The 112,515-nt window shown below is 63.0% G+C and carries 108 protein-coding genes and 1 CRISPR repeat array (2 of these 109 only partly in view); of the genes, 43 read left to right on the plus strand and 65 right to left on the minus strand.

Features of this window, described 5'->3' with window-relative positions; translation table 11 throughout:
* From phoR to EL335_RS00590, 8 genes are all read right to left on the minus strand, one after another.
* On the minus strand, positions 1 to 696 hold the 5' portion of the coding sequence (gene phoR, locus EL335_RS00555; RefSeq protein ID WP_126443745.1) for a phosphate regulon sensor histidine kinase PhoR. Its footprint begins 546 nt before the window's first position; only the first 696 of its 1,242 coding nucleotides appear in the window; the start codon lies at positions 694 to 696; its stop codon lies off the left edge, out of view.
* Complete coding sequence (locus tag EL335_RS00560) at positions 693 to 1,388, minus strand: response regulator (protein ID WP_126443746.1); 696 nt, start codon at positions 1,386 to 1,388, stop codon at positions 693 to 695. Before EL335_RS00560 ends, phoR begins: the two co-directional genes overlap by 4 nt.
* Positions 1,385 to 2,095, minus strand: coding sequence for a phosphate signaling complex protein PhoU (phoU, locus tag EL335_RS00565; RefSeq protein WP_126443747.1), 711 nt, complete (start codon positions 2,093 to 2,095; stop codon positions 1,385 to 1,387). The genes EL335_RS00560 and phoU overlap by 4 nt, the downstream gene beginning before the upstream one ends.
* A 15-nt stretch (positions 2,096 to 2,110) precedes the next feature.
* Positions 2,111 to 2,908 (minus strand): phosphate ABC transporter ATP-binding protein PstB, encoded by a 798-nt coding sequence (gene pstB, locus EL335_RS00570; protein ID WP_284155513.1) that lies wholly within the window; start codon positions 2,906 to 2,908, stop codon positions 2,111 to 2,113.
* Positions 2,909 to 2,967: 59 nt separating this feature from the next.
* Positions 2,968 to 4,623, minus strand: a complete 1,656-nt coding sequence (gene pstA, locus EL335_RS00575; RefSeq protein ID WP_126443749.1) for a phosphate ABC transporter permease PstA — start codon at positions 4,621 to 4,623, stop codon at positions 2,968 to 2,970.
* Positions 4,624 to 4,635: 12 nt separating this feature from the next.
* Positions 4,636 to 6,906 (minus strand): ABC transporter permease subunit, encoded by a 2,271-nt coding sequence (locus tag EL335_RS00580; protein WP_126443750.1) that lies wholly within the window; start codon positions 6,904 to 6,906, stop codon positions 4,636 to 4,638.
* 117 nt (positions 6,907 to 7,023) lie between these two features.
* Positions 7,024 to 7,629 (minus strand): hypothetical protein, encoded by a 606-nt coding sequence (locus tag EL335_RS00585; RefSeq protein ID WP_126443751.1) that lies wholly within the window; start codon positions 7,627 to 7,629, stop codon positions 7,024 to 7,026.
* A gap of 66 nt (positions 7,630 to 7,695) precedes the next feature.
* On the minus strand, positions 7,696 to 8,682 hold the full coding sequence (locus tag EL335_RS00590; RefSeq protein ID WP_126443752.1) for a PstS family phosphate ABC transporter substrate-binding protein: 987 nt from the start codon (positions 8,680 to 8,682) through the stop codon (positions 7,696 to 7,698).
* A gap of 412 nt (positions 8,683 to 9,094) precedes the next feature.
* Between EL335_RS00590 and EL335_RS00595 the strand changes: the two genes are divergently transcribed.
* Positions 9,095 to 11,077, plus strand: a complete 1,983-nt coding sequence (locus tag EL335_RS00595; RefSeq protein ID WP_284155387.1) for a UvrD-helicase domain-containing protein — start codon at positions 9,095 to 9,097, stop codon at positions 11,075 to 11,077.
* On the opposite strand, the gene EL335_RS00600 is transcribed toward EL335_RS00595, so the two are convergent.
* From EL335_RS00600 to EL335_RS00610, 3 genes are read right to left on the minus strand one after another with little or no spacing between them, the layout of a single operon-like run.
* Complete coding sequence (locus tag EL335_RS00600) at positions 11,049 to 12,269, minus strand: multifunctional CCA addition/repair protein (protein WP_126443754.1); 1,221 nt, start codon at positions 12,267 to 12,269, stop codon at positions 11,049 to 11,051. The two genes, EL335_RS00595 and EL335_RS00600, sit on opposite strands and share 29 nt — an antisense overlap.
* Positions 12,266 to 13,144 (minus strand): complex I NDUFA9 subunit family protein, encoded by an 879-nt coding sequence (locus EL335_RS00605; RefSeq protein ID WP_126443755.1) that lies wholly within the window; start codon positions 13,142 to 13,144, stop codon positions 12,266 to 12,268. Before EL335_RS00605 ends, EL335_RS00600 begins: the two co-directional genes overlap by 4 nt.
* Positions 13,141 to 15,123 (minus strand): lytic transglycosylase domain-containing protein, encoded by a 1,983-nt coding sequence (locus tag EL335_RS00610; RefSeq protein WP_172599979.1) that lies wholly within the window; start codon positions 15,121 to 15,123, stop codon positions 13,141 to 13,143. Before EL335_RS00610 ends, EL335_RS00605 begins: the two co-directional genes overlap by 4 nt.
* Positions 15,124 to 15,178: 55 nt before the next feature.
* On the opposite strand from EL335_RS00610, the gene EL335_RS00615 reads away from it, so the two are divergent.
* Genes EL335_RS00615 through EL335_RS00625 form a run of 3 tightly spaced genes read left to right on the plus strand, consistent with a single transcriptional unit; the run spans position 15,179 to position 19,163 of the window.
* Positions 15,179 to 15,778 carry a 5-formyltetrahydrofolate cyclo-ligase gene (locus EL335_RS00615; RefSeq protein ID WP_126443757.1) on the plus strand — a complete coding sequence of 200 codons (600 nt, stop codon included), beginning with the start codon at positions 15,179 to 15,181 and terminating at the stop codon, positions 15,776 to 15,778.
* A 47-nt stretch (positions 15,779 to 15,825) separates the two neighbouring features.
* Positions 15,826 to 16,998 (plus strand): EAL and HDOD domain-containing protein, encoded by a 1,173-nt coding sequence (locus EL335_RS00620; protein ID WP_126443758.1) that lies wholly within the window; start codon positions 15,826 to 15,828, stop codon positions 16,996 to 16,998.
* Between the two features lie 23 nt (positions 16,999 to 17,021).
* A complete protein-coding gene (locus tag EL335_RS00625; protein ID WP_126443759.1) occupies positions 17,022 to 19,163 on the plus strand; it encodes a sensor domain-containing protein in 2,142 nt (713 codons plus the stop codon).
* A 29-nt stretch (positions 19,164 to 19,192) separates the two neighbouring features.
* Here the strand turns inward: EL335_RS00625 and EL335_RS00630 are convergent, their stop codons facing one another.
* Genes EL335_RS00630 through ftsY form a run of 8 tightly spaced genes read right to left on the minus strand, consistent with a single transcriptional unit; the run spans position 19,193 to position 28,958 of the window.
* Positions 19,193 to 20,320, minus strand: coding sequence for a MalY/PatB family protein (locus EL335_RS00630; protein WP_126443760.1), 1,128 nt, complete (start codon positions 20,318 to 20,320; stop codon positions 19,193 to 19,195).
* Complete coding sequence (locus tag EL335_RS00635) at positions 20,317 to 21,138, minus strand: cell division protein FtsX (protein ID WP_126443761.1); 822 nt, start codon at positions 21,136 to 21,138, stop codon at positions 20,317 to 20,319. The genes EL335_RS00630 and EL335_RS00635 overlap by 4 nt, the downstream gene beginning before the upstream one ends.
* A gap of 10 nt (positions 21,139 to 21,148) precedes the next feature.
* Positions 21,149 to 23,209 (minus strand): methyl-accepting chemotaxis protein, encoded by a 2,061-nt coding sequence (locus EL335_RS00640; RefSeq protein WP_126443762.1) that lies wholly within the window; start codon positions 23,207 to 23,209, stop codon positions 21,149 to 21,151.
* A 53-nt stretch (positions 23,210 to 23,262) separates the two neighbouring features.
* Positions 23,263 to 23,823 (minus strand): CheB methylesterase domain-containing protein, encoded by a 561-nt coding sequence (locus tag EL335_RS00645; RefSeq protein ID WP_126443763.1) that lies wholly within the window; start codon positions 23,821 to 23,823, stop codon positions 23,263 to 23,265.
* Positions 23,820 to 24,611 carry a CheR family methyltransferase gene (locus EL335_RS00650; RefSeq protein WP_126443764.1) on the minus strand — a complete coding sequence of 264 codons (792 nt, stop codon included), beginning with the start codon at positions 24,609 to 24,611 and terminating at the stop codon, positions 23,820 to 23,822. Before EL335_RS00650 ends, EL335_RS00645 begins: the two co-directional genes overlap by 4 nt.
* A 13-nt stretch (positions 24,612 to 24,624) precedes the next feature.
* On the minus strand, positions 24,625 to 26,268 hold the full coding sequence (locus EL335_RS00655; RefSeq protein ID WP_126443765.1) for a methyl-accepting chemotaxis protein: 1,644 nt from the start codon (positions 26,266 to 26,268) through the stop codon (positions 24,625 to 24,627).
* 48 nt (positions 26,269 to 26,316) lie between these two features.
* The gene (locus tag EL335_RS00660) at positions 26,317 to 27,921 is read right to left on the minus strand and encodes an NAD(P)/FAD-dependent oxidoreductase (RefSeq protein WP_126443766.1); all 1,605 of its coding nucleotides are present in this window, start codon (positions 27,919 to 27,921) and stop codon (positions 26,317 to 26,319) included.
* Positions 27,918 to 28,958 carry a signal recognition particle-docking protein FtsY gene (gene ftsY, locus EL335_RS00665; protein ID WP_126443767.1) on the minus strand — a complete coding sequence of 347 codons (1,041 nt, stop codon included), beginning with the start codon at positions 28,956 to 28,958 and terminating at the stop codon, positions 27,918 to 27,920. Before ftsY ends, EL335_RS00660 begins: the two co-directional genes overlap by 4 nt.
* A gap of 72 nt (positions 28,959 to 29,030) precedes the next feature.
* Here ftsY and EL335_RS00670 point away from each other — a divergent pair, with 72 nt between their 5' ends.
* From EL335_RS00670 to EL335_RS00685, 4 genes are read left to right on the plus strand one after another with little or no spacing between them, the layout of a single operon-like run.
* Positions 29,031 to 30,398, plus strand: coding sequence for a M16 family metallopeptidase (locus EL335_RS00670; protein ID WP_126443768.1), 1,368 nt, complete (start codon positions 29,031 to 29,033; stop codon positions 30,396 to 30,398).
* 11 nt (positions 30,399 to 30,409) lie between these two features.
* Positions 30,410 to 31,696, plus strand: a complete 1,287-nt coding sequence (locus EL335_RS00675) for a M16 family metallopeptidase (protein ID WP_126443769.1) — start codon at positions 30,410 to 30,412, stop codon at positions 31,694 to 31,696.
* A gap of 40 nt (positions 31,697 to 31,736) precedes the next feature.
* Positions 31,737 to 31,967 carry a DUF4258 domain-containing protein gene (locus EL335_RS00680; RefSeq protein WP_126443770.1) on the plus strand — a complete coding sequence of 77 codons (231 nt, stop codon included), beginning with the start codon at positions 31,737 to 31,739 and terminating at the stop codon, positions 31,965 to 31,967.
* Complete coding sequence (locus tag EL335_RS00685) at positions 31,964 to 32,149, plus strand: DUF2283 domain-containing protein (protein WP_126443771.1); 186 nt, start codon at positions 31,964 to 31,966, stop codon at positions 32,147 to 32,149. Before EL335_RS00680 ends, EL335_RS00685 begins: the two co-directional genes overlap by 4 nt.
* A 95-nt stretch (positions 32,150 to 32,244) precedes the next feature.
* Here EL335_RS00685 and EL335_RS00690 read toward each other — a convergent pair whose 3' ends face one another.
* Both EL335_RS00690 and EL335_RS00695 read right to left on the minus strand, forming a co-directional pair.
* A complete protein-coding gene (locus tag EL335_RS00690; RefSeq protein ID WP_172599981.1) occupies positions 32,245 to 32,805 on the minus strand; it encodes a FlgO family outer membrane protein in 561 nt (186 codons plus the stop codon).
* Positions 32,802 to 33,473: a hypothetical protein gene (locus EL335_RS00695; RefSeq protein WP_126443772.1), complete on the minus strand. Its 672-nt coding sequence runs from the start codon at positions 33,471 to 33,473 to the stop codon at positions 32,802 to 32,804. The genes EL335_RS00690 and EL335_RS00695 overlap by 4 nt, the downstream gene beginning before the upstream one ends.
* 143 nt (positions 33,474 to 33,616) lie before the next feature.
* Here EL335_RS00695 and EL335_RS00700 point away from each other — a divergent pair, with 143 nt between their 5' ends.
* From EL335_RS00700 to EL335_RS00725, 6 genes are all read left to right on the plus strand, one after another.
* The gene (locus EL335_RS00700) at positions 33,617 to 33,952 is read left to right on the plus strand and encodes a helix-turn-helix domain-containing protein (protein WP_126443773.1); all 336 of its coding nucleotides are present in this window, start codon (positions 33,617 to 33,619) and stop codon (positions 33,950 to 33,952) included.
* Positions 33,953 to 34,103: 151 nt separating this feature from the next.
* Positions 34,104 to 34,673, plus strand: coding sequence for a 16S rRNA (guanine(966)-N(2))-methyltransferase RsmD (gene rsmD, locus EL335_RS00705; RefSeq protein ID WP_348541420.1), 570 nt, complete (start codon positions 34,104 to 34,106; stop codon positions 34,671 to 34,673).
* The gene (gene coaD, locus EL335_RS00710) at positions 34,673 to 35,158 is read left to right on the plus strand and encodes a pantetheine-phosphate adenylyltransferase (RefSeq protein ID WP_126443774.1); all 486 of its coding nucleotides are present in this window, start codon (positions 34,673 to 34,675) and stop codon (positions 35,156 to 35,158) included. The genes rsmD and coaD overlap by 1 nt, the downstream gene beginning before the upstream one ends.
* Positions 35,159 to 35,180: 22 nt before the next feature.
* On the plus strand, positions 35,181 to 35,429 hold the full coding sequence (locus tag EL335_RS00715) for a YfhL family 4Fe-4S dicluster ferredoxin (RefSeq protein ID WP_126443775.1): 249 nt from the start codon (positions 35,181 to 35,183) through the stop codon (positions 35,427 to 35,429).
* 82 nt (positions 35,430 to 35,511) lie between these two features.
* Entirely contained in the window at positions 35,512 to 36,237 is a 726-nt protein-coding gene (locus EL335_RS00720; RefSeq protein ID WP_126443776.1) for a TerC family protein, read from the plus strand.
* Between the two features lies 1 nt (position 36,238).
* Entirely contained in the window at positions 36,239 to 36,664 is a 426-nt protein-coding gene (locus EL335_RS00725) for a universal stress protein (protein WP_126443777.1), read from the plus strand.
* Here EL335_RS00725 and mutM read toward each other — a convergent pair whose 3' ends face one another.
* Positions 36,665 to 37,474 carry a bifunctional DNA-formamidopyrimidine glycosylase/DNA-(apurinic or apyrimidinic site) lyase gene (mutM, locus tag EL335_RS00730; RefSeq protein ID WP_126443778.1) on the minus strand — a complete coding sequence of 270 codons (810 nt, stop codon included), beginning with the start codon at positions 37,472 to 37,474 and terminating at the stop codon, positions 36,665 to 36,667.
* A 67-nt stretch (positions 37,475 to 37,541) separates the two neighbouring features.
* Here mutM and EL335_RS00735 point away from each other — a divergent pair, with 67 nt between their 5' ends.
* From EL335_RS00735 to rpoH, 4 genes are all read left to right on the plus strand, one after another.
* Positions 37,542 to 39,323 (plus strand): tetratricopeptide repeat protein, encoded by a 1,782-nt coding sequence (locus tag EL335_RS00735; protein ID WP_126443779.1) that lies wholly within the window; start codon positions 37,542 to 37,544, stop codon positions 39,321 to 39,323.
* Between the two features lie 27 nt (positions 39,324 to 39,350).
* Positions 39,351 to 39,836 (plus strand): outer membrane lipoprotein LolB, encoded by a 486-nt coding sequence (locus EL335_RS00740; RefSeq protein WP_172599982.1) that lies wholly within the window; start codon positions 39,351 to 39,353, stop codon positions 39,834 to 39,836.
* Positions 39,833 to 40,675 (plus strand): 4-(cytidine 5'-diphospho)-2-C-methyl-D-erythritol kinase, encoded by an 843-nt coding sequence (ispE, locus tag EL335_RS00745; protein ID WP_126443781.1) that lies wholly within the window; start codon positions 39,833 to 39,835, stop codon positions 40,673 to 40,675. Before EL335_RS00740 ends, ispE begins: the two co-directional genes overlap by 4 nt.
* 82 nt (positions 40,676 to 40,757) lie before the next feature.
* Positions 40,758 to 41,660 carry an RNA polymerase sigma factor RpoH gene (gene rpoH, locus EL335_RS00750; protein WP_126443782.1) on the plus strand — a complete coding sequence of 301 codons (903 nt, stop codon included), beginning with the start codon at positions 40,758 to 40,760 and terminating at the stop codon, positions 41,658 to 41,660.
* A 236-nt stretch (positions 41,661 to 41,896) separates the two neighbouring features.
* On the opposite strand, the gene EL335_RS00755 is transcribed toward rpoH, so the two are convergent.
* Positions 41,897 to 42,445, minus strand: coding sequence for a MarR family winged helix-turn-helix transcriptional regulator (locus EL335_RS00755; RefSeq protein ID WP_126443783.1), 549 nt, complete (start codon positions 42,443 to 42,445; stop codon positions 41,897 to 41,899).
* Positions 42,446 to 42,477: 32 nt separating this feature from the next.
* Here EL335_RS00755 and treS point away from each other — a divergent pair, with 32 nt between their 5' ends.
* The 3 genes from treS to EL335_RS00770 are packed head-to-tail and all read left to right on the plus strand — an operon-like array spanning position 42,478 to position 52,900.
* Entirely contained in the window at positions 42,478 to 45,900 is a 3,423-nt protein-coding gene (gene treS / locus EL335_RS00760) for a maltose alpha-D-glucosyltransferase (RefSeq protein WP_126443784.1), read from the plus strand.
* Entirely contained in the window at positions 45,897 to 47,765 is a 1,869-nt protein-coding gene (treZ, locus tag EL335_RS00765) for a malto-oligosyltrehalose trehalohydrolase (RefSeq protein WP_284155389.1), read from the plus strand. The genes treS and treZ overlap by 4 nt, the downstream gene beginning before the upstream one ends.
* Entirely contained in the window at positions 47,762 to 52,900 is a 5,139-nt protein-coding gene (locus EL335_RS00770) for a malto-oligosyltrehalose synthase (RefSeq protein ID WP_126443785.1), read from the plus strand. Before treZ ends, EL335_RS00770 begins: the two co-directional genes overlap by 4 nt.
* A 40-nt stretch (positions 52,901 to 52,940) precedes the next feature.
* On the opposite strand, the gene EL335_RS00775 is transcribed toward EL335_RS00770, so the two are convergent.
* Positions 52,941 to 53,123: a hypothetical protein gene (locus EL335_RS00775; RefSeq protein WP_126443786.1), complete on the minus strand. Its 183-nt coding sequence runs from the start codon at positions 53,121 to 53,123 to the stop codon at positions 52,941 to 52,943.
* Positions 53,124 to 54,470, minus strand: coding sequence for a UDP-N-acetylmuramate:L-alanyl-gamma-D-glutamyl-meso-diaminopimelate ligase (gene mpl / locus EL335_RS00780; RefSeq protein ID WP_126443787.1), 1,347 nt, complete (start codon positions 54,468 to 54,470; stop codon positions 53,124 to 53,126).
* A gap of 49 nt (positions 54,471 to 54,519) precedes the next feature.
* On the opposite strand from mpl, the gene EL335_RS00785 reads away from it, so the two are divergent.
* The 7 genes from EL335_RS00785 to EL335_RS00815 all read left to right on the plus strand — a co-directional run bounded on the left by EL335_RS00785 (position 54,520) and on the right by EL335_RS00815 (position 60,340).
* Positions 54,520 to 55,125, plus strand: coding sequence for a hypothetical protein (locus EL335_RS00785; protein ID WP_126443788.1), 606 nt, complete (start codon positions 54,520 to 54,522; stop codon positions 55,123 to 55,125).
* Between the two features lie 55 nt (positions 55,126 to 55,180).
* Entirely contained in the window at positions 55,181 to 55,678 is a 498-nt protein-coding gene (gene aroQ / locus EL335_RS00790; protein WP_126443789.1) for a type II 3-dehydroquinate dehydratase, read from the plus strand.
* A gap of 76 nt (positions 55,679 to 55,754) precedes the next feature.
* On the plus strand, positions 55,755 to 56,216 hold the full coding sequence (gene accB / locus EL335_RS00795; protein WP_126443790.1) for an acetyl-CoA carboxylase biotin carboxyl carrier protein: 462 nt from the start codon (positions 55,755 to 55,757) through the stop codon (positions 56,214 to 56,216).
* A gap of 5 nt (positions 56,217 to 56,221) precedes the next feature.
* Positions 56,222 to 57,583, plus strand: a complete 1,362-nt coding sequence (gene accC / locus EL335_RS00800) for an acetyl-CoA carboxylase biotin carboxylase subunit (protein WP_126443791.1) — start codon at positions 56,222 to 56,224, stop codon at positions 57,581 to 57,583.
* Entirely contained in the window at positions 57,583 to 58,467 is an 885-nt protein-coding gene (gene prmA, locus EL335_RS00805; protein WP_126443792.1) for a 50S ribosomal protein L11 methyltransferase, read from the plus strand. The genes accC and prmA overlap by 1 nt, the downstream gene beginning before the upstream one ends.
* A gap of 9 nt (positions 58,468 to 58,476) precedes the next feature.
* Positions 58,477 to 59,391 carry a DUF3426 domain-containing protein gene (locus EL335_RS00810; protein WP_126443793.1) on the plus strand — a complete coding sequence of 305 codons (915 nt, stop codon included), beginning with the start codon at positions 58,477 to 58,479 and terminating at the stop codon, positions 59,389 to 59,391.
* Between the two features lie 13 nt (positions 59,392 to 59,404).
* A complete protein-coding gene (locus EL335_RS00815; RefSeq protein WP_126443794.1) occupies positions 59,405 to 60,340 on the plus strand; it encodes a carbohydrate kinase family protein in 936 nt (311 codons plus the stop codon).
* A gap of 103 nt (positions 60,341 to 60,443) precedes the next feature.
* Here EL335_RS00815 and EL335_RS00820 read toward each other — a convergent pair whose 3' ends face one another.
* Together EL335_RS00820 and EL335_RS00825 are read right to left on the minus strand one after the other, a co-directional pair.
* Entirely contained in the window at positions 60,444 to 60,641 is a 198-nt protein-coding gene (locus tag EL335_RS00820; RefSeq protein ID WP_126443795.1) for a hypothetical protein, read from the minus strand.
* Positions 60,642 to 60,735: 94 nt separating this feature from the next.
* Positions 60,736 to 60,885: a 30S ribosomal protein THX gene (locus EL335_RS00825; RefSeq protein WP_126443796.1), complete on the minus strand. Its 150-nt coding sequence runs from the start codon at positions 60,883 to 60,885 to the stop codon at positions 60,736 to 60,738.
* A gap of 127 nt (positions 60,886 to 61,012) precedes the next feature.
* Between EL335_RS00825 and EL335_RS00830 the strand changes: the two genes are divergently transcribed.
* Positions 61,013 to 62,023 (plus strand): Card1-like endonuclease domain-containing protein, encoded by a 1,011-nt coding sequence (locus tag EL335_RS00830; RefSeq protein WP_126443797.1) that lies wholly within the window; start codon positions 61,013 to 61,015, stop codon positions 62,021 to 62,023.
* 12 nt (positions 62,024 to 62,035) lie between these two features.
* Here EL335_RS00830 and EL335_RS00835 read toward each other — a convergent pair whose 3' ends face one another.
* The 20 genes from EL335_RS00835 to trxA form a co-directional block, all read right to left on the minus strand.
* Entirely contained in the window at positions 62,036 to 62,578 is a 543-nt protein-coding gene (locus EL335_RS00835) for a hypothetical protein (protein WP_126443798.1), read from the minus strand.
* A 459-nt stretch (positions 62,579 to 63,037) separates the two neighbouring features.
* A complete protein-coding gene (locus tag EL335_RS00840) occupies positions 63,038 to 63,616 on the minus strand; it encodes a DUF3782 domain-containing protein (RefSeq protein ID WP_126443799.1) in 579 nt (192 codons plus the stop codon).
* Between the two features lie 98 nt (positions 63,617 to 63,714).
* Positions 63,715 to 67,833: direct repeats of the CRISPR family, unit length 36 nt; unit sequence GTCTTAATCCCTTTGAAATCAGGGCATGTTTCCTAC.
* Positions 67,834 to 67,942: 109 nt separating this feature from the next.
* A complete protein-coding gene (gene cas2 / locus EL335_RS00845; protein WP_126443800.1) occupies positions 67,943 to 68,227 on the minus strand; it encodes a CRISPR-associated endonuclease Cas2 in 285 nt (94 codons plus the stop codon).
* A complete protein-coding gene (gene cas1, locus EL335_RS00850) occupies positions 68,224 to 69,207 on the minus strand; it encodes a CRISPR-associated endonuclease Cas1 (protein WP_126443801.1) in 984 nt (327 codons plus the stop codon). Before cas1 ends, cas2 (EL335_RS00845) begins: the two co-directional genes overlap by 4 nt.
* A gap of 2 nt (positions 69,208 to 69,209) precedes the next feature.
* Complete coding sequence (cas2, locus tag EL335_RS00855) at positions 69,210 to 69,494, minus strand: CRISPR-associated endonuclease Cas2 (RefSeq protein WP_126443802.1); 285 nt, start codon at positions 69,492 to 69,494, stop codon at positions 69,210 to 69,212.
* A 134-nt stretch (positions 69,495 to 69,628) separates the two neighbouring features.
* Complete coding sequence (csx16, locus tag EL335_RS00860) at positions 69,629 to 69,937, minus strand: CRISPR-associated protein Csx16 (protein ID WP_126443803.1); 309 nt, start codon at positions 69,935 to 69,937, stop codon at positions 69,629 to 69,631.
* A 212-nt stretch (positions 69,938 to 70,149) separates the two neighbouring features.
* Positions 70,150 to 71,259: a CRISPR-associated ring nuclease Csm6 gene (gene csm6, locus EL335_RS00865; RefSeq protein WP_126443804.1), complete on the minus strand. Its 1,110-nt coding sequence runs from the start codon at positions 71,257 to 71,259 to the stop codon at positions 70,150 to 70,152.
* Positions 71,260 to 71,286: 27 nt separating this feature from the next.
* Entirely contained in the window at positions 71,287 to 71,688 is a 402-nt protein-coding gene (locus EL335_RS00870; RefSeq protein WP_172599983.1) for a hypothetical protein, read from the minus strand.
* A 105-nt stretch (positions 71,689 to 71,793) separates the two neighbouring features.
* Complete coding sequence (gene cas6, locus EL335_RS00875; RefSeq protein ID WP_126443805.1) at positions 71,794 to 72,732, minus strand: CRISPR system precrRNA processing endoribonuclease RAMP protein Cas6; 939 nt, start codon at positions 72,730 to 72,732, stop codon at positions 71,794 to 71,796.
* A complete protein-coding gene (csx2, locus tag EL335_RS00880) occupies positions 72,729 to 73,937 on the minus strand; it encodes a TIGR02221 family CRISPR-associated protein (RefSeq protein WP_126443806.1) in 1,209 nt (402 codons plus the stop codon). The genes cas6 and csx2 overlap by 4 nt, the downstream gene beginning before the upstream one ends.
* A 102-nt stretch (positions 73,938 to 74,039) precedes the next feature.
* Positions 74,040 to 75,320: a type III-B CRISPR module RAMP protein Cmr6 gene (gene cmr6 / locus EL335_RS00885; RefSeq protein ID WP_172599984.1), complete on the minus strand. Its 1,281-nt coding sequence runs from the start codon at positions 75,318 to 75,320 to the stop codon at positions 74,040 to 74,042.
* A 119-nt stretch (positions 75,321 to 75,439) separates the two neighbouring features.
* Positions 75,440 to 75,796 carry a type III-B CRISPR module-associated protein Cmr5 gene (cmr5, locus tag EL335_RS00890; protein WP_126443808.1) on the minus strand — a complete coding sequence of 119 codons (357 nt, stop codon included), beginning with the start codon at positions 75,794 to 75,796 and terminating at the stop codon, positions 75,440 to 75,442.
* Positions 75,796 to 76,692, minus strand: coding sequence for a type III-B CRISPR module RAMP protein Cmr4 (cmr4, locus tag EL335_RS00895; RefSeq protein ID WP_126443809.1), 897 nt, complete (start codon positions 76,690 to 76,692; stop codon positions 75,796 to 75,798). The genes cmr5 and cmr4 overlap by 1 nt, the downstream gene beginning before the upstream one ends.
* 17 nt (positions 76,693 to 76,709) lie before the next feature.
* Entirely contained in the window at positions 76,710 to 77,003 is a 294-nt protein-coding gene (locus EL335_RS00900; RefSeq protein ID WP_126443810.1) for a nucleotidyltransferase family protein, read from the minus strand.
* Entirely contained in the window at positions 76,996 to 77,412 is a 417-nt protein-coding gene (locus tag EL335_RS00905) for a nucleotidyltransferase substrate binding protein (protein WP_126443811.1), read from the minus strand. The genes EL335_RS00900 and EL335_RS00905 overlap by 8 nt, the downstream gene beginning before the upstream one ends.
* A gap of 69 nt (positions 77,413 to 77,481) precedes the next feature.
* Complete coding sequence (locus EL335_RS00910; RefSeq protein WP_126443812.1) at positions 77,482 to 78,714, minus strand: type III-B CRISPR module-associated Cmr3 family protein; 1,233 nt, start codon at positions 78,712 to 78,714, stop codon at positions 77,482 to 77,484.
* Positions 78,711 to 81,773, minus strand: coding sequence for a type III-B CRISPR-associated protein Cas10/Cmr2 (gene cas10, locus EL335_RS00915; RefSeq protein WP_126443813.1), 3,063 nt, complete (start codon positions 81,771 to 81,773; stop codon positions 78,711 to 78,713). Before cas10 ends, EL335_RS00910 begins: the two co-directional genes overlap by 4 nt.
* Positions 81,770 to 82,996 (minus strand): RAMP superfamily CRISPR-associated protein, encoded by a 1,227-nt coding sequence (locus tag EL335_RS00920; RefSeq protein WP_126443814.1) that lies wholly within the window; start codon positions 82,994 to 82,996, stop codon positions 81,770 to 81,772. Before EL335_RS00920 ends, cas10 begins: the two co-directional genes overlap by 4 nt.
* Before the next feature lie 10 nt (positions 82,997 to 83,006).
* On the minus strand, positions 83,007 to 83,555 hold the full coding sequence (locus tag EL335_RS00925) for a hypothetical protein (protein ID WP_126443815.1): 549 nt from the start codon (positions 83,553 to 83,555) through the stop codon (positions 83,007 to 83,009).
* Between the two features lie 75 nt (positions 83,556 to 83,630).
* Entirely contained in the window at positions 83,631 to 84,017 is a 387-nt protein-coding gene (gene trxA / locus EL335_RS00930) for a thioredoxin (RefSeq protein WP_126443816.1), read from the minus strand.
* Positions 84,018 to 84,078: 61 nt separating this feature from the next.
* Between trxA and gluQRS the strand changes: the two genes are divergently transcribed.
* Positions 84,079 to 85,005: a tRNA glutamyl-Q(34) synthetase GluQRS gene (gene gluQRS, locus EL335_RS00935; protein WP_126443817.1), complete on the plus strand. Its 927-nt coding sequence runs from the start codon at positions 84,079 to 84,081 to the stop codon at positions 85,003 to 85,005.
* Here the strand turns inward: gluQRS and clsB are convergent.
* The gene (clsB, locus tag EL335_RS00940) at positions 84,971 to 86,134 is read right to left on the minus strand and encodes a cardiolipin synthase ClsB (RefSeq protein WP_126447572.1); all 1,164 of its coding nucleotides are present in this window, start codon (positions 86,132 to 86,134) and stop codon (positions 84,971 to 84,973) included. The two genes, gluQRS and clsB, sit on opposite strands and share 35 nt — an antisense overlap.
* Before the next feature lie 2 nt (positions 86,135 to 86,136).
* Entirely contained in the window at positions 86,137 to 86,907 is a 771-nt protein-coding gene (locus EL335_RS00945) for an endonuclease/exonuclease/phosphatase family protein (protein ID WP_284155391.1), read from the minus strand.
* Positions 86,908 to 86,952: 45 nt separating this feature from the next.
* On the opposite strand from EL335_RS00945, the gene EL335_RS00950 reads away from it, so the two are divergent.
* The gene (locus EL335_RS00950) at positions 86,953 to 87,432 is read left to right on the plus strand and encodes a PaaI family thioesterase (protein ID WP_126443818.1); all 480 of its coding nucleotides are present in this window, start codon (positions 86,953 to 86,955) and stop codon (positions 87,430 to 87,432) included.
* Between the two features lie 24 nt (positions 87,433 to 87,456).
* Here the strand turns inward: EL335_RS00950 and nadA are convergent, their stop codons facing one another.
* Positions 87,457 to 88,554, minus strand: coding sequence for a quinolinate synthase NadA (gene nadA / locus EL335_RS00955; RefSeq protein WP_126443819.1), 1,098 nt, complete (start codon positions 88,552 to 88,554; stop codon positions 87,457 to 87,459).
* 45 nt (positions 88,555 to 88,599) lie between these two features.
* On the opposite strand from nadA, the gene EL335_RS00960 reads away from it, so the two are divergent.
* The 5 genes from EL335_RS00960 (at position 88,600) to ntrC (ending at position 94,259) form a co-directional block, all read left to right on the plus strand.
* Positions 88,600 to 89,511 (plus strand): cation diffusion facilitator family transporter, encoded by a 912-nt coding sequence (locus EL335_RS00960; protein WP_126443820.1) that lies wholly within the window; start codon positions 88,600 to 88,602, stop codon positions 89,509 to 89,511.
* 251 nt (positions 89,512 to 89,762) lie between these two features.
* On the plus strand, positions 89,763 to 91,172 hold the full coding sequence (gene glnA, locus EL335_RS00965; protein WP_126443821.1) for a type I glutamate--ammonia ligase: 1,410 nt from the start codon (positions 89,763 to 89,765) through the stop codon (positions 91,170 to 91,172).
* An 85-nt stretch (positions 91,173 to 91,257) separates the two neighbouring features.
* Positions 91,258 to 91,740, plus strand: a complete 483-nt coding sequence (locus EL335_RS00970) for a DUF4124 domain-containing protein (RefSeq protein ID WP_126443822.1) — start codon at positions 91,258 to 91,260, stop codon at positions 91,738 to 91,740.
* 39 nt (positions 91,741 to 91,779) lie between these two features.
* Positions 91,780 to 92,859, plus strand: coding sequence for a nitrogen regulation protein NR(II) (gene glnL / locus EL335_RS00975; protein WP_126443823.1), 1,080 nt, complete (start codon positions 91,780 to 91,782; stop codon positions 92,857 to 92,859).
* Positions 92,856 to 94,259: a nitrogen regulation protein NR(I) gene (gene ntrC / locus EL335_RS00980; RefSeq protein WP_126443824.1), complete on the plus strand. Its 1,404-nt coding sequence runs from the start codon at positions 92,856 to 92,858 to the stop codon at positions 94,257 to 94,259. Before glnL ends, ntrC begins: the two co-directional genes overlap by 4 nt.
* Here ntrC and EL335_RS00985 read toward each other — a convergent pair whose 3' ends face one another.
* On the minus strand, positions 94,260 to 94,877 hold the full coding sequence (locus EL335_RS00985; RefSeq protein ID WP_284155392.1) for a YXWGXW repeat-containing protein: 618 nt from the start codon (positions 94,875 to 94,877) through the stop codon (positions 94,260 to 94,262). It abuts the gene before it with no gap.
* Between the two features lie 124 nt (positions 94,878 to 95,001).
* Here EL335_RS00985 and EL335_RS00990 point away from each other — a divergent pair, with 124 nt between their 5' ends.
* Both EL335_RS00990 and EL335_RS00995 read left to right on the plus strand, forming a co-directional pair.
* A complete protein-coding gene (locus EL335_RS00990) occupies positions 95,002 to 95,766 on the plus strand; it encodes a biotin--[acetyl-CoA-carboxylase] ligase (RefSeq protein ID WP_126443825.1) in 765 nt (254 codons plus the stop codon).
* On the plus strand, positions 95,763 to 96,479 hold the full coding sequence (locus EL335_RS00995) for a type III pantothenate kinase (protein WP_126443826.1): 717 nt from the start codon (positions 95,763 to 95,765) through the stop codon (positions 96,477 to 96,479). The genes EL335_RS00990 and EL335_RS00995 overlap by 4 nt, the downstream gene beginning before the upstream one ends.
* On the opposite strand, the gene EL335_RS01000 is transcribed toward EL335_RS00995, so the two are convergent.
* The 12 genes from EL335_RS01000 to EL335_RS01055 all read right to left on the minus strand — a co-directional run bounded on the left by EL335_RS01000 (position 96,463) and on the right by EL335_RS01055 (position 107,479).
* Positions 96,463 to 97,365, minus strand: a complete 903-nt coding sequence (locus EL335_RS01000) for a hypothetical protein (protein WP_284155393.1) — start codon at positions 97,363 to 97,365, stop codon at positions 96,463 to 96,465. The genes EL335_RS00995 and EL335_RS01000 overlap by 17 nt on opposite strands.
* 29 nt (positions 97,366 to 97,394) lie before the next feature.
* Positions 97,395 to 98,183: a hypothetical protein gene (locus EL335_RS01005; protein WP_284155394.1), complete on the minus strand. Its 789-nt coding sequence runs from the start codon at positions 98,181 to 98,183 to the stop codon at positions 97,395 to 97,397.
* Between the two features lie 18 nt (positions 98,184 to 98,201).
* Complete coding sequence (locus EL335_RS01010) at positions 98,202 to 99,719, minus strand: caspase family protein (RefSeq protein ID WP_126443828.1); 1,518 nt, start codon at positions 99,717 to 99,719, stop codon at positions 98,202 to 98,204.
* 32 nt (positions 99,720 to 99,751) lie between these two features.
* The gene (locus tag EL335_RS01015) at positions 99,752 to 100,801 is read right to left on the minus strand and encodes a caspase family protein (protein ID WP_126443829.1); all 1,050 of its coding nucleotides are present in this window, start codon (positions 100,799 to 100,801) and stop codon (positions 99,752 to 99,754) included.
* Between the two features lie 181 nt (positions 100,802 to 100,982).
* Complete coding sequence (locus EL335_RS01020; protein WP_126443830.1) at positions 100,983 to 101,783, minus strand: alpha/beta hydrolase; 801 nt, start codon at positions 101,781 to 101,783, stop codon at positions 100,983 to 100,985.
* A gap of 10 nt (positions 101,784 to 101,793) precedes the next feature.
* Complete coding sequence (locus EL335_RS01025) at positions 101,794 to 102,861, minus strand: autotransporter outer membrane beta-barrel domain-containing protein (protein ID WP_126443831.1); 1,068 nt, start codon at positions 102,859 to 102,861, stop codon at positions 101,794 to 101,796.
* A 42-nt stretch (positions 102,862 to 102,903) separates the two neighbouring features.
* Positions 102,904 to 103,569, minus strand: coding sequence for a hypothetical protein (locus EL335_RS01030; protein ID WP_126443832.1), 666 nt, complete (start codon positions 103,567 to 103,569; stop codon positions 102,904 to 102,906).
* A complete protein-coding gene (locus EL335_RS01035) occupies positions 103,547 to 104,476 on the minus strand; it encodes a hypothetical protein (RefSeq protein WP_126443833.1) in 930 nt (309 codons plus the stop codon). The genes EL335_RS01030 and EL335_RS01035 overlap by 23 nt, the downstream gene beginning before the upstream one ends.
* 7 nt (positions 104,477 to 104,483) lie before the next feature.
* On the minus strand, positions 104,484 to 105,023 hold the full coding sequence (locus EL335_RS01040; RefSeq protein ID WP_126443834.1) for a hypothetical protein: 540 nt from the start codon (positions 105,021 to 105,023) through the stop codon (positions 104,484 to 104,486).
* Between the two features lie 11 nt (positions 105,024 to 105,034).
* Positions 105,035 to 105,412 carry a hypothetical protein gene (locus EL335_RS01045; RefSeq protein ID WP_126443835.1) on the minus strand — a complete coding sequence of 126 codons (378 nt, stop codon included), beginning with the start codon at positions 105,410 to 105,412 and terminating at the stop codon, positions 105,035 to 105,037.
* An 18-nt stretch (positions 105,413 to 105,430) separates the two neighbouring features.
* Positions 105,431 to 105,919 carry a hypothetical protein gene (locus EL335_RS01050; protein ID WP_126443836.1) on the minus strand — a complete coding sequence of 163 codons (489 nt, stop codon included), beginning with the start codon at positions 105,917 to 105,919 and terminating at the stop codon, positions 105,431 to 105,433.
* 21 nt (positions 105,920 to 105,940) lie between these two features.
* Entirely contained in the window at positions 105,941 to 107,479 is a 1,539-nt protein-coding gene (locus EL335_RS01055; RefSeq protein ID WP_172599985.1) for a DUF4384 domain-containing protein, read from the minus strand.
* Between the two features lie 230 nt (positions 107,480 to 107,709).
* On the opposite strand from EL335_RS01055, the gene EL335_RS01060 reads away from it, so the two are divergent.
* From EL335_RS01060 to EL335_RS01080, 5 genes are all read left to right on the plus strand, one after another.
* Positions 107,710 to 108,201 (plus strand): hypothetical protein, encoded by a 492-nt coding sequence (locus tag EL335_RS01060; RefSeq protein ID WP_126443838.1) that lies wholly within the window; start codon positions 107,710 to 107,712, stop codon positions 108,199 to 108,201.
* 160 nt (positions 108,202 to 108,361) lie between these two features.
* Positions 108,362 to 108,649, plus strand: coding sequence for a hypothetical protein (locus EL335_RS01065; protein ID WP_126443839.1), 288 nt, complete (start codon positions 108,362 to 108,364; stop codon positions 108,647 to 108,649).
* Entirely contained in the window at positions 108,636 to 109,319 is a 684-nt protein-coding gene (locus tag EL335_RS01070; RefSeq protein ID WP_126443840.1) for an OmpA family protein, read from the plus strand. The genes EL335_RS01065 and EL335_RS01070 overlap by 14 nt, the downstream gene beginning before the upstream one ends.
* A gap of 35 nt (positions 109,320 to 109,354) precedes the next feature.
* Positions 109,355 to 109,651, plus strand: coding sequence for a hypothetical protein (locus EL335_RS01075; RefSeq protein ID WP_126443841.1), 297 nt, complete (start codon positions 109,355 to 109,357; stop codon positions 109,649 to 109,651).
* 67 nt (positions 109,652 to 109,718) lie between these two features.
* On the plus strand, positions 109,719 to 110,156 hold the full coding sequence (locus tag EL335_RS01080) for a RodZ family helix-turn-helix domain-containing protein (protein ID WP_126443842.1): 438 nt from the start codon (positions 109,719 to 109,721) through the stop codon (positions 110,154 to 110,156).
* 1 nt (position 110,157) lies between these two features.
* On the opposite strand, the gene EL335_RS01085 is transcribed toward EL335_RS01080, so the two are convergent.
* Positions 110,158 to 110,766: a tetratricopeptide repeat protein gene (locus EL335_RS01085; protein ID WP_126443843.1), complete on the minus strand. Its 609-nt coding sequence runs from the start codon at positions 110,764 to 110,766 to the stop codon at positions 110,158 to 110,160.
* Positions 110,763 to 112,515, minus strand: the 3' portion of a protein-coding gene (locus EL335_RS01090; RefSeq protein WP_126443844.1) for an adenylate/guanylate cyclase domain-containing protein. It continues 155 nt past the right edge of the window; 1,753 of the gene's 1,908 nt are visible here — the last part of the coding sequence; its start codon lies beyond the right edge, outside the window; the stop codon is at positions 110,763 to 110,765. The genes EL335_RS01085 and EL335_RS01090 overlap by 4 nt, the downstream gene beginning before the upstream one ends.

A 112,515-nucleotide genomic window follows, 5' to 3' on the forward strand; every position in this document is an offset into this window, starting at 1 on the left:
CATCAGACGGATGAAGGTGCGCGCCGTCTCGCCGCTGGGCGGGTCTTGAGTGTCGAATTGTTCGAGAAAGCCGCTGATCACGGTCAATGGCGTGCGCAGCTCGTGTGAGACGTTGGCGATGAAGTCCCGGCGCATGGCCTCGCTGCGCACCTGTTCGGTGACATCGGTCGAGACGAGCAGCGTGCCGCTGTCGGAAAAAGGCACGAGCATTACCGACAGCACGCGTTCGCTGCCGTTGCCATCCATGCGCAAGAGCGCGGCTGGCTGTTGGCGTCGCTGCACGCGGTAATGCTCGCTCAGCTGCTGGAATTCGCTTAGGCGGATCAATTGGGTAATCTGCGTGCCGGGATCGCGCGTCGCGTCGAGGGCGAAATGGCGACAGGCTGCTTCGTTGAGCCATTCGATGCGCATTTCTCCATCGAGCAGGATGACGCCATCGGGGAGTGCCTGGACCGCAAGGCGGAAGCGTTCTAGCGCGTTGCCCAGTTCTTGCAGTCGCTGCCGTTGCTGTTTGTGTTGCGCGAGCAGGCGGGAAGAGATTTCGCCCCAGATGCCGCGGCCATCGGGCAGCGGGTGCAATTCGGGTGCGATGAGCCAATCGCGCAGCGCGCTGCGTTGGCGGAGCTCGCGAGCGAGGGCAATCGCCAAGGCGCAGGCAGCGGCGAGCAACAACCACGCCACGCCAGTGGCGCTCATCGCGTCGGGCTCGTCAACTTGTAGCCGACCCCGCGCACCGTCTCGATCAGCGCTTCGCTCGCCGGACCCAGTCCGGCGCGCAGACGGCGGATATAGACGTCGATGGTGCGGTCTTCGAGGAAGCGATGGTCGCCGCGTAACGCGTTCAGCAGCTGGTCGCGGGTGAGCGCCCGGTTCGGGTGGGTCATCAGATAAAGCAGCAGATCGAATTCGGTCGGTCCCAGCGCAACGGGCTGGCCATTACAGCTGACGGTGCGCGCGCCCGGGTCGAGCTTGAGCGGCCCGATCTCGACCGGATCACCGGCGAAATGCGGGGCGCGGCGCCGGAGCACCGCACGGATGCGTGCGATCAGCTCCTTCGGCGAGAACGGCTTGCTGACGTAATCGTCGGCGCCGAGGTCGAGGCCCTCGACACGGTCGGACTCCTCGGCACGCGCGGTGACCATGATGATCGGCAGCTCGCGCGTGCGCGCCTCGGCGCGCAGGCGTTTTGCCAACGCATTGCCCGACATGCCCGGCAACATCAGGTCGAGCAACACCAAGGTCGGCAGGCGCTGGCGGATCTCTTCGAGCGCGGCCTCGGCAGTGCCGACGACGACGACCTCGAAAGCGGCCTGTTCCAGCGAATAGCGCAACAGCGCCTGGATGGCGATTTCGTCCTCGACGACCAGAATGCGCGGCCGGCTGCTCATTGCCCATCTTGCTCCGCAGTTCCCATCTTGCCCAATGGGGTGTGACGCACGTCTTCGCCACGGGCGATGAAGATCACGTCGCGGGCGATGTTCTTGACATGATCGCCGATGCGTTCCACCGAGCGGGCGATGAAGATGATGTCGAGCGCAGTGCTGATCGTACGCGGGTCTTCCATCATGTAGGTGATCATCTGGCGCACGATGGAACGGAAACTTTCGTCGATTTCCTTGTCGCGAGCGATGATCGTCAGCGCGGCGCGATCATCGACGCGCACGAAGGCGTCGAGCACGTCGTGCAGCATGCCCTGGACGCGCTCGCCGAGGTAGCGGATTTCGGTGACCTGAGTCAGACAGCCGCTCATGCCTTGGTCGAAGACCTTGCGCACGCCCTTGGCGATTTTTTTCACTTCGTCGCCGATCCGCTCCAGGTCGGTGACGATCTTGCTCACCGCCATGATCATACGCAGGTCGACCGCCGTGGGCTGACGGCGCGCGATGATGTGGGCGCAGGCGGCGTCGATGGAGACCTCCATCTGGTCGACCCCGGCATCGCGGGCAATGACCAGATCGACGAGCTCGCGATCCTCGCCGTCGAGCGCGTTCAGCGCAGCGCGCATTTGCTCTTCGACCAGCCCGCCCATCTGGGTGATGCGGGCACGGATATCGTCGAGCTCGGTGTCGAAACGTTTGAAAATGTGCTCGTGCATGGCTTTCTCTTCTCCTTAGCCGAAGCGGCCGGTGATGTAGTCCTCGGTGCGTTTGTCTTTCGGCTTGATGAAAATTTCGTCCGTGGCGCCGAATTCGATCAGCTCGCCCAGATACATGTAGGCCGTGACGTCGGAAATGCGCGCCGCCTGCTGCATGTTGTGGGTGACGATGATGATGGTGTATGCGCTCTTCAATTCGTCGATCAGTTCCTCGATCTTCGCCGTCGAGATCGGATCGAGCGCCGAGCAGGGCTCGTCGAGCAACAACACCTCGGGTTGCAGGGCGATGGCGCGGGCGATCACCAGGCGCTGCTGCTGGCCGCCCGACAGGCTCATGCCGCTCTCGTGGAGCCGATCCTTGACCTCGTCCCACAGCGCCGCACCGCGCAGGGCGCGCTCGACGGCCCCGTCGAGCGTGGTCTTGTCATTGACGCCCATGATGCGCAGGCCGTAGGCGACGTTCTCATAGATCGACTTGGGGAAAGGGTTGGGTTTCTGGAATACCATGCCGACGCGACGCCGCAGCAGCGCGACATTCACGTCCTTGTCATAGATGTTCTTGCCATCGAGCAGGATCCGCCCCTCGATCCGGCAGCTATCGACCAGATCGTTCATGCGGTTGAAGCAGCGCAGCAACGTCGATTTGCCGCAGCCGCTCGGGCCGATGAAGGCGGTGACGCGGTTGCGCGGTATCTGCAGATTGATGTCCTTGAGCGCATGGTTGTCGCCGTAATGAAGGTTCAGCCTGTCGACGTGCAGCACATGGTCGCTCGATGGCTCGAGCAGCACGCGGCCGAGCTCGCCGAAGTGCATCGCATGGGTCTTTTCGGGATTTGCGTTCATTGCGTTTCGTCCAGCGGGGAAATGAGGGATCAGACGCCTTCGAGGCCACGCATCTTCTCGCGCAGGCGGTGACGCAGGCGAATCGCGGCAAGATTGAGCACGACGATGATCAGTACCAGCAATAGGGCAGTGGCATAGACGAGCGGCCGCGCCGCCTCGATGTTGGGGCTCTGGAAGCCGACGTCGTAGATGTGGAAGCCCAGGTGCATGAACTTGCGCTCCAGATGCAGGAACGGATAGTTGCCGTCGAGAGGGAGGCTGGGCGCGAGCTTGACCACACCAACCAGCATCAGTGGCGCCACTTCGCCCGCGGCGCGCGCCACGGCGAGAATCAGCCCGGTCATCATCGCCGGGCTGGCGATCGGCAGCACGGTGCGCCACAGGGTTTCCGCCTTGGTCGCACCCAGAGCGAGGCTGCCCTCGCGGATGCTGCGCGGCACGCGCGCCAGACCTTCTTCGGTAGCGACGATCACCACCGGCAGCGTCAATAGCGCGAGCGTCAGCGAAGCCCACAACAGGCCCGGACTGCCGAATACCGGCGCCGGCTGCGCTTCTGGGTAGAACAATAGGTCGATGTTGTGACCGAGGAAGTAGACGAAGAAACCGAGGCCGAACACGCCATAGACGATCGACGGCACGCCGGCGAGATTGTTGACCGAGATGCGGATGATGCGGATCAAGGGGCCCTGTCTGGCGTATTCGCGCATGTAGATCGCCGCCATGATGCCCAAGGGCGTGACGATCACCGCCATCAGCAGCACCATCAGCACGGTGCCGAAGATGGCCGGGAAGATGCCGCCTTCGGTGTTCGCCTCGCGCGGATCCTCGGCAGCGAATTCCCACAGCTTGCGCGCATAGTGACGCATCTTCGCCGGGATGCTCATCGCATTCGGGAGATAGGCATCGGCGACGTTGGCCAGCGGCACGTCGATGATGCGGCCATCGCTGATCTCGGCGGCGAGGCTGTCGCGTTTGATCTCGTGGCGCAGCTTTTCCAGTTTCTCCTGCAAGGCGAGGAAGGCTTTCTGATATTGCTCGCGCTCGTTGGCGAGCGCCGCCTGCTCCGCAGCGGTGAGCCTTTGCTGGAGCTCGAGCTTGCGCTCCTTGAGGCGCAATTTCTCGAGCGCATAGTTGATGTTGCCGATCTCGACCTTTTCGATGTGGTAGATCTCTTTGAACAGGGCGCTGGAACGCTCCAGGCGCTGTTGCAGCTCGGGCCAGGCGGCAGCCCCTTCTGCGACGACCTTGCCTTCTTCCTTGACCGCCTTCAGGTGGCCGTAGAAGTTGCCCCATTCGCGCCGCTCGAGCGTCAAAAGGTCCTGCGGACGTTCGAACTTGCCGAGCATGGGCTGCGGAAACCACTTGAAGTCGCTGCCGGTGACGTCGCGGTTGCCGAGCTTGAAAAGGTAGCGCGTGGTGAATTTGTCCGGGCTGTCGATCTTGAAGCCGGCTTCACGAAGGCGCAGCAGCGAGACTTCCTCCTCGTCGTGGATTTCGCCGATCACGCGCTGCGGCTTGCCGTCGTTGCCGGTGAAGGTGGTCTGGATCACCGGGTGCGGCCAGAAGTGCGTCAGTCCGCGGGCGGCGGCGAGCCAGACGACGGCATAGACCATGACGAGCGAGAGCGCGACGGCGCCGGCCGTCATCCAGATCCAGGGCTCCCCGCTCTTGAACCAATTACGCATGATGAAACATCCTCACAATGAGCTGTATTTTTCGCGCAGGCGCTGACGCACCAGCTCGCCCAGCGTGTTGGCGGCGAAGGTGATCAGAAACAGCACCAGCGCGGAGAAGAACAGCAGCCGGTAATGCGTGGTGCCGACGGCCGCTTCGCCCATCTCGACGCCGACGTTGGCCGACAGGGTGCGAAAGCCGGTGAAGATCGACAAATCCATCACCGCGGTATTGCCGGTAGCCATCAGGACGATCATGGTCTCGCCGATCGCGCGACCCATACCGATCAGGATCGCCGAAAAGATGCCGGGACTGGCGGTCAGCAGCACGACGTTGTAGAGCGTCTGCCAAGGGGTTGCGCCGAGTGCCAGCGACCCGGTGGTCAAATGCTTGGGCACGCTGAATACGGCATCCTCGGCGATCGAGAAGATCGTCGGGATCACCGCGAAGCCCATCGCGATGCCGACCACCAGCGAGTTGCGCTGCTCATAGGACCAGCCGAGCCGCTGGTGGATCCAGTGCGGCATGTCGCCGTCGAACAGCGCCGCCTCGATCGGGTGGCCGGCCGAAAGCGCCAGTGCCATCACGAGGAGGATCACCGGGATCAGCAAAGCGGCCTCCCAGCCGGGGCTGACGCGCTGCGTCAGACGGGCGGGCAAGAGGTGCCAAAGCCAGGCCGTCAGCAGGAAGGTGATCGGCAGCAGGAAGATGGCGAGCAAGGTGCCGGCCAGGTTGTTGTCGACATAGGGGGCGAGCCACAACCCAGCGAGAAAGCCCAGCACCACGGTCGGCAGTGCCTGCATGATCTCGATCGACGGCTTGACGATGCCGCGCATCTTCGGGGACATGAAATAGGCGGCGAAGATCGCGCCGAGCACTGCCAGCGGCACCGCGACCAGCATCGCGTAGAACGCGGCCTTCAGCGTGCCGAGGGTGAGCGGCGCGAGGCTGAATTTCGGCTCGAAGTCCGAATTGGCCGCGGTCGATTGCCAGATGTATTCCGGCTCGCTGTAGCTTTCATACCAGACTTTCTGCCACAGCGCCGAGAAGGACACCTCCGGATATTCGTTATGCACGCGCGCCAGCGTCAGACGGCCATCGGCAGCCTCGGCCAAGAGCGCGTTGCCGCGCGGCGCAATGCCGACCATCATCAGCGGTTGGGAGCCCGTCGAATGGGTGAGCAGCTGGCGTTGCGAGGTGGCGTAATACAGGCCAATCTCGCCCTGGTCGTCGCCGGCGAGGAAACCCTTGCGGAAGTATTCCGGGACGAGGATGGTGATTTTCCCTTTCAGCGCCGGGAACGTGCGGATCCGGGTCAGGTGATAGTTGTTTTCGGCATCGCGCACCAGGAACCATTGCGCGAGATTGCCTTTGTCGGAGCCGACGATCAGGGAATAACCGCCGGAGAGCATCGTCGCGGCGCTGACGGATTCGCCGACCGGGAACAGCTCGACGGTTTGAACCAGGCGCGGATTGGCCTTGTCCATCACGTCGTAATGGGTCGCGTAGCGGCCATCGTGCAAGACGTAAAGCTCGCGCTGCTTGACTTCGAGCAGCAGCCGTTCGATTCTGCCTTGCGGAACGGGCGGCAAGGCGACGGTGTTCTGCTCGATGTTCGTCTCGCCGGTGATCAGGTTGGTCTTGCTGGCGATGCTGGTCAAAAGCAGCCGACCATCCTCGGTGAGCGCCACGACGGTAGTTTCGTTGTCGTCGTATTGGATGGCGATTTTTTCGAGCGCCTGACCCTGCGAGTCGATGGCAAGCGGCGTCTTGCCCAAAGGGTAGTCGAGACGCGGCGTGATGGTGCGGATGTCCTTGTCGGGATGCGTCGGATCTTTCTTGAACTGGACATCGAAGGCGGTCTTGACGAACATGATCCTGCCATCGGCCAGCCCCCAGGCGACCACGCCCTTGGCCGGATCGCCGGCAGCGAAGCTGACGGGCTTGCTGTCCGTAGGCAATTTTTCTCTGGCGATCTCGTGGCCGTCCTTCATGCCGAAAAACCGCACTTCGCCCGCCAGGGTCATGCGCACGCCGATTTCCGCCTGCTCTTCGCTGCTCAAATACACGGTGTCCGCGCCGCTCATGGCAAGCGGCACCGTTTGCGGCTTTTCGAGGCTGGGCGGGGTAAAAATGGGCACGACGACGCTGGCCAGATAGAAAAAGATCAGGCTGATCGCGAGGATCACGCTCAAGCCGCCGATGGTCATCACGTGCTTGAACAGCTTGTCCCGGGTCATGCGCCGGCCGGTAAAGCCGCCGACCTTGCTGATGTTGGCCTCGATTTTTTCCATGAGTTACTGTCCGACGAGCTTGGGATACCGCGCAGAGTCTACCGAACGCGACGCAACGTGGGGCAACCCGGTCGGGCAGCCCCACGCATGCGCCCTGCGTTGCATCGTGAGTGACGCTTATTTTTTCGAGTGCAGCTTATTGAAGGCTTCGATCAATGGGGCCGGGCGGCCGGCATTCTTGGTCTTCTTGTTCAACGCATAGATGACCGTCTCGCCCTTCGGGCCGGCGCCGATTTCCGTGAAGGTCCAGGCGACCTCCTTGTGCTGCAGGAAATCTTTCATATCCTGCCATTCGCCAAAGACGTAGTAGCGACCGTTGTAGATCACTTCGCCATAAAAGGCGCCGACCTCGCCGATCTTGCCGTCGAAAAATTTTTCGGCAACGACCGGCGCATCGAGCGGGAGGCCGGCTTCCTTTTTGGTCAGGCCGAAGATCACCGTCTGTCCGTCGGGCCCGCCGCCGATGCGAGTGCGGGTGAGCGGCACCTCGTCGTGCTCGAGGAACAGCAAATAAAGCGCCGGATCGCTGAAGGCATAGAGGCGGCCGTTGTCGTGGAAGACGAGGAAGTAATTCGCCTTCTGCGCGGCGGCTGGCTGGGCGGCCTTCGCCTCGTGGTGGGAAGTTGCAGCCGGCTGCTGGCTGGCACAACCGGAAAGGCCAAGGGCGCCAAATGCCAGCGCGGCGGCCAGGCTGTGGGCGGAAATGCGTTGCATGATGCGCATGATGGGGTCTCCGTGGTCGGGTCACGCCGGCCGCGTGGGCGACCGGCGACTCACATGGATCGCGATTCAGTGGATGCCCAGATCGGCCAGCGCCTTCTTGGCCATGCCGGCTGGCATCGGCACGAAGCCGTCCTTGACGACGACCTGCTGACCTTCCTTCGAGAGCACCATCTTGAAGAATTCGCGCTCGAGCGGCGGCAGTTCCGTGTTGGGGCGCTTGTTCACATAAACGTAGAGCACGCGTGCCAGCGGATAGGTGCCGTCGATCGCGTGCTTGGCGTCGGCCTCGACGAAGGGTTGGCCGGTCTTCTTCGACAGCGGCACGGCGCGCACGCCGGAGGTCTTGTAGCCGATACCGGAATAGCCGATGGCGTTGAGCTGGCCGCTGACGCTTTGCACGACCGACGCGGAACCAGGCTGTTCAGCGACTTCGCGTTTCAGGTCACCCTTGCACAGCGCGTGCTCCTTGAAGTAGCCATAGGTACCAGACACCGAATTGCGGCCATACAGGGCGATGGCACGGGTTTCCCATTCGCCGGTGAGCCCCACCTGACCCCACTTGGTGATGTCGGCCGGTGCGCCGCACTTGCGGGTCGAGGAGAAGATCGCATCGACCTGCTGGATCGACAGGCCCTTGATCGGGTTGTCCTTGTTGACATACACGGCCAGGGCGTCGATCGCGACCGGCACCGCCGTGGGTTTGTAGCCGTATTTCTTCTCGAAGGACTCGATTTCCTTGGCATTCATCACGCGGCTCATCGGGCCGAAGTTCGAAGCGCCTTCGATCAGCGCAGGGGGCGCGGTCGAGGAACCGGCGCCCTGGATCTGGATGTTGACGTTGGGATAGAAACGCTTGTAGGTTTCGGCCCACAGTGTCATCAGGTTATTGAGCGTGTCGGAGCCGACACTGGTGAAATTGCCGGAAACCCCGCTGGCCTTGGTGTAGCTGGGCAGGGCCGGATCGACCTGCACGGCCTGGGCGCTGGCCGCCGGGGCGATGAATGCGGTGGCAGCGACGAAACCGAGAGCTGACGCGATCTTTCTGAGTTGCATGAACTGACTCCTTTCGTTGGGTGTAGAGGAAACGCGCCGGATAACGAGCGTCTTGCGGCGCACCAGGTCATGCTATTGAAACAGTGTGACGAATTTGTGACGGTGTGCATGACCCCAGCCAAGGGCGGCTCGCTGGCATGAGCGTCCGTGACCGCTGTGGTTAAATAACATCAAATGAAACTCGACCTACGCAAAATCTACCGCTTCGACACCATCGCGCGGGAGCCCGGCGGCTCTTTGGCGAAGGGTGGCAACGTCATTACGAGTGCGCCGAATGCAAGGAAATCGTCGCCTGCGTCGCCTACATCGAGGCTGCTTGCAGCTGCGGCAACATCACGGGGGGCGATGGTACGACGGTCATCAAGGATTCGGCCAAGGTCACTCCGCTACGTGGCGTCTTGAAGTAGTTGGCGTGCAAGGACTCAACCCCCCGCAGCGGGAAGCGATCCGCTATCTCGATGGTCCGCTTCTGGTGCTGGCCGGCGCCGGTTCCGGCAAGACGCGCGTGATCACCGAGAAGATCGCCTATCTGATCGGCGAAGTAGGCATCGCACCTGCGCACGTCACGGCGATCACCTTCACCAACAAGGCCGCGCGCGAGATGAAGGAGCGCGTCGCCAGGCGCGTTGGCGAGCGCGCCAGCGAAGTCAATATCAGCACATTCCACGCCCTGGGCGCGAAATTTCTGCGCATGGAAGCCAAGGCGGCGGGCTTGAAGCCCGGCTTTTCGATCCTCGATGCCAGCGATACCGCGGCGCTGTTCGCCGAGCTGATGAAGGATGCCGACAAAGCGCGCCTGAAGCTGGTCCAGCAGCGTATCTCGCTTTGGAAGAACGCGCTGCTCGGCCCCGATGACGTCTCACCCTTGGACGATCTCGAAGCCGACGCGGCCCGCGTTTATGCCGAATACGAACGCATGCTTCATGCCTACCAGGCGGTCGATTTCGACGATCTGATCATGAAGCCGGTGCGGCTGCTCGAACAGGATGAGGAAGTGGCGCAGCGCTGGCGGCAGCGCATCTGGCACCTCTTGGTCGATGAATACCAGGACACCAACCGTTGCCAGAACCGCTTGATGCGTCTGCTCACCGGTGAGCGCGCAGCCTTCACCGCGGTCGGCGACGACGACCAGTCGATCTACGCCTGGCGCGGCGCCGACGTCGATAACTTACGCCAGCTCGCCGCCGACTATCCGCGCCTCAAAGTCATCAAGCTCGAACAGAACTACCGCTCGACGACGCGCATCCTCAAGGCGGCCAACAGCGTGATCCGCCACAATCCCAAGCTGTTCGAGAAGAAACTCTGGTCGGACAAGGGGCATGGCGACATGATCCGCGTGATGGCCTGCCGGGATGATCAGCACGAGGCCGAATGGGTGATCACGCGCCTGATGGCGCACCGGTTCGAGACGCGCGGCCGCTGGCGTGACTATGCGATCCTCTACCGCGGCAATCATCAGGCGCGCCTTTTCGAGCAGCAGCTGCGCGCCCACAAGGTGCCCTATGTGCTCTCGGGTGGCCAGTCGTTCTTCGACAAAAGCGAGATCAAGGATATCGTCAGCTACTTGCGCCTCTTGGCCAACCCGGATGACGATCCGGCCTTCATCCGCGCCGTCACCACACCCAAGCGGGGCATCGGCGGCACGACGCTCGAAGCCTTGGGACAGGCGGCGGGACGACGTCACATCGGTCTGTTCGCCGCAATCTTCGCGCCGGGCATCGAACTCGAAATCAAGGCGCCGCAACTGGCGGCGCTACGCGAGTTCGGCGGTTTCATCAATCGCATGGAATTTCGGGCAAGGCGGGAACCCGCAAGCCAGGTACTCGCGGACCTCGTCAAGGCGATCGGCTATGAGACCTGGCTGTTCGAGACGCTGGAAACGCGTGATGCCGAAGCGCGGCTGGCCAACGTGCGCGAATTCGTCGGCTGGCTTGCCGCCAAGGGCGAGGAGGAAAAAAAAGGCCTGCTGGAGCTCGCCCAGACCGTCGCCTTGATCACGATGCTCGACAAGCGCGACGAGAACCTCGATGCCGTGCAGCTCGCGACCTTGCACGCCGCCAAGGGACTCGAGTTCCGCCATGTCTTCCTCGTCGGCGTCGAGGAAGGCAACCTGCCGCACCGCGAGTCGATCGATGTCGGCAATATCGAGGAGGAACGCCGCCTGATGTATGTCGGCATCACACGCGCGCAGCTCTCCCTCAACGTGAGCTGGTGTCTGAAGCGCAAGCAGGGCAAGGAGATCGTCGAGCGCATGCCATCGCGTTTCATCGCCGAGATGGGCGACGATGTCAGGCATGAGGGGCAGGGTGCCGTCCCGTCAGCGCCGACTGTCGACAAAGCCGCTGGCAACGCGCGGCTGGCGAGCTTCAAGGCGCTGCTGAAGACAGTGCCTTGATCGCCGCGATACGGGCTCGATGAATGCGCGCCGGAATCTGTCGGGGATCGGCGCAAGTCTGGGCAATCGCACCGGCATCGACCGACTGCACGGCAGCCAGCAGTCGGCGCCAAAGGTCGGCGGCGGCGTAGCTTTTCTCCTCCCAGCCGAGCCGGCCGCGATAGTCGGCCTCACAGGCGGCGAGGATTTCCGCAAAGCGGGCCGCACGGCGCAGCGCATCGCAGCGCTCCAGAATCTCGAGCTTCGTTTCTGGCCGCAGCTCGGCCACCTTGTGGATGTCGCCGTGATAGCGCGCGACGAGGCGCGCGAGGTCGCGGCAATCGCCCGGCACGCGCAGGCGCTCACAGAGCGGTTCGAGCAAGGCGACGCTTCTTTGTTCATGGCCGACGTGGCGCGGCAGGATTTCGGCCGGCGTCATCCCCTTGCCCAGATCGTGGGTGAGCGCTGCAAAGCGCGCCGGAAGGGAAAGACCGAGCCGCGCCGCCATGTCGATCACCAGCATCACATGCACGCCGCAATCAACCTCCGGATGGAAATCGGCGCGTTGCGGCACACCCCAGAGCCGGTCGAGCTCCGGTAACAGTCGCGCCAGCGCCCCGCAGCTGCGCAACACCTCGAACATGCGCGAAGGCTTCGCCTCCATCAAACCGCGCGCGAGTTCCTGCCAGACCCGTTCGGCAACCAGATGATCGACCTCGCCGCTAATCACCATCGAGCGCATCAGCTCCAGCGTCTGTGCTGCTACGGAAAAGTCGGTGAAGCGGGCGGCGAAGCGGGCGACGCGCAGGATGCGCACCGGGTCCTCGGCGAAGGAGGCCGAGACGTGGCGCAGGATCTTCTTCGCGAGATCGCTGCGGCCGCCGAAAGGGTCGATCAGCGTGCCATCTTCGGCCTTGGCGATCGCATTGATCGTCAAATCGCGGCGCGCGAGGTCGTCTTCGAGCGTGACATCGGGTGCGGTATGGAAGGTGAAGCCGTGATAGCCATGCCCGCTCTTCCGCTCGGTGCGCGCCAGCGCATACTCCTCGTGGGTCTGTGGGTGGAGGAAGACGGGGAAGTCCTTGCCCACCGGCGTAAAGCCCTGCGCGAGCATTTCCTCGGGCGTGCTGCCGACGACCACCCAGTCGCGATCCTGCACCGGCAGGCCGAGCAGCTGATCGCGCACCGCGCCGCCGACGCAGAAAACCTTCATCGCTTGGCGAGATAGTCCGGCGCCACCGCCTCGAGTGGCGTGGCCGTCAGACCGAAGGGCAGCGTTGAGCCTTCGGGACAGACGTTGGGTACCTGCATCGAGCGGACGTTGTCGCGCGTCATCGGCCCGTTGGGCAGCCATTCCATGATCAGCGCCTGCAGATAGGAAAGCGCGAGCGGCAAACCGATGATCGGCCGCGGATGGCCGGAAAGCCAGCCGGTATAGGCGACCAGCTCGCGCAGGGTATAGATGCGCGGACCACAAAGCGGATAGGTTTGTCCCTGGCTTTCGGGATAATCGAGACTGGCGACGATGCTCGAGACGACGTCCTCGACCCAAACCGGCGTAAAGCGCGCCTGTGGGCAGGCGAGCGGCACCAGCGGCGCGATCGCCAGCAGCCCGGCGAACAGCGTCAGGAAGCTGTCGCCGCGGCCGAAGATCACCGAAGGCTGAAAGATCGTGGCTTGCGGAAAGAAGGCTTTCACCGCCGCCTCGCCGGCGGCCTTGCTCCTCAAATATTCGGAGGGCGCATCAGCTGTCGCACCCAGCGCCGAGATGTGGATCAGCCGCGAAACATGGGCCACCGCGGCGGCGCGCGCGATCTTGCCGGGCAGCTCGACATGGGCGCGTTGGAAATCGCCCTTCAGGATGCCGACGAGATTGACGACGAGATCCTGCCCGGCCATCAGCCGCGCGAGCGTCTCTTCATCGTGAACGTCGGCCTCGACGACGTTCGCCGCCGGCAACACCGTCAGATGTTTCACGCGCTCGCGGCGGCGCGTGGGCAGTGTGAGCGCAAAGTCGGCGCGGCCAAGACGGCACGCCAGCGCGCTGCCCAGGAAGCCGGTGCCGCCGATCAACAGGGCCTTCTTCATGGGAGTCTCTCCGCATCGATGTCGCCGAAGCCGCGCGGCCGGATGGTGCCGAGTCGCTGGGTCAGCGACGGAGCCGGCCTGCCCATCAGCGCGGCATAGTAGATCGCATTCGCCATCACTTTCTTCACGTAGTCGCGAGTCTCGGAAAACGGGATCGTCTCGACATAGATTGCGCCTTCGAGCGGCCGTTCGGCGCGCCACTTGCGCGCGCGGCCTGGTCCTGCGTTGTAGGCGGCGGTGGCCAGTACCGGATGATCATCGAGGCTGTCCATCACCATGCGCAGGTAATTCGTGCCGAGCGTCAGGTTGGTGTCCATCTCGGTGACCTTGCCCGGATGGTAACTGGTAAGGCCGATCTTCTTCGCCACCCATTTCGCCGTCGCGGGCATCAGCTGCATCAGCCCCTTGGCGCCGGCGCTCGATTTCGCATCCATCACGAAACGGCTTTCCTGACGCATCAGTCCATATACCCAGGCGGGATCGAGATCGACCTCGCGCACGCGGGGCGCAACCTGCTCGAAAAAGGGCGTCGGGTAGCGCAGCGCGAAATCATGCTCGCTGCGGGTGCGCTCGGCGGTGCTGATCGCGCGGTCGATGACCTCGTTCTGCCTGGCAAAATCGGCGGCGGCCAAAAGCTGCCGGTCGTCCATGTCGGCGAGCACCCAGTTCCATTCGCGCACACCCTCATTGCGCAGCCCGGCGCGGATCAGCGCCAGCGCACGTATCAGCGTGGGGTGGCTTTCGGCCTCGCGACGCTCCTCGGGGCTCGGCGGCTGGGCGCGTGGCGGCAGGCTGAGCCGCCGTCCCAGCGCCTCACTGGCGAGGATGCCGTAGAAGTGGGGCTGACCAGCGATCTGGCGATACAGCGCCTGTGCGTCATCGAGCCAGCCGAGTGCGGCCAGCGCGCGGGCGCGCCAGTAGAGCCATTCTGGCCGGGAAGCCAGGGTTTCGGGCAACGCGGCGGTCGAGCGCGCCACTTCCGGCCAGTCGCCGGCGCGCAAGCCCGCGCGGATGCGCCAGCCCTGTTGTTCCTCGTCGAAGCTGGCTCCGAGCTTCTCTGCATGGTTGAACCACTCGGTGGCCTCGGGTTGATGGGTCAGCGCGGCGACGAGCGCCAGGCGCCCCCAGACGATCCCGCGCAAACCGGCTGGCAGCCTCTCCTCGACCTCCTGCCAGCGCGCTGCGGCCAGATGCACGTCGGTGCGCGCCATGCGCAGGACGGCCAAAGCGGCCAGTACGCCGCTTTTTTTCGCTTCGGCCAGTACGCCGCTTTTTTTTGGATCGGCCAGTGTGCCGCTTTTCTTGTTGGCCAGCACCTGCACAGGATGCTCCGCGATGTTATCCAAACTGCGGGGCGCCGGCGCCTCGTCCGCGGACAGCCAGCTGGCGAGGACTCGGGCTTCCTTGAGCCTGCCGCCGGCCCATTGACGGAAGAGACGTTCCCAGAGCAGTTCGGTGGGAAGCTCGCCCGTCGCCGCCAGCCTTCCTAGCGGCGGCAGGCAGCTCGCGGCGAGCGGTTGCGGTGCGGCCAGAATTGCCGCAACATCATTCGCCGCCCCGGCCTCGCCAAGCTGCAGGCGCGCCTCCAGCCCGCGGCAGAGGCTTTCCGCATCGGGTCGTTGCAAACGGGCGAATTGTTCGCGCGCGCGTTGCCATTCCTGCCGATCGACCAGCCACTTGAGCCATTCGGCGCGCATCTTCTCACCCAGCCAGGTGCCGGCCTCGCGTTCGACGAATTCCGCGACGCCTTCGTCCGAAGGATTCTTCCCGTCGGCGAGCTGCAGACTCAATTGAAAATAACGCGCCCAAGGTGCGAGTGGATGCGTGCCGAGAGAAGCCAAGGCAACGGCGAGCGACGCGCGATCTTTCCTGGCATAAGCCTCGCGTGCGGCAGTGAAGGCCGCATCTTCAGCCGCCAAAGCCGCCTGCAGCCAGGTTGGCAGGGCGATGAGAAGCGCGGTGGCGAGGAAACGTTTCATCAGATGACGACTCCGTTCGGATCGTTTCAGATTAGCATAGTGCAAAGTCGTCACCATGACCGATCAAACCCGTCAAACCGCCGTTGATCCAGATGCCCTGCGGGCGATGCTGCGACGCGAGAAGATCGCCGCGCGGATGAGTCTGCCCGCCGCGGCGCACCGGGCGGCCTCCGTCGCCGTCTGCCATCACCTCGGTGAATATCTGCTCGCCCGGCCGGTCGGATCGATCGCCTTCTGCATGCCGATGCGCGGCGAGGTGGATTGCCGCCCGTTGATCGAACGGCTGCTCGATGCCGGCTGGCTGGCCGCGATGCCGGTGGTGCGACAGCTCGATGCGCCGATGGAGTTTTTCGCCTGGTGGCCGGCAGCGCCGATGACCGTCGATCCCTACGGCATCCCGGTGCCGTCCACTCATCGCACGCGTGATCCGGATGTCATGTTGCTGCCGCTCGTCGCCTTCGACGCGGCGGGTTATCGTCTCGGCTACGGCGGTGGCTATTTCGACCGCACGCTGGCGGCGATGAACCCACGGCCGTTTGCCATCGGCGTCGGTTTCGATCTGGGTGCGGTCGACGACCTGAAGCCCCAGCCGCACGACATCCCACTCGACCTGATCGTGACGGAAAGCGGAATACGCGCCTTCGAGCACCACTGATCGCGCGACTCGATGGCCAAGGAGTCATAGAAAATGGAGGTTGCCAGATGGAACCGTCGAACGCCCTTCCGTTGATTGCCCTGCAGCCGGTCTTCGATGCCCGGCATGCGTGGGTCGCCTTGCGGCTGACGGCCGCGCGCCCCTGCGAGAATGCCGACCTGGAGCGGTTGCTCGAGGATTTCTCGCTGGCTGGCGTGTTGAGCACGTTGCCTTGCATCGTGCCGGCGGACCCAATGCGCATCGATCCGAAACTGGCGAACGGCTTGCCGCGCGATCGCCTGATCCTGTTCTTCCCTTGGCAGACGGGGGCAGAGGCGACGCACCGCGAGGCACTGCAGAAACTACGCAAGGCGGGGTTCGGGCTGATGGCCTCCGGCATGCCGGACGAGGGTGCGGCACTGGCGCCGGAGATCACTTCCCTTGCGGTAGCCTGTCCCGGCAGCGCCGCGCCGGAACCTCTCGTCAGGTTGCTGCTCGAGCGTCCCGGTCCGCATCTGGCGTTGGGGACGACCGAGAAAGTCTGTCCGGGATTCTGCCGCTTCCACTGGCTGGCCGGGCACTACGCCGGAATGGCCTCGCCGGTGCTGAAAGGCGACCCGGCGATGCGCAGCCAGCTGCTGCGCCTCTTGGCGCTGATCACCGCCGATGCCGAGCTGGCCCAGATCGAGGCGGTATTCAAGCGCGATGCCTATTTGTCCTACAAGCTATTGAAACTCGTCAATTCGGTCGCCTTCATGCCGGGGCGGCGCATCGAGAATTTCGCCCAGGCGCTGATCATGCTCGGGCGGCGCCAGCTGTTGCGCTGGGTGACGCTGCTGCTGTTCGCGCGGCCGCAAGGCAGCGACGTCGCCAGCCCCTTGCTACCGCAGGCGGCGATGCGCGGTCGGCTGCTCGAATCGCTCGCCCGGCGACGCGGCATGACACATGATCAGTTCGATCAGGCCTTCATGACGGGCATGTTCTCGCTGCTCGACCAGCTGTTCGACCAGCCGCTGGCGGACATCCTCGCGCCGCTCAATCTCGTCGACGCCGTCGAAGAGGCACTCCTCGGCAGGCACGGAGAATTCGGCGCTTTCCTGAAAGCCGCCGAGACCGCCGAGCAAGGCGTATCACCGGCGCTGGCCGAAATGCTCGCCGCGCTGCGCATCGACCCTGAAGACTGGGCCGCGATGTTGATCGACGCGGCCGGCTGGGCGGCGGTGGTCGCCAAACAGGCCTGACGGGGCCGAAGACGGGGCCGGACATGGCCGAGCTCGAGAATCCCTTTCCCCTCCCGGCCATCCCCAATCCGGAACAGGCACGCGCACTGTGTGCGGCGGCGCGCGCAGTGCCTGGTGCCTGCCAGCTCGCCGGCCAGGTCGAGGTGCTCGATCAGGTCCATGAGTCGATCATCACGATGGACCTCTCCGGCCACATCACCGGCTGGAACAAGATGGCCGAGAAGATGTTCGGCTACACCGCCGAGGAAGCGATCGGCAAGCACATCCTGTTCCTCTATGCCGATCCCGATGCCGAAGAAGACGTGGAATTCCGCGAGGCGGCCTTTCTCGGTGAGAATGGCCATGAGATGGAAGTGCGCCGACGCCGCAAGTCGGGCGAGGTGTTCTGGGCGAGCCTGCAGCTTTCCCTGGCCCACGACGAGAACGGCCAGCCAGTCGGCATCGTCGGTTATCTGTCCGACATCACTGCGCGCATCGAGACCGAAAAGACCTTGCGGCTGCATGCGCGCATCTTCGAATTCAGCCAGGAGAGCATCCTGATCACCGGACCGGACCGGCGCATCCTGTCGGCGAATCCGGCATTCACGAAGATGACCGGCTACACGGAAGAGGAAGTGATCGGCCGGCTGCCGACGCTCTTGCGCTCGGCGCGGCATCCCTTGCATTTCTACGAAGAGCTGTGGCGGTGCGTCGACGAGACCGGCAGCTGGCATGGCGAAATCTGGACCCGCCGCAAGAACGGGGAGGATTTTCCGAGCTGGGCCTCGATCAGCCTGGTGCGCAATCGCGACGGGCGCATCTGCAATTATTTCTCGATCTTCGCCGACATCACGGAACGCAAGGCGGCCGAGGAGCGCATCCACCATCTGGCTTATTACGACAGCCTGACCGGCCTGCCCAACCGTGCGCTGTTGCACCGTCTGCTCGAACAGTCTCTCGCCGCCGCACGCCGCTACCGCCGCAGCGGCGCCCTGCTGTTCATCGACCTCAACCGCTTCAAGCCGATCAACGACAGCCTCGGCCATGCGGCGGGCGACCGGCTGTTGCAGCAAGTCGCCGAGCGCCTGCGCGCCACGGTGCGCACCGAGGATGTCGTCGCCCGACTCGGCGGCGACGAATTCGTCGTCGCGCTGTTCGACATCGCGCGCCGCGAGCATGCGGCGCGGGTGGCGCAGAAGGTGATCGAGGCGCTCGAACCGCCGTTCCACATCGAAGGACACACCCTGCGCGTCGGTGCCGCGATCGGTATCAGCATCTTCCCGCGCGATGGCAACACACCGGAAACCCTGCTGCGCATGGCCGACATCGCGATGTACCGCTGCAAGGAAACCGGCCAGACCGGTTACATGTTCTTCAGCCGCGAGATGAACCGTCATGCGCTCGAACGTCTGCGTCTCGAATCCGGGCTGCGCCAGGGCATTGCACGCAACGAGCTGCGCCTGCTCTATCAGCCCAAGATCGATGTCGCCACCGGTCGTATCGCCGGTGCCGAGGCGCTGGTGCGCTGGCAGAACCCCGATCTCGGCATGTTGCCGCCCGACGCCTTCATCCCGATCGCCGAAGAGACCGACCTGATCACCGATCTGACCGGCTGGGTGCTCGACGCCGCCTTGCAGCAGATGCGCGCCTGGGGGGAGGCTGGTTTGACGCCTTTGCGGATCGCGATCAATCTCTCGGCACGCGATTTCCAACCCGGCTTGGCAGAGCGGCTACAAGCCTTGCTGGAACGCCACCGCGTGGCGGCGGAGCAAGTGCAGCTCGAGATCACCGAAAGCCTGCTGACCCAGCGCAATGCCTTGGTCATTGAGTTGATCGAGCAGCTGGATGCGCTCGGCGTCTCACTGGCGCTCGACGATTTCGGCACCGGCTATTCGAGCCTTTCCTACCTGAAGCGCTTCCCGATCGACACCCTGAAGATCGACCGTTCGTTCGTCAAGGGTATCCCCGATGACGAGAACGACTGCGCGATCGCCCGGGCGATCATCAGCCTGGCACACAGCCTCGATCTGCATGTCGTCGCCGAAGGCGTCGAGACGCGGATGCAGCTCGAATTCCTCAGCCGGCTCGGTTGCCAAGAAATCCAGGGCTACCATTTCTCGCCGCCGGTGCCGCCGGCGACGTTCGAAGAGATGCTCAAAGCCGGCCTCACCTTGCCAGCGCGTTGAGCCGTGCTGCCAGCGCCGACTTTGGGGTCTCAGCCCGTGCAGGCCTTGCGGATGCGTTCCAGCGCCAGATCGAGCAAAGTGCGCGTCGTAGCAAAGTTGAGCCGGACATACTGCGCATAGGCCTCGCCTGGCCCGAAGGCGGCGCCGTCGGAGACGCCGACGCCGGCCTGTGCGAAGAATGTCGCCGGCCGGGCAACGCCAAGCTCACGGCAATCGAGCCATGCCAGGAAACTCGCTTCGACCCGTTCCATCGACAGACCGGGCAGCGCATTGACGACCTGTTCGACGCGTGCCGCATGGCTGCGCAAGGTATCCAGCAATTGCGCGCGCCAGGCGCCGCCCTCGCGCAGCGCCGCCTCGCAGGCAATGAGCCCGAGCAGGTTCGGCTGCGGCACGATGCCGCGTGCGGCGCCCTCGAAGGCACGCCGTAGCGCCGCATCGGGGATGATCGCCCAGGCGCAGCCCAGCCCGGCGAGATTGAAGGTCTTCGAAGGCGCCATCAGCGTGATCGTCCGCGCGGCGATTTCCGGCGCCAGCGTGGCGAACGGCGTGTGCCGTCCGGTGAGCGTCAGATCACAGTGGATCTCGTCCGAGCAGACCACGAGATCGTGCTTGTCGACCAGCGCGGCGAGCTGCCAGAGCTCGTCCGTGCGCCAGGCGCGCCCGACCGGGTTGTGCGGATGGCAAAGCAGGAACAGCCGAGCGCTGCGCATGATCGCATCGGCGGCAGCGAAATCCCAGCCCCACCCTGCCTCGCTCCTCACCAAGGGCAGCGTCAGCAGCCTGCGCCGTGCCTTGAGTGGCGCCGACAGGAAAGGCGGATAGACCGGTGTTGCCGTAAACACTCCATCGCCTTCCCTGCCGACCGCGCAGCAGGCGGCATGAAGGCCGGGAACCAGGCCCGGCAGCCAGACGATCCAGTCCGCTTCGATCAACCAGCCGTATTCTCGGGCGCAGTGGTCGATGATGGTTTCCAGCAACGAAGGCCACGGTTCGCCATAGCCGAACAGGCCGCTGGCGATGCGCCCTGCGAGCGCCTCGACGACCGCCGGCGGTGCCGGGAAATCCATGTCGGCGACCGTGAGCGGGATCACGTCGCGGCCGGCATATTGGCGCCAGCGCACCGAGTCTTGCGGCGGTGTGTATTCGAAGCTCATGTCCGTCGTCTGCGCCAGTCGACCGCCAGCGCTGCACAGCAGCCGCCGAGCAGGACGGAAATTCCCAGCAACGCGGCGCTCTCCAGCGCGTCAGGGAACCTGAGTGTGAATGTGGAGCCATATAGGCCGGCGAGTTCCGCGACCGGCAGCCGCAAGCCGAAAATCGCCGCGACGACGATCAGCCAGGCGATCAAACCGCCGCACAGGCCCAGCAGCACGCCTTGCCAAAGGAAGGAGGGGCGAACGATGGTCTCGTGGGCGAAAGCCTGCAGGCGCAAGGCGTTGAGGACCTGCGCGATCAGCGCTAGGCCCAGCAGGCCGGCCAGCAGCATACCGCCGGCCTTCAGCAGACGGTTGATCGCGGCCAGACGACGCGCCCAGTCGGCATCCATCTGAAGATGCTCGATCTCGCGCCATTGGCGCAGCGTCGCGGCCAGCGCCTCGAGAGTGGCCGGATCGTCATCGGCCGGCGTGACGACGATCGCGTCGGAGAAGGGGTTGTCCGGCAGCACGGCGAGGGCATCCGCCAAGCCCCCGGCGCCTTTCATGCGCGCAAGCGTGTCCTCGCGCGGAATCAGTCGGGTTTTCGCCACGCCGGGCTGGGCTTTCAGCTTCTGCTCGAGGATGAGCGCCGCCTTGCGCTCGACGCTCACGGGCAGGAACACGGTCAGCTCGGGGCTGGGCGCCACACCCTGCATGAGCAAGGCGACGGGTTTGAATAGCAGATAGCCGAGACTGGGCAGCGCGAGCAGCACGCCGATGCCGAGCATCGACAGCAGGGTATCGAAAGAAGCCGCGAACAACCGTGAATCTTTCACAAGCTCAGACTCAGACGTGGAACTGCCCTGCCAATACCTTCAGCTTTTCCGAAAGCACCTCGACCTTGCGCGCTGCCTGGCTCGATTCTTGAGCGACCTCGGTGGTGTGCGCGCTGCTGGCCGAGATGCGCTCCATGTTGCCGGCGATCTCGCGCGTCGCGCTGCTGGCTTCAGAAAGCGCCAGGCTGATCGACTGCACCGCAAGGCTCGCCTGCTGCACCGTGCGTTCGACCGCGGCGGCCATCTCGCCGGCCTGCGCCGCGCTCTTCGCGCCTTCGGAGACGCTCTGGCTGCTGGCCGCGACCTCGCTGGCCACCGCTTGGCTCACTTCCTGGATGCGCTGGATCATCGCGGCGATCTCCTGGGTCGAGTTGCCAGTGCGTTCCGCGAGCTTCCTGACTTCGTCGGCCACCACCGCGAAGCCGCGGCCCATCTCGCCCGCCCGCGCCGCCTCGATCGCCGCATTGAGCGCCAACAGGTTGGTTTGATCGGCGATCTCGCGGATCACCAGCACGACCCGGCTGATCTCCTCGGACATCGATGAGAGCTCGCCGATGCGCTGCTCGGTGGCGGCCACGACGTTGGCCGCGTTCAGGATGCGTTCGGCGGCGGCGCGGCTCACCGCGGCGCTCTCGCGCGTCGAGGACGAGGCGTTGTCGGCGGCCTGCAAGGCGGAGCTGGCATTGCTGCTCATCTCGTCGGAAGAAACCGAAAGCTCCTCGACCGCGGCGGCGATGCTCGAAATCGCCACCGATTGCGTTTCCGCCGCCTTGACGGTGGAGTCGTTCGCCGCCAATAGCTGCCGTGAGGACTGTTCGAGCGAGCGCGCGGTTTGTTGAACCAGACCAATGGCTTCGTGCAGCCGATTCTTCAGCATCGCGACGCCCGTGAGAATCGTCGCGAATTCGTCGTGGCCTTCGGCGCGGATCACCGGCGAGAGATCACCGCCGGCGATCGATGAGATCAACGCGACGGTTTCCTTGGCCTTGCGGCTGAGATGGAGCAGGATGCCCGCCGCGAGCGCCCCGCCGATCAGCACGGTGATGATGGCGATGATCAGGCTGCGCTGGGTTGCCGCGCTCGATCGAGCCTTCAGCTCGGCGAGCAGCTTCGGCGTCGCCTCATCGAGACGCTTGACCTCGTCGAGTAGCAGAGCGCGCATTTCGCGCCATTTCGGCGTTTCCGCCTTGTTGAGGCGCTCTTTGGCCTCATCGAGCTTGTTGGCCTTGACGAGCTCGAAGATCTCCTCGTGCAGCTTCTTCTGCTCGCCACGCAGCGCCGCGATGCGCGCCGGCAGCCCGGATTTGACGGTTTGCTGGTCGAGCGTGTCGGCGTGGTGCAGATTCTTCTCGAACGCTTCGGCGGCCTTCTGATAGTTCTCGTAGGCTTTCGGGTTTTCCGGATCGAGAATCACGTTGCGCAAGGCCTGCCCCATTTGCAGGCCTTGCGCATACAGCGCATAGAAGTCGCCGTGACGCTTGAGATCCTGCTCGAGGTAGCCGCGATAGGAAGATTCGATCCTACCCGCCGAGTAATGGCTCTCGATCAATGCACCGATCAGCAACACCATCACGATCGTCGCCACCAGGGCCAGCCGCTTGCCGATCGTCATGTCGTTGAACCAGCCCCAGGCGCTGGTGCGCTTCACCTGTCCCTCGTGGAGCCGGATCGACGGATCCTGCCGCATGCGCGCGTAAAGCGCTTCCGCGGCGGCGACTTCCTCGCGTGTCGGCTTGACGCGCACCGAGGTGTAACCACCGCCGGGCCGTGGGGTGACCGCGGCGCGCACCCAGTAATGGTCGCCGTTCTTGCAACGGTTCTTGACCAGGCCCGTCCACGGACGGCCCTGCTTGATCGTGGCCCACAGGTCGCGGAAGGCTTCCGGCGGCATGTCCGGATGGCGCACGATGTTCTGCGGCTGGCCGAGCAGCTCTTCTTCGGTAAAGCCGCTCACTGTGCAGAAATCGTCATTGACGAAGGTGATGCGCCCCTTCTCGTCGGTATGCGAGATGATCGCGATGTCGTCGGGATAGTGGCGTTCGACGCCGGTGATGGGCTGGTTGTTGCGCATGAATTCTCCCCGCGAGTGGAATCGGAACGATGACTATTTTTGCATGACAGCATTCATGATCGGGCGGCAATCCGCGCGGCGATCTCGGCAAGCGGCGCGACTTCGCTCAGCGCGCCGAGCTCGAAGGCCGCGCGCGGCATGCCATAGACGACGCAGCTTTGCTCATCCTGGCCGATGGTCCAGGCACCCTTCTCACGCATCGCCAGCAGTCCCTTGGCGCCATCCTTGCCCATGCCGGTCAGAATCACGCCGATCGCCTCGGGGCCGGCGGCTTCCGCGACGGAAAAGAACAAAGCGTCGGCCGAAGGCCGATGATGGCTCACCGGTGGATCGGCGGACAGCTCGAGGACGAAACCGGCGGCGCGGCGGCGCAACAGCAGGTGGAGATGCCCCGGCGCGAGATAGGCGCAGCCGCGCTGAGGGGTTTCTCCGCCCACGGCCTCGCTGACCTTGAGCGCCGTAGTCTGATCGAGACGGCGGGCGAATGCCTCTGTGAAGTTGCGCGGCATGTGCTGGACGATCAAGATCGGCGGCACATCGGCCGGCAGGGCGGAAAGCACCGTGTGCAAGGCTTCGGTGCCGCCGGTGGATGCGCCGATGGCGATGATCTTCATGGCGCGGGGCGATAGACAGTATGGCCCAGGGGCTGGAAAAGGTCGCTCGCATGCAGCAGACTTTCGGCATGGCCAGCGAAATAAAGGCCATCTGCGCCCAGCAGCGGGCGAAAGCGTTCGAGCAGGCGGCGCTGGGTGGCTTTGTCGAAATAGATCATCACATTGCGGCAAAACAGCGCCGCCAGTGGCGTGGGCACCGGCCAGTGGGCATCCATCAGATTGATCCTTCTGAAGCGCACGAGGCGCTTGAGCTCGTCGCGCACCCGCAAGCCCTCGCCGTCGGCGACGAAATAACGCTGCTTGCGCTCCGTCGACAGCGATCTCGTACGGTCGTTGTCATAGCGACCGGTGGCGGCGATGGCGAGCGCATGGCTGTCGATGTCGCTGGCGAGGATCTCTACCGGTGGATCGAGGCGCTCGAAGGTTTCGCAAGCCGTGATCGCGATCGAGTAAGGCTCTTCGCCGGTGGCGGCCGCGGCGCACCAGATGCGGATCGGTCTTCCCTGACGCGTGCGCAGATGGCGGCGCAGGACGTCGAAATGATGCGCCTCGCGGAAGAAAGTCGTGAAATTGGTGGTCAGCGCATTGACGAAGGCATCCCATTCATCTCTATCGCGCTCCAGCCGCGCAAGATACTCCCCGAATGTCGCCAGGCCGAGCGCGCGCAAGCGGCGGCTAAGACGGCTATAGACCATCTCGCGCTTGGCTTCCGAAAGCGCGATGCCGGCGTGACGATGGATCAGGCTACGGATGCGCTGGAAGTCTTCGGCCGTGAAGTGATAATCCATCGACACATGGAAGTCAGAGCTTGAAGCGGCCGGCGCTCGTGACGAGCCGATCGACGGATGTCTTCAACGCTTGTGCGGCGCTGGCGATGTTCTGCGTGCTCGTGGCCAGCTCCTCGGTGCCCTGCGAGACCTTTTCGACGCGGTTGGCGATGTCGCGGGCGGCGGCGGCTTGCTCTTTGAGCGTATTGCCGATGCCATCGACGGCGCTTTGCACCTGTGCCGAAGATTCTTCGATCGCGGCCACCGAAGCGCCGGCGCGCTGCGCCAGCGAAACCCCTTCTTCGACGCGCGCCACACTCTTCTCCATGCCGTCGGCCGCAGTGCGCGCGCTCGTCTGGATTTCCTCGATCATCCGCGTGATCTCGCCGGTCGAAGCGGCGGTGCGTTCGGCAAGCTTCCTCACTTCGTCGGCGACGACGGCAAAGCCGCGTCCCGATTCGCCCGCCCGCGCGGCTTCGATCGCCGCGTTCAGGGCGAGCAGGTTGGTCTGATCGGCGATCTCGCGGATGACATTGACGATGCCGCCGATCTTGCCCGAGACCTGTTCGAGGTTGCGAATGTCCGCCGCGGTCGCGATCACCCGTTCGGCGATGGCGTGGATTTCGCTGGCGGCTTGCTGGATCACCACGGCCGAATCGTGCGAGCGGCCGGCCGCCTCGAAGGCGATACGGCGGACGTCCTCGGCATGCGATTCGACCTGATCGATCGAGACCGAAAGCTCCTCTACCGCCGCCGCCATCGCGGATGCGGCCTCGGCCTGGCCGGTTGCTACGCCGCGGCCTTCCTGCGCTGCATGATCGAGAGTTTGCGCCTGTTCGCGCAGCACCTGGCTTTCCTTGCCGATCGTGCCGATCAGCCCAAGCAAGCTGGTTTGCATCTTGGCGAGCGTATCCAAAAGCCCGGCGATCTCGTCGCGGCCCCGCACTTCGATGTTTCTGGAAAGATCCCCCGAAGCGATGGTCTGGGCGATGACTTGCGCCTGCACAAGACCTTGCTTGAGGCGCTTGAGGGTCGCCCATCCCATCGCCGTGCCGATCGCGGCACCCAGCACGACGAGTGCGATGATCGCCTCGAGCATCATGCTGTTTCGCGCCTGCGCGGCGAGAGTGGCCTCATTCACCTTCTTTTCCAGATGTTCGCCATAAGCTTCGAGCGCAGCAGCGGTGGCGGCGTATTCCTCGCGTCCGGCGGCGAGCGCTTCTGCGGCGACCTGCGGCGACAGATCGTCGGCTTTCATCTTCGCCAGAATCTGGCGTGCGCGAGCGATCCAGGCGCCCCGTTTGGCTTCGAAAGCAGCGAACAGACGTTTGTCTTCCGGATCGTCGATCGTCGCTTTCACTTCGTTGAACAGCGCATCGAGCCGGACGGCGCGCTGTTCGATCGCCTGGAAATGGACATCGATCGGGTGATCGTGGATTTGCGCAAAGCCGCTACCGGGCGCATGTTGCAGCGCGAGCAGCATCTCCAGCCGGTTGGCCGCGAGCAGCCCGCGGAATTTGTCGAGCTTGACGAGGGCCACCACGCCTTCATCATGGACCTTCTGCAAATCGCGGGAAGCGGTATAAGAAGCAAACAGCGCCATTGCGGCCGCAAGATAGAAGATCAAGGTGGCAAAGGCGGCCCACAGCCAGGTGCGTTGGATGAGCGTCAGGGACATGTGGCGATTACTCCAAAGGGAACTGGCTCATTTTCCCAAGGCGATGGACTATCCATTTGCGGCAATAAGGGACAATGCCTCGGCTACTTCGATGCCATCGATTGCGGCAGAGAGAATGCCGCCGGCGTAGCCGGCGCCTTCGCCGGCCGGAAACAGGCCCTTGACGTTCACGCTCTGATAGTCCTTGCCTCGGGTGATGCGCACCGGCGACGAGGTGCGCGTCTCGACACCGGTGAGCACCGCATCGGGAAGCGCGAAGCCGCGGATCTGGCGGTCGAAGACGGGAATCGCCTCGCGTAGCGCGGCGATCGCGAATTCCGGCAGCGCGGCCGAAAGGTCAGCAGGCTTCACCTTCGGCTGATAGGAGGGGATGACCTCGCCGAGCGCTTCGGAGGGCCGGCCGGCCAGGAAGTCGCCAAGACGCTGGCCCGGCGCAGAGTAATCGCCGCCGCCGAGCTCGAAGGCACGGCGCTCCCAGCGGCGCTGGAACTCGACACCGGCGAGCACATCGGTCCCGCCGAAGTCGGCCGGGCCGACATTGACGACGAGCGCGGCGTTGGCGTTTCGCTCGGCGCGCGAATACTGGCTCATGCCGTTGGTGACGACGCAGCCCGGCTCGGAGGTCGCGGCGACGACCTGGCCGCCGGGGCACATGCAGAAGCTATAGACGTCGCGCCCGTTTTTCGCGTGATGGACGAGCTTGTAGTCCGCGGCGCCCAACAGCGGATGACCGGCGTATTTGCCGTAGCGGGCGCGGTCGATCGAGGCTTGCGGATGCTCGATGCGCAGGCCCACGGCAAAGGGCTTCGCTTCCATGAACACGCCGCGCCGGGCGAGCATCGCGAAAGTGTCGCGCGCGGAATGGCCCAGCGCCAGCACGACGTGGTCGGCACGGATCGTCTCGCCCGTCTGCAGGACGAGGCCGCGCAGGTGGCCGTCCTCGATGATGAGGTCTTCGACACGAGATTGAAAACGAATCTCGCCGCCCAGGGCCTCGATCTCGGCGCGCATCTTCTCGACCATCGAGACGAGCCGGAAGGTGCCGATGTGCGGGCGATTGACCCAGAGGATTTCTTCTGGCGCGCCGGCCTTGACGAACTCGCTGAGCACCTTGCGGGAAAGATGCCGTGGGTCGCGAATCTGCGTGTAGAGCTTGCCATCGGAAAACGTCCCGGCGCCGCCTTCGCCGAACTGGACGTTCGATTCGGGATGCAGCATGTGCCGGCGCCAGAGATCCCAGGTGTCCTTGGTGCGCTCGCGCACCTTCTTGCCGCGCTCGAGCACCAGGGGTCGAAAGCCCATCTGGGCGAGGATCAGCGCTGCGAAGATGCCGGCAGGGCCGAAGCCGACGACGACGGGGCGCAGGAAATCTCCCTGCGGCGCGCGGGTGACGAAGCGATAGCGCATGTCCGGCGTCGGCTTGACGTGCGGATCGTTGGCAAAGCGTGCCAGCACCGCCGCCTCGTTGGCGACTTCGAGATCGAGGCCATAGACGAATTGCGGAAAATCCTTTTTGCGCGCATCCGGGCTGCGTTTGAAGATTTCCAGCTTCAATAGCTCGGCAGGTCTGATGCCGAGCCGCTCAAGGACGGCGGCGGTGAGCTCCTCCGCCGTGTGCTCCAGCGGTAGTCTGAGTTCGGTGACCCTGATCACGCGCCGAACAACGCCGCGACGAACTCGCGCGCCTTGAACGGCTGCAGATCGTCGATGCCTTCGCCGACGCCGATGAAGCGCACCGGTTTCGGGCACTGGCGCGCGATCGCCGCGAGCACCCCGCCCTTGGCGGTGCCGTCGAGCTTGGTGACGATCAACCCCGTGACATCGATCGCCTTGTCGAAAGCCTTGACTTGGGCAATCGCGTTCTGGCCAATGTTGGCATCGAGCACCAAGAGCACTTCGTGCGGGCCAGTGGGTTCCGCCTTCTGGATCACACGGCGCACCTTACTGATCTCTTCCATCAGGTTGAGCTGTGTCGGCAGACGACCGGCGGTATCGGCCAACACGATGTCTAGTCCGCGCGCTCGCGCGGCGGCGATCGCATCGAACACCACCGCGGCCGGATCGCCGGAGAAACTCGACGGGCCGCCCCGAGAGTTTCTCGCCCCCTTGGGGGGAGAATCGAGCGAAGCGAGATTTGCGGGGGGGGCTGATGGCTGGCTGATCACGGTGACGTCGTTGCGGCGCCCCCACTCGATGAGCTGCTCGCGCGCCGCGGCGCGGAAGGTGTCGCCGGCGGCGAGCAACACGCGTTTGCCCTCGTTCTGGAAGCGGTGGGCGAGCTTGCCGATCGAGGTGGTCTTGCCGGCGCCATTGACCCCGGCGATCATGATGATGAACGGCTTGTGCGTGCCGACTTCGAGCGGCGCTTCCAATGGCTCGAGGAGTTCCGTCATCAGGTCGATCAGCGCCGCACGCAAGTCCGCAGGCGATTCGAGCTTTTCTTTCTTGACTTTCGCCTTGAGCCGATCGAGCAGCCATTGCGTCGCCTCGACGCCGCAATCGGCCATCAAGAGCGTCGCTTCGAGCTCTTCGAGCAGTTCATCGTCGATCTTCGTGCGCGAAAAGAGTTCGGAAAGCGGCGTGGTCAGCGCCGCGCGCGTCTTCGCCAGGCCGGCCTTGAGGCGCTGTGCCCAGGAGGGTCTGGCCGGCGCCTCTTCCGCGGGACGGTCTTTCTTCAGGAAACCAAACATGGGAGGAAATGTCACAAGAAGTTGCGCGCTATGATGCGCGATGCTCATTTTAAGCCAATGCTCTCGATCCCCATGAAAAATCGATCGATTTTCGTCTGCTTGCTCCTTGTGGCTGCCGTCTTGCCCTGGCCGGTTTTCGCCAATCCCTTCGAAACGAGGCTGGCCAACGGCTTGCGGGTGATCGTCAAGGAAGATCACCGCGCGCCGACTGCCGTGCATATGGTCTGGTATCGCGCCGGCAGCATGGACGAGAAGGACGGCACCTCGGGGGTTGCCCATGTGCTCGAGCACATGATGTTCAAGAGCACGAAGACCCTGAAAGCCGGCGAGTTCAACAAGCGGGTCGCCGCAGCGGGCGGACGCGACAATGCCTTCACCAGCCTCGATTACACGGCCTATTTCCAGATCGTGCCGAAAGAGGCGCTGCCCGAGATGATGCGCCTGGAGGCCGATCGGATGGCGAATCTCACGCTCAAACCCGAGGAATTCGCCAGCGAGATCGAAGTGGTCAAGGAAGAGCGGCGGCTGCGCACCGAAGACAACCCGCAGGCGCGTGTCCATGAAACGCTGAACGCCGCGGCTTTCATGGCCCATCCCTACCGCCGGCCGATCATCGGCTGGATGAACGATCTCGAACATATGACTTGGCGGGATGCGCGCCAGTGGTATCGAACTTGGTATGCGCCGAACAACGCCACTGTCGTCGTCGTCGGCGATGTCGATCATCGACAGGTGTTCAAGCTCGCCCAGGCAAGCTATGGGCGGCTTGCGGCCAAGCCCCTGCCGGAAAGGAAACCCCAGAAAGAGCCGCCGCAGAAGGGCGAACGGCGCGCGATCGTCAAGGCGCCCGCCGAGCTGCCGTATCTGTCGATGGCCTGGAAGGCGCCCAAGCTCGTCGATATCGACCAGGATCGCGAACCGTTCGCGCTCGAAGTGCTCGCGGCGCTGCTCGACGGCAACGACGCGGCGCGCCTGCCGAAGCATCTGGTGCGCGGCGAGAAGATCGCCCAATCGGCCTTCGCCGGCTACGACTCGATCCTGCGGGGCGAGGCTCTGTTCATGCTCGGCGGCCAGCCTGCCGCCGGCCGCAGCGTCGCCGAGCTCGAAGCCGCGTTGAAAGCCGAGATCGAGCGCATCCAGGAGGAAGGGGTCGGCGAGGAGGAATTGAAGCGCGTCAAGACCCAGGTCGTTGCCGCGCAAGTCTATAAGCGTGATTCGATGATGGCGCAGGCGATGGAGATCGGCCAGTTCATGGCGGCGGGTTTTTCCTGGCGCGACATCGACAAATTCATCGAAAAGATCAAGACCGTGACCGCCGAGGAAGTACAGGCGGTGGCAAAAAAATACTTCATCGACGACACGCTCACCATCGCCGTGCTCGACCCGCAACCGCTCGATACCGCGCAACCCAAACGGCGCGGCTTCGCGGTTCGTCATTGAAAGTGCCCACCATGCGTTTCCTGTTCGTTTTCCTGCTCGTTCTCACCAGCCAGGCCATCGCCGCGCCGAAGATCGAACATTGGACATTGCCCAACGGCGCGAAGATCTATTTCATCGAAAACCACGATCTGCCGATCCTCGACGTTGAGCTCGACTTTCCTGCCGGCAGCATCCGCAACCCGCCGGGCAAGGCCGGTGTGGCAAGCCTCACCGTGAGCCTCATCGATGCCGGTACGGCCGAGATGGACGAAGAGCACATCTCGGCGCGCCTGGTCGAGCTCGGCGCACGACTGACGACGAGTTCCGATCACGACAAGGCCAGCATCGTTCTTCGCACGCTCTCTTCCAAAGACGAGAAGGAAGGGGCGCTCGAGCTGATGCGTGCCGTGCTGTCAGCGCCGACTTTTCCCGCCGCCGCCTTCGAGCGTGAAAGGACGCGCAGCATCGCCGAGTTGAAAGAGGCCGACACCCAACCCGATGCGATCGCCGCGAAGCGTTTTGCCCAGGCGCTCTATCCGGCACACCCTTACGGCAATGTGCCGACACCGGAGAGTGTGGCGACGATCACACGCGATGATCTCGTCGCCTTCCACAGGGCACATTACACGGCCGCGGGCGCGGTGGTCTCGATCATCGGCGATGTCACGCGAAAGGAGGCCGAAGCGATCGCCGTGCGGCTCACCGAGGCTTTACCCAAAGGCGACGCCCCGCCGCCGCTGCCGGTCGTGCGCTTGCCCGAGCGGGCGACCATCGAGGTCGCGCATCCGGCCGAGCAGGCGCACATCCACATCGGGCTGCCCGCGATCCGGCGCAGCGCTAGCTCCGAATACTTCGCGCTGCTCGTCGGCAACTACACGCTCGGCGGCGGCGGCTTCGTCTCACGGCTGATGAAGGAAGTGCGCGAAAAGCGCGGCTACGCCTACAGCGTCTATTCCTACTTCGAGCCGCGTCTGCGCGAAGGGCCGTTCGAGATCGGCCTGCAGACCAAGCGCGAGCAGACGCAAGACGCGTTGAAAGTGGTCGATGAGGTATTGCAGAAATTTCTCGCCGAAGGGCCCACGCCGGAAGAACTCGCCGCGGCGAAGAAGCACCTGATCCAAGGCCAGGCGCTCAGGATCGACAGCAACGCGAAACTGCTCGGCTACCTCTCGCTGATCGGCTTCTACGATCTGCCACTCGATTACCTCGAGCGCTTTCCGAAAATGGTCGCGGCGGTGAAGCGTGAAGACGTCAAGGCCGCGTTCCGCCGCCATGTGCAACCGGAGCACCTCGTCACCGTGATCGTGGCGGGAAATTGAGCGCGCGTGCGAGCCCATTTGGGCTTAGACTAACCAACCAATGGATTGCGAACAGAGGGCAAAACGACGCAAGATTCAGCGCCAATGGATCGCCGCGACTTTGGAACATCCAGCCAGGACGGAAAACGATCCTGATGATCCTGAGCTTGCGCACGCACTGCGCCCCATTGCGGAACGCGGATTTCGCGTGCTGCGGGTCATCTACAATGAAAGGTGCGAACCGGTGCGCGTCGTGACGGTCTTTTTCGATGACGGAGTGACCGATCTATGAAGTTCGAATTCGATCCGGTGGCCGATGCCGCCTATATGGAAATCAGCGATGCCGAGATCGAGCGGTCGGAAAGCGTTCGCCCCGGCGTGGTGATCGATTACGACAAGGAAGGCAATGTGGTCGGGATCGAGCTGCTCTCAGTCAGTAAGCGCGCCAAGGCGCCCTTGCCCAAGGCAGCTTGACCGGCTGTGCCGCTTGCAGATGTTGCTGGAACATCGCATCACCGTGATCGTGGCGGGGAATTGAAGGAGACGGGGATTGGGGTCCCCGTCCCGTTTCAGCGGCTTCTCAACAAGGCTTTCGTCGAATTGTCGAGCGGCAGGACATAGTCCTGAACCGCGAGAACGATATTCGTCGCCGGCTGGATGACTTTCAGATTGACGAAAACGAATTCGTCGCTCTGACCGTAAGTGCCGACGATGACGGCCTGTGCATCGTGCGATTGCGCTAGGTCCTTGATCTCGCGGGTCAGCATCAGTTCGCCTTGGCTGCGTTTGACATACACGCTGTTTCGATACTTGAGTTCGATCATGCGGTAGCCGGCCTTGGTGAAGCGCGCCGAAACATGCTCCGAGATCAAACGGCCAAGTGTCGAAGATTGATCGAGATTGTCGATATTGACGACGGTGGCGATGATCAGCGGTTGGGTATTGGTCAATACTGGGTTCGCTTGCGCGAGCAAAGCTTCCGCCGCTTTATAGTTTGCGGGGATCAGCGGGTTGGCCGCAGCCTGTTCCCACGTGGGTTCCGGTTTGGGGGCCGGCGTATTCGAGCAGGCCGGCAGCCCCAGGGCGACACAGCAGAGTCCCGTCAGTCCGAAAAACCTTTTTGTCGTCATTCGCCGCCTCCCACCTTGATTTTCTGAGTCTGTGCGGCCAAGTTTTGATAAAGAGTCTTGTCGTTGTCGGCGACGTAATAAATGCTCGTATTGCGCGCCAGATAGCGGTTACCGTCATTGACGCCGGTCGTGACGATGATTTCGGTTTGGGGCGTTTCACCGGTGGCGAACTCGGAACGGAACCAGCTGTAGGCATCGCCGGCCACTATGGCTGCAGTCAGAGCACCTGCCCCCGTTGCTTCGACGGCATCCAACGCCCAAAGGCCAGTCGCCAAAGCCGTCGCCGTTCCGTGGTGCCGATACTGTGGACGGTTTGCGGAAAAGCTCACGACTTGGGTGTCGACCTCGACGTTCAGGGCGCCGTCAAGTCTTTTCATGACCGTCTGGCCATTCGCCACGAGCGACGAGATGAGCAGATTCTCGAATGCGCGGTCAAACGCAGATGCCCCGGGTTTGCGGACGACATGCAAGGGGCGCTTGTCGGGTAGGCTGGAGGCAATCCTGCTTGCGACATCCTTGGCGATGATGTCCCAGTGCGCTGCTGCCTGAATTTTTTCTTGTTTCGTCGAAGGGAAATTGGTTGCGAGCGGCGCCTCACTGAATGGCGCCGCGCAACCTGCAAGTATCGCCGCTGTAGCCAGTGCGGCACCCGTGGTATGAAATCTCATCGAAAGCCTCCCAAGTCCGTGATAGCTGATCCGTATAAACCTAATACGCCTAAATAAAAGGTAGGCATATCGCACCCTAACACAAAATCCCAAGAAGCTCAATCATTTCTGCTTGGCAATTCGCCAATCGGATTAGGTTTACTGTGCGCTACGAGCTCGCCCTCGCCATAGGCAAGACCATTGCCCGTTGGAGAAAAGCCCAAGGCATGACGCAGGAGCAACTGGCGTTGGCTTTGGATGTAGATCCGATAACCGTATCGCGATTCGAGAGGGGGGTAACTTTGCCGTCGCTGCCAACGCTGCATCGGATGTCCGGCATATTCGGAATCCCTCTCGCGAGATTGTTCGAAGATGCTCCGCTCGAAAATCGGCTGCGCAACGACGCGGAGTTGCTGGCAGCTTTGATGGGAAGTCTTTCCAATGCCGAAAAGGATTTTGTCTTCGAAATGATCAAACGATTTTGTGCGCTCAAGAAATAAAGCCGTTACGACCGCGACGAGGGAAGCAACATTTGACTGATCTCATGCCGAAACGATACCCATAGGGGTCGCAAGACTTTCCTCCAGGGCGCGGGCGTTTTCTCACTGCGACCGTGTCGTGTGTTGTCATGTCTGCGAAACGGCAGCAAAATTGCGCGCCATCCAATGGCAGACCGCCCACCCTTCCTCGATGAGCCGCATCCGCATCACTGGCGGCGCCTGGCGCAGCCGCCTGATTCGCGTCGCCGACACACCCGGCCTGCGGCCGACGCCGGATCGGGTGCGCGAGACGCTGTTCAACTGGCTCGGGCAGGATCTTTCCGGCTGGCATTGCCTGGATCTGTTCGCCGGCAGCGGCATCCTCGGCTTCGAGTGCGCTTCGCGCGGCGCGGCCGAGGTGGTGCTGATCGAGCGCGATCGAGGTGCATTTCACCGCCTCGAGGAAAATGCCGCGCTGTTCGACGGCGAGCGGCTGCGGCTCATACGGGCGGATGCGCTAGAATTTGCTACGCAATCGGCCGAAACTTTCGATCTGCTGCTGCTCGATCCGCCTTACCGGCAAGGCTGGCTGGAACGGGTGATGCCACTGCTGCCACGACTGGCCCGGCCGGGAATGCGGGTTTATGCGGAGGCCGAGCGGCGCATCGACGCCCTCGGCGAGTGGAAAACGGTAAAGCGCGGCCAGGCCGGCCAGGTCTTCTATCATTTGCTGGAGCGTTGATGAACATCGCCGTCTATCCGGGTACTTTCGACCCCTTCACGCGGGGGCACGAGGATCTGGTGCGTCGCGCCGCGCGGCTCTTTTCCCGCGTCATCGTCGGCATCGCCGCCAGCCCCAGCAAGCGGCCGTTGTTTACGCTCGACGAGCGGGTCGAGATCGCCCGTGAATTGTGCGCCGATCTGCCCAATGTCGAAGTGTATGGCTTTACCGGCCTGCTGATGGATTTCTTGCGCGAGCGAAGGGCACGGATCATCATGCGCGGCCTGCGCGCCGCCTCCGATTTCGAGTATGAATTCCAGATGGCGGGAATGAACCGCGTGCTGCATCCCGACATCGACACCTTGTTTTTGACGCCGGGCGAACAATATATGTTCATCTCGGCGACAATGGTTAGGGAGATCGCGAGCCTGGGGGGCGATGTCTCTAAGTTCGTGCATCCGCTGGTCGCCAAACGGCTGACGGAGAAGTTTTGCAAACGTTCTTGATGAAAGCGAGAGGAAGCAAGCCATGGCCCTGATGATCACCGACGAATGCATCAACTGCGATGTCTGCGAGCCCGAATGCCCCAACGGCGCAATTTCGCAGGGTGATGAGATTTACGTCATCGATCCCAACAAGTGCACCGAATGCGTCGGCCACTTCGACACCCCCCAGTGCATCGAGGTCTGCCCGGTCGACTGCATCATCAAAGACCCGAACCATCCCGAGACCAAGGACCAGCTGCTGGCGAAGTTCAAGAAGCTGACGGGGGGCTGAAATCGCCTCGGCGCTTTCCAGCGCTATTCGGGCGCCTTGCGAGGCGCCCGCTTTCGTTCTCTGGAGCCGGGGATAAATGTCGATGGAACTGGCCTCGCCCGCTTTCTGGATCGCCGTGCTGCAGATCGTCGCGATCGACATCCTGCTCGGCGGCGACAATGCGGTGGTCATCGCACTGGCCTGCCGCAAGCTGCCCGAGGCGCAGCGCAGGTTGGGCATCTTCTGGGGGGTGGCGGGCGCTATTGTGCTTCGCATCGTGATGATCTTCTTCGCGCTCAAGCTGCTCGAAGTGCCCTGGCTGAAGACCGTCGGTGCGCTGCTGCTGGTGTGGATCGGCATCAAGCTCTTGCAACCGGAAGAGGAAGGACACGGTGAAGTGGCCGCGGCGGCCTCGCTGGCCGCAGCGATCAAGACGATCATCGTCGCCGATGCGGTGATGAGCCTCGACAATGTGATCGCAGTCGCCGCCGCGGCGCACGGCAGCTTGCTGCTGGTCGTGTTCGGCATCTTGGTCTCGATCCCGATCGTCGTCTGGGGCAGCCAGCTGGTGCTGAAACTGATGGATCGCTATCCTGTAGTCATCACCGGCGGCGGCGCGCTGCTCGGCTGGATCGGTGGTGGCATGATCGTCTCCGATCCTGCGCTGCCGAAAGAGCTGTTCGCCAGCCTGCCCTATCCGAAATACCTTCTGGCATCCCTCGGCGCCTTGCTGGTCGTCGTCATTGGCAAGTGGCTGGCGACGCGCACGCTCAGATTGCGGCCGGCGAAAGCGCCCGAGGATCTGCTGGCGGAAGAGAAGGAGAGCTGAGATGGCGAACTGGCTCGTGCCCGTCGATGGCGATGCGATCTCGCTCAAGCCGATCGATTGGATCATCAGTCACCGCGACGAATGGAAAACGTTGCCGACGATCCATCTGCTCAACGTGCAGCCGCCGCTGACTGGCGACGTCGGTCGCTTCGTCAATGCCGAACAGATCCGCGACTTCCATCGCGAGGAAGGCTTGAAGGCGCTCGCCGAGGCGAAAGGCCGGCTCGAAGCGGCGGGCATCGTGCCACGACTGCACGTCTCGGTCGGCAGTAGTGCCGAGATCATCATCGCTTATGCCAAGGACATCGGCAGTGAGATGATCCTGCTCGGCACGCGCGGCCATACGGGGATCGGCGGCACGCTGCTCGGCTCGGTGGCAAGCCGTGTCGTCGCGCATGCCCCGGTGCCGGTGCTCTTGATCCGCTGATCAGCGCTGGCAGCGCGGACAGAAATACGTTGCCCGCTGCCCTTGGCGGATTTGTCGGGTCGTCGCGCCACAACGCGGGCAGGCTTCGCCCGCGCGGCCATAGACCTGGTGGTGCACCTGGAAATCGCCCAGGCCCTCCGGCCCGCAGAAATCGCGCAGCGTGCTGCCGCCGGCGCGGATCGCGGCGCGCAGCGTCGCCTTGATCGCGAAAACCAGCCGTTCGAGCCGTGCCAATGAAATGCTGCCTGCGGCGCGGCGCGGATCGATGCCGGCCAGGAACAGGCTCTCCGATGCATAGATGTTGCCGATGCCGACGATCAGGCGGCTGTCCATCAGCGCCGGCTTGATCGCGACACGTTTGCCGGCGAGCGCTTGCTGCAGCCATTGCGGGGTGAAGTCGCGCGAAAGCGGCTCGATGCCGAGAGCCGCCAGGAGCGGATGCGCCAGCGGATCGTCCTCCAGCCAAAGCAGCGCGCCGAAGCGGCGTGGGTCGGTGAGCCGCAGGACGTCTTCACCGAAGACGAAATCGGCATGATCGTGGCGATGGGCCTTCGTTCCAGGCGCAACGAAGCGTAAGCTGCCCGACATGCCCAGATGGATCAAGAGATGCCCGCTCGCAAAGTCGAGCAGCAGATACTTGCCGCGGCGCTTCGCCGTCACCAGCGTGCGGCCGGCCAGGCGTCGGGCGAGCCCGGCGGGAACCGGATAGCGCAAACTCGGCGCTCGCAGCACGGCACGGGTAAGCCGCCGACCTTTGAGGCGCTTTTCGATGCCGCGCCGGGTGACTTCGACTTCGGGGAGCTCAGGCATGAAGCGGGTGGGAAACTGCTAACATGACGCCATTGTAGACGCACGTTTCCGCCTGCCGGATCGCATCATGATGAAATCCTTGCCGCTGCCTTTACTTCTCGCCACCGCCTTTCTCACTGGTTGCGCATCCCTGCAGCCGGCGTCCCGAACGTCGGTCGCGGCGCAGGTGAGTCAAGCGCAGTCGGCGGTTCAGACGAAAGAAGGCGAAGCGGCGAAAGAGGCGGCTGAAGCTGCCGAGCGCGCGCGGCTGCCAAAGCAGGCGCTCACGCCGCAGCTGCTGCAGGAATTCCTGCTCGCGGAAATCGCTGCGCGGCGCGGCCGGCTCGTCGAGGCAAGCGATCTGTATCTCGATCTTGCCCGTCGGACGCGCGATCCGCGCATCGCCCGGCGGGCGACCGAGATCGCCCTGCACGGTCGCCGTGTCGAAACCGCGCTCGCCGCATCGAGCCTCTGGCTGGAAAGCGATCCGGACTCTCCGGCCGCCCGACAGGCGTGGATTGGCCTGTTGGCCGCTGCGGGTCGATTCGAGGAGCTGAAAGTCGCGCTGCCCGCTTGGCTTACGGCCGATGCGCGGCAGCTGCCGGCCAATCTGCTGCGTCTGAATCGGCTGTTTGCCCGTGGCGGCGACCGCAAGGCGGTGCGCGAAATCGTCGAGCAGGTCACGACGCCATATCTCGATCTTCCCGAGGCGCATTTCGCCAGGGCCCAAGCCGCCTTCGAGGCGCGCGAGCTGGTTGCCGCCCGAGCAGCGCTCGAGCGCGCGCTGGAGCTCAAGCCCGATTGGGAGCTCGCCGCGCTGTTTCGGGCCCAGATCACCGCGAATCATGCCGAGGCGATGAAAGCGCTCGGCCAGTTCGTCGCGGCCAATCCGCAGGCACGCGAGGCGCGCCTCGCTTATGCGCGGGCGCTGGCCAACGACCGACGCTATGAGGAGGCGCGGCGCGAATTCCGCGCCCTGCTCGAGCAAGGTGCGCTCGATCCTGCCAAGAACGGCGATATCGTCTTCGCCGTCGCGGTGCTCTCATTGCAGCTCAATGACACGCAGGAAGCCGAGAAACATCTGCGCCGCATCGTCGAGATCGATCATCCCGAAGCCGACCGGGCGCGTTTCTTCCTCGGCCAGATCGCCGAAGGTGAAAAGCGCTGGGGCGATGCGCTCAAATGGTTCGATGCGGTCGGCCGCGGCGAGCATTACCTGCCGGCGCGATTGCATGCCGCGAGTGTGCTGGCCAAGCAAGGCAAGCTCGATGCCGCGCGCGAGGTCCTGCATGCCGCCGAAGCCGCCACGCCGCGCGAGCGCGTGCAACTCATCATCGGCGAGGCGCAGCTCTTGCGCGAGGCCGGGCGCATCGCCGATGCTTATGCGGTGCTCATCGCCGCGCTGGAACGCCAGCCCGACGTGCCCGAGCTCCTCTACGAGGCGGGGCTAATCGCCGAGCGGCTCGGCCGTGTCGACGAGATGGAAAGCCGTCTGCGCCGCCTGATCGAGATCCGCCCCGACCATGCGCATGCCTACAATGCCTTGGGCTTCTCGCTGGCCGACCGCAACCTGCGGCTTACCGAAGCGCGCGCACTGATCGACAAGGCACTGGAGCTTGCGCCGGACGATCCGTACATCCTCGACAGCAAGGGCTGGGTGCTGTTCCGGCAGGGCGAGCCGCAGGCGGCGCTCGAAGCGCTGCAGCGCGCCTATGCTCTGCGCGCCGATCCCGAGATCGCCGCCCATCTCGGCGAGGTGCTCTGGACGCTCGGCCGCAAGGAGGAAGCACGCCAGACCTGGGAGAAGGCGCGCCGGGAGCATCCCGGCAACGAAGTGCTCGCCGAGACCATCGAGCGTTTCTCGCGCTGACCCATGCGGCGCCGGGCATTTCTGGCCATGTTGCCGCTTCTGGCCGGCTGCGCCGCGGCCCCGGTCGCGCCACACCGACCTTTGCCGGGGGAAGTCTCGCAGTTCTCCATCGACGGCCGCCTCGCCGTGCGACGAGGCGAGGTGCGCCATCACGCCAATCTCGATTGGCGACACACCCCTGCAAGCGATGTCATCCTGCTGTCAACGCCGCTGGGTCAGGGGCTGGCTGAACTGGTGCGCGATGCCTCCGGCGCGCGGCTTGTGCTTGCCGATGGCCGCACGCATACGGCCGACGACTGGAATGCGCTGGCGCGGGAAGTGTTCGGCGTCGCGTTGCCGCTCAATGGCGCCGCGCGCTGGCTGCTGGGCGATCTTGCCGACACCGAAGGCTGGCGTGTCGAGATCCTCGAACGGGCAAGCGGCGCGCCCGACGGTCTGCCGACGCTGATCGAGCTTTCGCGCGACGACATCGTGGTGCGGCTCAAGATCGACGCATGGCAGGAGGTGAAATGAGCGCGTGGGATCGCGTCTGGCCGGCGCCGGCCAAGCTGAACCTATTCCTGCACGTCGTCGGCCGGCGGGCCGACGGCTACCACCTGCTGCAGACGGTGTTCCGGTTCATCGATCTTGCCGACACGCTGCGCTTTACGCCGCGCAGCGACGGGCGCATCGTGCTGGCCACCCCGACGCCGGGCGTTGCGCCGGAACAAGATCTGGTGGTGCGCGCGGCAAAGATGTTGAAAGTCGGCGCTGGTGGAACGGCACTGGGTGCGACCATCCACCTCGAAAAACGCATCCCGATGGGCGGGGGTTTAGGCGGCGGAAGTTCCGATGCCGCCACCACGTTGATCGCCCTCAACCGGCTCTGGGGTCTGAATCTGCCGCGCGAACGCTTGCAGGAAATCGGCCTGCACTTGGGCGCCGACGTGCCGGTATTCATCCACGGCCGCAACTGCTTCGCCGAAGGCGTCGGCGAGCGCTTCACCGTCGTTACGGTGCCCGATGCCTGGTATCTGCTGAGCTTTCCGCCGGTCGAGGTGCCCACGGCGACAATCTTCCGAGCACCGAACCTCCAGCGCGCGACCCCGGCGATTCGTCCTGCCGACTGGCGGCCAGGCTTCGGCCACAACGATCTCGAGCCGGTGGCCTGCGCGCTCTACCCCGAGGTGGCGCGGCATCTGGCCGAACTTCGCCGCTTCGGCGATGCGCGCATGACCGGCTCGGGCGCCTGCTGTTTCGTCAGTTTCAAGACGCGTGCCGAAGCCGAACAGGCTCGCCAGGCATTGCCTGCCGATTTCCGCACCGAAATCATTCGGGGGCTCCCCTTGCACCCGTTGGCAAAACTTGAGTAATATAGTCAGGAACTTTCCGCGATTAGCACTCTCGAACGCAGAGTGCTAACATTGAACTGAAAAATTTCAGAAGGAGACCGACATGAGCCACGCATTGACCCTAGCCCAATTTCCGGTTCCCTCCGCAAGCAGCAGTCTCGAAGCCTATATCGCGGCCGCCAATCGTTTCCCGATGCTCAGCGAAGCGGAAGAGCAGCGCTTGGCGCGGCGCTTCCGTGACGAGGGCGATCTCGATGCCGCGCGGCAATTGGTTCTCTCCCACCTGCGGCTGGTGATCGCCGTCGCGCGCGGCTATCTCGGCTATGGCCTGCCGCATGCCGACCTGATCCAGGAAGGCAATATCGGTCTCATGAAAGCCGTCAAACGTTTCGATCCCGACCGCGGCGTGCGGCTGGTGTCGTTCGCGCTGCACTGGATCAAGGCCGAGATCCACGAATACATCCTGAAGAACTGGCGGCTCGTCAAGGTTGCGACGACCAAGGCGCAGAGGAAGCTGTTCTTCAACCTGCGCAGCATGAAGTCCGCGCTCGCCCACGATGCCCAGAGCGAGGCTGGCTTCGCCAGTCTCAGCCCGGCGGAAGTCAAATCCGTGGCACGTCAGCTCGGCGTCAAACCGGAAGAAGTCGTCGAGATGGAAACGCGCATGAATGGCGCCGACATCTCGCTCGAACCGCTGACCGACGACGAAGACGAGTCTTTCGCGCCGATCGCTTATCTCGCGGCCGATGCGAGCGTCGAGCCCTCGGTCCAGCTCGAACGCAAGGAGCGTGACCGGCTGCACGACACGGGTCTTGCCGAAGCGCTCGCCAAGCTCGACGAGCGCAGCCGCGACATCGTCAAGCGCCGCTGGCTGGTCGAAGACGGCGAGGAAGCGGCGACGCTGCACGAGCTGGCTGCCGAATATGGCGTCTCGGCAGAGCGCATCCGCCAGATCGAGGCGAAGGCGATGCAGAAAATGCGTGGCGTGCTCGCCGCGCGGATGTGATCCTCTTGAGGAGCGAACGATGGGCCGCTACTGCGGCCCATGTTCGTTCCGAGCCGCTTTCCAGTTCCGCCAGCGCGGACTCATGTCCGAAGCGCGTTGCCATGCCACCTTCGCTGCAAGCGGTCGCGTCGGTAGCCGGTTCCAGCTCCTCCTGCCAAAAGGCGTCGTCGAGCGCTCAACGTTCGGGCGCGGATAGTTGCACAATCTCCTCGATCTTCTTGATGTAACGCATCTCTTCACCCTCGGCTCATTTTCTGCAGAACGTTGCCGATGGCCTTGCACAGACAAATGAGCTCGCCACGGGGCAGCGATAGCAAAGCGTCGCGCAGGCGGCCTTGGAGCGGGCCGGGTATCGCACTCACCAGAGCGTTGCCCTTTGCTGTCAGATGCAGGCAGATCACCCGGCTGTCGGCGCATTGCCGCTGGCGGAAGATCAAGTCCTTCGCTTCGAGCTTGTCGAGCAAGTTGCTTGCCGTTGACGGATGGATGAACATCGCTTCGGCGAGTTCGCCGATGCGCAAGCCCGGTTGTGCGGAAACGAGCCAAAGCGCCCACAGCTGCGATCCGGAAAGACCATGCCCCGGATCGATACTCTGCATGCCGGCCTCGACGAGGCGCACGAGCCTGAGGATCAGGCCAAAGGCGATTTCGGGCGTCGTGATGGGTATGGAAGCCTCCTCGGCTATCTTGGCATTGCGAACGATCGGGCTGCTGGACATGGATTTGCCGGCTTGGGAGGACGAAACTGTTCGTGCAATAATGTTTTGCACAAAATCATCTGTCAAGCGTTCCGTTCCGCAGTGGGTTACGCTTGGGAATGCATGTCACGCGTAACACACGGCCACATGAACGCAAGCGAGGAGACCCGAAGGTGCGCGAGGAAACATCGGCAAATGTGGAGCACGTGGCCAGCAGCTGGGGGGACGATCCGCTCTGGTTCAAAGACGCGCTCATCTACGAGCTGCACGTCAAAGCGTTTTTCGACAGTGACGGCAGCGGCAGCGGCGATTTCCAAGGGTTGACCGAGAAACTCGATTATCTCCAGGATCTCGGCGTCAATACGCTCTGGCTTTTGCCGTTCTATCCTTCGCCCTTCAAGGACGACGGCTACGACATTTCCGACTATCGCAACGTCCATCCGGAATACGGCACGATGGCCGATGTGCGTAACTTCATCCGCGAAGCGCACCGCCGCGGGTTGAAGATCATCACCGAACTGGTCATCAACCATACTTCGGATCAACATCCTTGGTTCCAAGCCGCACGCCGGGCGCCGCCGGGTTCGAGCAAGCGCAACTTCTATGTCTGGAGCGATACCGACAAGAAGTATGCCGGCACCCGCATCATCTTCACCGACAGCGAGAAATCGAACTGGGCTTGGGATGAGGTGGCGCAGGCCTATTACTGGCATCGTTTCTTCTCACATCAGCCCGATCTCAATTTCGACAACCCGGCCGTGGTCAGGGCGGTAATCCGCATCATGCGTTTCTGGCTCGACCTCGGCATCGATGGCTTACGGCTCGATGCGATCCCTTACTTGTGCGAACGCGAGGGCACGAACAACGAGAACCTGCCGGAAACCCATGCGGTGATCAAACGGATGCGCACCGAGATCGACGCCCGCTACGCCAACCGCATGCTATTGGCCGAGGCCAATCAGTGGCCTGAGGACGTGCGCGAGTATTTCGGCAATGGCGACGAATGCCATATGGCCTACCACTTTCCGTTGATGCCGCGCATGTACATGGCGATCGCCCAAGAGGATCGCCACCCGATCGTCGAGATCATGCGACAAACCCCGGACATTCCGGAGAGTTGTCAGTGGGCGATCTTTCTGCGCAACCATGACGAGCTGACGCTGGAAATGGTCACCGATCGCGAACGTGATTACATGTATCGCATGTATGCCACCGATCCGCGCTCGCGCGTCAATGTCGGCATCCGTCGCCGCTTGGCGCCGCTGATGGACAACAACCGCGACAAGATCGAGCTGATGAATTTCCTGCTCATGACGATGCCGGGTTCGCCGATCATTTATTACGGTGATGAAATCGGCATGGGGGACAATATTTTCCTGGGCGACAGGAATGGCGTCCGCACACCGATGCAGTGGAGTCCAGACCGCAACGGCGGATTCTCGCGCGCCGATCCACAGCGACTTTACCTGCCGCCGATCATGGATCCGATCTACGGCTACGAAGCGGTCAATGTCGAGGCGCAGCAGCGCAATCCTTCGTCGCTGCTCAACTGGATGAAGCGCATGATCGCCGTGCGCAAGGCCCACCGGGCATTCGGCCGTGGCAGCCTGAACTTCCTCGAGCCTGGCAACCGCAAGGTGCTCGCCTATGTACGGGAATGGCGAGACGAGATCATTTTGTGCGTAGTCAACCTGTCGCGCAACGCGCAGCCCGTCGAGCTCGACCTTGCGCCATGGAAAGGACGCGTCCCCGTAGAGCTGATGGGCGGCACGGTCTTCCCGCCGATCGGCACGCTACCCTACCTGCTGACACTCAAGGGTTATGGCTTCTACGCTTTCCGGCTCTCTCTCGATGCCGAGGTGCCCTACTGGCACGAAGAACGGCTGCCACGCCCAGAATTGCCGGTGCTGGTGCTGACCGAAGGCTGGCTGACGCTCGCCGGGGGCAAGGCCGATGCAAGCCTGGTGCGCCGTACCATCGCGGCGACGACCGCGGAACGTCTCACGCATCAAGTGATCGGGCCTTATTTACAGACCAAGCGCTGGTTCAAGGGGCGCAACCGGCCGATTCAGAAGGTTACCTTGGTGGAGAAAGGGGAGTGGAACACCCCGCAGGGAAGCTGGTTCCTGACCCTGATCGAGGTCGGATTCGCGGAAGGCGATGCTCAGCGTTATTTCTTGCCGATGGCGATTTGCTGGGAAGATGAAGCCAGCCAGGAGCGGCTGTCGGCATTGGCGCCCTGGATGCTGGCAAAGGTGCGTCAGAAAGCGCGGATGGGAATTCTCTATGGCGCTTATGGCGACGAGCAATTCTGTCGCGCGCTGGTGCGCGGCATCGGTGCCAATCTCGAAATACCGTTAGGCAAGGGACGTGTTTCTTTCCGCCGTTGCCCACCGTTCGATGCACTGGCCGATGGCGTCGAAGCGACGATCAGCCATCCCGCGCTCGAGCAGAGCAATACCACGGTCTATTTCGGCAACCGGCTATTCCTGAAAGGCTATCGGCAAGTGCAGGCGGGGATCAACCCAGAAGTGGAGATGGGTTGTTATCTCACCGAGACTGCGCAGTTCGGGCACATCGTGCCGGTCGCGGGCACGATCGAGCTCATGGGCAGCGATGGCAATCACTATACCCTCGCACTGCTGCAAGCCTATGTCGAGCACCAGAACGACGGCTGGAATTATGCGCTCGACTATGTCGACCGCTTCCTTGCCGAGCGACTCGCGGATCCGAACGGCCAGAAGAAAACGGCGACAAGCGATCACCACGGCTTTTTCCGCGCACTGATGGCAACGCTCGGGCGGCGCACGGCCGAACTGCATCTCGCCTTGTGCCGCGAGAGCGACGATCCAGCCTTCGCGCCCGAGCCGATCGAACCGGCCGATCTCGATCAATGGAGTCGTGAGGCACGCACTCTTGCGGTCGATGCCCTGGATCGCCTCGAGCATTTCCGTGATGGCGCTGGCGAAGAACAACGTAGCGGCATCGACCGCTTGCTCGCCAAACGTCAACGGCTGCTCGACCATTTCGCACCGCAACGTCTGGCCGGTATCCAAGGATTGAAAACACGCCACCACGGTGACTTCACTCTCGGTCAGGTGCTGTTGGCGCACAATGACTTCATCATTACCGATTTCGAGGGTAATCCGAAACGTTCGCTTGCCGATAGGCGCCGTAAGCACAGCCCGTTGCGCGACGTCGCCAGCATGCTGCGCTGCTTCAGCTACGTTGCGGCTCTTGCCGCCAACAAGGCAACGGCCGAGCGCCCCGCCGACCGCCATCGGCTTGGCCCGCTCGTCCAAGAGTGGGAAAAAGACACCGCTGCGGCGTTCTTGTCCGCCTATCGGGCAACCATTGCTCAATGTCCGAGATTCGACACCGGCGATGCCTGCTTCCAACGCTTGATCGAGTTCTTCACCTTCGAGAAAGCGTGCGCCGAGTTGCTCGATGAAATGGAAAACCGGCCCGACTGGCTGGCCATCCCGATATTCAGTCTGTTGCGCCTGCTCGAAGCGCATGCGCCGACGGAACAGGCGTCATGATGAATCGGTTCTCGCATGCCATGCCGTTCGGGGCCCGGGTGACGCCCGTCGGCGTGCATTTCGGGCTTTGGGCGCCATCGGCGCTACGAGTGATATTGCATATTGAAGGCGATCCACCTGCCGAATATCCGATGACTCGCGACATGACGGGTTGGCATACCCTGGAACTGGCCACCGCCGCAGCCGGTACGCGCTATCGGTTCCGCGTGTCCACGGAACAGGGCGAAAGCCTGCTCGTGCCCGATCCCGCCTCACGTTACAACCCGGACGACGTGCATGGTCCCTCGGAAGTCATTGATCCGACCGCCTTCGTCTGGCCGACCGGCGAGTGTGACTGGAGCGGCCGGCCCTGGCATGAAGCGGTGATCTACGAATTGCACATCGGCACTTTTTCGCCGCCGGGCGATTTCGCCGGCGCCGAAGCGCGACTGGATCATCTCCTCGATCTCGGTGTGACAGCCATCGAACTGATGCCAGTGGCGGATTTTCCGGGGCGACGTAACTGGGGCTACGACGGTGTGCTGCCGTTCGCACCGGATAGCGCCTATGGCCGTCCGGAAGATCTCAAGCGTCTCGTCGCCAGCGCCCATGCACGCGGACTGATGGTGTTCCTCGACGTCGTCTTCAACCACTTCGGGCCCGAGGGCAACTATCTCCATTGCTATTGCCCGGAGTTTTTCGATCCGCACCATCGGACACCGTGGGGAGCGGCGATCAGTTTCGCCGGCAAACGCAGTCGTATCGTGCGGGATTTCTTTGTTCACAATGCACTCTACTGGCTCGAGGAATATCGCCTCGATGGGCTGCGTCTCGATGCCGTCCATGCGATCCGCGACGAGACGGCACCCGACATCGTCGAGGAAATCCGCGACGCCGTGCTTGGGTTTGCTGCCGCGCAGGGACGCCACATCCACTTGATCCTCGAAAACGACAGGAATCAGGCGCGCTATCTCGAAACTCGGCGCTGGCAAGACGGCAGCGCGCCCGGCGGCGTGGCCCAATGGAACGACGACTTCCATCATGCGCTGCATGTGATCCTCACTGGCGAGACGGATGGTTATTACGCCGACTATGCCGACGATCCGTTCATGCCGCTGGCGCGCTGTCTGGCCGAAGGCTTTGCCTGGCAGGGCCAAGTTTCGCCTTACCGCGAGGGCGCCGTGCGCGGCGAACCCAGCGGCCATCTGCCGCCGACCGTCTTCGTCGATTTCTTGCAAACCCATGATCAGATCGGCAATCGGGCTTTCGGCGAGCGCTTGTGTCATCTCGCCCCGACAGCCGCGCTCGAGGCGGCCACCGCCGTGCTGATACTCTCGCCCTCGCCACCGCTGCTGTTCATGGGTGAGGAATTCGCCGCCAGACAGCCATTTTTGTATTTCTGTGATTTCGGGCCGGAGCTCGCTGCTGCGGTCACTGCCGGGCGGCGCGCCGAATTCGCCCGTTTCGCGCGTTTTGCCGATCCGGGGCGGCGAGAGGACATCCCCGACCCCAACGACGCCGCCACCTTTTCCCGTTGCGTGCTCGACTGGGATGCGCTCGATGCGCTGCCGCAGCAACGGATGCTGACGCTCTACAAGCGCCTGCTGGCACTACGAAGCCAAGAGATCGTGCCGCGCCTTGCCGGCATACGGGGCGGTGCCCATGTGACGCGCTTGGGTGTGCGGGCTTTGCGTGCCCAATGGCTGCTCGGCGACGATAGTTGCCTCATTGTCACCATGAATCTTGCCCAAGAGGCGCAGACAGGCATCGCTGTTGTGCCAGGGCGGGTGCTTTTCGCGCTGCCCTCGCTCGATGACGAGCCGTGGCTCGAGGGCCGTCTGCCGCCTTGGTCGGTGATCTGGCAGATCGACGAAGAGGGTAGATGATGAGCGCAGCGCAGTCAGGGCTTCGTATGCTGGCGCGATACTGCGGTATCGCCGATGGCTACACCGACGTCTGGGGCCAAACGCATGCGACGACGGACGAGACTCGACGCGCGCTGCTCGGCGCGATGCGATTACCTGTCGATGCGCGCGCGCCGGACGATATCCTGGAGGAGCTGCAAGCGCGCGACGGGCAACGCATCCTGCCAGCGGTGCACGTCGTGCGCGCAGACGCACCTCTGTCGATCCGTCTTGGTGTGCCGGCACGCGCCGCTCGGGAGCGCTGGCGCTGGAACCTGCATACCGAAGCCGGCAGGATCACGAGTGGCGAAATCGTGCCGGCGATGCTCCCTTTGCTGGGCAAGTGGCTTACCGTCACACAAACAGAGGTTTCGACGCCAGATCGGGAATGGCGTCATTACGCTCTCGAGCTGCCGAGTGTCAGCGAGACTGGCTACCATCGTTTCGATATCACCACGACGGATGGGGCGCTCAAGGCCGTCATGAGTCTGATCGTCGCCCCGCCCACCTGTTACCAGCCTGAGGCGATCCGCGGTTGCGGGCGGGTCTGGGGGCTGGCGGTGCAGCTTTATGGGATGCGCTCGCGCCGCAACTGGGGAATGGGCGATTTCACCGATCTGCGCAATCTCGTCGATATGACGGCGGATGCCGGCGGCGGCATCATTGGCATCAATCCGCTGCACGCGCTGTTCCCGGACGATCCGCAGCATTTCAGTCCCTATAGCCCATCGAACCGCAGTGCCTTGAATGTGCTTTACATCGACGTCGAGGCCACGCGCGAATTCCACGAATGTGCAGCCGCCCAGGCGTTCGTTGCCGCACCCGAATTCCAAGCGCGGCTGCGGCGTCTGCGTGCCGAGGAGCTGGTCGATTATCCGGCAGTGGCCCAAGCCAAGCGCGAGGTGCTCGAGCTGCTCTACCGCCATTTCTGCGAGCAACATCTGGCGCGCGATTCCGAGTATGCCCGTGCATTCCGTCAGTATTGCGCGGAGCGTGGTGCGACACTCGAATATCAGGCGCTGTTTGATGCGCTGCAGGCGCATTTTCGTGCCACCGATCCACTTGTCTGGGGGTGGCCGGTCTGGCCAGAGGCCTATCGCGATCCGCATGGGCCGGCGGTCAAGGCTTTCGTCGCGGCGCAGACCGAGCGGGTGGAATTCTTCGCCTGGCTGCAATGGCTTGCCGACAGCCAGCTGGCTGAAGTCGGACAACGCTCGTGGCAACGCGGCCTGGGGGTCGGTCTGTATGCCGATCTGGCCGTCGGCGCGAACCCGGCTGGCGCCGAAGTCTGGGCATGGCAAGACGTGTTCGCGGTCGGTGCCCATGCCGGTGCGCCGCCGGAAAGAATCAATCTGAACGGCCAGGATTGGGGACTGCCCCCGTTCATTCCCCACCGTTTGCGCGAGGTGGCCTACGCGCCATTGATCGCCATTTTGCGTGCCAACATGCGTCATGCCGGCGCATTGCGCCTCGATCATGCAATGTTCATGACGCGGCTGTTCTGGGTGCCTGCCGGCAAGCCGCCGAGCGAGGGCGCCTATGTTGCTTACCCGCTCGAAGAGATGCTCGGTATCGTCGCCTTGGAGAGCCAGCGCAACCAGTGTCTGATCATCGGCGAGGACCTCGGCACCGTGCCCGAAGGTTTCCGTGAACGGCTGGCCGGCACGGATATCCTGTCCTACCGACCCTTGGTCGAGGAACGCGATGCCGAAGGCGGATTCTTGCCCCCGGCCGAGTTTCCGGCGCAAGCGTTGGTGAGCTTCGCGACCCACGACATGCCGACTCTGGCCGGATTCTGGCTGGGCCGTGATCTCGACGCCCGCGCGGCGCTCGGCCTGTTTCCCGATGAGGCGCAGCGCGAGAGCTTCGTCGTGGAACGGGCGCAGGATCGGGCCCGCCTCTTGATCGCGCTGGCACGCGAAAAGCTATTGCCTGAAGGTGTCGGCGTTCATCCGGTCGCGGTGCCGGAGATCACGCTGCCGCTGGCGCTTGGCGTGCAAGCCTATCTCGCCCGCAGCCCTGCACGCATCTGTCTGGTGCAGCCCGAGGACATCCTTGGCGTCGTCGAGCAGGCCAATCTGCCGGGAACATTGGACGATCGTCATCCCAACTGGCAACGCCGCTTGACGCTCGACCTCGAGGAATGGCCTGCCGATCGCCGTTTCCGCGCCCATGGCGAGGTGCTGTGCCGCGAACGCGGCAGCGCGGTGACGCCGCATACCCCAGAACCGACCCCGCGGCGCACGGCCGTCATCCCGCGCGCCACTTATCGTCTGCAGTTCAACAAATCATTCACCTTTGCGCTGGCGGCGGAACTCGTTCCCTATCTCGCCGCTTTGGGCGTAAGCCACGTCTATGCTTCGCCCTACTTGAAGGCGCGCCCAGGCAGCAATCATGGTTACGACATCGTCGATCATGCCGCACTGAATCCCGAAATCGGTACCGTAGAGGATCACGAACGTTTCATCGCGGCGCTCAAGTCGCACGGTATGGGTCTGATCCTCGACGTGGTGCCCAATCACATGGGCGTGATGGGCGCCGACAATGCCTGGTGGCTCGACGTGCTCGAAAATGGCCCGGCGGCGACCCATGCCGCTTATTTCGACATCGACTGGGATCCCCCCAATCCACGGCTCAAAGGCAAGGTGTTGTTGCCGATCCTCGGCGATCATTATGGCGCGGTGCTCAACCGAGGCGAATTGCGTCTCGAATTCGATGCCGACCATGGGGAGTTCAGCCTTTACTACTGGCAACACCGCTTGCCGATCGATCCGGCCACCTATCCGAAGATCGTCGGTTGGCGCATCGACCGCTTGGCGAACGTGCTAGGAGAACAAGACGAGCGCTTCGTCGAACTATCGAGCCTGCTGACCGCGTTTTCGCGCTTGCCTGACCGTCTGACCGTCAATGGTGCGGCAATGGCCGAGCGACAGCGCGACAAGGAAGTGCACAAACGCCATCTGGCCGCACTCTGCAAAACCTGTCCGGATATCGCCCACCATGTGCACCAGGCGGTGACCGAACTCAACGGCCGACCCAACGAGCCGGCGAGCTTCGATGCACTGCACACACTGATCCAAGCGCAAGGTTATCGTCTTGCCTACTGGCGCGTCGCATCGGACGAGATCAATTACCGGCGTTTCTTCGACATCAACGATCTTGCCGCGTTGCGTATGCAAAGCCCGGCGGTCTTCGAAGACACGCATCGTTACCTGCTGCAGCTCGTGATGCAGGACAAAGTCGATGGTCTGCGCATCGATCATCCCGACGGACTATACGATCCCGGCCGCTATTTCTTCCAGCTGCAGGAGCGCGTCGGTGGCCGGCCGCCACTGCCCGGCGAACCATTGCCACTGTTTCTGGTCATTGAAAAAATTCTCGCCGAGCATGAGCAATTGCCGGCTCATTGGCCCATTCACGGCGCCACCGGTTACCGTTTCGCCAATTTGGCCAATGCGCTGTTCGTCGATCCGGCGGCGGCGCGGCGCATGACGCGCGTCTATGAAGATTTCATCGGAACGCGAGTGGATTTCGAAGAGTGCGTCTACCGCGCCAGAAAGCTGATCATGGAAACCGCGTTGGCCAGCGAGTTGACCGTGCTGGCCAACCGCCTCGCGCGCATTGCCGAAATGGATCGTGATACCTGCGACTTCACGTTGAATGGCTTGCGCGATGCACTCGCCGAAACGGCTGCCTGTTTCCCCGTCTATCGCAGCTATGTCTCGCTCGCCGGCGCATCCCAGGATGACCGGCGTCATATCGAATGGGCCGTTGCCATCGCCAAGAAACGCAGCCCGACCGGCGATGCCTCGATTTTCGATTTCATCCGTGAGGTCCTGACCCTCGATCGGGTGCAGGGACGTAGCGAAACTTATCGGGACGCGGTACTCGGCTTTGCGATGAAGTTCCAGCAGTTTTCCGCGCCGGTGATGGCCAAGGGGCTCGAAGACACGGCGTTTTATCGCTATCACCGGCTCGTCTCGCTCAACGATGTCGGCGCAGACCCTCGCCGTTTCGGCATCTCGGTGGCGGCCTACCATGGCGCAACGCGCGCGCGGGCACGGCGCTGGCCACACAACCTGCTTGCTACCTCGACGCATGACAGCAAACGCTCCGCGGACGTGCGCTGTCGTATCGATGTGCTCTCGGAAATGCCCGCCGTCTGGAAACTGATGCTCAAGCGCTGGCGTCGCATCAACCGCGCCAAGAAACGCGAAGTCGACGGCATGCTCGCCCCCTCGGCCAACGACGAATACCTGCTCTACCAGACGTTGATCGGCACCTGGCCGTTCGCGGCGGCAGTGGAACTCGAGACGTATCGCCAGCGCATCGAGACCTACATGATCAAGGCGGTGCGCGAAGCCAAGGAGCATAGTAGCTGGATCAATCCGAATGCTACCTATGAGGCGGCCCTGTCCGACTTCATCGCCGCACTGCTGGCATTCGGCGAGAAAAACCTGTTCTTGACCGATTTCATCCCCTTTGCGCAGCGCATCGCCCGTCACGGCTTCTATAACAGCCTGTCGCTGACGCTGCTCAAATTCACCGCGCCCGGTGTGCCGGACATTTATCAAGGGTGCGAGCTGTTGCAATTCAATCTCGTCGACCCCGATAACCGTCAGCCGGTCGATTTCACGCTGCGCCGTGCACTTTTGTCCGAAATCGAGGAACTTGCCGAGCGGCCGGGGACACAACGCACGGATGCACTCATCGCGATGCTCGATGATCTGGCGGTCGGCCGCCTCAAGCTCTATCTGATCCATCGTGCGCTGGTCTTGCGCGTACGCTGGCCCGAGCTGTTCCGCGACGGTGCTTACCGGCCGCTCGTGGTACGGGGCGAACGCGCCGTTCATGTTTGCGCCTTCGCGCGCTGCCAGGGCGAGCGCTGCGTCATCGCCGTCGTGCCGCGGCTGACGGCCAAACTGCTCGGCCCGAGCAAAGCGCATCCGCTCGGCGAGTCGGTGTGGGGCGACACATGCATCGAGCTGCCTCCCAATCTACAAAGCCTCGAGTGGTGCGACGAGTTGACCGGCAGGCAACATGACGCCGCGACGGCGCTCGAGGTCGGCGCACTTTTCTCCACTCTTCCCGTGGCCTTGTTGGCCGGACCTGGATGACCGATCGCTGTGTCGCGCATCAAAGCGCTTTGTCGGGCGATCAGCTCGAAAGGAAATGCATCAATGCCGCGCCTAGCGCGATGCCGAGCAGCACCAAGGCCATGCGCTGGGCCAGCGGGCGCAGGTTGGCACGCGCACGGCGGGCGGGCGGGCCGGCGCGCTGCACCAGCAGGCTGGCGGCGACGATCAGCAGCAAGAGGATGATGACGATCTTGGCGAACATTCAGCCGCCCAGTGCAGCGAGCAGCTTGTCATGGATGCCGCCAAAGCCGCCGTTGCTCATCACCAGCACGTGGTCGCCGGGGCGTGCCGCCGCGACGATGAGACGCACGAGATCATCGAGGTCGGCGCTCACTTGCGCCTTCTCGCCAAGCGGCGCCAAGGCGGCGACAGCATCCCAGCCGAGATTCGCGGCGTAGCAGAATACCCGTTCGGCTGTGGCAAGCGCGCCGGGGAGCGCCGCCTTCATCGTGCCGAGTTTCATCGTGTTCGAGCGCGGTTCCAGCACCGCGAAGATGCGCTCATCTCCCACCCGGCCGCGCAGCGCGGCGATCGTTTCGCGGATCGCGGTCGGATGATGGGCGAAATCATCATAGACGGTGACGCCACGGGCGATGCCGCGCACTTCGAGGCGGCGTTTGACATTTTCGAAGCGGGACAATGCTTGAAGACCCCGTGCGATCGGCACGCCAGCATGCCGCGCGGCCAAAAGCGCAGCCAGCGCATTGTTGCGGTTGTGCTCGCCCACCAGTTTCCAGCCGACTCGGCCCACTTCGCCGCTTGCGTCGTGAATGACGAGACTGCCCTCGGCGTCATCGCCGCTGACATGCCAGCCGGCCGGATCATTGAAGCGCTCGACGGGCGTCCAGCAGCCGCGCTGTAATACCCGTTCGAGCGCGGCCTCGGCGGCATTGGCGACGATCAGTCCATTGCCGGGGATCGTCCGCACGAAGTGATGGAATTGCGTTTCGATCGCGGCGAGATCTGGAAAGATGTCCGCATGATCGAATTCGAGATTGTTCAGGATCGCGGTGCGCGGACGGTAATGGACGAACTTGGAACGCTTGTCGCAGAAAGCCGTGTCGTATTCGTCGGCTTCGACGACGAAGAAGGAGGATTCGCTGAAATTGGCCGATCTTCCGAAATTCTTCGGCACCCCGCCGATGAGAAACCCTGGGTCCAGACCTGCATCGGCGAGAATCCAGGCGAGCATCGCCGAAGTGGTCGTCTTGCCGTGCGTGCCAGCGACCGCGAGCACCCATTTGCCTTGCAGGATGTTCTCGGCCAGCCATTGCGGACCGGAAACATAGGGCAGATTGCGTTCGAGGATGGCCTCCAGCAGCGGATTACCGCGCGAAATCGCATTGCCGATCACCCATAGCTCGGCGTTCAGGGCGATCTGGTCGGCGCCGTAGCCCTCGATGAGGCGGATGCCTTCCGCTTCGAGCTGGGTGCTCATCGGCGGATAGACATGCGCGTCGCAGCCGGTGACCTGGTGGCCGGCGGCGCGGGCGAGCAGGGCGATACCGCCCATGAAGGTGCCGCAGATGCCCAGGATGTGGAGGTGCATGGGGATGATGGGGCTACAATGGTGGGGCCATTCTACGGGAGACATCGAGATGTCCCGCCGCAATCGTCCGTCGAGCGTCCAGAATCGTCATTCTCCGGTGTTGCGCTCCGAGCTGGCCCACGCCGCCGCGCGACTGATCGCCGAAGATGGCATGGAATACGGTCTGGCGAAGAGAAAAGCGGCGCGACAGCTGGGCCTGCCGGCGAATTTTCCGTTGCCGGGCAACGCCGAGGTCGAAGAAGCCGTGCGCGATTATCAGGCGATCTATCAGGAAGAGGAGCAGGCCGGGCGGCTCCTCTGGCTGCGTGAAGCGGCCGTTTTCCTGATGCGCCGCTTGGAGCGCTTTTCTCCCTGGCTCACCGGCTCGGTGCTCGATGGCACGGCAACACGCCATTCGCGCATCGACATCCTGCTGTTTCCGGACAGCGCCAAGGAGGTGGAAATCTTCCTGCTCGATCAGGGCATTCCCTTCCATCACGGCATGCCGAAGAGCGAGCGGGTCGAGGCGCTCTTCGTGATCGACGACGAGGAGATGCCGGCTAATCTGATCGTGCTGCCGCCGCGCGAGGAGCGCGTCCATGTCAAGGGCGCGGACGGTCGGGCCCGGCCGCGCGCGCGCCTGGAGACGGTCGAGGCGCTGCTGGCGGGCCGGTGAACGGCAAAAGGGCCGAACTGGACAAACTGCATCGATTTGCGGCAAACTAGCAGCCATGTCGAATTCAACCCGCAAAAAAACGTCTACCGAAAAGGATAGCGGCGCCTTGCCGAGGGCGCATATCCTGGTGTTGCATGGCCCGAACCTGAATCTGCTCGGCACTCGTGAGCCGGAAGTCTATGGCCGCACGACGCTGGCGGACATCCACGCGATGATGGAAGCGCGTGCGCGCGCGGCCGGCGTGCAGATCGAAAGCTTCCAGAGCAACAGCGAAGGCGAGCTGATCGACCGCGTCCAGGCTGCCGGCGCCGAGGGCATCGAATTCATCATCATCAATCCCGCGGGCTATACGCATACCAGTGTTGCTTTGCGTGACGCGTTGGCGGCGGTCGGCATTCCATTCATCGAGATACACCTGTCGAACATCTTTGCCCGTGAGCCGTTCCGGCACCACTCCTACTTTTCCGACATCGCCGTCGGCACGATCTGCGGCCTGGGCGCCCAAGGCTATCTGCTCGCGCTCGAAGCCGCGCTCGAGCGCATCCGTAAGTAAGGTCGGCTGCTCCTGCACAAGGAGCGTTTCGTCATCGATTGCCCGCGCCGAATCCGGCGTGGCTGGGAGGAACCACATGGACCTGAGAAAACTCAAGACCCTGATCGAGCTGGTGCAAAACTCCGGCATCTCTGAGCTGGAAATCAGCGAGGGTGAAGAAAAGATTCGCATCGCCAAGCAGTTGGTCGCCCTGCCGAGCACCACGACGATCAACATGCCGATGGGGCCTGCGGTGGCAACAGCGCCTGCCGTGTCACCAGCGCCGACGCCTGCGCTCGACGCCCAGGCGAGCCCAGAACCGCAAGGCCACATCGTCAAGGCGCCGATGGTCGGCACCTTCTACCGCGCCGGCAGCCCCGGCTCCCCCCCCTTCGTCGAGGTCGGCCAGGCGGTCAAGAAGGGCGACACTTTGTGCATCATCGAGGCGATGAAGCTGATGAACGAGATCGAGTCGGATGCCGACGGCGTCGTCAAGGCGATCCTGGTCGACAACGGCCAGCCGGTGGAGTTCGATCAACCCCTGTTCGTGATCGGCTGATGGCGATGTTCGAGAAAGTCCTGATAGCCAACCGCGGCGAGATCGCGCTGCGTGTGCTGCGCGCCTGCCGCGAGCTGGGCATCCGCACCGTGGCGGTGCATTCCACCGCCGATGCCGAGGCCAAATACGTCAAGCTCGCCGACGAATCGGTCTGCATCGGCCCGCCGGCCTCACAATCGAGTTACCTGAACATCCCGGCGATCATCTCGGCGGCGGAGGTCACCGACGCCCAGGCGATCCATCCCGGCTATGGCTTTCTTTCCGAGAATGCCGACTTCGCCGAACGGGTGGAAAAATCCGGCTTCGTCTTCATCGGCCCAAAGGCCGAGACGATCCGGCTGATGGGCGACAAGGTCTCGGCCAAGAGCGCGATGAAAGAAGCGGGCGTGCCCTGTGTGCCCGGTTCCGAAGGCGCATTGCCCGAAGATCCGCAACAGATCGTGAAAATCGCGCGGGAAATCGGCTATCCAGTGATCATCAAGGCGGCAGGAGGAGGTGGCGGCCGCGGCATGCGCGTCGTGCACACCGAGGCGGCTCTCCTCAACGCGGTCACCATGACGCGCAGCGAAGCGCAGGCGGCCTTCGGCAATCCGATGGTCTACATGGAGAAGTTCCTCGAGAACCCGCGGCACATCGAAATCCAGGTGCTGGCCGACAATTACCGCAACGCGGTGTGGCTTTCCGAGCGCGACTGCTCGACGCAGCGGCGTCACCAGAAAGTGATCGAGGAAGCGCCGGCGCCGGGCCTCCACCGGCGCACCATCGCGCGCATCGGCGAACGCTGCGCCGAGGCCTGCCGCCGCATCGGCTATCGCGGCGCCGGCACCTTCGAGTTCCTCTATGAGAACGGCGAGTTCTATTTCATCGAGATGAACACGCGCGTGCAGGTCGAGCATCCGGTCACCGAGCTCGTCACCGGCATCGACATCGTGAGCGCGCAGATTCGCATCGCCGCCGGCGAGAAGCTGTGGTTCCGCCAGCGTGACGTCGAGATTCGCGGCCATGCGATCGAATGCCGCATCTGCGCCGAAGACCCGTTCAAATTCACGCCATCTCCTGGCAAGATCGTCAATTGGCATCCACCCGGCGGACCGGGCATCCGCGTCGATTCGCATGTCTATTCCGGCTACACGGTGCCGCCGCACTACGATTCGATGATCGCCAAGCTGATTTCCTATGGCGAGACGCGCGATCAGGCCATTCGCCGCATGCGCATCGCCCTTTCCGAAATGATGGTCGAGGGCATCAAGACCAACATCCCGCTCCATCAGGATTTACTGCTCGACCAGAATTTCATCGATGGCGGCGCGAGCATCCACTATCTCGAAGAGAAACTCGCCGCGCGCGAGGAAGCCAGCCGAAAATAATGTGGCTCTCGGTCGCCATCGAAACCGATGCAGCGCATGCCGAAGCGCTCTCGGATGCGCTGTTGGCCGCCGGGGCGATCTCGGCAACAGTCGAAGATGCGCTGGCCGGCACCGAGCTCGAGACGCCGCAGTTCGGCGAACCCGGCTCGCCGGCGACGCCGGCGTGGGAAAGGAGCCGCGTCGTCGCGCTATTCGAACCGTCTGACGATTTGCGCGAACGGATCGTCGCCACCTTGAAAGAAGCCGGGCTCGCCGTCCCCGCGGCGATCGCTTTCGAGGAGGTCGCCGAAGCCGACTGGGTGCGTCTGACGCAAGCGCAGTTCGAACCGATCCGGATTTCCGAACGCTTGTGGATCGTGCCCTCGTGGCATGTGCCCCCCGATCCAGCCGCGATCAATCTGCTGCTCGATCCGGGGCTCGCGTTCGGCACCGGCTCGCATCCGACCACGCGGCTGTGCCTCGAATGGCTCGAGGCGAATATAACGCCCGGCTGTTCGGTGCTCGATTACGGCTGCGGTTCGGGCATTCTCGCCATCGCCGCGAAGAAACTCGGCGCTGGCCGAACGGCAGGGGTGGACATCGACCCGGCGGCGCTTACGGCAGCGGCCGACAATGCCGGCAGAAACGACGTCACGATCCGCTTCCTGCACGCCAATGCCCCCCTCGAAGATCGTTTCGATCGCGTCGTCGCGAACATCCTGACCAATCCGCTGAAGCTGCTCGCGCCGGTGCTTGCCGCGCGGCTCGCCTCGGGTGGCCATCTGGCGCTCTCCGGCGTTCTCGAATCACAGGCCGATGAGGTCATCGCCGCCTATGCGCCGTGGCTGCCGCTGCGGGTCGGCGCGCAGCATGAAGGTTGGGTAAGACTCGAAGGGATCAAGTAAACTCCTTGCATGCTGACCCACTGCCCGCATTGCCAGACGCAGTTCCGCGTCACCGCCGAGCAACTCAAGCTCCGCCAGGGCAAGGTGCGCTGCGGGGTCTGCCGGCAAGTCTTCGACGCGCTGGAGAGCCTGAGCGATGAAATCATCCCGGTCGTGCCCGAAACGCCGACCCTGACGCTGCCTCATTCGGCCGCTCTCGCGGCCAACGAAAGTTCCCTGCCTCCACCCGAGCCCAAGCCCGAACCCGAACCCGAACCCGAACCCGAGCCCGAGCCCGAGCCCGAGCCCGAACCCGAACCCGAACCCGAACCCGAACCCGAACCTGAGCCCGAGCGTGAGCCTGAGTCGGCTGAGGCGACAGAGCCGCGGGAGACCGAGACGGGCGCTCCCGCCGAACCGGTTTCGGTTGAGGAAGAATCAACCGAAGGGCCTGCCGCGCCGCGCCTGCCACGCCGCTGGCCGTGGGCGATCGGCAGCATCATCCTATTCCTGCTGTTCGTTGGCCAGCTCGCTTATTTCTTCCGCAACGATCTGGCAGTGGTCTCACCCGAACTGCGACCGCTCATCGTCTCAACTTGCGAGAGCCTCGGCTGCACCCTGTCGCGGCCGATCCGGCCCGATCTCGTCGGCATCGTCGATTCCGACCTCGTCCCCGAAGGGGAGGAAGGCAAGGTGTTGCGGCTCACTGCGAAGTTGAAGAACAGCGCGACCTTCGCGCAGGATTACCCGCATCTCGAGCTCACGCTCACCGACACTCAGGATGCCGCGCTGGTGCGCAAGGTGTTCACGCCGGTCGATTATCTGCCCGCAGGTCGCGACATCGCCGCCGGCTTTGCCGCCCAGGGCGAAATCGACATCGATCTGCGGCTTACCGCTCACGACGTCGCCGCGGCCGGCTATCGTCTCTACCTGTTCTATCCCTGATCCGCCCCACATCATGCACACGCTCATCTGCGGCTCGCTCGCTTACGACACCATCATGGTGTTCAACGACCGTTTCAAGCATCACATCCTGCCTGAGCAGATTCACATCCTCAACGTCGCCTTTCTCGTTCCCGACATGCGGCGCGAATATGGCGGCTGCGCCGGCAACATCGCCTACAACTTGCGCCTGTTGGAAGGCCGTCCCTTGATCATGGCGGCAGTCGGCGACGATTGCGAACCTTACCTTGCACGCCTGAAGATGCTCGGCCTCGATGCCACCCACGTGCGCCGCGTGCCGGGCACCTTCACTGCGCAGGCCTTCATCACCACCGATCTGGACGACAACCAGATCACCGCCTTCCACCCCGGCGCGATGAACCACTCGCACGAAAACCGGGTCGGCGACGCCAAAGGCGTCAACCTGGGCATCGTCGCCCCGGACGGACGCGAAGGCATGCTCCGCCATGCACGCGAATTCCATGCGCTGGGCATCCCCTTCGTCTTCGATCCCGGCCAAGGACTGCCAATGTTCGCTGGCGACGAGCTGATGGAATTCTTGAGCCTGGCCGACTACTGCTGCGTCAATGACTACGAAGCGAAGCTGCTTTGCGAGCGCACCGGCCGTCCGCTCGAAGCGCTGGCGCGCGAGGTCAGGGCGCTCGTCGTCACGCTGGGCGGCAATGGCTCGCGCATCTACGCCGCTGGCCAGACGATCGACATACCCGCCGTCGTGCCCGAAGCGGTGCTCGATCCGACCGGCTGCGGCGATGCCTATCGCGCCGGGCTGCTCTATGGCATCCAGCGCGGCTGGAACTGGGAAAAAACCGGACGGCTCGCCAGCCTGATGGGCGCGATCAAGATCGCCCACCGCGGCGGCCAGAACCACAAACCGACGCGCGCCGAGATCGCCGCGAGGTATCGAGCCGCCTGGGGCGAAAGCCTACACTGAAACCGGCGCTGCCGGAATCAGGAACGTCCCGCCGGGCGCCGATTTGTCACGAAGAATCGGCGCTGCCGGGACGGCACCCACCTGCCTGGCCGGTGGGCCGGGCTCAATCCTTGGGTTTCCAATACTCCAGCTTGGTCAGCATCTTGTCTTCGATCGCCTTGACGCGCTGGCGATAGCTTTCATACCAGCTGCCCGCCGGCGGCGCGCAATACTGCGCGTAATCGAAGCCATGCTCGCGGGTGTATTCGGCGAACTCTCGATCGAGCTTCAGTTTTTCCTGGATCAATTGTGCATCGGCCATGATGGTCTCCTTGAACGAGGAAAAAGTCGGCAATCAGAAAATAGGGCGAGAGCGCGCGCGAATCAAGAACCGCGCGGCCCTCGTCGCGGAGGGGTCAGGCATCCGACGGAGTCTTGGTCGCGCCGCCGGTGGCTGGGGGCGGCTGCAGCTCGCGCTGCGGCCGGTTGGTATCGTGCGAGCGACGCTTGCCATAGCTGCCGCGAAAGAGCTTGCCGCGCAGGGAGCGGCGATCACCTTTGCCCATGTCGTTCTCCTTGTGCAGTGGTTGTAATGTAATGCCGATTTTATCCGCGCAGCAGGGCGAAACGGCATAGCAGCGTTTTATCCTGCTGCGCGCACGACATCCAGCCAGGAGCTTTGCCTTGCCCGTCATGACGAACGAAATCATCCTGCCCGAGTTTGGCTACGCGTCGCCGGCATTGGTCTGCCTCGTCTCCGACCAGCCGGTACCCAATCTCGCCGTGATGCTCGATCCCGCATTCGCGGCTATGCCCGCCGTGCTCGTCGCGGCGCCAGAACGCATCGCCCACGGCCAGTTTCTGGCTCACGCCCTCGATCGCCACGGCATCGTCAACCACCTCGTCGAGCTACGCGACGGCTTTGCGCTCGATCGATTGCGTGAAGACTTCGCCCGGTTGCGGCAGGCCCTGCCTCATGGCGTGCTGCTCAATCTCACGGGCGGCACCAAGCCGATGGCAATCGCTGCCTGGGAAGCCTTCGACCGCGTGAGCGACCGGACTTTCTACGTCGATATCCGAAACGATACGCTCGTCTGGTGGCGTCCATTCGGGGCGCCCCAACCCCTGGCCGATCGTTTTCCGCTCGAAACGCTCTTTTTGGCCAACGGGTTGAGCCTCGATGTCTCGCTGCCGCCGAACCGCACGCCGCCGCACGATCGGGAGATGCAGGAATTGCGCCAGCGCCTGCGCGAGCACCTTGGCAAAGACATGAAAGCCTCGCCCGGCGGCGGCGGATGGCTCGAACGGCTCGTATTTGGAGAAATTGCCGAGCTTGCGCGGCGGGACGGAAAAATCACCGATTGCGCGCGCTCGTTCCGCGTCCGGGAAAGCGTTGGCAACATTGGCTCCGCCAACGAAATCGATGTTGCCGTGCTGCGCGACAATGCCCTGTGGCTGATCGAATGCAAGACCGGTCATGTCGGCAAAGGGGCGGGGGCAATGGTGGCGTTGTTCAAGCTGGCCACGCTGCGCCGGCGCCTGGGAGGGATGCGTTCCGGCGCCCTGTTCGTCACCACACAAAAGGTAAGCGAGATGGTCTGCGAGCGCGGCCGTCAGCTGGGAGTGGGCATCATCGATCGCAGCCGGCTCGGAAACCTGCAGGGCAACCTGGCTGGACACCTGGCGCAGCCGCCCTGGCGCTAGAGCCAGCCTGTCTCAGAAACGCGGATGGCGCAGCGGACCGAAATTCACATAAGTGCCACCGTTGCCCCGATCGTTCTGGAACATCTTGATACGGCAGGAAAGATTGCCGAGCTCGGCGCCGACCATTGCGCCTACGACCACTGGGCAGGCGAGAAAGACCAGTAACTCATCTGCTCCCATGGCAATGATTTCGCCGACTTTGTCCTGTATTTCGTGCGCGAGCGCAGGCATCTCCTCGGCCTTGATTTCCCGCTCGCGGAAAACCCTCACGATTTGCTCGGAGGGCACGCTGCCTGGGCCATCAGGTTGATTCAGGAAACGCTCGACGGCGGCGCGGATATCTCTGCCGGGAATCAGATCGACGATCAACACCGCGGTGATCCGCCCCTTGGCATTGCGTGCCCGGTCGAGCCAGCGCGCCTGGCGACGCCGGCGCCCGAAGATCAGGTCATACCAAGTCCAGAAGATCGGCACCAGCGCGATCAGACCGAGCACGATGGATATCGGGTTCAGGACATTCTCGATGAAAGGAGTATTGAGGTTCCACTCGCTCATTGCGTTCAGACGACGTTCGGCGGAATTCCGCCATGCCAGTAGCTTCCAATCCCTTCGTGATCAGGGCATGTGTCGAGACGGCCAGGCCCTGGATTTTCATCGACAGCCGCCTGGATGAGCCTATGAACGTGATTCCGAAGCATCATAAAGCCTTCGCCCGCTCCAAGGAAACGCTGAAGAAGGCCGCGAGCGGGATGCAGCGCAAGGAGCAGTGAGCGCAGCGACCGAGAAAACGAGCCGAAGGCGAAGTTTCGGTGCAGGCCAACAGGAGCGAAGCGCAAGTCATGCCGGAACCACATAACATGGAGTTAGGCGAGGGAGCGACAACGAAGTTGCGGCGAAGGCTCACTTTGGCTTTGCCGAGGTCAAGCGAAGCGGCCGAAGCCAACACCGCGCAACGCGGCGATGCGCCCGCGCAGCAACTTATTCAGCGTTTCCCTAACGGACTCTGGGTCGAATCTACCACGCGCGCGGCATAAAGCCTGGAGCGTTTTGCAGCACCACGTCGTCGTCGGCCTGCACCAGCACATACAACCCCTGCGCTTCGGCATAGCGCGCTACCGACTCCGAGCAGCTCATTGCCGCCACCGCGCCGTGAAGGATTTTGTCGGCATACTGCGGCATCGCTGACTTGAGGATCGCTAACCGCGCCAAGTGCTCATCGACATCATCGGTGGAGAGGCGGCTTTTGCACTCCACGGCAATCGCGTGCTCGCCATTGATCACCAGGAGATCAACCTCCAGGATGCAGCGGCGCGCATCGTCATAGGCGCGCACATTGGGCAGCACCTGATGCACCGGGATGCCTTGTGCCTGAAACAGCCCCACCACCGCCGGCTGCACCATGTCCTGGACGAACTCACCCAGCCGGTTGCCCAAATGCCCCAGCTGGCGCTTGAGCTCGCGAATCTGGCGGTCGGTTTCCTTGTTCGATTCGCGCAGCTCGCGGATCAGTTGGTCGGTCTCTTTCGACTGCTCGGCAAGTTGGGCGATCATCTGCTTGATGTCGTCCCAGGAGAGATCGGTTGCGGTGCTCATCGGTGCTGCTCCTCGATGGAAGGTGTTGCGCCTAGCCTAGCACACCATTGAGATCAAAAGACTCGATCGGCTCGAAATGGGAGTAAGTGGCAGCTCCTTGCCAAATCCCTTTGAAATCAGGGCATGTTTCCTACCGAATTCTTGCGGCGTCTCCGATCGTCGTTGTCGTCTTAATCCCTTTAAAATCAGGGCATGTTTCCTACCAAGAACGAAGAGGAGAAAACGGCCGAAACCCAAGGTCTTAATCCCTTTGAAATCAGGGCATGTTTCCTACAAAAGTCGCTTCGATTTTGAAGGTCGAGTAGTGTCTTAATCCCTTTGAAATCAGGGCATGTTTCCTACTCTCGGCTTACGAGCAGGCCGAGAACAAGACTTTGTCTTAATCCCTTTGAAATCAGGGCATGTTTCCTACCTGTGTCTCAAGACGATTTTGATACCGCTTTTGGGTCTTAATCCCTTTGAAATCAGGGCATGTTTCCTACTGGAGCCGAGCTATTAAGGTGATGAACGGCTGGTGTCTTAATCCCTTTGAAATCAGGGCATGTTTCCTACTCTAATCCTCGGCCGCCGCGGATTGAACGATGCCCGTCTTAATCCCTTTGAAATCAGGGCATGTTTCCTACGAAAAGCGCCGCACCTAAAGAGTTGGCCACTCGCGCGTCTTAATCCCTTTGAAATCAGGGCATGTTTCCTACCACAAGGGGTTGTGGAAACGAGGGGTTTCTTCGGTCTTAATCCCTTTGAAATCAGGGCATGTTTCCTACTGGGCATCTGGTTCGGGCTACCGGCTGGCGTTCCAGTCTTAATCCCTTTGAAATCAGGGCATGTTTCCTACAAGATTTCGATATCGCTTTTGGCGGTATCGAGCTTGTCTTAATCCCTTTGAAATCAGGGCATGTTTCCTACGCCGCTGGTGATCAAGTGGCCGTTGCCGCCCTCGTCTTAATCCCTTTGAAATCAGGGCATGTTTCCTACTGCGAGGTGCGGGACGCTTTTAAACAAGCGTATGTCTTAATCCCTTTGAAATCAGGGCATGTTTCCTACGAACTTACGCATGCCCAGATGGATGCCCTTAACTGGTCTTAATCCCTTTGAAATCAGGGCATGTTTCCTACAAGTAGTTGGTTTGTTCTCGGCTTACGAGCAAGGTCTTAATCCCTTTGAAATCAGGGCATGTTTCCTACGTTAGTCTCGGTGCAAGCCGAGACTTTCCAGATGTCTTAATCCCTTTGAAATCAGGGCATGTTTCCTACTGCAGATGCTGATCTTTACATCGATGCTAGGAGACAAGTCTTAATCCCTTTGAAATCAGGGCATGTTTCCTACAGTAGATATTGTGATATTAGGGATGCCTTTAAGGCGTCTTAATCCCTTTGAAATCAGGGCATGTTTCCTACAGCGACTTTACGAAAAGTCGCTTCGATTTTGAAGTCTTAATCCCTTTGAAATCAGGGCATGTTTCCTACCACTTCTGAAGGTCGAGTAGTTCGACCTTCACGTGTCTTAATCCCTTTGAAATCAGGGCATGTTTCCTACCGTCTGTAGACGCCGAGACTTTCCAGATACCACGCGTCTTAATCCCTTTGAAATCAGGGCATGTTTCCTACACAGCGTTCGATACCGCTTTTGGCGGTATCCCCCTTGTCTTAATCCCTTTGAAATCAGGGCATGTTTCCTACGCAAGCCGAGAACAAGACTTTTGCCGCGCGCGAGTCTTAATCCCTTTGAAATCAGGGCATGTTTCCTACTTTCGTCTTGCGATGAGGCGACCCTTAGGAAGGTGTCTTAATCCCTTTGAAATCAGGGCATGTTTCCTACCGAGAAGTTCGCGCGCGCCCTGGCGTCATTACTGGTCTTAATCCCTTTGAAATCAGGGCATGTTTCCTACGTCTCCTTTTCAAGGCTATCCGAATGACATGAGTTGTCTTAATCCCTTTGAAATCAGGGCATGTTTCCTACACACAAGAGGACAAAAAACGGAATCGTTCGCGTCGTCTTAATCCCTTTGAAATCAGGGCATGTTTCCTACCCATGAACCAAGCACCAGTAGTATCCCCGTCCGAGCGTCTTAATCCCTTTGAAATCAGGGCATGTTTCCTACGCGGCATCGGTAGCAGAAATGCGTGGTTCCACTAGTCTTAATCCCTTTGAAATCAGGGCATGTTTCCTACATTTCTGCATGCGATGAGGTCACTCTTAAAAAAGGTCTTAATCCCTTTGAAATCAGGGCATGTTTCCTACCTAGCCACAAGCACGACCTCGTCGTGGTATGCCTCGGTCTTAATCCCTTTGAAATCAGGGCATGTTTCCTACCGATTGCAGGAATGCAGTGGTTGGCGAAATGGTCTTAATCCCTTTGAAATCAGGGCATGTTTCCTACTCACGAGGAGCGCAACCATGCCTGCACAAACCGTCTTAATCCCTTTGAAATCAGGGCATGTTTCCTACAGAAGTTCGCGCGCGCACTTGCCGGGGTTCTGGTGTCTTAATCCCTTTGAAATCAGGGCATGTTTCCTACCCATGAACGGTTGGTTGGTTTCGGTTTCGGCCGAGTCTTAATCCCTTTGAAATCAGGGCATGTTTCCTACAAGGAGAGGAAAATGAAAGCATCACACAAGTTCAAGTCTTAATCCCTTTGAAATCAGGGCATGTTTCCTACTCATAAGTGAGGATTGGAAAGAACGGCACGTCTTAATCCCTTTGAAATCAGGGCATGTTTCCTACACGACTGGATTTCGGAAATGGCACCGGCTTATATGTCTTAATCCCTTTGAAATCAGGGCATGTTTCCTACGCGGCGTGGGTTTCTGGCATGAGTAAAATCATGCGTCTTAATCCCTTTGAAATCAGGGCATGTTTCCTACCCGGCCACTAGTGACGACGCGCGCGATAAGGCGTGGTCTTAATCCCTTTGAAATCAGGGCATGTTTCCTACTTCCTCCACCGCCTCAACACCGATATAGCGCCGGCAGTCTTAATCCCTTTGAAATCAGGGCATGTTTCCTACTTTTACTCATGCCAGAATCCGAAGCTCTCGCGTTGGTCTTAATCCCTTTGAAATCAGGGCATGTTTCCTACCCCATCCCTACCAAGGGCGCGCCGTAGCTGCCCTGTCTTAATCCCTTTGAAATCAGGGCATGTTTCCTACCTTGCCTTGATGGCAAGGGCGAAGAAGAAGGAAGGTCTTAATCCCTTTGAAATCAGGGCATGTTTCCTACTGGTCACGCGCGATAAAGGTCATGAATTCATGGCTGTCTTAATCCCTTTGAAATCAGGGCATGTTTCCTACCGCTTTGGAAGTCGTCATCCTTGCCGCAGCGGCGTCTTAAGTCTTAATCCCTTTGAAATCAGGGCATGTTTCCTACCCGCACTTCTGAAGGTAGAGTGATCTACCTTTATGTCTTAATCCCTTTGAAATCAGGGCATGTTTCCTACAACGAGATTAGGGAAATACTCAAAAAAGGCCCAGGTCTTAATCCCTTTGAAATCAGGGCATGTTTCCTACGTGCGGGCAGGAAAGCGAAAGAAGAGGCGCCCAAAGTCTTAATCCCTTTGAAATCAGGGCATGTTTCCTACTCTACACGTTCATCGAAGCAATGGCCGACGTGCCGTCTTAATCCCTTTGAAATCAGGGCATGTTTCCTACACTGATCATGGCAATAAATGAATACGCTATCCGTGTGTCTTAATCCCTTTGAAATCAGGGCATGTTTCCTACAAAGGGGTTCGTGATGAACTGGATCTTGGAAGAGCGTCTTAATCCCTTTGAAATCAGGGCATGTTTCCTACTTACCGCTACCGCTAACGTTGACGCGCTGTTGGAAGTCTTAATCCCTTTGAAATCAGGGCATGTTTCCTACTCCGCTCGTGCGCAACAGCGCGAGCGGGTTGGTGCCGTCTTAATCCCTTTGAAATCAGGGCATGTTTCCTACAAGAAAAAATGCGTGAATTCCAGATTGCCTTCAATCGTCTTAATCCCTTTGAAATCAGGGCATGTTTCCTACGATGGTGCTCATGGCATTTACGTTCCGCAAATCTTGTCTTAATCCCTTTGAAATCAGGGCATGTTTCCTACCCTGATGCCCAAGGTGAATTTGTTAAGTTCTAAAGCGTCTTAATCCCTTTGAAATCAGGGCATGTTTCCTACCTGTCGGCTGTTGTAGGGTCGGACTATTCGTAGTGTCTTAATCCCTTTGAAATCAGGGCATGTTTCCTACTGTCAGCCTATCAAAACATCTTGCCAATCAATGTGTTGCAGCAGACGGTCTGGACGGCGACGCAAGCTTGGCGAGATGTCTTCCAGCGGGTGCTTCATGGCTCATTACTTTACCACGCCGGTGGAAGATTGCTCCACTGGATGCCTTCCGGCAAGGTGGCCTTGCCCAGCCGCGCCTTGAAGCCGCGGGCAGGCAGGGGATAGGCGCGCAGGTCGTCTTCGCCGTCATCGATCAGCCGCGCAAGCTCGTCCATGATGCGGTTCAGCTGCCGCTCGTCTCCGCTGAAGAGAAATACCGAGTATTGCAAAGGCATGGCGTGCTTCTTGAGATGGCGGAACACGCGCGCAAGACGCCGCGGATCGGCGATGTCGTAGCAGATCACGAATTCGCTCATTCGCCGTCTCCGCTGTGCGCTTGGCCGGCGCTGACTGGCGCTTCGAGCGCATGGCCAACGCGCTCGGCCAGGGTTTCGACTTCAGCCTGGATGCCGGCGCGCAGCACTTCGCTGTATTCCTCATAGGCCGCGTAATAACGCGCTCGTCCGGCCTTGCCGAGCAGGCAGCCATTTTCCGTGGTGGAAAAGTCGTCCCGCGGCGAGAGCGTTTGCTTTTTGACGAGCCGCAGGCAAAATCGGTCGCACAGGGGGCGCAAGGCTTCGAGCAGGTCGGCGGCGAGCGATTCGCGGCCGAAATCGAGGGCGTGATAAAAGCCGACGTAAGGATCGAAGCCAGCGCCATAGAGCGCGATGGCGAGTTCCGCATGGGCGAGCGTGTAGGTGAGCGAAAGCAGCGCGTTGAAGGGGTCTTTCGGCGGTCGGCGGTTGCGGCTTTTGAATTGCCACGATTCCGGCACCACGGCTTTGAGCCCGTCGAAATAGCAGGCGGCGGCCGAACCTTCGATGCCGCGCAGCCGGGCGAGGCTGTCGGCGCTTGGCAGCCGCTGCTTGTGTCCGGCGATGAGCTGCATCGCGTGCGTGAGCTCGTAGCGCGCCTGCATGTCGCGGCTGCGCAGTTCATCGAACCATTCGATCTGGTGGTCGATCTTGCGCTCGATCAGGGCGCGCGCGTATGTCAGGCAAAAGCTGGCATCGAGGCTTTTTTCGATCTGCGCGACGCGCCGGGCGGCGTCATTGTGCGGGCGAGCGAGAAGCAGGCTGGGCTTGCCACGGCGACCGGAGAGAATGACCACGCCGACGCCTTGCTCGCCGAGCTTGCCCAACAGGCTCGCCGAGAGTGTCACCTCCCCGCGCAAAAAGACGCGCGTCAAGGGGGCGATCGGCACGGTGCCGATGCGCTCGCCGTTTTCGCGGAAGACGATGGCGCCGGATTCGAGCTCGAGATGAGCGCCGCGGCGGTCGACGAACAGGCTGCTCATGATCAGACGATGGCGAAGAATCCGTCGGTGAAGTGCTTGGCGCGGCCGAAGAGCCGCGGCTTCATGCGCGGGTCGAGGCCGAGGAAATGCACGCGGTCTGCGTCGAGGTCGATCATCGCTTCGAGTTCGGCGCGGATCGCGGCCAGTTGTGCCGGCGTGACCCAGATTTCGAATACCGATTTCTGGCCGGCGACTTTGTAGCCGGTCAGATAGCGGCATACGCGGTGAAGCCGCCGTTCATCGGCGATGTCGTAGGCGACGATGGTGAGGTGGCGCTGTGTGTCCATGCCGCCATTGTGCAAGCGTCGGCGCTGGCGAGCCGGCACGGCAAGCTTGTCGGAGGAGGGTCTCGGTCGGTGCGCTCGCGCCGGGCGGGCATGCCGCGGCGTGGCGCCGACCTGGGCGCCACGGGCGGCGGCGATCAGGGGCGAAGTGTTTTTCCGGTGGGGGCGACGACGTATTCTTCGAGGCGCGCATCGAGCGCTTTGAGCGTTTGCGCATCGAGCTCCTGACCGCGCAGATGGGCGGGCAGATCGAGCGAGAGGTTGAAGTAGCGCGCGCCGCGCGCGCACACCTGCGCGGCCAGATGCACCGGCAAGGAGCCGATCACGACGTCGCCGGCTTGGAGCATGCCCGGGTCGAGATGCGGCACATGGACATCGAATGCCACTTGCGCGGCGCGCGCCCAGTCGAGCGCGCCGGGGTGACGACTGACGAAGTAGGTGGTCATGGTTCAACTCAGATTGTCCATTGGAACGCGAGCGGGTATCAAAAGCGAGGGCGAGCAGGTTTGCGTCACCGCGACGAGCCAATAACCCTGTCTGGCGATACGCGGGGGCGGAAAGATGCCGCCCGCAGCGTGTAAACCGCAGCGTAGGGCAATGAAATGATCGTATCGGATGTTCATGGCGAATCAGCCCGGTCTCAATGGACAATCTGGGTTCAACGAATGTCGATGCGTTCGGCTTCCAGCGGCAGGGCATTGGGGCCGCGCGGGGGAATCTGGTAGCGGCGGGCGGCCGTCTTGCCCAATGCGGCTTCGAAGGCGCGGTTGATGCGCGATTTGTGCGGCTGGAAGTATTCGCCGAGGCGGATGGCGGCATCGCGCCGCCAGTCGAGGGCTTCTTCGATGCGCTCGTAGTCGCCGCTCATGGGGTTGAATACTTCTTTGGCCACGCGCAGGAATTCATCACACGCCGCGGGCGTGGTCCAATCCACCATGGGCTCGCCCGCCTGGGCGCGCCGCGCCAGCCATAGGAGGAGAGCGAACTCGGTGGCGGAAAGGTTGAGGGCAATCTCGTCCGCCCAGGCCGCGCGCGTCGCCAGATCCAGCACCAGCCGGGGCGGATGTTGGGCGCGCTCCGCGGCGGCCACGACTTCGCTCATGCTGGCCTGTCCGTCGAGCAGCCGGGGAGGCAGTCCCTCGCGCAGGCGCACGAAGGGAATCTCGGCGAGCGTCACCTTGGCCTCGCGGCAGTCGGCGAGCTTGCCGTCGCGTGTCTGGATGATGCGCTCGTAGGGCGTGGGGTAGAAAAACTCCCAGCTCGATTCGAAGGGTTCGGACACGAGCACGTGGGAGAGCCTGTCCTGGGGGCGACCGAAGAGCGACAGGGCATAACCCAGGTAATAGCCCATCGTCTTGCGTCCGCCGGCAATGGAGACGTGCAACGCGGCCTGCGGGTCGCTGGTGAGGCTGCGCACGATTTCGGTGATGCGATCCGCGGCATGCGTGTTGTCCGCCGGGGTGCGGATGTCGTCCAGTGGCCGGCCTTCTCCATCCGAGAAGGTCTCGATGTGGTTTTCATCGAAGGTAATGGCGGACACGCGGAAATCCCGGCACAGCCGCCTGAACCAGCCGGGATCGTCCGAGAGCAGCGCCAGCCGCGCCCGCGCCGCGCCCTCGCGAGTGGTGATGAGGCGCACCTCGGTGGGCACGAAGGGCGTGGGCTGGGCAATAAGCGCATAAAGGGTCTCGGTGATGATCTGCGGGGTCAGGCCGCTGACCGCCAGCAGGATGCGCCTTGGGTAGGTGTGGGGCTGTTCCGGTGCCATGTCATGCTGGGAAATGGTTGGGGGTCGTCAGCTCGCCTTGTCCGTTTGGGCGGGGAGTTCGGCTGTGATGCCTGTGCACTTCTTCTGGATGGCCACCTGCTGCAGGGCGTCGTATTCGCCTTTGAGGCGGGCGTATTCGGCTTCCTGATCCTTGGTGCCGCCCAGGGCGAAGAGGGCCGGCCAGAAGAGAATGACGCCCACGCCCGTGATGGCCTTGTCGTTGGCGGCGGCTTCGTCGAGCCGACCGGCGAGCTGGGTGGCGCGGGTGTGCACGCGCTGCATCTCTGCGCTGATCTGTCCGCAGTCGTACTGCTGGTATTGCAGGGGCGAGACGGATTGCGCGGCGATGTCCTTGGCGGCGGTCGCGCAGCCGGCCATCTGGCTGGTGGCAAAAATCGCGGCGGTGAGTGTGGCGGCAGCTTTGTTCATGTCGTTCTCCTGTCAAAGAAAAGATGGCACGATTGCCATTGCCGCAGTGTGCCCAGAAAAACGACGTGCTGCCGGGGTCGCAAGCTTGCAGGATATCACCGCTGGTCAGGCGTCAAGGCGATAGCCGCCCAGCCCGAAGGTGGCTTCCTTGCCGACATGGAGCCACTGGCCAAGGTGGAGAAACGGCGCGAAGGGCGCAAGATCACCGGTGAGGAACCACTCGCCCACGACGCCGCCCAGGCTCATCTTTTTCTGCTGGCGCGAGGAGTAGCGCGTCCAATCCTGAAAGTCTAGCTGCGTTTCGCTCTCGATCGTCTCGGCATGCTTGGCGAGCGCCGGAAAGTCGAGCGCAAGCGGTCCGTCACCATGAAACTCGCACAGCAAGGCCACACGGCGCACCAAGGCCATGAGGAGCTTGCGCGCCGTGTGTTCCTCGACGGTGGCGCGGCGGCCGTTGGTCTGCAACCTCAGCGGTGTGTGGAAATGCAACCGCGCCGCCTGGTTCATGGCCGCCGCGGCTGGCGGCGTGGTGTCATGGGGCGCGATGGCATCCCCCGGGCCCTCGAGGATGACCTGCTCGCTCATCCCCTCATGCACGACTCGCATCAGCTCCGCCGTGCCATCGCCTTTTCCGACGCCGCGCCGGAAGGCCTTGACGTGGGCCCAGAGGACGAGCGGCAGCTGCGCAAGCGCGCGCCCCGCTAGAACGATGTGAAAGGCCAGACGCTCGCCGGGCTGATAAAGGCGCTCGCCCATTTCCGGCGGCTCGATCACGTAGGGACGCGGCACCTGGGAAAAATCCTGCAGCGATGGCGCGTGATGCTGCGGCGGACGAGTCTCGAAGATCGCCGCATAGGGACAGGTGTGGATGAGCGGACAGCCTTCGCAGACAGGCTTGCGCGTCATGCACGACGCGGCGCGCAGCGCCCCGCCCCAGGCCCCGCGCAGCGTGGAACCGGCATAGGCGGGCAAATGCAGCGGCCGGGTGACTTCGAATTCGAGACGGTAGCGGGCGAGGGGAAGGGCGATGTCGGCTACGATCATGGCGTGTTGGTCAATCGGCTCAAGGTTGCTTCCAATTCGCGCCGGAGACGTTCGGGATTGCGCATCAGCTTGGCGTGCGGTTCGTGGCTGGGCGGCGTTCCGTGGGCGCAGGCATTGCGCACGTTCTTGAGCAGCCAGTAGGCATTGCGCTTCCAGTCGGCATGCCCGCCTTCCCGTGCCTCGCCCTGAAAGCGCTCATCGGCGGCCTTTCGCGCGTTGAAGTCCAGGGGGTTGGCGCCTTCTGCCTCCACCTCGCGGGCAAGAAAGCTTTCCAGACCGAAAATGCTGGCGCGCAGCACATCGCCGCGCTCGAGGCTTTGCAAGGCCAGCAGACGAAATTTCTCCGAAAGTGTCTTGGCGTGGCACCAGCGCAGCGCCTTTTGCAGGCGCGCGCGAAACAGCCAGGAGGCGCCCGCGAGCGGCGCTTCGAGCGCCTTGAGCGCGGAACTCAGGCTCTTCGCGGCGTCCTTGACATTGGTGAGCACCAGAAAGTGCCAGGCGCGGGTGAGTGCCTCTGCTGCTTGCTGCGGAAAATCGTCGCGGATGAGAAGCGGCGCGAAACGGGAAAAATCGCCGCTCGCCTCATAGGCTTCAAAAGCCTCGGCCCATTCTTGCAGATGCGCCAGGCCATCGAGAGTGACCACGGGCGTGATGCCGCCCTGGGTCATGTCGAGCGCGCCATAGTAGAGGCCGGCCACTTTCACCTCGCGCTCATGGGCAAGATAGCGGGCGGCGGCAAAGCCCAGCATGGCCAGATGGCGAAAGCCGTGGGTGAGATCGAGGGCGACCTGCTCTTGCCGCCCCAGATGGTCGGCAAGGCGCGTGAGTACTTCTTCCTGCTCGGCAAACGTGACGCAAGACGGGATGAGCAGACCTTGCACGGGGCGGCCGAGGCTCGCCGTCATCGCAGGTGACAAGGCATCGAGCAGGCCCTGGGTGACCGTGCCGGCACGCACGGCGTCGAACAATTCCAGGCGCAGCTCCTCGGCAGCATCGTCGCCGGCGACGTTTTCCACGAGCATGTCCCACATGCTCGATGCCGTGCCGAGCACGATGACGCGCTCGGCGCCGAGATGATCCGCCAAGGCCAGTCCGAAGTAGGCCGTTTCGTGCTCGCTGCCATCGGGCATGCGGTAGCGGGCGGTGCGATAGCCGGTCTTGCTGTCGAGCTGGCTTTTGCCGAGGAAAGAAATGAGCGTGGCCATGCGTTGCTCCAGTGAAATTCAGAACCAGGAAAAGTTAGCGAAGGACACGGGCGCGTGGATCTGTCCTGATCACCCAAGGGATGTTGGATGACGAGAAAGAGGTCATGGCGCCTCCACCCGCACGAGTGTCTGTCCTGCAACATGAGCCATGACTTTGACGAACTGATTGGTTTCCACTTTCTCGCGGATCTCCGCAGGCAAAGAAGAGAGAAGTTCTTCACCCCTAGGGGCGAGGGCGATCGCCGTTTTGCCGTCTTTCTCGGCAGTGAGAGCCTTGTTGGCGCGGTTGAACTTGAGTCTTGCGCCGGGCCAGGCCACGGCAGCTTCCTGCTCGCGCAGGGCGCGCTCTTCTTCGGCTTGTCGTTTTCGTTCGTCAAGCCGCGCTGCCCGCATGGGCGCGCTTTCCATCGCGCCATAGCCCACCGCCGTCTTGGCGCCAAAGCCGAGCCATTGGAAGGCATGCTCGAAGGCGGCGGCAAGCAGCGTCGTCCAGTGCGAGTTGCCTTCGACGAGCAGATCGGGCGCACCGTCGAGTTTGTTTCTCGTCAGCCGCGCCAGATGGGCTACGTCGCAGACGACATGGAAGCAGAATGTCGAGCCGGGCGGCACGGTGAGGAAGGCGATGGGATTGGGCTGGCCACTGTCGTGGGGCGAGACGCTGTCGCCGCTCTTGCGCTCCCTTTTCTCCTGATAGTAGTGCGACTGGTGCGGGGTCATGATCTCGACCATGAGCGCATTGCCCGCGATCTCGGGAATCACGTCCCAGAAGGCAAGCGCACCGCGCACGGCGTTTGAATCTCCCGGCGGTGGTTCGCGCCCAAAGAGGACTTCGAGCACGGAAAGCAGAATCGGGTTTCCCCGATCGTCCTTGACCTCTTCGAGCTCACCGTTCGATTTGCACCGCATGAGCGGGTACGCCGCGTCTTTGTTCCAACCTTTCTTGTCGCCCCACATGCCGCTGGCCAGCTCCTCGGCCGCGCGGCGCACCACGCCCTTCACGCCGCTGCCGGGCAGATAGGGCAGGCCATAGGGCCACAGGAAGGCGAAGCCGTTCTCGAGCGGGTGCTCGTTGCCAAGGCCGGTGGTGAAGGGGGCAGTGGCGGTGGCGCAGATGGCCAAGCCCATTTCCTGACCGGCGCGGGCGGTAAAGGCGGCGCGTTGGCGGGTAACCAGTGCGCGCATGCCATCCTGATCGTGATCATTGAGCCAGGCGATTTCTTTCCACGCTTGACGGGCAGCAAAATCGTTCTTTTCCCACAAGCCTGGAAGCGCTCGACGGCTGTGCTGACGCAGGGCCTGGATCGTCGCCTCCATGCCCTGCTGCTGGAGCAACTGGGCAATGTATTCGCCTTCTCGACTCTTTGCCGAAGCGCGTTTTTTCACTTCCGCCTCCTGATCTGGGCGGGAGGTCCAAATCGGCAAATACATCCCAAACCGCATCCCAGGCGATGCGGTTTTGAAGTCACTTCCAAGGTATTGGGGTGCGGCGGCAATGGGCATTGTCAACCTCCTATGCGCGCGCTGGCCATTTGCCTCAACCACTTGAGCCAGGCGAAGGCTTCGCTGGTAATCATTTGAAAGCGGCGGGCATCGGCCTGCATCAGATGCTGCATGAAGCCTTCAAAGTCGCTGGGCGTGCCGCACTGCTGATGAAGCCAGTCGCGCAAGTGCTGGGCAAGGGTCTCGTGCCGCCCGCCCTTGTCGTGCAGGAAGGCCATGACCTGCATCAGCCCCGAGTTCATGATGAGCGCTGGCAAGCCCTTGGCGTCGTTGACGTAATCCCTGCCATGGCGCGCGATCCCATCTCCGGCCTTGTCCCAGGCGTGCTGGGCGCGTTGTTGTTCGAGTGTCTGTGGCATCACTTACCCTCCAGAACTTTCGCCACGACCAATCCCCGCCCAGTCGTGGCATCGCCGCCGATCTGCAGGAGCCTGCCGTCGATGACGTTCTTGATGTGCGCCATGACCGCCTCGGCGGGAAGCTCATCCTTACCGGCACGCGTCTGGCTCGCCATCAGCGGGGCGATGAGCAGCGACTCGGGCGGCAGGTTCTCGGTGTAGAAAAGCCCGCCATCGTCGGCGGTGCCGGTTGCGTCATCAATGCGCACGTGCGGTTCGACGAGGGTCGCATGCTCGGCGAAGTAGGCAAAGTCGGTATCGGACAGCACGACGAGGTCGGTCTTGAGCTTGTCGGCGAAGTAGCGGTAGGCCTCACCTGCGGGCAGCACCTTGGCGGCGACGTCTTCCGAGAGCTTGGGCAAATCTTGCGACACTTTCGCGGTGTATTCGAACGCTTCCAGATGCAGCTTGTCGCCGGAGAGCAAGGCCGGGTTGGCGATGAGGCACTGGCCTTCCTCGACCACGGGCAAGGCCGGCCAGTTCACATCGACACCGATCAAGGCGAGCAGCCGACGCGCCCGCTCGATGGCGGTGGGACAGGTGGCATAGACGTAGGCCCCCTTGAGAGCACGCACCGGTAAGGCGACGAGCTGGGCGTCGCCAAAGCTCACCGCGCCGGCGTGCAGGCTGTTGCTGCTGGACTCTGGTCCAAACAGCCGATCGAGGAGCGCCGAATCACCGCCCAAGGCTTTGAAGCCGTGCCGCACCGCGCCCTTGATGCCGGAGCCGGCAAAGCAGGGGTGATGGGTATGGCGCTCGCGCTGGATCGGGTTGTCGATGACGCCGATCGCCTGGCCCGCGCCCATGTGCACGGGGGAGATGGCGTAGAGAAAGATGGCGGCATGCTTTTCGAACATAGGTTCCCCTTTCTATCTCAAATTGCGAGCTTCTGTCCTTCGCATTGGATGGCTTGGCGCAGGCTGGCAGGCGCATCCGACCAGTAGAGCAGATCGACCCGGAATGGCAGATCGCTTTCTTCGAAATCCAACGCCAGCGCCGCGCGGGTGTGGTCATCGACGGGTTCGCCCATGATCATCAGATCGAGGTCGGAATATGGCTTGGCTCGACCGCGGGCACGTGAACCGAATATCCGCACTTCGCGGCCGGGTAGATGGTCGGCGAGAATGCGGCGCACGATGGCGAGCGCGTTGTCATCGAGATCAAGCATCCTGGGCCTCCCGTTGCTTCAACCGCGCAAGCAGCGCGCGCGCATGGTCGGCAAAGGCGGGCAGGATTGCGGCCACTTCCGCGGCCCGGGCGGCATCGTAGGTGTGGGAGGTGAGATTGCGCTTGTCGCGATAGACGAACCATGCCGGCACCTCGCTCGCGTCGATGAGCCCATGTTCCGCGCCAGAGCGAATCAGCGTGCGATAGCTCATCGCATCGACCTCCTGCGCATTGGGCAGATCCATTTCCAGCCTGCGCTTGAGGCTTTTCCAGGCAAGCTCGAAGGTGAATTCGAAGCGCTGGATGCAGGCATCGCGCAGCTCTTCGTCGGCGGGAGCGCTCGAGGCGCGTTGCAAGGCGCGATCGAGCGCGGACAATGCCTTTTCGAATGAGCTGAGATCGAGTTTCATGCGTTTTCCCTTCAAGACCGTATCGAATGCTCATGGCGAATCAGCCCGATCTCAATGGACAATCTGGGGTCAAGTCCCGCGGGCGATTGCAACGCGGTTGAAGCCTTCGGCGCGGCGTGGGTTGGCATCGTAATCGCGTTCCTGCCACAAACCGCGTTCCACAAGCTTGCGAAGCGCCTCGGCGGTCATGCCCTCGTCGAGCTCGAGCCACCAAACGCTGCCGGTCGGGGCGGCGCGTTGGGCGGGCTTGGGTTGCCATTGGGAGAGATCCCAGCCGGAGACGACCTCGAAGCGCGGCACGGCCGCCGAGACGATCCAGCCGGCAACGCCGTGCAGATCGAAGCGGATGGCGCCATCTTCGCGGCGCTGACTGGCATCGGCGCCGATGGGCAGCCAGCCCGCCCTCACCCCTGGGCCCTCTCCCGGCGGGAGAGGGGAGCCGAAGATGCCCGGCGTGGTGAGCACCAGGCGACAGCGGCGCGCGCGCACGATGTCGTCGTAATAGGGTTCGGGCGCCTGCCAGTCCGCCCCGGTGATCGCGGCGGCGCGTCCATCACCTCCCAACCGCACCGGGCCCGTTTGCGGCAGCGTGGCGCCCGCGACCGTGGCGAGAAAGCCGGTATCAAAGGCTGCGCCGCGCGGGTCGGGATGGTGCCGCTGGCGCAGGGCCACGGCCTGCACGGAAAAGAGCCTGCCTTCGGCGGCGCTGCGCGTGGCTTCATCGAGTCCCACCCCCACGCGCAGATCGAGCGCCCACAGGTCGGACGATCTGACGAGTTCGTCAGCTTCCGGGATGTGCCCTGCCAGGTACTTGCGCCAGCCCGCCTCGGTGAGCCAATAGCCGGAGGCCGGCTTTTGCCGCTGGCTTTCCGCGAGCACCGGCACGAGCGGCAGCGGCGCGGAGCTGGCAAGCCCTTGGGCAAGGCGCGTGGGCGCAAGGTTTCGGACCGTCACCGTGGGTTTCCCGGCCTTTTCTTGCCCATCAACGATCACCAGGTCCGCCGGTGGCGCATGAAGTGCTTCGACCCGCCCGTCGGCGAAACGACGCGCAAGCTGAAAGGCCGTGACAGTGAATGTCCCGGGTCGCTGGGGCGTGCCCAGCTGCGGGTGCGAAACCTCGCCGCGCGCAAATGCGGCAAGGTCGATGCCCGCATCGGCGAGCAGGCGGCTGCGCAGCGCGCCGGCCGCCGCCGACGGCCAGGGCGGCACGAGCGATTCGCCAAAGCTGCCCGGATCGCCGAAGAGCTTGTTGCCGCGCAGGAAAAGCACATCGAGCGGGTCGAGAAAAACGGTCTGGCTCATGCGGCATTCTCCACTGAAGTTGCCTCGAACGGCTGGCCAAAAGCGCGCGTCTCGCGGGCGAGGAATTCGGCCACGCCGAGAAAATTGGCCAGCCAGCGCTTGGCATCGTTCTGTGCTACGGCAAGGGCGGTGAGCCGTTGGGCGAGCCGCGGCGCGTTCTTTTTGGTCGCGCCGCCCGACTGCCGCGCGAGCTGGTAGGCAAGCAGATCCACCAGCATCTCGGGATTCGTCTTGGGGTCCGGCAGGTCGGTCAGCCACTGCAGGCTGTGATACACCGCCCGGCGCGAGGTCTCGGGCGCGGCCAGATAGCGGATCGTCTCTTGCAGGCATTTCACCGGCTCACCCCAGCGGGCGGTGAGAGTGAGCGCCCCGCCCGAGCGCTTGATGACGGTGATGGAGAACGCGTCACGCCCGCCTTCTTTTTTCGCGCGTTGTTCCGCGGCGCGAAGTTCCCGCAGCACGGCGGCAAGCGGCGCCTGGTGGTGGGCAATGACTGCGCCCGTGGAGGCCGTGGCATTGGGCCCCATCATGCGCATCAGCTGCCCGTTGAGGTAGGCAAACCCGCTCTTACACACCAGCGTGCCGCGTTTGCGCAGCTCGCCCCAGTCAACGTTCTCGTCTTCCGGCACCGTGCCGCTGTAAGCATGGCGCAGCCGCTCCATGCAGGGAAGCAGATCCGCCACCGGCAGCATCGCGAGCACGTCGTCGCCGCCGGCGTAGATCACCCGGCCGAGGAATTCCTCCTCGACCACATGGCGCACGACGGTCTGGGAGAAGTCGTTCAACGCGCACGATATGGCCAGATGGCGGTTAGGTGAGATCGGGCGTTTTTGCTCTCCGTACTGGCGAATAAGCGGCTGTTTGGCAGCATGCGCGTCGAAGCCCTTTTGCACCTGCGGATGGAAGCTTTTCCGATAGGCAATGGCGGTGCCCGTGTTTTCGTCACCCGAGAGGATCGCGCCCATGCGGTCGCCGTCCATCATGAAAAGCGCGAAGTAGGTTTCCAGACGGACTTCGTCCTTGCCACATACCGCACCCAGGCTTTTCTTGACCTGTTCCTGCGCCTTTTTCAAGGCCGTGCCGTCATCCTCCGCCTCGCGCGCCGCTTCGAGCAGCCCCGGCAGGCGCTTGGCATCCGCGAGCGCGGGGTTCTTGGCATGGCGCCGCGCGAGGCGGCGGGGTAGCGCCACCGGCTCGGCCCCTTTCAGGGCTTCTGCGGCGCCAGCGGCGGTGAAGCCGCCTTTCTCCAACCACTGGTCGAGCTGGTGGGCGAGCGCCATCGTGTGGGTGGAGACGACGAAACGGCCGATCTCCTTCTTCTCGCCGCGCTCGCCCGCCGCCAGCGCCTTGCCCACCTCTTCGGCGAAGATGGTCGGCCACAGCCGCTTGATCGCCGAGAGCGCGCCGAGGTGTTCGCCTTTCTTCGCCCAAGAGGGTTTCCTCGCGGCGATGCGCGTCCAGAGCGTGTCTTGCCGCTGGCCTGGAGGCAGGGTGAGTTGGCTGCGGTCGGTGGCGAGCCATTCGGCTTCGCCCGTGAGCGATTCGCGCCATCCCACCTGTTCGAGCCGATCGAAGGTGCGTGCCGCCTTGGCCGCCGCCAGCACCCGCTCGGCCAGGTCATAGACCGCAGGATAGAGCACGCCTGGGTTGGGCGCGAAGAAGGTGGTGCCATCGCCCCAGTCGATTTCCTTCTGCAGTGCCTGCCAGGCCGGCGTGGCGAGAAAGCCGCAAGGCTGCCCCGACTCCACGCCAAAGAAAGGCGCCATCGCGGCGGAAAGGCCGCTTGTGTCGAGATTGGTTTGCTTGGCTGGATCGCGCGCGCGAATGAGCGAGAAGGGCACTACAGCCCAGTACGCTTCGGGGAAACCGGCAAGCTGTTCTTTCATCTGCTCGTAGGGCGTGCAGGTGGTTTCGACATCGAAGCCGGCCTCATGAAGCAGGCGCGAGACCACATCGTCGCCGAGTCTTTTGAGCCAGCCGCGCACCGCTTCCGTGACCTTTTCGGCAATCGCCCGCGCTTGGCTCGCCGGCACCACGGCGACGAAGCGGTTGGGGAGCGCCGCGGAGAAAAGCGGGCTGGCGTCGGTGCCTGCGCGCATCCATTCGCACTGCGCGAACAGCTCGTCAGGCAAACCCATCTGATCGCGCAGCCACAGGTCCACCTGGGGAATGCCTCGCAAACGGGGAAAGAGGATCGCATCCGGCCCGAGCTCTTCGCACACCGGTCGCATGGCCTCCCAGCTCAAACGCGAGAGCAAATGCGAGCCGGCCCACAGATCGTCCATCTTGCGCGCCGCGGCGATGAAGGGCTGCACCGGACCGATCGAGAGCGCCAGGAGCGCCGCCTCGCCGTTGGGATCGGCGGCAAACGCGCCCGCGAAGGCCGAGGTGAGATCGAGATGATCCCAGATCGAGTGATCCGGCACGCGCGTGTCGGCGGGTAGCAGCGGCCATAGCGCGCCAAGCTTGCCGTTGTCCGCTTCTTCGCCGATCTCGGGGCCAAAGCGCCAGAAGGCGAGCAACACCTTGCGCAGGTCTAGCGCCGCCTCTTCCTTTGCGCCGAGCGACACGAGCAGGCGCGAGGAGTGATCGAAGCTGCGCTGCTTGATGTCCGCAAGATCGCTGTCGGCCAGACCGCCGTTCTTCCTCAGGTCGAACTGGGCGCCAGTGAGGGGATGGATCAGCACCGGCTGTTTCGTCCAGCGCACCTGCGCCCAGTCGGCGATCTTGAGCGTCTGCTGTTCGCCCGTTTTCGTGGTGACGGTGATTTCCTGCATCGGCCACTGCGGGCGGTCGGCCGCCGCGGCCCACCAATCGGCGCGCTGGACATGGCGGTAAATGGAAAGCGGCAGACCCTTCTTGAAGAGCACCGTGGAGAGTGCTTCGTCATTGTCCGGATCGATGGTTTCTGGGGGTTGATCGAGGCCGAGCAGACGCTTGAGCGCGCGCGAGGTGCCGTTTTCGTGTCCGGCGGGGTCGCGCAGCAGCACCAGCGCCTTCTCCGCCGGATCATGCAGCCGCGCGGCGAGTTTGGTTTGCCAGAGGATGTCGTCAGTCATGCCTTACTCCGGGATAGCTTCACGCCGTCGAGCTGAGCCTTCTGTTTGGCCAGAGCCTCACGGTCGGCGTTGGCGCAGTAACTTCGCTGTGCGGGCGTTTGCGTCAGCGCATCGAGAAACTGGTGCACGCACTTCCACAGCCTTTCGATCGCCGCGCGATCTGGGCCGAACGCCAACGGCGGCAGGTGGGGCATGTGGAAGATCACGCCTTTGAGCTTGCCATCCTCGGTGCGGCGGACCTTGAAGCGCATCTGGTTGGGCAGGCGCAGATTCAGGGAGAACGTCTCATTACCCCGCCGTTCTTTGTCCCATGGTTTTACAGCATGATGGGTCACAGGATAGGCCAGCCAGTGGCGGTCTTGAGGCTTGCCATGCTCAATGCCATTGGGATTATCGCGCTTGTCGTCCAGTTGCTTGTCTTCGAACCGGAACTGCGTTCGAAGCCCGATCTTGACGATCGCCAGAGTCCGCATCAGCGCCTTCCAATCGTCGTGCGGCGCGGTTTCCCAGATGAGCGCGCCCTTCTCGTCTTTGCCGATGGCGTGGGGCCAGTCGAGCTCGAGGCAGTCGCGCCAGAGGCGTAGCGGTAGGCCCTCATCCCCGGCCCCTCTCTCACCAGAAGAAGGGAGCAGCTCGTAGGAACCCCAGCCGTTGCGCGAGCGGCCGCCGAGCGTGCCAAAGCGGTGCATCAGATGGAGGGATCGTTCGATACGCGGCACATTTGTTTCCAGAAGGCGCTCCAGTTCTGGCTCTGCATGCGTGGTCGGATAGGCAAACGCAATCTGCGCCTGTTCGTCTGCCTGTAGGGCGGCATGCACCTTTTTGCTTAATTTTGTGTTTCCGCGCCCATCTAGAGGGCCGTAGCCCAGGTAGGCATGCGGGCCCACCTTGTATGCCGTTTTTTGCGTTTCTGGATGAGTCACTGTCGCCTGCTCCAGCCCTTGCCAGCTTTTGAGCTTTCCCGAATCCCAGCGCTCGAGCCGGATCCTGACCATGCTCTTGCGGAAATCGTTTTCCAGCCAGGCATTGCCAAACAGCAGCCCCTCCTCGCGCCGCAGGTCGGCAATGCTCACGCGATAGCCGTGATCGGCGGCATAAGCCACGCGCCACCAGTGGCGCAGCTCGTGCTTGATCGGCGGCGTGCGCCAGCGGCCGTTTTGCTTGGCGTCGCCCAGGAACGCAGGGGTATTGAAACGCAGGGTGAAGGTTTCCGTTTTCATCATGGCCGTGGACTCAGCTTGGGCGTAAAGATGGCCTGTGTGACGTGGCATCAGTGAGACTACAAGCTTGCAGCGCCGATTGCGCCTTCGCGCGGATTTCGATCGCGTCCTTCTGCAGCAGCAATGCGGCGGCGCCGCCGTAGGGGATGCAATTGCAGCGGGCCGCTATCTTGCCAAGCCCCCCATCCTCGGCCTGGTTGTAGCGCTCGAAACCGGAGGCCAAGCGATCGGCGGTGGCGATGATCCACTGCAGGAAGGTATCCGGCTTATGGTGGCGCGCCGCGGCGTTGATCAGGGAATCGTCGGCATCAAGGACATCGGGCTTGGCGAAGGGTGGGCCCATCTGCAGCTCGCGCCGCGGCAACAGGTGTTCGAGGGCGAAAAAGCCGGCCGAGGTGTAGGCGGCATGGATGTGGGTGAAACGACCGTCCCATTGCGGGCAGTCGAGCGTCTTCAAGGCATCGAGCCGCTCGCGCGGGACGTCAAGCCGCGCGCGTTCGGCAAACTTGCCCAGATCGTGCATGAGCGCCGCCAAGGCGACGCGACAGGATAAGTCGAGCATATCCCCTCCCTGAATGCGAGAGGATTATGCATAACGGGCAGGGGGCGCGCAAGCGCGGCAAGCTTGCGGCGGGTTTCACTGCCGCTGCTGCTGTTCCTCGGCGGCGATCTCGGCTTCGATCTCGGCGCGCACGGCGTCCATGTCGAGCGCCTTGACCTGCTCGATCAGCTGGTCGAGCGCGGCCGGCGGCAGGGCGCCGGCTTCGGCGTAGAGGATGATCTGGTCGCGGAACACCATCAGCGTCGGGATCGAGCGGATGTTGAAGCCGGCGGCCATCTCGCGCTCTTCTTCGGTGTTGACCTTGCAGAAGGCGATCTCGGGGTATTTCTCCGCGGCGGCCTCGAAGGTCGGCGCGAAGGAACGACACGGCGCGCACCAGTCGGCCCAGAAGTCGATGATGACGATGTCGTTGTTGTTGATGACATCCTTGAAGTTGTGCGAGGTCAGCTGAATGGTGGCCATCGGGCGCTCCGTTTCGTTGGGTGGAAAATGCGCATACTACCCGTTCGTCGCAAATGTCGCCATGACTCGAGTGACTACATCTTCCTGCGGCCGTTTCGCCCCGTCGCCGACCGGGCCGCTGCATTTCGGCTCGCTGATCGCCGCGCTGGGTTCGTGTCTCGAGGCGAAGGCGCGCGGTGGAACCTGGCTCGTGCGCATCGAGGATGTCGACCGTCCGCGCTGCCGGCCCGAGTATGCGGCGGAGATTTTGCGCACCTTGGAGGCGTTCGGTTTCGAGTGGGATGGCGAGGTGCTGGTTCAGAGCCGGCGCACGGCTCGTTACCGAGAGGTGCTGGAAACCTTGCAGCGCCAGGGGGCCGTCTATCCCTGCGGTTGCACGCGGGCGGAGTTGGCCGCAGCATCACCCGGTGTCGATGGCGCGCCGGTGTATCCCGGCACCTGCCGCGAAGGATTGCCGCCGGGCAAGAAACCGCGCGCCTGGCGCTTGCGTGTTTCGGGCGCGATCGACTTCGTCGATTTGGTGCAGGGGCCGCAGCATCAGGATCTCGCGCGCGAGGTGGGCGATTGCGTGTTGTTGCGCGCCGATGGGCTGTTTGCCTACCAGCTCGCGGTGGTGGTCGATGATGCCGATCAGGGTGTCGATCACGTGGTGCGCGGCGCGGACTTGATCCATTCGACGGGGCGGCAGATCTTCCTGCAGCGGCTGCTCGGCTTGCCCACGCCGCAGTATGCCCACCTGCCGGTGGCGGTCGATGCGACGGGCGCGAAGCTTTCCAAGCAGACCAAGGCTCGACCCATCGAGGCGCGGGATGCGCCTGCCGCGCTGATCGCCGCGGCGCGCTTTCTCGGCTTGAACCCGCCCGCGTCGCTGTGCCGCGCCACCAGCGCCGAGTTTTGGCGCTGGGCACGTGAGCACTGGTCTTTGGCACGGGTGCCGAAGCAGGTATCCGCGCCTATTCCCGATAATCCTCGCCGCCATAGCGCGTGACGCCGAGCATCAGCCGCACCAGTCCATAGGCCAGCCAGCGCAAGGTTCGGGCGAGCCGGCCGCGGCGGCGGAATTCCGCGGCGGTGATCTCGACGGCGTCTTCGCGGATCGCCCGCTCGAGGCTGGCGCGCAGGAGGTCGGTAAAACGGCCGTCCTCGATGATGACATTGGCTTCGCGGGCGAGCAGCAGGCTGAACGGGTCGATGTTCGAGGAACCGACCGTCGCCCAGTCGCCGTCGATCGCCCCGACCTTGGCATGCAAGAAGCCCTTGCGGTATTCGAAGATGCGAATGCCATTGTCGAGCAGCTGGCCGTAGAGCGCCTGCGTCGCGTAATGCAGCAGCGCGTATTCGACCTGGCCTTGCAGGAGCACCGTCACATGGCAGCCGCGCCGCGCGGCGTCGATCAGCGCGTGGCGGAAGCGTCGGCCGGGCAGGAAATAGGCGTTCGCGATCAGCACGTCGCGCCGCGCGCCGGTGAGTGCTTCGAGATAGGCTTGCTCGATGTCGCGGCGATGGCGCAGGTTGTCGCGCACGACGAAGGCGGCGGCGACGTCGCCGATGGCGGCGGGTTGCCCACAGGGATCCAGCGGCGCCTTGGGCGGCCGGCGCCCAAGGCGCGCCCAGTCGACCAGCCGCCACAGGTGCAGCATGCTCGCGCAGATCGGCGCCACCAGCGGCCCTTCGATGCGTAATGCATAGTCGAAGCGCGGCCCGAGCCCCGGCGTATCTTCGTCGTCGATGATGTTGATGCCACCGACGAAGGCGAGGCGGCCGTCGATGACGGCCAGCTTGCGGTGCAGCCGGCGCAGGCGGTTACGCCGCAGGGAGAGCCGCGCCAATTCAGGCCGATAGATTTCGACCTGGCCGCCGGCGGAGACGATCTCGCGACCGACGCCGTCAGGAAAGTCACGCGCGCCGAAGCCATCGACCAGCACGCGCACCGCGACACCGCGCTGCGCCGCGGCGGCCAGTGCAGTGGAGACGGCGCGGCCGGTGGTATCGGCGGCGAAGATGTAGGTTTCGAGCTGGATCGAGTGCTGGGCCGCATCGATCGCGGCCAGCAGCGCCGGAAAATATTGGGCGCCGGTTTCCAGCAGCGTGATGCGGTTGCCGGGCAGGAAATCCACGCTCACGGCGTGCCGGCGGTCGCTTGGAACGACAGACGGGCGGTCAGCGCGGCGTGGTCGGAAAGCATCGACCAAGGGGGGCCGTGATGCACCGCGCAGTCTTCGACGGCCAGTCCGCGCACATAGATGCGGTCCAGCCGCAAGATCGGCAGCGCGGCCGGGAAGCTGCGCGTCGGCCGCCGTGTGGCCGGGTCGGCGGCGGCGAACACTTCGGCCAGATTGAGCCGTGGGGCCAGTATCTCGCAGGCGCGGCCGCGCCAGTCGTTGAAGTCGCCGGCGATGATGAGCGGGGCATCGGGCGGCACGTTGGCTTCGATGAAAGCGGCGAGCGCAGCGTACTGGTGGCGACGCGAACGGCCGAACAGCGATAGGTGCGCGCAGACGCAGTGCAAGGGCACCGGCAGGTCCGGCACCGCGACGACGCAGTAGAGCAGGCCGCGCTTTTCGAAACGCAGCCGCGTGACATCCTGGTTGTGCGAGGCGAGGATCGGGAAGCGCGTCAGGATCGCATTGCCGTGATGACCGTGGTCATAGACGACATTGCGGCCATAGACGCGGTTTTCCCAGACCTCGGCGGCGAGGAATTCGTGCTGTGGCTCTTCTGGCCAGGCTTCGAAGCGTTCGGCGTGGCCCTCGTGGTGGCCCACCACCTCCTGGAGGAAGACGATGTCGGCGTCGAGCGCGCGCAGCCGCTCGCGTAGCTCATGCACCACCATGCGGCGGTTGAATTGTGAGAAGCCTTTGTGGATGTTCCAGGTGGCGATCGTAAGCACCGGATCATTTTACGTATGATTCGCCAAACCCATCAGGAGGCCCAGATGAACCCCCCGCTTGCATTCCAGGATGCCTACCCCGACGATCTCGCGCATTGCTACGGCTGCGGCAAGAACAATCCGCACGGCCACCAGCTGAAAAGCCATTGGGCCGAGGAGGGCCGGGAAACCGTCGCGCATTTCACGCCGCAGCCGTATCACACGGCGATTCCCGGCTTCGTCTATGGCGGACTGATCGCCTCGTTGATCGACTGCCACGGCACCGGCACGGCCTCGGCCGTCGCCTATCGCGCCGCGGGCCGGGAACCAGGGAGCCTGCCGGCGCTGCGTTTCGTCACTGCGTCGCTGAAGGTGGATTTCCTCGCGCCGACGCCGTTGGGCGTGGAGCTCAAGCTGCGCGGCGTGCCGGTCGAAGTGAAGGAGAAAAAGATCGTCGTCGATATCGAGGTCTTCGCCAACGGCAAGCTCACCGCGAAGGGTCAGGTGATCGCGGTGCGCATGCCGGAGACGATGACGCCGCGGTAAGTGCCTTCCCGAAGCCGCCGAGTTTCAGGAGGCGTCGAGCATCCGTTCCAGCGCGATCTTGGCGAGCTTCGCTTCGTGCTCGGGCACCTCGATCCGATTGACGACGTTGCCGGCGGCGAGGTTTTCCAGCGTCCAGGCCAGATGCTGCGGGTCGATGCGCTGCATCGTCGAGCACATGCAGACCATGTCGGCCATGAACTCCACGATCTTGCCTTGCGGCGCCACTTCCTTCGCCAGCCGCTCGACGAGGTTCAATTCGGTGCCGACCAGCCAGCGCGTGCCGGCGGGTGACTCCTTGACGACGCGAATGATGGTTTCCGTCGAGCCAACCACGTCTGAAGCCGCGCAGACCTCGAAGCAGCATTCCGGATGCGAGATCACCTTGCCTTCGGGATGCTGGGCGCGGAAGCGTTCGATTCTCTGCGGCCGGAACATCTGATGCACCGAGCAGTAGCCGTGCCAGAGGATGATCTTCGCGCCGCGAATCTCTTCTGGGGTGAGGCCGCCCATCGGCAGGTCGGGGTTCCACAGCACCATCTGCTCGAGCGGGATGCCCATCTTGTGGCCGCTCCAGCGGCCCAAGTGCTGGTCGGGGAAGAACAGCACCTTCTCGCGCCGCGCGAACGACCAGTCGAGAATTTTCGACGCGTTCGACGAGGTGCAGACGATACCGCCGTGTTCGCCGCAGAAGGCTTTCAGATCGGCCGAGGAGTTGATGTAGGTGACCGGGGTGACGGTCTCATCCGGATCGAGCACGGTAGAAAGCTCACGCCAGCAGCGTTCGACCTTGGCCCGGTTGGCCATGTCGGCCATCGAGCAGCCGGCCGCCAGATCCGGCAGGATCGAGATCTGCTCAGGGCGCGAGAGGATGTCGGCGACCTCGGCCATGAAATGCACGCCGCAGAAGACGATGTATTCGGCGTCGGACTGCGAAGCCAGCCGCGAAAGCTTCAGTGAGTCGCCGGTGAGATCGGCATGGGCATAGACGTCGGCGCGCTGGTAGTGATGGCACAGGATCACGGCGCGCTCTCCGAGCTTGGCACGCGCGGCGGCGATGCGCGTCTGTGCGTCGCGGTCGGACAGCGCATTGAAGGGCGCGAAGTCGATCGTGGCGGTTTGCATGAAAGGTAGAATCCAGAACGTTCAGAACACGTCGAGTATAACGATTTGGCTACTTCGATTCCGACTTCCAACGGACCGGTCGATCCCGAACGCTTCCGCGAAGGCCAGCGCATCACCTGGGTGAGCGTCGTCGTCAATGTCGTGCTGACCGTGATGCAGGTGGTGATCGGTTTTGCTGCCAACTCGATGGCGCTGGTGGCCGACGCGATGCACACGCTCTCGGACATCGTCTCCGATGCCTTCGTGCTCTGGGCCAATCACAAAGGTTCGCAGGGCGCCGACGAGGAGCATCCCTACGGCCACGGCCGCTTCGAGACGGCCGCCTCGTTGGTGCTCGGCCTGCTCCTGACGATCACCGGCGCGGGCATCCTCCTCTCGGCCGCCGGCCGCCTGCAGAACCTCGGCGCCTTGCCGCCGGTGGGCATCGCGGCGATGTGGGCGGCGATCATCACCCTGATCGGCAAGGAAGGTCTGTTCCGCTACATGCTCAAGGTCGCCCGGCGCTTGCGCTCGCCGATGCTGATCAGTAATGCCTGGCATGCGCGCGCCGATGCGCTTTCGTCGCTGGTGGTCGCCGCCGGAGTGGGCGGCGCGCTGCTGGGATTTGCGTTCGCCGATGCGGTGGCGGCGATCGTGGTGGGCGCAATGATCGTCAAGGCGGGCCTGGGTTTCGCCTGGGAAGCGATGCGCGAGCTGATCGACACGGGCCTGCCGGCCGAGGAGGTCGCGGCGATCCGCCAGACGCTCCTTGCCACGCCGGGCGTCGAGGATCTCCACGAGCTGCGCACGCGGCGCATGGCGCACCGGGTGTTCGTCGATGTGCATCTGCAGGTCGATGGCGACATCAGCGTGCGTGAGGGACACGAAATCAGCGAGGTCGCAAGAAAACGGGTCCTCGCAGCACATCCGGAAGTCGTCGAGGTGTTGATCCACCTCGATGCAGAAAACGATAGCTGAAACACTGGATAAGTCTGCTGCGCGTCCGGATGGCTGTGTCGCGCCATGCTCGGATGTCCGTCCACCGATCATCCTGCGCACCAAGGTGGTGCAGCCGAAGATCGGAATGCACCGAATCGGTGCGCGGTGCGATGCTGTCTGATCGCCAACCCTTTGTGGCACAATGCCTTGCTAACGATGCCCCATGGCACGCTAAGTGCTATACCCTTCCGTTGCTTTTTTCTCGATCATTTTTTTCAGGAGCGTTTCTCATGACCCCCCAAGACGTCATCAAGATGGTGGAAGAAAAGGAAGTCAAGTTCGTCGATTTCCGTTTCACCGACACTCGCGGCAAGGAGCAGCACGTCGGCGTGCCGGTCTCCGCCTTCGGCATCGAGAAGTTCGAAGATGGCCATGCCTTCGACGGCAGCTCGATCGCCGGCTGGAAAGGCATCCAGGCCTCCGACATGCTGCTGATGCCCGATCCTGATACCGCCTATATCGATCCGTTCATGGATGAGACCACGCTGGTGCTCTCCTGCGACGTCGTCGAGCCCGCCGATGGCAAGGGCTATGACCGCGATCCGCGCTCGCTCGCCAAGCGCGCCGAGGCCTATTTGAAGAGCACCGGCATCGGCGATGCCGCCTATTTCGGCCCCGAGCCCGAGTTCTTCATCTTCGACAGCGTCGAGTGGAGAGTCGACATGTCGGGTTCTTATTGCAAGGTGTTTTCGGAAGAAGCGGCCTGGGCCGCTGCCGAGAAATTCGAAGGAGGCAACATCGGCCACCGTCCCGCCGTCAAAGGCGGCTATTTCCCGGTGCCGCCGGTCGATAGCCTCAATGACATCCGCGCCGCGATGGTGCTGGCGCTGGAAGAATGCGGCGTGCCGGTCGAGGTGCATCACCACGAAGTCGCCACCGCCGGCCAGTGCGAGATCGGCACCAAGTTCAATACGCTGGTGCGTCGCGCCGACTGGACCCAGCTGCTGAAATACATCGTGCATAACGTCGCGCACAGCTACGGCAAGACCGCGACCTTCATGCCGAAACCGATCGTCGGCGACAATGGCTCCGGGATGCACGTGCACCAGTCGATCTGGAAGGATGGCAAGAACCTCTTCGCCGGCAACGGCTATGCGGGGCTGTCCGAGTTCGCGCTCTACTACATCGGCGGCATCATCAAGCACGCGCGGGCGCTCAATGCGATCACCAACCCCGGCACCAACAGCTACAAGCGTCTGGTGCCCGGTTTCGAAGCGCCGGTCAAGCTTGCCTATTCCGCCCGCAACCGCTCGGCTTCGATCCGCATCCCGTTCGTGCAGTCCGACAAGGCGCGCCGCATCGAGGTGCGCTTCCCGGATCCGACCGCGAACCCGTATCTCGCCTTCGCGGCGATGATGATGGCGGGCCTCGATGGCGTGCAGAACAAGATCCATCCGGGCGATCCGGCCGACAAGAACCTCTACGACCTGCCACCGGAAGAGGATGCGAAGATCCCGACCGTCTGCTCCTCGCTCGATCAGGCGCTCGATCATCTCGACAAGGATCGCGAGTTCCTGACTCGCGGCGGCGTGTTCAGCAACGACTTCATCGATGCCTATATCGAGCTGAAGATGGAAGAGGTGACCAAGTTCCGCATGACCACGCATCCGGTCGAATACGAGATGTATTACTCGCTGTAAAAATCGGCGCTCGCCGGACGGCACGAAAAGACGGGCTCATGGCCCGTCTTTTTGTTCGACCTCGTTTTGGCATACACTTGTCGTCATGACGCAACGACTCTTGCCGCTCATCCTCACGGTCATCGTGCCTTACGCCTGGGCCGATACGCTCTACAAATGCACGGGACCCGACGGCCGCATCACCTACACGAACCAGAAGACGACCGGCAAGAACTGCGAAGTCATCTCGCAGGACAAGCCGGTCTCCACCTTTTCCCCGCCGCCGCGCAAGCAGCGTCAGGCCACGCCCGGCGATTTCCCCCGCGTCAATGGTGACCAGCAGAAGGCGCGCGATGCCGAGCGGCGCGCGATTCTGGAAAAAGAGCTCGCCAACGAGCAGAAGAATCTCGAGGCGGCGAAGAAGGAGCTGGCGGAACAGGAAAACCTGATCCTGCCGGAAGAACGTATCGTCGGTGGCGGGATCAAAGGCGCGCAACGCGAGGCACGCATCCAGAACTACCGCGACAAGGTGCAGCTGCATGAACGCAACATCGAATCGTTGCAGCGGGAACTCGCGAACCTGAGGTAGCGACGCCTCTCTGGCGCAATTCTTGCTGCGGCCTCGGCCATGAACGCGCATACCGAATCTGGTCTGGCCGGTCTCGACCTGCTTTCCTCCGCGGTGATCCTGCTCGATGGCGAGCTGCGCATCCGCCATTGCAATCCCGCGGCGGAAAACCTGTTTGCCGTCAGCCAACGCACCTGCCTCGGTCTGCCGCTGGCACAGCTGCTCGGCAGCCCCCCGGCCCTGATGAAGGCTCTGGACAATGCGCTCGCCAACCGCTGGAGCTACACCGGCCACGACATCCTCGTTGCGCGCGCTCGAGGCGAGCCGCTCCATCTCGACTGTACCGTGACCCCGGTCGACCTACCGGGAGTGAAGCTGCTGCTGGAATTCCGCCCGATCGACCAGCAACTCAAGGCGGCGCGCGAGGCGCGCGAAGCCGTGCAGCAGCGCGCCAACCAAGAGCTGATCCGCAATCTCGCCCACGAGATCAAGAATCCGCTCGGCGGCATCCGCGGTGCGGCGCAACTCCTGGCACGCGAGCTCGCTGCGATGGACAACGCGGCAACGCTCAACGAGTACACGAATGTCATCATCGCCGAGGCCGACCGGCTGCAGGCGCTGATGCAGCGTCTACTCTCCTCGCATCGCGCGATGCAGCCGACGCCGCTCAACATCCACGAGCTCCTCGAGCACGTGCGGCGCCTGATCCAGGCCGAATTCCCCGATGTAGAGGTGCGCCGTGACTATGATGTTTCATTGCCCGCGCTCACCGGCGATCGCGAACAGCTGATCCAGGCGATCCTCAACATCGAACGCAATGCCGCCCAGGCGATGAATGGCGTGGGAGAGATCCTCGTCCGCACCCGTGCCCTGCGCCAGGCAACCCTCGCTCGCAAGCGCCATCGCCTCGCGCTCGAGGTGCAGATCATCGACAACGGCCCCGGCATTCCGGAAGAGATCCGCGAGCGCATCTTCTATCCGCTGGTCTCCGGCCGCGCCGAAGGCACCGGTCTGGGGCTGGCGCTGGCGCAGACCTTCGTCCAGCAGCATCATGGCAGCATCGAGGTCACCTCGCGACCCGGGCATACCTGCTTCGCGCTGCGCCTGCCGCTCGGCCAGGAAGAAAGGATGACGACATGAACGCCGTTTGGATCATCGATGACGATCGCTCGATCCGCTGGGTGCTGGAAAAGGCGCTCGCGCGCGAAGACCTGAGCAGTGCGAGTTTCGGCTCGGCCGACGAGGCGCTGGCCAGGCTCGCCGCAGGTGAAGCGCCCCGCGTGCTGATTTCCGACATCCGCATGCCGGGTACCTCGGGCCTCGAACTGCTGCGGCAAGTGAGAGAAAAGCACCCCAATCTGCCGGTCATCATCATGACCGCCTATTCCGATCTCGACTCGGCCGTCGCGGCGTTCCAAGGGGGCGCCTTCGAATATCTACCCAAGCCGTTCGATGTCGATCAGGCCGTGGCGCTGGTCAGACGGGCGCTGGCCCAGGGAGAGCCGCAAGCCAACGATGCCGCGGGCGCGCTCCTCGCGCCGGAAATCCTCGGCCAGGCGCCGGCGATGCAGGAGGTATTCCGCGCCATCGGCCGACTCAGCCAAGCCAATGCCACGGTGCTGATCAATGGCGAATCCGGCACCGGCAAGGAGCTCGTCGCGCGTGCCCTGCACCGCCACAGCCCGCGCAAGGATGGCCCCTTCATTGCCATCAACACCGCGGCGATCCCGCGCGAGCTGCTCGAATCCGAGCTCTTCGGCCACGAAAAGGGCGCTTTCACCGGGGCGACGAGTTTGCGGCGCGGCCGCTTCGAGGAGGCGGCGGGCGGCACGCTTTTCCTCGACGAGATCGGCGACATGCCGTCGGAATTGCAGACGCGGCTGTTGCGCGTGCTTTCCGACGGTCAGTTCTATCGCGTCGGCGGCCATCAGCCGTTGCGCGCCAACGTGCGCATCATTGCCGCCACCCACCAGGATCTCGAAGCGCGCGTCATGGCCGGCCTGTTCCGCGAGGACCTGTTCCACCGCTTGAACGTCATTCGGCTGCGCCTGCCGCCGCTGCGCGAGCGGCGCGAGGACATCCCGCTCTTGGCGCGTCATTTCCTCGCGGCAAGCGCCCGGGAACTGGGCGTCGAACCCAAGCGGCTGTCCGATGCCGCGCTCCGCTTCCTGCAGGCGGCGCCCTGGCCGGGCAACGTGCGGCAGCTGGAAAACCTCTGTCACTGGCTGACGGTGATGGCGCCTGGCCAGACGATCGAGATCGACGATCTGCCGGCGGAAATGCGCGCAGCGCCCCAAGCAGCGCCAGCCGGCGCCGACTGGCTCGCGCACCTGGCTGCGGCGGCCGACGAGCACCTCAACCGTGAACCCGGCGCCGTCTGGGAAAAGCTCAGTCAGGCCTTCGAAGCGATGCTGATCCGGCGGGCGCTGGCCGCCACGGGCGGTCGGCGCGCCGAGGCGGCGCAGCTTCTGGGCATCGGCCGCAACACGCTCACGCGCAAGATCGACGAGCTCGGCCTGGACGAGGGCAAGACCGGCTGATCACGGTCGCTGGCCGTCACGGAAGTCCGGGCGGCCGTCACCATCGCGGTCACGCCAGCGGCGATCGTCGCGCCGCTCATCCCGCCGACTGTCGCGGCCGCGATCATCACGCTCTACGCGCGGCGGCTCGGCGCGGCGTTCCTGCAAGCGACCGGGATCGACGACCATCGGCCGGCGGCTCTCAAGCTCGCTGCGTGGCGGTTCCGGTCGCTCAGAGGGACGGGGTGCGGCGCCGGGGAGGGGGTAGGGCTCGACATGCGGCGGCGGTGCGGGTGGAACGACGACGCGGGGCGGTTCGCCGCGCTCCCAGCGGCCGCCATAAGGTCGCCAGTGGTCATCATGCCGTTCCCAACGACGCGGTACCCAAACGTACCCAGGCCGCGGCGCTTCCCAACGACCCGGCACCCAGACGTAGCGGGTACCCACCCAGTCCCAATAGCCGCCGATCCAGACGTAACCGACCACCGGCGGCGGAACGACATATTCGACGCGCGGTGGCGGTGGCGCAACGCGCACGATGGGCGGCTCATAATAGGGGTCGTATTCCGGATAAGCGGCGCAGCCGGCAAACAGCAGCGCCGTTCCGGCCAGAATCGTCATCAGTGGCAAGGGTTTCATTTCTCTCTTCCCGGATCGAGGCGGATGCAAACACGATAACGCAGGCCGCGGACAATGGTCAGCAGTTTGTTACAAACACTTGCAATTGCTCGGCGGCAGGCTGCTCCGGCGGTATAGTTTCACGATGCTTGATCTTTCCGTCTTCGTCCAGGCGCTCGGCGCCGATGCCCGCTATTTCGATGCCGAGCTGCTGCCGGAATGTGTTTCGACCAACGCGCTGCTGCTCGCCCGTGCCGAGGCCGGCGCAGCTTCGGGCACCGTGATCGTCGCCGAAAGACAGACGGCCGGTCGGGGGCGGCGGGGACGGGCATGGCTTTCCGCGCCCGGCGACAGCCTGACCTTTTCGCTGCTGTGGCGTTTCGCGCCCGGAACCCTGCCGCAAGGGCTGTCGCTGGCGGCCGGACTGGCGCTCACCCAGGCGCTCGCGAAAGTCGGCGCTGGCGATACGGCACTGAAATGGCCCAATGACGTGATGAAAGACGGCAAGAAGCTTTCCGGCATCCTCGTCGAACTGGTGCCTGGCGCACCGCATGCGGCGGTGATCGGCATCGGCATGAACCTGAGGCTACCTGCCGCGATGCCGGAAGAATTGCGCGCCAATAGCGCCGCGCTCGATCTCGATACCGATCCGAACATCCTGCTCGCGGCGATCCTGGTCGAGCTCAGAGCGACCCTGGAGGTCTTCGGCGCGCAAGGGTTTTCCGCGCTGCGCGAGCAGTGGCGGGCGCGCCATGCCTTCGAGGATGCGCCGATCCGGCTTTTCCATGATTTCGCGTCGCCGCGTGCCGGCATCTGCCGGGGCGTCGATCGCGATGGCGCGCTGTTGTTCGAGAGCGACGGGCGCATCGAGCGCGTGCTCGCGGGCGAAATCTCGTTGAGGCCGGCATGATCCTCTGCATCGACGCCGGCAATACGCGACTCAAATGGGGGCTACACGACCGCAGCCGCTGGCTGGCGAAGGGCGTTGTCGCGCACGAGGGCATCGCGACGCTGGCCCTGCCCGCGCCGGTGCAGCGCGTCGTGGCTTGCAACGTCGCCGGCAACGCAGTTGCGGGGCAGATCGAAGCCCTTGCCCGCAGCCTCGCTGCGCCACTCGAATGGTTCGTCAGCAGCGCCGCCTGCTGCGGCGTGACGAACGGCTACGGCCGCCCGGAGCAGCTCGGGGCCGACCGCTGGGCGGCGCTGATCGGCGCGCGCGGCCTGCATGCGGGGCCGGCGCTCGTCGTCATGGCGGGCACGGCCACCACCGTCGACGCCCTCGGCGCCGACGGCCGCTTCCTCGGCGGGCTGATCCTGCCGGGACTCGAATTGATGCGTCGGACGCTCGCCCGCAATACCGCCAGCCTGCCGGAGGCGCGCGGGCGCTATCAGGAACTTCCGACCAATACCGATGATGCGATCGAAAGCGGCGCTCTGCATGCGACGCTCGGTGCGATCGAGCGGATGGCGAAAGCGGCATGCCGCTCCACCAGCGCCGGATTTCGCGTGCTGCTCTCGGGCGGCGCGGCCGAAGCCTTGGCGCCGCATCTCGATCTGCCGCTGCGGCGCATCGACGATCTGGTGCTCGAAGGGCTCTCGCGCGTCGCTATTTCTTCTTCGTAGTCTTTTTCGCGGCAGCCTTGGCGGCCGGTTCCGGAGCAGGCGGAGGTTCCGGGGCGGCGCCAGAGCCCTTGTGCTTGGCATCGATCTCCCAGACGAGCTTTTGCACCAGGCGCTGCACCATGCCATCGAGCGTGAGCCCCCCTTGCGCGGCTTGGGATATTCCCAATACCGAGGTGGCTTTCGCGCCGACCTCCATCTTCTCCTCGGTGTAGCCGATCGCCACCTGCTCGGTGGTATTGGCATCGAGGATCTTGTAACGCATGCCGATGATCCACACCCCGGTGCCTTCGTCGGTTTTGATCGACGCAACGGCTTGCCCGGCGGCATGACTTTCCTGGTCTTCCCCCAAGGTGCTCAGGATCTGCCCCAGGGCACGGCCATCGAAGCCCTGTTTCGCCTGCGCCACCTGCTCGGCCTTCAGGATGTCGAACTTGACCACCCATTTGGTCGTCTTCCACTTGCCTTTTTTTAGCAGCTTGCGTGCGGCGACCGGATCACCCATCGTGTAGGCAAGCTGGAACTCCTGCAACATCGGGCCCATGTCGGAACGCTCCAGCACGCCGAAATTGGCGCGTCCCAGTTCCAGCTCGGCGAAATCGGCGATGTTGTTCGGACCGAATTTCTGCGTGAAGGTGGCGTTGTTGCTCTTGATCTCGCCCGGAATGACGACGAGGTTGGGCCCCTTGATCGCGGCATTCTCATATTCGATCGGCTTGTACATCGCCTTGTCGGCCATTTCGTTGGCTTTCTGCGAAGTATCGGAGCCGGCGGTCGGCGAAGGATTGTCGGCATCCGCGGGCTTGAACGGGTTCGTTTGCAGGCAACCGGACAACATCGATCCAACACAAAGCGCGATGATTGCCGTGCGCTTCGCAATCGGCTTCATGGCTTTTCTCTCCCCTTGTTACGAACGAATCACTTGTAGCGGGAATCGATTTCCCAGACGAGTTTCTGCACCAGGCGCTGCACCATGCCATCGAGCGTCAGTCCCCCTTGGGCACCCTGCGAGATGCCCAGCACCGAGGTGGATTTCGCGCCGACCTCCATTTTCTCTTCGGTGTAGCCGGTCGCCACCTGCTCGGTGGTGTTGGCATCGAGGATCTTGTAGCGCATGCCGATGATCCAGACGCCGGTCGCCTCACCGGTCTGCACCGAGCCGACCGCGGTGCCGGCGGCGGCCGAGCCGCGCCCGCCGCCCAGGATGCCGATGATGCTGCCGATGGCGCCGCCATCGAAGCCTTCCTGTGCCTTGGCGACCTGCTCGGCTTTCAGCACGTCGAATTTGACCACCCATTTGGTCGTCTTCAACTTGCCTTTCTGCAATGTCTTCTGCGCGGCGGCGGGATCGCCCATCGTGTAGGCGAGCTGGAATTCCCTGAGTAGCGGCCCCATGTCGGCACGCTCCAGCACCGCGAAATTGGCGCGCCCGAGCTCCAGCTCGGCGAAATCGGCGATATTGTTCGGGCCGAACTTCTGCGTGAAGGTGGCATTGTTGCTCTTGATCTCACCGGGGATGACGACGAGAGCGGGACCGCGTTTGGCGGCATTCACATACTGGACGTCCTTGTACATCCCGCGCTCGGCCATCTCATTGGCCTTTTGCGAAGTCGAAGAGCCGGCGGTCGGCGAGGGGCTGTCGAACACCGGCTGGGCCGCCGTGGCCGTGGCGAACAGGAAAGCGGCGGCAAAGGGCAGGCAACGCATGGTCATCTCCTCGAAAGATCAATCGGAACAGTAATCGCCGAACAGGCGGCCGACGACTTCCTCGCTCTTCTCGTCCCACAACGCGCGGACCGTTTGCTGGCGGTTCGCGCCGCTGAAACTCGAACCGTACGCCGAGGTCGAGGCGACCGCATTGCCGTTTTTGAGCAGCAAGGTGAAGTCGGCGGTCAAATCCACTTCGTTGATGCCGACCAGGCGATTGATGCCTGACGCGGCGGTGATCTTGCCGCGCACGACGAAGTCGGCGCCCGCCTTGTTCGCGGCGAGTTTCACGCCGATGCTCTTCAGCTTCGCTTCCAGCGACTGGCGCACCACTTCGCCACCGCCGCTGCGATCGTCGAGCTGCAGGGCCACTTTCTTGTTGCGGATCATGTCGCGGCAGCCGATCGACAGGAACTCGGCGGCCTTGACGGTGGCCTGGCCTTCGTCGTCGGAGAAGCTGAACTTGCGCGCCGAGCCATAGACGCCGCCGGGTCGCGCCGCGGCCAGCCGGGTCGGAGCGGCAGGCGGCTGGCCGAAGGCGGGCGTTGGCGCTGCGCTCGCTGCAGGCGCGGCTGTCTGCCCGCCATCGGCCGTGCGCGTCTCGCTGCGCGCCAAGGTCTGCCGGCTCTTCATGGCTTGCAGGCGGTTTTTGGCCAGCTCGGCGAATCTGCCGTTTGGATATTGCGCGAGGTAGGACTCGAAATCTGCGCTGCTGTCCGAGTTGGCGATCGAGTTCCAGTAGGCGAGCTCGATCGCCGCATCGTCGGTCTGCTTGCCTGCCGGCGGCGGCACGAAATACATGTCGCCGCCTTTCAGGCTCGATTCCTCGCGCGGCGATTGACGGCGGCCGGCAAGCCTTTCCGATTCGATCTCGACCGCCTCGCGGGTACGCTTGAATACCTGCTCGACCGTCAATCCCGGCACCTTGACGTTGGCCATCAGATGCTTCGTGTAGAGACCGTTGCGATCCGAGCCGTCGAGCGCCTCGGTGCCCGGCGCGGTGGAAAAGGCGATCAGCGAACCGGAGGGCGCATCCATCGGCGCAAGCCCACGCGATTTGAGCGAGCGGGTCTTGAGGAACGGATTGTTGCGGCAGGCATCGAGCACGACGACATTGACGCGGTTTTTCGAGTCCTCCATGTAGCGCAGCACGAGATTGGCCGGCACGGCGTTCTTTTTCACCTCTTCCTCGTTGCGGATCGACTCATTGACGGGCAACAGATAGTTCTCGCCCTCGACCTGCACGCCGTGACCGGCGTAGTAGAACAGCGCGATGCCGTCGTTCCCCTTGATCCGCTCGCCGAAATCACGGATCGCCTGCATCATCGCCTCCTTGTTCTGGTTGGTGATCACGCGCGCATCGAAACCGATCTCCCGCAGGGTCTTCGCGAAATCGTTCGCGTCATTGACCGGGTTGTCGAGCGGCCCCAGCGAGTAGGCGGCATTGCCGATCAACAGCGCATAGTTTTTCGCCCAGGCGGGCGTGGCTGCACTCGCCGCGAGCGCGACGAGCCCGATCATCAGATAGCGGATCATGGAACGATTCCTCGATGGGCAGGCAAAGAATGCTAACGCATTTCGGCGTGGAAGAGGTACTCGCCGCCCTCGACATGGCCGGCCGAGACCACCGCGCCGTATTGCGGTTTCTGCGGATATTCCTTCGTCACGCCGTGATGCACCTCGCGCCAGACCTCGAAGCCCGGCGTCAACCCACCTGCCGCCTCCAGCGTGCGCACCAGATTCCAGGCGAAGATCGAGTGACCCTCCTTGCCCTCGTCGGAAACCGGCTCTTCATCGCCGGAGGTGAGGACCAGCACCGAGCGGCGGCGCAGGATCTCCTCAGGCTTGGTCGTGCCTGGTGCGACGAATTTCTTCTCGCGGGCGAGCGTGCCGGAAAAGCAGGAATCGGAAACGAGGATGATCTGCCGCGCCGGGATCGCTGCCAGCAGCCGCGCGACATCGTCGTTGGATATCCAGCCCTTTGCAGTCTTCACCGAGGCATCGACGGGAATCCAGTAGCCCATCTTCGTGTCATCCATCTCGTAGCCGTGGCCGGCATAGAGGATCAGTACCGCGTCTTCCGGTTTCGCCTCGGCCGCCAAGTGGTTCAACGCAGAGACGATCACCTGCTTGCCCGCGTTTTTTAAGAGTTCTACGCGGTAGCCAAAGCGTCGTTCCAGCACCTGGCCGATGCGCGTGACATCGGCAAGCGGCGTCTCGAGCGGCGGGATCGGTGCTGTGTAGTCGTTGTTGCCGATCAACAGCGCCAGCCGCCTTGCAGGAACGACAGGCGCCGAACTCGGCGCTGGCGGGACGGCTTCTTTCATCGCCACCTCCGGGGTCGCTTGCATGGGTTCGGGCGGTGGCGCCGGCGGCAGCAGACATTCGCTGGCTTTGGGCTTGACGCCCGGCGCGCAGACCGGCACATCGGCCGCCTGTGGGTTCTTGCGCAGCTCTTCGAGCGCTTCGCGATAGAGCAGCGTGCGCGCCTGATGACGCTGCAAGGTCATGGCCTGGAATTGCGCGAAACCCGGCGGTCCGCCGATGAACATCGGCGGGAACTGGGCGAGCACGGACTGTGCCGCGAACAGGATCAGCAACAGTGCAAAACGCATCATTCTGAAGCCCTCAGTTGGGCGCGCCCGATGGTGCGTCCCGACGGGTGCAAAGCGGGCTCCCCTTCGCGGTGAGCGGTGAAGGAGAGGAAGCTTCTGATTTCCGAAGACATTTTTTACCTTGAGCAGCGGTCAACCGGGGCTCATCCTCCGCGGGTGGGCGTGGCGATCATGCGCGTTAGGATCATGGCAGCCTCCCGATCAGTCGTTGCGCCTCCTGAACCGGCCAGCAGGCATGGTCGGCTTGTGGCCAGAGTCGGTATTCTCCTCCTAACGCAGGCACAGCGGCGGCGATGACTGCGGGCGGCACGATCTCGTCACGGCCGCCGGCGACATGGATGGCGGGAATCGACAGCGCCGGCCCGCCCATCGGATCGAGCCCGGTCAGCGGCGAAATGTCGAGCCGGCGCGTCCAGGCTTCCACCGCCAGCGGGGCCATCAAAGTGACGACCGACGACACATCCTGCCGCCGCTGGGCAAGCAGCACGGCCAAAGTGCCGCCGCCGGAATGACCAACGAGTTTCAGACGGCTGGCGCCCGCGGTGCGTTTGAGTTCATCGAGCGCCCGATCGAGCGCGCTGACGATTTCGGGTGCAAAGCGGCGCAGCGTCCAGTGTTCCAGTCGGCAAGCATCGCTGCGCTCGAATTGGCAAGGCCGCGCAAGATAGGCAACGGGGCCGGCAAGCGCCTGGGCCAGCGCTGCCGCCTGGCTTGCCTCCGGCGTCGGATCGGCAGGCGGCCAGCGCGGGTTGAACCAGGCCGCGCCATCGCCTTCGATGATCACGGTCAGCGTCTTGCCTTCCCCTTTGCGCAGCCAGGCCAGCACGGGAAAGTCGGCGCTGGCAAGACGGCAGCGTGCAAAACCCGCCGCATTCAAGCCCGCATCGACGCGCGCGGCGCTGCCCGCCGGCAAGCCGCAGACGCAGCCGGCGAGGAGAAGAAAAGAAAAGGCCGCGAGCGCGCCCGCGGCCCTGGTGCGCTGCATCGGCCAGAAATCAGAAGCGCAGGCCGATGTTGGCGACCAGCTGATGCTGCTTCTGGTTCGAGCGGCTCTCTTCTTGCTGCCAGACGATACCGCCGGTCAGGCCACGGGAGACCGAGAGGAAGTTGACGCCCAGGCTCCATTGCCAGGCATCCTTGCCGATCGGATCCGCAGCCCCGGACAATGACGTGCTGCGATGGTCGTTTAAATAGCTCAGGCCGATGTAGGGCATGGCGCCACCCATCCACCAGGCCGCCTGCGCACCCAGGTGCCAACGGTCGATCTTGTTGGTCGCGCCGGTGCTATTCAGCGTCGTGCCATTGAGCTTGGCCTCGTCGTATTTTTCCTCGCCGTGCATGTAGCCAAGCTTGCCGGAGAGCTGGGTATTGCCCATCCATCTAGAGTAGTTGAGATTGATCCCGGCGAACCAGCGGTCGGCATCGGCCTTGACATTGCCGGTCTGCGACAGCTCGCCCTGACCGAAACCGAGCGAGGCATCAAGCGCGAGCTCCTTGGAAATGGAGTAACCGACATAAGGCGCGATCATGTAGCCCTTGTTGGTCAATGCGTTCTGCATCAAGCCGTTGGCATAGCTGTCGCCGGACGAGCGGTCGATCGCTGCCGATACGCCAGCGACGAACCGCGAGGAAAGCGCATAATCACCACCGATCACCGTGTTGAGCGAATCGGTGCTCAGTCGGATATTGCTGCCGGCCAGCGGTCGGAAATACTCTTGCCTGGTGCGTGCGTCATTCAAGTTACCCCAGATATTCCAAGGCTTACCGGGCGTGGCGGCCGCCGCGCCGGTCGAAAGGCCGGCGACTTCCGTCGGGGGCGAGGCCAGAAAGCGATTGATGAGCGCCGTGGAGATGGCGGAAATCTGAGCGAACGAGGTTTGAGTAATCGAGACTGCCGCATTTTGCTGGCTCGCCCCGAAGCATTCCGGGTGATATTGAGGCGCATCGGGCCAGATACCATTGGCGTAATCCGACAACACGATATCACATGGTGTGGCCATGGCCCCGGCGCTGGCCAAAGTGGCCGCGGCGAAAACCGCGCTTTTGAGCATTGCTCTTTTCATCGAATTTCTCCCATGCATGACAAAAAACCAGCTTGATTCAGGCTATCGCGCTTCGCGGGCGTTCTTCAAGGCTTTTCGGTAGAGCGCCACGAGCAGCTTGGCCTCGTTGTAGCGGGGATACGACAGCTCGAGATCGCCCAAGGCAGCTTCTACGGCATCGAAGGCTTTCATCTCGAAGAGGGCGGACAGGCGATACATCTCGGGCGAAAGATCGCCGGCAGCGGATTCCATCTGCAAACGCCGGTAGGCCTCGTCGACCTTGGCGATCGCCTCGGGGGTCGCGAGGGCGCGCAGGCGTGTGGCGCCGGCGCGGCCTTGGGCCAACAAGATTGGCGTCTTGGCAATCTGCTTGACGAGGTAGGGAGCCAAGGTCTTCACCTGGGGCGCGGACAAAGCGGCGGACTTGCCCTCGCCCGGGCCGATTTCGAGCCGGCCACTGCCTTGCCAGGCTTCCTGGCGACCGGTGAGGAAGAACACTATGGTGAGCCTTGCTTGATCGAGGACGATCGCATCGCCGGCTTCGAGACGTTCGAAAGCTTCCAGCGGGCGTTTCTCGTTTCCTTTGACGAGCGCGGCCTTGCCTTCCAAGGCAGTCACCAACGCGCCGCGGTCCTCCTGGGCAGCAGCTGTCAGCAAGAAAAGCGACAGCAACGCAGCCAAACCATACTTCGCGACAACGGGGAAATCAACGCTTGGCCAGCAACGCATCGGGATATCCTTTCAAAAATGCCTGGCGTATTGCCTCCAGCTCCGCCTCGGTGAGATTCGCCATCTTGGCATTGAAGGCGCGCGGATCGGGCGTATGGAGCAGATAGGCCTGGGCTTCGTTGATCATCAATTCTTCATTGTCCGGATCGTAGCCGGATTGGGTCAAAAAGGTGCGCAGCGCGGCGCGCTGGCGCTTGGAAAGCGTTTCATGCCAGAACTTCTGGCACCAGTCGCGATAGAGTGGATTGGTGTAATACTCGGCATGACTGAGCTCATGCATCAGGATGGTCCGGCGCGCCAGGGCCGACACCGCCGGCTTACCACCACCGGTTTTCTCCTGGGGAATCGACAGGATTACCGCATTGGGTCGCATCGCCTGCAGAAAGCCGAAGCGTTCGCGGATCAGCCCTTGTTCGAGCAGAAAAGCTCGCAACGCGCGCTCCTCTTGGTTCAGCGCGATGCCGCCGTATTCGGCGAGATTGAAGAAGACGACCAGTTCATGGACGAGAAAGTCGTTGCCGAAGGCGAAAGTGAGCTCGGTCTTGCCGAGCGAGCGGATGAATTGCGCCAGTTCCTGATCGTCGAGCACGCGTGCGCGTCCGACGCCGATGCGCTCGATGAGTGCGACGATGCGATTGAACATGCGTCCCTGTTGCGCCAGTGTCGGGAAATCGATCACGAACACGGGCTGCCGGGCTGGATAGGCGAAGACCCGGACGGTTTCGCTCTTCGTGGCGAGGATGGTTTCATACGTGCCCGGTTCCGGTGCGGGCAGACCCTCGAATCCGTCATCCGCAACCGCGATTTGCAGGCCGATGAACAGCGCGAGGACGGAAAATGCGCGAGCGATCAGTCCAGTCACCGCCACGCCAAATGCGAAGGATCTGGTGTCAGCGAAGCGCGCCATTGCGCAATCAAGGGCGACGATAGGCATCCTGGCTGAAGCGGTGCGCGCGTTCGATCAAGTAGCTGGCGTTATCGCGGTTGCTCGGGTGGCTTGAGCCGGGTGCTAAGGGCGGATAGGGCCAGACGCTCCAGGCAGGAGAGTACATGATGCCCGACACCGAAGAGGTCGGGCCGAAATAGAGGGCAAGGCCGTTCTCACGCCGATAGAGATTCTGACTCATCGCATGAGCGCGGGCGAGGTTGTAGCTTGCGATATCCAGACTGCTGGGATTGCCGGGGCGGTTGAAGCCCGGCGGCGTGGGCGGCGGATAGGGTGGCATCGTCCCTGGCGCACGCCAGATCAGCGGCGGGGGATTGACGAACACTGGCGCCGGGGGCAGGATCGCCTGGCCTCGCGCCTCGGGGCTCGTAAAGACGAGAAAGTGCAGGAACGGGTGCTCGTAGACGAGCTCCTGCGGTGGGACCGTCTTGTCGGCGATGATCAGCTCGGCTTGAGCGGCATTGCTGGCGAGAGCACTCAAGAGTACGAGAACCCGCAACGATTTCATCGCGGCATCCTTCAGTCGTTGCTGGTCACAGCGATGTTCTTGCCGTTGCGCTCGATCTTGTAGATCTTGCCGGTCTTGGGCGATTTGTAGGTTTTGACGCCCGGCGGGATTTCCTTGCCGTCGATCCACAGCTTGCCGTTGATGATCGTCACGCCCTCGATATTCGCGCCCGGTGCGATGCTGCCAGTCGATGAACCGACTTCGTTGTGGGAGCCGACCGAAACCTGGCTGCCGGCGCCGACGCGCACATCACCGCCGGTGCCTTGAACGCTGACCGAGCCGTCGGCGCCGACCCGTACATCCTGTCCTCCGGCCGAGATGCTGATTTGCGCTTGGACCGTTGCTGCGGCCAGGGTAGCCAGCGCCGCAAGCCATGCTGCTTTTTTCATGTTCCATCTCCTGTCGCATCACTTGCAGATAGTAACGCCGCTCCTATTGCCCTGGATGACCGTATGTCCTTGCGTCGTGCCCTCGATGCCGCCGACGGTATTCTCGGTATTGCAGCGGTTGGTGGCCTTGGGAGCGGGCGATGCGGTCCACGCACGCGCCTTTTCGCGCGATTGGGTGGCTTCCGAAGGTGGCGGGCCGCCTTTGATGATCAGAGTCGGTGCTGGCGGCGCGGCATCCTCGTCGAGATAACCGCGTGCCTCGCGCACACGCTCGCTGGCAGGAGCGATCGGTTCGCCCTCGATGTGAATGGAAGGCAGATCTGGCGTTCGCCCACTCCTGATGCGCGCCTCGTCGAGCACCCGCCCGCGTAGCTCGTCGTGACGCAGATTCTCCGGCTGCGGCAAGGACTGTGCCTTCTCGCGCGCCGGATCGACGATGATGATCTCGCCGCTCCAGGCCGGACTGGCCAACCAGACCGCGATGCCAGCCGCAACGTGCAAACGCACGATCATTCTCCTCGGTCCACGTCATCGCACGGTGATTTCGAGTTTGGCTTCGGCGACGTTCGGGTTGGATTTGCGGAAGGCCGTCGCGATTTCTTCGAGCGAAGCCACTTTCAGCGGCGTCAGGTCCGCCGCCTTCAGATTCGCCGGCAACGGCAGATCGCGATCGCTGGCATAGCAGACGATCTGCTCGTGACCCGGCTGGTCGAAGCGAATCTTGAACGGCGAGCCTTCCGGCGGCAGCGACATCGGCCGGCCGCCGCGCACGAAGGAATCCGGATTGAAGCGGTTCGGAAAGATGCGCGCGATCACCCCGGTGTTGTCACGGTAGTAACAATAAAGAATGCCGTCGGAGGATAGCTGGACACGCGCCTGTAGAAATTCTTTTGGCTTGTAGGTCGGGCGCGGGCCGCGATCGGTGTCGAGCTTGACGGACAGTGGCCCACCGGCAGCAGCCGGGCGCGGCGCGGCACTCACCACCGGCGCGGTCGGGCCGGCGGTCGGATCGGCCGCCGGCGGCTGGTCGGCGTCGAGCAGCGCGTAATAGAGATCGAAATTGATGCGACCGTCGGCGATCAGGCCATTTTCCGCCTGGTACTTGCCGATTGCGGCGGAGAGCTCCTTCGAGACGATGCCATTGATCGGTCCGGAATAGTAGTTCATCCCGGCGAGCTTGCGCTGCACCAGTTTGACACGTTCCTCGGGCTTCATGCCGTCATACCACTCGCGTGCCTGCTCGATCATCACCGGGTTGGTCTTGTCGATTTCCAGGCACTTCCAGTAAGGCGTGCCGGTCAGTTTGCCGATGAGCTCGATCATGCCCAGCTCGATCAGCGCGCGCACACCGGAGCCCAAGCCTTCAGACTTGTTGAGCGACATGTTGAACGAGAATCCGACCTTGCCGATCTTGCCGCCCAGATCGCCCCCCTTGCCGGTACGCGTGACCACCAGCGAGTTGCTGGCATTGATGCCGGGCAGGATCATCCTCGATGTGGTCTCGCCGACATTCATGTCGATCGAAACGACCGAGGAGACTTGGTCACGCGAAACCCCCAGATCGAGGAAGGGCAGCGCGATACCGGCACCTTGCTGGGCGTCGATCGCGTTTTCATCGAGCTGGGTGATCGCGCCGCGTATGTAATAGTTCGGCAGTTTGTGCTGGAAGGCGCCGGCCGCCTGCATGTCCTGGAACAGCGCGAGCAGATCGGAACGCTCCGTGTCATAGTCGATGAAAGTCAGCGCCTTGCTCTTGATCGACATCTTCGAGGCGGCAGTGATCAGCATCTCCTTGGTGCCAGCCATGACTTTGCCGGTGGAGTCCGGAATGCCGGCCGTGGTGATCACGATGTCGCGCTTGCCGTAGGCGAGCAGCAGATCGTCCATGCAACGCAAGGCAGGCGTGAAATTGGTCACCGTCTTCGCGGCCGGTGTCTTCACCGAAGTGGCGACCGTCGCGGTTTCCGGCTTGGGGGGATCGGCGACACACCCCCCTATTCCCACCACCAATGCCAGCAAGGCGAACAACGGTGAAGAGGCCGACAATCTGTCTTCTTTCAACTTCATTTCACTCTCCGCGCTAAGGAATTGATTTGGCATTGCTTCGGCAGTACCTCTACGCCCGAGTCAACAATCTTGTTCTCTCCGGCGCCTTCCATTTTCTACATTAGCCGTTTAATCTTATGCAATGTTGATCCATGTCAACTCATGGCGAGAGACGTTGGCCTTCAATGCAAAACGAAAGGATGTCAACCTGTGAGTATGCAACGGCGTTTTCCTCCTGCAAGGAGAGTGCGATGAAACGTGCTGTTTTGTGTTTGACAGTGTGCTTGCCTTTTCTGGCCTGGGCGCAGACGCAAGGTGGGGTCGTGCGTGGCAATACCCAGATCAATGCCGTGGCGGGCGCCCAGACCTCGGTTGCCGTCGGCGCCCGCAACAAGGCGCAGAGCACCGTCGGTGCAGTGAAGGGCAGCACGGGTGGCAGCACCGAGATCAATGCGGTGGCCGGCGCGCAGACGACGGTCGCTGCGGGGGTGGGCAACAAGGCGCAGAGCAACATCGGTGTGGCGCAGAACACCGCGGGCAAGACACAGATCAATGCCGCGGTCGGTAACATGACGACGATCGCTACCGGCGCGGGCAACACTGCGAAGACCAATGTCGGTGTCGTCAAAGGCGGGAAAGGGAATGTCACGGTCGGGGTCGGCAACGTCACCAACGTCGTCGGCGGCGCCGGCCAGAAGGGCTGCATCAACATCGGCACCAAGGGCGTCGATGGCTGCAATTAGCAGGCCGTTGAAAAACGTCACGAGGATGGCCAGATGCAAGGCGTTTGGTGCGCAGCGACCGAGACATATCAATAAGATAGGCGAGGGAGCGAGCACCGCGCAACGCCGCAGATGGCCACCGCAGTAGATTTTCAACAGCCTGTTAGAGAGGAGAGAGAAGATGAACCATCGTAATCTCGCTTGGCTTTTGGCATTGCTGGCCGTGCCTGCCTGGGCCTTCAATGAAGGCACACACCTCAATCCGCGTGGCCAATCGAAAGTCAACAAGGCGATTGCGAAAGGCTATCAGCAAAGTGGCGCCGAGGCGATGCAAAAGCAGCAGACACAAGTCAATATCGGCAGCAAGAGAGCCGGTACCTGCACGATGAACGTCGGTGCGACGCAGGGCGGCAAGGATTCGAAGGAAACCATCGTGACGGCGAAGGAGATCATCAATGTCTGCAAATGAACCGCGCTCCCGTTTCCCTAAAATGAAAAACGCGCTCGTCGTGATCGTTGCCTGTTTGTTCTCATCCGTTGCCGCAGCCGATGTGACGGTCTATGAAAAGGCGCCCACGCCCGAAGAGCTGCAGCAGAAACTTCTTGGGGGCGGCAAGGCCGAGCAGAAAAAATTCAAGACTCGCGCGATCGTTTTCGGTGATTCCGCACCTACCGAAGCGGCGCCCGCACCGCAGCAAGCGGTAGCGCCTTCTCCAGCGCCTCAGGCGATGCCGACGCAGGCGCCCGCGATGGCGACTGCCGCACCTCAGCCGGCGGCTGCCGCGCAATCTGTGCAGGCCTCTGACGATGCGATCGCGTTTCCGATCCAGTTCAAGGTCAATAGCGCGCAGATCCTGCCCGAATCCATTCCTTTCCTGCAGTCGATCGCCGGTTTGATGCAGAAGGATCCGAGCATCCGCCTGCTCGTCGAGGGACATACCGATATCTCGGGCAGCTATCAGCGCAACATGACGCTCTCGCGCGAGCGCGCGTATTCCGTGACCAACTATCTCATCGACCATTTCGGCATCGATCCGTCGCGTCTGATGCCCGTTGGCAAGGGCCCGATGGAGCCATTGCCGGGTCGTGAGCCCACCGATCCCAAAAACCGCAGGGTGCAGTTCCGCATCCTCGGTTGAGGGTTTTTCCCACCACTTCTATGAAGGAGATCGCCATGAAGAAACTCGTGCTTGCAACCATCCTGTCTGCCGCTTCCGCGCTTGCCTTTGCCGCTGATGCGGGCAAGACAGAAATCAAGGGCAATACCAACATCAACGCGGTGGCCGGCCAGCAGACCGCCGTTGCCGTAGGCAAGGGCAATACCGCCAAGAACACCGTCGGCGCGATCAAGGGCGGCACCACCATCAAGGGCAACACCAACATCAACGCGGTGGCCGGCAAGCAGACTGCCGTTGCCGTTGGCAAGGGCAACAAGGCCGAAAACACCGTCGGTCAGATCGGCGGCAAGTAATCTGCGTTGAAGTCGATACGGCGCTCGCCCGCGCGGCCGGCGCCGTTTTTTCTTTGGGAGCACCCCGATGGCGAGATTCGCGCTGTGCAAGCTGGCTTTCCCACTGATGACGATTTTGGCCAATCATCCCATCCTGGCCGAGGAGGCGCCTGTCATGTTATTGGCCGCATCGCGATCGCACGAGCGCGCGGCCAATAGTGCCGGCATGGTTCAGGAGACGCCCGTGCCACGCTCCAGTCACCCCCGCGGTTTCACGAGTGATGCGCCGTTGCCGCCGCTGACCGCCCCCAATGCCAAGGCCCCTGCTGGCGGTACGGCAGCTTCGAATCCTTACCCGACCACGCCTGCTGTGGCGACACCCAGGGGAGCGCAGCAATCGAGCAGGGGTGGAGTCAATATCACCGGCAATACCCGACTCGACGCGCGCTCGCAAGGGGCGACCGCCACGGCCGTCGGACAACAGAACGCGGCAGGCAACCGCGTCGGCGCGATCGGCGGCAAGTGAATCAGTCGAGCAACTTGCCCAGGCGCGCCCTGAGCAGCTCCGGCCGTTCCACGAATTGCCGCGCCAATGAACGCGCCGCTTCGTTTTCTCCCTTGTTGCGTAAATTCTGTTGCGCCGCTTCGGAGCCTCCTTGCGCCGCCATCATTTGCAATGCAAGTCCCAGCTCGGGGTCGGCTTCGATGCCTTCCCCGATCGACAACAAGGCACCGAGGTTGTTGAGCGCTTCCGGGTGCCCCTGGAGCGCCGCCTTTGCCCACCAGCGGAGTGCCTGGCGCACGTCCCGTTGCGTACCACGCCCCAGGTAATAGAGGCTGCCGAGCTTGTACTGGCCGCCGGCGTGACCGGCTTGTGCCGCGCGCGAGAACCAGCGGAACGACTCGCGGTCGTTGCGCGCCACTCCCGCCTGGTCATAGAAATACAACCGGCCCAGCCAATAGGCCGCATCAGGATCGCCCTGGCGCGCTGCTGGCAGGAGCAGCCGCAATGCCTTGTGACCATCGCCGGCATCGATCAGGCGTCGGGCGGAAGCGATGCGCGCGTCCTGCCCATCTGCCGCATTCGCGCCCAGAGCAACGAGTAAGGCGAGCGCGCCCAGCCAAGATCGCTTCATCGTTTCGCCTCCTCTTCCTTGGGCGGCCAAAGTTCGACCACCTCGATTTCAGCCTGCTTGCCCTTCACCGACAGGCGATGGCGCTTGCCGAAATGAAAAGCCTCGGGGTGCGTAATCGCCGCTAGCGTCGCGGCGCTGGTGAGGATCGGACAGCCGACGACTTTCGTCATCCCTTCGAGACGCGAGGCGGTATTGACGGTGTCACCGACCGCCGTGTATTCCATGCGGCGCGACGAGCCGATGTTGCCGATCACCGCCGGGCCGCTGTGAATGCCGATGCCGATTGCGAAATGCGGCAGATTGCGATTCGGGAAACGCGCCTGGACCCAGTGCGAAAACTCGCGCGCCGTGGCAAGCAGTTTCAAAGCGGCACGCAATGCCCGTTCGGCGTGATCGGCCTGCACCAAGGGCGCGCCGAATTCGGCCATCACCGCGTCGCCGATGAATTTGTCGATGGTTGCCTCCTCGGCGAGCAATGCCGCACAGGCGCGTTCGAAATATTCGTTGAGCAGCTCGACGACTTCCTCTGGCTCGAGCCGCTCAGACAACGTCGTGAAATCACGGATGTCCGAAAAAAGCACCGTGACTTCGCGCCGTTGCCCGCCCAGCCCCGGCATCTCGGGATGCTCGAGCAGGGTTTGCATCACCGAGGGCGAAACATAACGGCCGAAGAGCGCCGAGAGGTGCCGCTTTTCGCGCTCGGCACGTGAGAATTTGGCTAAGCCGGCCAGGAGTAGCGCGGGGACCAGGCTCAGCTGCATCTGGGCGGCCGGTATGTCCCAATCGTCCAAGAATGCGCGATAGGCGCCCCAAGCGACGAGCAAGCACCAGAGCAACCCCACTGCCCCCGCCGGTAGAAAACCGTAACGCAAGAGGACATAGACACTCCCCCAGGCCACGAAGAACACCGTGAGCATCGCCAGCGTTGCCGGTAGCGAGCGCACATGGCGCTCTGCCAGCAGGGTTTCGACGATGTTGGCCTGGATCTCGGGACCGGGCATCATCCGGTCGACGGCACCGAAGGTATTCGAGTAGGGCGTCGGATGCACGTCGTTCATGCCGGCGTAACCGGCGCCGACGATCACCACCTTGTCGCGCAAGGCTTGGATTTCCGGACGCTTGTGAGCCTCCGGCGCCAGCAGCGTGGCAAACGAAATGGTCGGAAAACTGCCCGGCGGGCCGGCGAAAACGATGCGGCGGCGCTCGCCCGGCAGATCGGTCTTGCCGGCTTGCCGCGCCGCCAGCGCCGCCAGTGTAGCCTCTGGCAGACCGGCCTGGCGCATCTCGTCACCGATCGGCAGTCGGCTGCGAAAGTGGCGCACGACGCTGTCGGCATCGAGTGTCAAATTCGCCAGGCCGACATGCGCGGCGACATCTTGTTCCGGCAGGGAAAGCAGATAATCTGGACTGGGTAGGATGAAATCGTCGGTCGAAGCGCCTTCGCCGACGAGATAACCGGCCAGCACGATCCGGCCGCCATTCAAGGCGCTGCGAAACCCGCGATCGTATTGGCGCACCGCTGCCGTATCGCCAGCGCCGAGTTTGGCCAGCCATGTCTCCGGGCTGCCGGAAAAGATGAAATCGAGCACGACGACACGCGCCTTGACCACCCGCAGCGTATCGATCGCTCGCGCGAACAAGGGCGTCCAAAAAATCAACGGGGTGTCGGCGTTTTTGGCGAGAGAGGCATCGTCGATGATCACCAACGCGGCATGACTGGGCTCGAAGCGCTTGCCGGCCAGGCGATGC

Origin of the sequence: Sulfuricystis multivorans (assembly GCF_003966565.1) — a bacterium.
Lineage (GTDB): Bacteria > Pseudomonadota > Gammaproteobacteria > Burkholderiales > Rhodocyclaceae > Sulfuricystis > Sulfuricystis multivorans.

Coding starts and splice junctions, on each gene's coding strand:
- EL335_RS00775 (WP_126443786.1), bottom strand. CDS start 53,123: ATGTTCGCCAAGATCGTCATCATCCTCTTGCTGCTGATCGTCGCCGCC.
- ntrC (WP_126443824.1), top strand. CDS start 92,856: ATGAACGCCGTTTGGATCATCGATGACGATCGCTCGATCCGCTGGGTG.
- EL335_RS00630 (WP_126443760.1), bottom strand. CDS start 20,320: ATGAGCTTCGAATACACACCGCCGCAAGACTCGGTGCGCTGGCGCCAA.
- EL335_RS01070 (WP_126443840.1), top strand. CDS start 108,636: ATGTCTGCAAATGAACCGCGCTCCCGTTTCCCTAAAATGAAAAACGCG.
- EL335_RS01025 (WP_126443831.1), bottom strand. CDS start 102,861: ATGAAAAGAGCAATGCTCAAAAGCGCGGTTTTCGCCGCGGCCACTTTG.
- EL335_RS00670 (WP_126443768.1), top strand. CDS start 29,031: ATGAAAAATCGATCGATTTTCGTCTGCTTGCTCCTTGTGGCTGCCGTC.
- rpoH (WP_126443782.1), top strand. CDS start 40,758: ATGAGCCACGCATTGACCCTAGCCCAATTTCCGGTTCCCTCCGCAAGC.
- nadA (WP_126443819.1), bottom strand. CDS start 88,554: ATGCAAACCGCCACGATCGACTTCGCGCCCTTCAATGCGCTGTCCGAC.
- ispE (WP_126443781.1), top strand. CDS start 39,833: ATGAGCGCGTGGGATCGCGTCTGGCCGGCGCCGGCCAAGCTGAACCTA.
- EL335_RS00815 (WP_126443794.1), top strand. CDS start 59,405: ATGCACACGCTCATCTGCGGCTCGCTCGCTTACGACACCATCATGGTG.
- treS (WP_126443784.1), top strand. CDS start 42,478: ATGCATGTCACGCGTAACACACGGCCACATGAACGCAAGCGAGGAGAC.
- pstB (WP_284155513.1), bottom strand. CDS start 2,908: ATGCACTTCGGCGAGCTCGGCCGCGTGCTGCTCGAGCCATCGAGCGAC.
- EL335_RS01005 (WP_284155394.1), bottom strand. CDS start 98,183: ATGCGTTGCCTGCCCTTTGCCGCCGCTTTCCTGTTCGCCACGGCCACG.
- EL335_RS00840 (WP_126443799.1), bottom strand. CDS start 63,616: ATGAGCACCGCAACCGATCTCTCCTGGGACGACATCAAGCAGATGATC.
- EL335_RS00650 (WP_126443764.1), bottom strand. CDS start 24,611: ATGGATTATCACTTCACGGCCGAAGACTTCCAGCGCATCCGTAGCCTG.
- EL335_RS01035 (WP_126443833.1), bottom strand. CDS start 104,476: ATGGCGCGCTTCGCTGACACCAGATCCTTCGCATTTGGCGTGGCGGTG.
- EL335_RS00605 (WP_126443755.1), bottom strand. CDS start 13,144: ATGAAGAAGGCCCTGTTGATCGGCGGCACCGGCTTCCTGGGCAGCGCG.
- glnL (WP_126443823.1), top strand. CDS start 91,780: ATGAACGCGCATACCGAATCTGGTCTGGCCGGTCTCGACCTGCTTTCC.
- cas6 (WP_126443805.1), bottom strand. CDS start 72,732: ATGATCGTAGCCGACATCGCCCTTCCCCTCGCCCGCTACCGTCTCGAA.
- EL335_RS01045 (WP_126443835.1), bottom strand. CDS start 105,412: ATGAAAAAAGCAGCATGGCTTGCGGCGCTGGCTACCCTGGCCGCAGCA.
- EL335_RS00820 (WP_126443795.1), bottom strand. CDS start 60,641: ATGGCCGATGCACAATTGATCCAGGAAAAACTGAAGCTCGATCGAGAG.
- EL335_RS00950 (WP_126443818.1), top strand. CDS start 86,953: ATGAACCCCCCGCTTGCATTCCAGGATGCCTACCCCGACGATCTCGCG.
- treZ (WP_284155389.1), top strand. CDS start 45,897: ATGATGAATCGGTTCTCGCATGCCATGCCGTTCGGGGCCCGGGTGACG.
- EL335_RS00675 (WP_126443769.1), top strand. CDS start 30,410: ATGCGTTTCCTGTTCGTTTTCCTGCTCGTTCTCACCAGCCAGGCCATC.
- EL335_RS01085 (WP_126443843.1), bottom strand. CDS start 110,766: ATGAAGCGATCTTGGCTGGGCGCGCTCGCCTTACTCGTTGCTCTGGGC.
- EL335_RS00615 (WP_126443757.1), top strand. CDS start 15,179: ATGACCGATCAAACCCGTCAAACCGCCGTTGATCCAGATGCCCTGCGG.
- EL335_RS00690 (WP_172599981.1), bottom strand. CDS start 32,805: ATGACGACAAAAAGGTTTTTCGGACTGACGGGACTCTGCTGTGTCGCC.
- EL335_RS00740 (WP_172599982.1), top strand. CDS start 39,351: ATGTTGCCGCTTCTGGCCGGCTGCGCCGCGGCCCCGGTCGCGCCACAC.
- EL335_RS00655 (WP_126443765.1), bottom strand. CDS start 26,268: ATGTCCCTGACGCTCATCCAACGCACCTGGCTGTGGGCCGCCTTTGCC.
- pstA (WP_126443749.1), bottom strand. CDS start 4,623: ATGCGTAATTGGTTCAAGAGCGGGGAGCCCTGGATCTGGATGACGGCC.
- EL335_RS01040 (WP_126443834.1), bottom strand. CDS start 105,023: ATGAAATCGTTGCGGGTTCTCGTACTCTTGAGTGCTCTCGCCAGCAAT.
- EL335_RS00640 (WP_126443762.1), bottom strand. CDS start 23,209: ATGCGCAACAACCAGCCCATCACCGGCGTCGAACGCCACTATCCCGAC.
- cas1 (WP_126443801.1), bottom strand. CDS start 69,207: ATGAGCAGCCTGTTCGTCGACCGCCGCGGCGCTCATCTCGAGCTCGAA.
- cas2 (WP_126443800.1), bottom strand. CDS start 68,227: ATGAGCGAATTCGTGATCTGCTACGACATCGCCGATCCGCGGCGTCTT.
- gluQRS (WP_126443817.1), top strand. CDS start 84,079: ATGACTCGAGTGACTACATCTTCCTGCGGCCGTTTCGCCCCGTCGCCG.
- EL335_RS01015 (WP_126443829.1), bottom strand. CDS start 100,801: ATGATGCGTTTTGCACTGTTGCTGATCCTGTTCGCGGCACAGTCCGTG.
- EL335_RS00970 (WP_126443822.1), top strand. CDS start 91,258: ATGACGCAACGACTCTTGCCGCTCATCCTCACGGTCATCGTGCCTTAC.
- EL335_RS00910 (WP_126443812.1), bottom strand. CDS start 78,714: ATGAGCCAGACCGTTTTTCTCGACCCGCTCGATGTGCTTTTCCTGCGC.
- EL335_RS00900 (WP_126443810.1), bottom strand. CDS start 77,003: ATGCTTGATCTCGATGACAACGCGCTCGCCATCGTGCGCCGCATTCTC.
- EL335_RS00580 (WP_126443750.1), bottom strand. CDS start 6,906: ATGGAAAAAATCGAGGCCAACATCAGCAAGGTCGGCGGCTTTACCGGC.
- EL335_RS00870 (WP_172599983.1), bottom strand. CDS start 71,688: ATGAACAAAGCTGCCGCCACACTCACCGCCGCGATTTTTGCCACCAGC.
- EL335_RS00715 (WP_126443775.1), top strand. CDS start 35,181: ATGGCCCTGATGATCACCGACGAATGCATCAACTGCGATGTCTGCGAG.
- EL335_RS01060 (WP_126443838.1), top strand. CDS start 107,710: ATGAAACGTGCTGTTTTGTGTTTGACAGTGTGCTTGCCTTTTCTGGCC.
- EL335_RS01020 (WP_126443830.1), bottom strand. CDS start 101,783: ATGCAGCGCACCAGGGCCGCGGGCGCGCTCGCGGCCTTTTCTTTTCTT.
- EL335_RS01010 (WP_126443828.1), bottom strand. CDS start 99,719: ATGATCCGCTATCTGATGATCGGGCTCGTCGCGCTCGCGGCGAGTGCA.
- EL335_RS00770 (WP_126443785.1), top strand. CDS start 47,762: ATGATGAGCGCAGCGCAGTCAGGGCTTCGTATGCTGGCGCGATACTGC.
- EL335_RS00735 (WP_126443779.1), top strand. CDS start 37,542: ATGATGAAATCCTTGCCGCTGCCTTTACTTCTCGCCACCGCCTTTCTC.
- ftsY (WP_126443767.1), bottom strand. CDS start 28,958: ATGTTTGGTTTCCTGAAGAAAGACCGTCCCGCGGAAGAGGCGCCGGCC.
- mpl (WP_126443787.1), bottom strand. CDS start 54,470: ATGCACCTCCACATCCTGGGCATCTGCGGCACCTTCATGGGCGGTATC.
- mutM (WP_126443778.1), bottom strand. CDS start 37,474: ATGCCTGAGCTCCCCGAAGTCGAAGTCACCCGGCGCGGCATCGAAAAG.
- EL335_RS00920 (WP_126443814.1), bottom strand. CDS start 82,996: ATGATGAAAACGGAAACCTTCACCCTGCGTTTCAATACCCCTGCGTTC.
- phoU (WP_126443747.1), bottom strand. CDS start 2,095: ATGCACGAGCACATTTTCAAACGTTTCGACACCGAGCTCGACGATATC.
- cmr4 (WP_126443809.1), bottom strand. CDS start 76,692: ATGTTCGAAAAGCATGCCGCCATCTTTCTCTACGCCATCTCCCCCGTG.
- accB (WP_126443790.1), top strand. CDS start 55,755: ATGGACCTGAGAAAACTCAAGACCCTGATCGAGCTGGTGCAAAACTCC.
- EL335_RS01030 (WP_126443832.1), bottom strand. CDS start 103,569: ATGCGTTGCTGGCCAAGCGTTGATTTCCCCGTTGTCGCGAAGTATGGT.
- cas2 (WP_126443802.1), bottom strand. CDS start 69,494: ATGGACACACAGCGCCACCTCACCATCGTCGCCTACGACATCGCCGAT.
- cmr5 (WP_126443808.1), bottom strand. CDS start 75,796: ATGCCACAGACACTCGAACAACAACGCGCCCAGCACGCCTGGGACAAG.
- accC (WP_126443791.1), top strand. CDS start 56,222: ATGTTCGAGAAAGTCCTGATAGCCAACCGCGGCGAGATCGCGCTGCGT.
- EL335_RS00810 (WP_126443793.1), top strand. CDS start 58,477: ATGCTGACCCACTGCCCGCATTGCCAGACGCAGTTCCGCGTCACCGCC.
- csx2 (WP_126443806.1), bottom strand. CDS start 73,937: ATGGCCACGCTCATTTCTTTCCTCGGCAAAAGCCAGCTCGACAGCAAG.
- prmA (WP_126443792.1), top strand. CDS start 57,583: ATGTGGCTCTCGGTCGCCATCGAAACCGATGCAGCGCATGCCGAAGCG.
- EL335_RS01000 (WP_284155393.1), bottom strand. CDS start 97,365: ATGAAGCCGATTGCGAAGCGCACGGCAATCATCGCGCTTTGTGTTGGA.
- EL335_RS00825 (WP_126443796.1), bottom strand. CDS start 60,885: ATGGGCAAAGGTGATCGCCGCTCCCTGCGCGGCAAGCTCTTTCGCGGC.
- EL335_RS00685 (WP_126443771.1), top strand. CDS start 31,964: ATGAAGTTCGAATTCGATCCGGTGGCCGATGCCGCCTATATGGAAATC.
- EL335_RS00835 (WP_126443798.1), bottom strand. CDS start 62,578: ATGAGCGAGTGGAACCTCAATACTCCTTTCATCGAGAATGTCCTGAAC.
- EL335_RS01075 (WP_126443841.1), top strand. CDS start 109,355: ATGAAGAAACTCGTGCTTGCAACCATCCTGTCTGCCGCTTCCGCGCTT.
- EL335_RS00990 (WP_126443825.1), top strand. CDS start 95,002: ATGCTTGATCTTTCCGTCTTCGTCCAGGCGCTCGGCGCCGATGCCCGC.
- csm6 (WP_126443804.1), bottom strand. CDS start 71,259: ATGGCACCGGAACAGCCCCACACCTACCCAAGGCGCATCCTGCTGGCG.
- coaD (WP_126443774.1), top strand. CDS start 34,673: ATGAACATCGCCGTCTATCCGGGTACTTTCGACCCCTTCACGCGGGGG.
- EL335_RS00600 (WP_126443754.1), bottom strand. CDS start 12,269: ATGAAGGTTTTCTGCGTCGGCGGCGCGGTGCGCGATCAGCTGCTCGGC.
- EL335_RS00995 (WP_126443826.1), top strand. CDS start 95,763: ATGATCCTCTGCATCGACGCCGGCAATACGCGACTCAAATGGGGGCTA.
- trxA (WP_126443816.1), bottom strand. CDS start 84,017: ATGGCCACCATTCAGCTGACCTCGCACAACTTCAAGGATGTCATCAAC.
- EL335_RS01080 (WP_126443842.1), top strand. CDS start 109,719: ATGGCGAGATTCGCGCTGTGCAAGCTGGCTTTCCCACTGATGACGATT.
- EL335_RS00785 (WP_126443788.1), top strand. CDS start 54,520: ATGTCCCGCCGCAATCGTCCGTCGAGCGTCCAGAATCGTCATTCTCCG.
- EL335_RS00695 (WP_126443772.1), bottom strand. CDS start 33,473: ATGAGATTTCATACCACGGGTGCCGCACTGGCTACAGCGGCGATACTT.
- glnA (WP_126443821.1), top strand. CDS start 89,763: ATGACCCCCCAAGACGTCATCAAGATGGTGGAAGAAAAGGAAGTCAAG.
- EL335_RS00645 (WP_126443763.1), bottom strand. CDS start 23,823: ATGAAGATCATCGCCATCGGCGCATCCACCGGCGGCACCGAAGCCTTG.
- EL335_RS00610 (WP_172599979.1), bottom strand. CDS start 15,123: ATGAAACGTTTCCTCGCCACCGCGCTTCTCATCGCCCTGCCAACCTGG.
- EL335_RS00585 (WP_126443751.1), bottom strand. CDS start 7,629: ATGCGCATCATGCAACGCATTTCCGCCCACAGCCTGGCCGCCGCGCTG.
- EL335_RS00680 (WP_126443770.1), top strand. CDS start 31,737: ATGGATTGCGAACAGAGGGCAAAACGACGCAAGATTCAGCGCCAATGG.
- EL335_RS00720 (WP_126443776.1), top strand. CDS start 35,512: ATGGAACTGGCCTCGCCCGCTTTCTGGATCGCCGTGCTGCAGATCGTC.
- EL335_RS00830 (WP_126443797.1), top strand. CDS start 61,013: ATGACGAACGAAATCATCCTGCCCGAGTTTGGCTACGCGTCGCCGGCA.
- EL335_RS00560 (WP_126443746.1), bottom strand. CDS start 1,388: ATGAGCAGCCGGCCGCGCATTCTGGTCGTCGAGGACGAAATCGCCATC.
- EL335_RS00925 (WP_126443815.1), bottom strand. CDS start 83,555: ATGCTCGACTTATCCTGTCGCGTCGCCTTGGCGGCGCTCATGCACGAT.
- aroQ (WP_126443789.1), top strand. CDS start 55,181: ATGTCGAATTCAACCCGCAAAAAAACGTCTACCGAAAAGGATAGCGGC.
- EL335_RS00620 (WP_126443758.1), top strand. CDS start 15,826: ATGGAACCGTCGAACGCCCTTCCGTTGATTGCCCTGCAGCCGGTCTTC.
- EL335_RS00725 (WP_126443777.1), top strand. CDS start 36,239: ATGGCGAACTGGCTCGTGCCCGTCGATGGCGATGCGATCTCGCTCAAG.
- EL335_RS01055 (WP_172599985.1), bottom strand. CDS start 107,479: ATGAAGTTGAAAGAAGACAGATTGTCGGCCTCTTCACCGTTGTTCGCC.
- csx16 (WP_126443803.1), bottom strand. CDS start 69,937: ATGACCACCTACTTCGTCAGTCGTCACCCCGGCGCGCTCGACTGGGCG.
- EL335_RS00985 (WP_284155392.1), bottom strand. CDS start 94,877: ATGAAACCCTTGCCACTGATGACGATTCTGGCCGGAACGGCGCTGCTG.
- EL335_RS00590 (WP_126443752.1), bottom strand. CDS start 8,682: ATGCAACTCAGAAAGATCGCGTCAGCTCTCGGTTTCGTCGCTGCCACC.
- EL335_RS00625 (WP_126443759.1), top strand. CDS start 17,022: ATGGCCGAGCTCGAGAATCCCTTTCCCCTCCCGGCCATCCCCAATCCG.
- cas10 (WP_126443813.1), bottom strand. CDS start 81,773: ATGACTGACGACATCCTCTGGCAAACCAAACTCGCCGCGCGGCTGCAT.
- EL335_RS00905 (WP_126443811.1), bottom strand. CDS start 77,412: ATGAAACTCGATCTCAGCTCATTCGAAAAGGCATTGTCCGCGCTCGAT.
- EL335_RS01065 (WP_126443839.1), top strand. CDS start 108,362: ATGAACCATCGTAATCTCGCTTGGCTTTTGGCATTGCTGGCCGTGCCT.